This window comes from Vibrio sp. SSH13-20 (assembly GCF_040104475.1).
Lineage (GTDB): Bacteria > Pseudomonadota > Gammaproteobacteria > Enterobacterales > Vibrionaceae > Vibrio > Vibrio harveyi.
Genome location: NZ_JBECOU010000001.1, coordinates 346,029 through 460,534, shown reverse-complemented (window position 1 = coordinate 460,534; position 114,506 = coordinate 346,029). Strand labels below are relative to the sequence as shown.

The 114,506-nt window shown below is 44.1% G+C and carries 117 protein-coding genes and 1 riboswitch (2 of these 118 cut by a window edge); of the genes, 64 read left to right on the top strand and 53 right to left on the bottom strand.

From position 1 onward, the window contains the following. The 4 genes from napA to ABMY42_RS02225 form a co-directional block, all read left to right on the top strand. On the top strand, positions 1–1,551 hold the 3' portion of the coding sequence (gene napA / locus ABMY42_RS02240) for a periplasmic nitrate reductase subunit alpha (RefSeq protein ID WP_349265903.1). 939 nt of this gene lie to the left of the window's left edge; the window shows 1,551 of its 2,490 coding nt (coding positions 940–2,490); its start codon lies beyond the left edge, outside the window; it ends in the stop codon at positions 1,549–1,551. Between the two features lie 76 nt (positions 1,552–1,627). Next, positions 1,628–2,083 (top strand): nitrate reductase cytochrome c-type subunit, encoded by a 456-nt coding sequence (locus ABMY42_RS02235; protein ID WP_349266100.1) that lies wholly within the window; start codon positions 1,628–1,630, stop codon positions 2,081–2,083. A 28-nt stretch (positions 2,084–2,111) separates the two neighbouring features. Next, positions 2,112–2,690, top strand: coding sequence for a NapC/NirT family cytochrome c (locus ABMY42_RS02230; protein WP_005453621.1), 579 nt, complete (start codon positions 2,112–2,114; stop codon positions 2,688–2,690). Positions 2,691–2,705: 15 nt separating this feature from the next. After that, a complete protein-coding gene (locus tag ABMY42_RS02225) occupies positions 2,706–2,840 on the top strand; it encodes a TIGR02808 family protein (RefSeq protein WP_005433365.1) in 135 nt (44 codons plus the stop codon). 240 nt (positions 2,841–3,080) lie between these two features. On the opposite strand, the gene phaC is transcribed toward ABMY42_RS02225, so the two are convergent. From phaC to ABMY42_RS02205, 4 genes are all read right to left on the bottom strand, one after another. Beyond that, complete coding sequence (gene phaC, locus ABMY42_RS02220; protein WP_017819305.1) at positions 3,081–4,856, bottom strand: class I poly(R)-hydroxyalkanoic acid synthase; 1,776 nt, start codon at positions 4,854–4,856, stop codon at positions 3,081–3,083. A 64-nt stretch (positions 4,857–4,920) separates the two neighbouring features. Continuing rightward, positions 4,921–5,268: a phasin family protein gene (locus ABMY42_RS02215; RefSeq protein WP_005453608.1), complete on the bottom strand. Its 348-nt coding sequence runs from the start codon at positions 5,266–5,268 to the stop codon at positions 4,921–4,923. Positions 5,269–5,312: 44 nt separating this feature from the next. Further along, on the bottom strand, positions 5,313–6,521 hold the full coding sequence (locus tag ABMY42_RS02210) for an acetyl-CoA C-acetyltransferase (protein ID WP_017188734.1): 1,209 nt from the start codon (positions 6,519–6,521) through the stop codon (positions 5,313–5,315). 11 nt (positions 6,522–6,532) lie between these two features. After that, positions 6,533–7,273, bottom strand: a complete 741-nt coding sequence (locus ABMY42_RS02205; RefSeq protein WP_005453606.1) for an SDR family oxidoreductase — start codon at positions 7,271–7,273, stop codon at positions 6,533–6,535. Between the two features lie 753 nt (positions 7,274–8,026). On the opposite strand from ABMY42_RS02205, the gene ABMY42_RS02200 reads away from it, so the two are divergent. Both ABMY42_RS02200 and ABMY42_RS02195 read left to right on the top strand, forming a co-directional pair. Next, on the top strand, positions 8,027–8,647 hold the full coding sequence (locus ABMY42_RS02200) for a LysE family translocator (protein ID WP_038898987.1): 621 nt from the start codon (positions 8,027–8,029) through the stop codon (positions 8,645–8,647). Between the two features lie 45 nt (positions 8,648–8,692). Continuing rightward, a complete protein-coding gene (locus ABMY42_RS02195; RefSeq protein ID WP_349265902.1) occupies positions 8,693–8,959 on the top strand; it encodes a hypothetical protein in 267 nt (88 codons plus the stop codon). A gap of 131 nt (positions 8,960–9,090) precedes the next feature. On the opposite strand, the gene secF is transcribed toward ABMY42_RS02195, so the two are convergent. The 4 genes from secF to ABMY42_RS02175 form a co-directional block, all read right to left on the bottom strand. Then, positions 9,091–9,993: a protein translocase subunit SecF gene (secF, locus tag ABMY42_RS02190; protein WP_005453603.1), complete on the bottom strand. Its 903-nt coding sequence runs from the start codon at positions 9,991–9,993 to the stop codon at positions 9,091–9,093. A 2-nt stretch (positions 9,994–9,995) separates the two neighbouring features. Beyond that, positions 9,996–11,834 (bottom strand): protein translocase subunit SecD, encoded by a 1,839-nt coding sequence (gene secD / locus ABMY42_RS02185; protein ID WP_009696225.1) that lies wholly within the window; start codon positions 11,832–11,834, stop codon positions 9,996–9,998. A 166-nt stretch (positions 11,835–12,000) separates the two neighbouring features. Further along, positions 12,001–12,480, bottom strand: a complete 480-nt coding sequence (locus ABMY42_RS02180; RefSeq protein ID WP_009696226.1) for a hypothetical protein — start codon at positions 12,478–12,480, stop codon at positions 12,001–12,003. Positions 12,481–12,624: 144 nt separating this feature from the next. Next, positions 12,625–13,293 (bottom strand): SH3 domain-containing protein, encoded by a 669-nt coding sequence (locus tag ABMY42_RS02175; RefSeq protein WP_017819307.1) that lies wholly within the window; start codon positions 13,291–13,293, stop codon positions 12,625–12,627. Between the two features lie 116 nt (positions 13,294–13,409). Here ABMY42_RS02175 and ABMY42_RS02170 point away from each other — a divergent pair, with 116 nt between their 5' ends. Both ABMY42_RS02170 and ABMY42_RS02165 read left to right on the top strand, forming a co-directional pair. Beyond that, the gene (locus tag ABMY42_RS02170) at positions 13,410–13,952 is read left to right on the top strand and encodes an ATPase (RefSeq protein ID WP_272760387.1); all 543 of its coding nucleotides are present in this window, start codon (positions 13,410–13,412) and stop codon (positions 13,950–13,952) included. 176 nt (positions 13,953–14,128) lie between these two features. Further along, complete coding sequence (locus ABMY42_RS02165) at positions 14,129–14,359, top strand: hypothetical protein (protein WP_074051703.1); 231 nt, start codon at positions 14,129–14,131, stop codon at positions 14,357–14,359. A gap of 56 nt (positions 14,360–14,415) precedes the next feature. Here the strand turns inward: ABMY42_RS02165 and ABMY42_RS02160 are convergent, their stop codons facing one another. Together ABMY42_RS02160 and ABMY42_RS02155 are read right to left on the bottom strand one after the other, a co-directional pair. Then, positions 14,416–15,021 (bottom strand): class I SAM-dependent methyltransferase, encoded by a 606-nt coding sequence (locus ABMY42_RS02160; RefSeq protein WP_050902297.1) that lies wholly within the window; start codon positions 15,019–15,021, stop codon positions 14,416–14,418. A 162-nt stretch (positions 15,022–15,183) separates the two neighbouring features. Then, on the bottom strand, positions 15,184–15,639 hold the full coding sequence (locus ABMY42_RS02155; protein ID WP_005453588.1) for an Lrp/AsnC family transcriptional regulator: 456 nt from the start codon (positions 15,637–15,639) through the stop codon (positions 15,184–15,186). Between the two features lie 149 nt (positions 15,640–15,788). Here ABMY42_RS02155 and ABMY42_RS02150 point away from each other — a divergent pair, with 149 nt between their 5' ends. Together ABMY42_RS02150 and ABMY42_RS02145 are read left to right on the top strand one after the other, a co-directional pair. Then, complete coding sequence (locus ABMY42_RS02150; RefSeq protein WP_272760386.1) at positions 15,789–16,715, top strand: DMT family transporter; 927 nt, start codon at positions 15,789–15,791, stop codon at positions 16,713–16,715. Between the two features lie 93 nt (positions 16,716–16,808). Next, positions 16,809–17,471, top strand: coding sequence for a PilZ domain-containing protein (locus ABMY42_RS02145; protein WP_272760385.1), 663 nt, complete (start codon positions 16,809–16,811; stop codon positions 17,469–17,471). 67 nt (positions 17,472–17,538) lie between these two features. Here the strand turns inward: ABMY42_RS02145 and luxQ are convergent, their stop codons facing one another. The 5 genes from luxQ to ABMY42_RS02120 form a co-directional block, all read right to left on the bottom strand. Beyond that, positions 17,539–20,118 (bottom strand): quorum-sensing autoinducer 2 sensor kinase/phosphatase LuxQ, encoded by a 2,580-nt coding sequence (luxQ, locus tag ABMY42_RS02140; RefSeq protein WP_005453581.1) that lies wholly within the window; start codon positions 20,116–20,118, stop codon positions 17,539–17,541. Continuing rightward, positions 20,118–21,215 carry a substrate-binding domain-containing protein gene (locus ABMY42_RS02135; protein ID WP_005453580.1) on the bottom strand — a complete coding sequence of 366 codons (1,098 nt, stop codon included), beginning with the start codon at positions 21,213–21,215 and terminating at the stop codon, positions 20,118–20,120. Before ABMY42_RS02135 ends, luxQ begins: the two co-directional genes overlap by 1 nt. 349 nt (positions 21,216–21,564) lie before the next feature. Continuing rightward, positions 21,565–21,891 (bottom strand): GIY-YIG nuclease family protein, encoded by a 327-nt coding sequence (locus ABMY42_RS02130; RefSeq protein WP_050940986.1) that lies wholly within the window; start codon positions 21,889–21,891, stop codon positions 21,565–21,567. After that, complete coding sequence (locus ABMY42_RS02125) at positions 21,888–22,541, bottom strand: YceH family protein (RefSeq protein WP_005453575.1); 654 nt, start codon at positions 22,539–22,541, stop codon at positions 21,888–21,890. Before ABMY42_RS02125 ends, ABMY42_RS02130 begins: the two co-directional genes overlap by 4 nt. 93 nt (positions 22,542–22,634) lie before the next feature. Further along, complete coding sequence (locus ABMY42_RS02120; protein ID WP_009696233.1) at positions 22,635–22,838, bottom strand: hypothetical protein; 204 nt, start codon at positions 22,836–22,838, stop codon at positions 22,635–22,637. 238 nt (positions 22,839–23,076) lie between these two features. On the opposite strand from ABMY42_RS02120, the gene ABMY42_RS02115 reads away from it, so the two are divergent. Both ABMY42_RS02115 and ABMY42_RS02110 read left to right on the top strand, forming a co-directional pair. Continuing rightward, positions 23,077–23,391, top strand: a complete 315-nt coding sequence (locus tag ABMY42_RS02115) for a DUF496 family protein (protein WP_005453573.1) — start codon at positions 23,077–23,079, stop codon at positions 23,389–23,391. A gap of 123 nt (positions 23,392–23,514) precedes the next feature. Further along, positions 23,515–24,852 carry an MATE family efflux transporter gene (locus tag ABMY42_RS02110; protein WP_029790049.1) on the top strand — a complete coding sequence of 446 codons (1,338 nt, stop codon included), beginning with the start codon at positions 23,515–23,517 and terminating at the stop codon, positions 24,850–24,852. 141 nt (positions 24,853–24,993) lie between these two features. On the opposite strand, the gene ABMY42_RS02105 is transcribed toward ABMY42_RS02110, so the two are convergent. Then, positions 24,994–25,983 (bottom strand): Gfo/Idh/MocA family oxidoreductase, encoded by a 990-nt coding sequence (locus ABMY42_RS02105; protein WP_050908253.1) that lies wholly within the window; start codon positions 25,981–25,983, stop codon positions 24,994–24,996. 59 nt (positions 25,984–26,042) lie between these two features. Next, the gene (locus tag ABMY42_RS02100; protein ID WP_349265901.1) at positions 26,043–28,679 is read right to left on the bottom strand and encodes an ATP-binding protein; all 2,637 of its coding nucleotides are present in this window, start codon (positions 28,677–28,679) and stop codon (positions 26,043–26,045) included. Positions 28,680–29,310: 631 nt separating this feature from the next. Between ABMY42_RS02100 and ABMY42_RS02095 the strand changes: the two genes are divergently transcribed. After that, a complete protein-coding gene (locus ABMY42_RS02095) occupies positions 29,311–30,744 on the top strand; it encodes a glyceraldehyde-3-phosphate dehydrogenase (protein WP_041053522.1) in 1,434 nt (477 codons plus the stop codon). Between the two features lie 436 nt (positions 30,745–31,180). Beyond that, the gene (locus tag ABMY42_RS02090; RefSeq protein ID WP_005442428.1) at positions 31,181–31,402 is read left to right on the top strand and encodes a hypothetical protein; all 222 of its coding nucleotides are present in this window, start codon (positions 31,181–31,183) and stop codon (positions 31,400–31,402) included. A gap of 158 nt (positions 31,403–31,560) precedes the next feature. Here ABMY42_RS02090 and ABMY42_RS02085 read toward each other — a convergent pair whose 3' ends face one another. The 4 genes from ABMY42_RS02085 to ABMY42_RS02070 form a co-directional block, all read right to left on the bottom strand. Beyond that, on the bottom strand, positions 31,561–32,175 hold the full coding sequence (locus ABMY42_RS02085) for a LysE family translocator (RefSeq protein WP_050908255.1): 615 nt from the start codon (positions 32,173–32,175) through the stop codon (positions 31,561–31,563). A gap of 108 nt (positions 32,176–32,283) precedes the next feature. Continuing rightward, positions 32,284–33,198 (bottom strand): LysR family transcriptional regulator, encoded by a 915-nt coding sequence (locus ABMY42_RS02080; protein WP_050908256.1) that lies wholly within the window; start codon positions 33,196–33,198, stop codon positions 32,284–32,286. After that, complete coding sequence (locus tag ABMY42_RS02075) at positions 33,188–33,565, bottom strand: nuclear transport factor 2 family protein (protein ID WP_038899265.1); 378 nt, start codon at positions 33,563–33,565, stop codon at positions 33,188–33,190. Before ABMY42_RS02075 ends, ABMY42_RS02080 begins: the two co-directional genes overlap by 11 nt. Then, positions 33,562–34,017 (bottom strand): Lrp/AsnC family transcriptional regulator, encoded by a 456-nt coding sequence (locus ABMY42_RS02070; RefSeq protein WP_017188717.1) that lies wholly within the window; start codon positions 34,015–34,017, stop codon positions 33,562–33,564. Before ABMY42_RS02070 ends, ABMY42_RS02075 begins: the two co-directional genes overlap by 4 nt. 175 nt (positions 34,018–34,192) lie before the next feature. Between ABMY42_RS02070 and yjeH the strand changes: the two genes are divergently transcribed. Beyond that, on the top strand, positions 34,193–35,461 hold the full coding sequence (yjeH, locus tag ABMY42_RS02065; RefSeq protein ID WP_005453554.1) for an L-methionine/branched-chain amino acid transporter: 1,269 nt from the start codon (positions 34,193–34,195) through the stop codon (positions 35,459–35,461). A gap of 5 nt (positions 35,462–35,466) precedes the next feature. Here the strand turns inward: yjeH and ABMY42_RS02060 are convergent, their stop codons facing one another. Next, positions 35,467–36,900, bottom strand: coding sequence for a PLP-dependent aminotransferase family protein (locus ABMY42_RS02060; RefSeq protein ID WP_349265900.1), 1,434 nt, complete (start codon positions 36,898–36,900; stop codon positions 35,467–35,469). 100 nt (positions 36,901–37,000) lie between these two features. Between ABMY42_RS02060 and ABMY42_RS02055 the strand changes: the two genes are divergently transcribed. Next, a complete protein-coding gene (locus tag ABMY42_RS02055; protein WP_053052765.1) occupies positions 37,001–37,657 on the top strand; it encodes a pyridoxamine 5'-phosphate oxidase family protein in 657 nt (218 codons plus the stop codon). Here ABMY42_RS02055 and ABMY42_RS02050 read toward each other — a convergent pair. After that, entirely contained in the window at positions 37,638–38,960 is a 1,323-nt protein-coding gene (locus ABMY42_RS02050; protein WP_274887067.1) for an ATP-binding protein, read from the bottom strand. The genes ABMY42_RS02055 and ABMY42_RS02050 overlap by 20 nt on opposite strands. Before the next feature lie 3 nt (positions 38,961–38,963). Next, a complete protein-coding gene (locus ABMY42_RS02045; protein ID WP_005453547.1) occupies positions 38,964–39,656 on the bottom strand; it encodes a response regulator transcription factor in 693 nt (230 codons plus the stop codon). A gap of 370 nt (positions 39,657–40,026) precedes the next feature. Between ABMY42_RS02045 and ABMY42_RS02040 the strand changes: the two genes are divergently transcribed. Both ABMY42_RS02040 and ABMY42_RS02035 read left to right on the top strand, forming a co-directional pair. After that, positions 40,027–41,556 carry a hypothetical protein gene (locus tag ABMY42_RS02040; protein WP_349265899.1) on the top strand — a complete coding sequence of 510 codons (1,530 nt, stop codon included), beginning with the start codon at positions 40,027–40,029 and terminating at the stop codon, positions 41,554–41,556. A 12-nt stretch (positions 41,557–41,568) separates the two neighbouring features. Beyond that, on the top strand, positions 41,569–42,258 hold the full coding sequence (locus tag ABMY42_RS02035) for a hypothetical protein (RefSeq protein WP_049536526.1): 690 nt from the start codon (positions 41,569–41,571) through the stop codon (positions 42,256–42,258). Positions 42,259–42,334: 76 nt separating this feature from the next. On the opposite strand, the gene ABMY42_RS02030 is transcribed toward ABMY42_RS02035, so the two are convergent. Further along, entirely contained in the window at positions 42,335–43,336 is a 1,002-nt protein-coding gene (locus ABMY42_RS02030) for an AraC family transcriptional regulator (RefSeq protein ID WP_009696245.1), read from the bottom strand. Between the two features lie 107 nt (positions 43,337–43,443). Between ABMY42_RS02030 and ABMY42_RS02025 the strand changes: the two genes are divergently transcribed. The 6 genes from ABMY42_RS02025 (at position 43,444) to ABMY42_RS02000 (ending at position 51,177) form a co-directional block, all read left to right on the top strand. Beyond that, positions 43,444–43,770 (top strand): MFS transporter, encoded by a 327-nt coding sequence (locus ABMY42_RS02025; protein WP_005433326.1) that lies wholly within the window; start codon positions 43,444–43,446, stop codon positions 43,768–43,770. Continuing rightward, positions 43,770–44,993: a biotin/lipoyl-binding protein gene (locus ABMY42_RS02020; protein WP_274887782.1), complete on the top strand. Its 1,224-nt coding sequence runs from the start codon at positions 43,770–43,772 to the stop codon at positions 44,991–44,993. Before ABMY42_RS02025 ends, ABMY42_RS02020 begins: the two co-directional genes overlap by 1 nt. Positions 44,994–45,094: 101 nt before the next feature. Next, positions 45,095–46,417 (top strand): AarF/ABC1/UbiB kinase family protein, encoded by a 1,323-nt coding sequence (locus ABMY42_RS02015; protein ID WP_009696246.1) that lies wholly within the window; start codon positions 45,095–45,097, stop codon positions 46,415–46,417. Between the two features lie 74 nt (positions 46,418–46,491). Continuing rightward, positions 46,492–47,838 (top strand): magnesium transporter, encoded by a 1,347-nt coding sequence (locus tag ABMY42_RS02010; RefSeq protein WP_009696247.1) that lies wholly within the window; start codon positions 46,492–46,494, stop codon positions 47,836–47,838. A gap of 813 nt (positions 47,839–48,651) precedes the next feature. Further along, positions 48,652–49,890: a cytosine permease gene (codB, locus tag ABMY42_RS02005; protein WP_005453535.1), complete on the top strand. Its 1,239-nt coding sequence runs from the start codon at positions 48,652–48,654 to the stop codon at positions 49,888–49,890. A gap of 9 nt (positions 49,891–49,899) precedes the next feature. Then, positions 49,900–51,177, top strand: coding sequence for a cytosine deaminase (locus ABMY42_RS02000; protein WP_274792964.1), 1,278 nt, complete (start codon positions 49,900–49,902; stop codon positions 51,175–51,177). Between the two features lie 50 nt (positions 51,178–51,227). On the opposite strand, the gene ABMY42_RS01995 is transcribed toward ABMY42_RS02000, so the two are convergent. After that, positions 51,228–51,410 carry a hypothetical protein gene (locus ABMY42_RS01995; protein WP_005453531.1) on the bottom strand — a complete coding sequence of 61 codons (183 nt, stop codon included), beginning with the start codon at positions 51,408–51,410 and terminating at the stop codon, positions 51,228–51,230. Between the two features lie 542 nt (positions 51,411–51,952). Here ABMY42_RS01995 and ABMY42_RS01990 point away from each other — a divergent pair. From ABMY42_RS01990 to ABMY42_RS01945, 10 genes are all read left to right on the top strand, one after another. After that, positions 51,953–52,723, top strand: a complete 771-nt coding sequence (locus ABMY42_RS01990) for a hypothetical protein (protein ID WP_009696250.1) — start codon at positions 51,953–51,955, stop codon at positions 52,721–52,723. Positions 52,724–52,829: 106 nt separating this feature from the next. After that, complete coding sequence (locus ABMY42_RS01985) at positions 52,830–53,483, top strand: HD domain-containing protein (protein ID WP_017819324.1); 654 nt, start codon at positions 52,830–52,832, stop codon at positions 53,481–53,483. 1 nt (position 53,484) lies between these two features. Beyond that, a complete protein-coding gene (locus tag ABMY42_RS01980; protein ID WP_029790062.1) occupies positions 53,485–54,222 on the top strand; it encodes a helix-turn-helix transcriptional regulator in 738 nt (245 codons plus the stop codon). Positions 54,223–54,232: 10 nt separating this feature from the next. After that, positions 54,233–54,592, top strand: coding sequence for a hypothetical protein (locus ABMY42_RS01975; RefSeq protein WP_017188705.1), 360 nt, complete (start codon positions 54,233–54,235; stop codon positions 54,590–54,592). A 183-nt stretch (positions 54,593–54,775) separates the two neighbouring features. Further along, the gene (locus tag ABMY42_RS01970) at positions 54,776–56,632 is read left to right on the top strand and encodes an MFS transporter (RefSeq protein WP_349265898.1); all 1,857 of its coding nucleotides are present in this window, start codon (positions 54,776–54,778) and stop codon (positions 56,630–56,632) included. A gap of 59 nt (positions 56,633–56,691) precedes the next feature. Further along, entirely contained in the window at positions 56,692–57,309 is a 618-nt protein-coding gene (locus ABMY42_RS01965) for a cob(I)alamin adenolsyltransferase/cobinamide ATP-dependent adenolsyltransferase (protein WP_005453520.1), read from the top strand. 122 nt (positions 57,310–57,431) lie between these two features. Continuing rightward, positions 57,432–57,572: riboswitch (FMN riboswitch) on the top strand. Between the two features lie 173 nt (positions 57,573–57,745). Beyond that, on the top strand, positions 57,746–58,402 hold the full coding sequence (gene ribB / locus ABMY42_RS01960; RefSeq protein WP_069688113.1) for a 3,4-dihydroxy-2-butanone-4-phosphate synthase: 657 nt from the start codon (positions 57,746–57,748) through the stop codon (positions 58,400–58,402). 109 nt (positions 58,403–58,511) lie between these two features. After that, on the top strand, positions 58,512–59,057 hold the full coding sequence (locus tag ABMY42_RS01955) for a glutathione peroxidase (protein WP_009696257.1): 546 nt from the start codon (positions 58,512–58,514) through the stop codon (positions 59,055–59,057). An 11-nt stretch (positions 59,058–59,068) separates the two neighbouring features. Next, positions 59,069–59,515, top strand: coding sequence for a DUF3429 domain-containing protein (locus ABMY42_RS01950; RefSeq protein ID WP_005453517.1), 447 nt, complete (start codon positions 59,069–59,071; stop codon positions 59,513–59,515). Positions 59,516–59,668: 153 nt separating this feature from the next. Next, positions 59,669–59,914: a hypothetical protein gene (locus ABMY42_RS01945; RefSeq protein ID WP_005453516.1), complete on the top strand. Its 246-nt coding sequence runs from the start codon at positions 59,669–59,671 to the stop codon at positions 59,912–59,914. Between the two features lie 55 nt (positions 59,915–59,969). On the opposite strand, the gene ABMY42_RS01940 is transcribed toward ABMY42_RS01945, so the two are convergent. Then, a complete protein-coding gene (locus tag ABMY42_RS01940) occupies positions 59,970–60,569 on the bottom strand; it encodes a thiol:disulfide interchange protein DsbA/DsbL (RefSeq protein ID WP_005453513.1) in 600 nt (199 codons plus the stop codon). An 87-nt stretch (positions 60,570–60,656) separates the two neighbouring features. Then, positions 60,657–61,034, bottom strand: coding sequence for a hypothetical protein (locus ABMY42_RS01935; protein WP_017188701.1), 378 nt, complete (start codon positions 61,032–61,034; stop codon positions 60,657–60,659). A 193-nt stretch (positions 61,035–61,227) separates the two neighbouring features. On the opposite strand from ABMY42_RS01935, the gene ABMY42_RS01930 reads away from it, so the two are divergent. Together ABMY42_RS01930 and ABMY42_RS01925 are read left to right on the top strand one after the other, a co-directional pair. Beyond that, positions 61,228–61,533: an isoamylase early set domain-containing protein gene (locus ABMY42_RS01930; RefSeq protein WP_009696260.1), complete on the top strand. Its 306-nt coding sequence runs from the start codon at positions 61,228–61,230 to the stop codon at positions 61,531–61,533. Between the two features lie 230 nt (positions 61,534–61,763). Then, the gene (locus ABMY42_RS01925; protein ID WP_005453507.1) at positions 61,764–62,483 is read left to right on the top strand and encodes an SDR family oxidoreductase; all 720 of its coding nucleotides are present in this window, start codon (positions 61,764–61,766) and stop codon (positions 62,481–62,483) included. An 85-nt stretch (positions 62,484–62,568) separates the two neighbouring features. Here the strand turns inward: ABMY42_RS01925 and ABMY42_RS01920 are convergent, their stop codons facing one another. Both ABMY42_RS01920 and ABMY42_RS01915 read right to left on the bottom strand, forming a co-directional pair. Then, positions 62,569–63,024: a prepilin-type N-terminal cleavage/methylation domain-containing protein gene (locus ABMY42_RS01920; RefSeq protein WP_005453505.1), complete on the bottom strand. Its 456-nt coding sequence runs from the start codon at positions 63,022–63,024 to the stop codon at positions 62,569–62,571. A 170-nt stretch (positions 63,025–63,194) separates the two neighbouring features. After that, a complete protein-coding gene (locus ABMY42_RS01915) occupies positions 63,195–63,848 on the bottom strand; it encodes a GntR family transcriptional regulator (protein ID WP_005453503.1) in 654 nt (217 codons plus the stop codon). A 148-nt stretch (positions 63,849–63,996) separates the two neighbouring features. On the opposite strand from ABMY42_RS01915, the gene ABMY42_RS01910 reads away from it, so the two are divergent. From ABMY42_RS01910 to ABMY42_RS01870, 9 genes are all read left to right on the top strand, one after another. Further along, on the top strand, positions 63,997–65,352 hold the full coding sequence (locus tag ABMY42_RS01910) for an FAD-dependent oxidoreductase (protein ID WP_009696263.1): 1,356 nt from the start codon (positions 63,997–63,999) through the stop codon (positions 65,350–65,352). Between the two features lie 10 nt (positions 65,353–65,362). After that, entirely contained in the window at positions 65,363–66,487 is a 1,125-nt protein-coding gene (locus ABMY42_RS01905; protein ID WP_349265897.1) for a mandelate racemase/muconate lactonizing enzyme family protein, read from the top strand. Between the two features lie 188 nt (positions 66,488–66,675). Then, complete coding sequence (locus ABMY42_RS01900) at positions 66,676–68,280, top strand: BCCT family transporter (RefSeq protein ID WP_005453498.1); 1,605 nt, start codon at positions 66,676–66,678, stop codon at positions 68,278–68,280. A 169-nt stretch (positions 68,281–68,449) separates the two neighbouring features. Beyond that, positions 68,450–69,163, top strand: coding sequence for a response regulator (locus ABMY42_RS01895; protein WP_005453495.1), 714 nt, complete (start codon positions 68,450–68,452; stop codon positions 69,161–69,163). Next, positions 69,163–70,449 carry an ATP-binding protein gene (locus ABMY42_RS01890; protein WP_009696266.1) on the top strand — a complete coding sequence of 429 codons (1,287 nt, stop codon included), beginning with the start codon at positions 69,163–69,165 and terminating at the stop codon, positions 70,447–70,449. The genes ABMY42_RS01895 and ABMY42_RS01890 overlap by 1 nt, the downstream gene beginning before the upstream one ends. A 133-nt stretch (positions 70,450–70,582) precedes the next feature. Then, a complete protein-coding gene (locus ABMY42_RS01885) occupies positions 70,583–70,975 on the top strand; it encodes a glycine zipper family protein (protein ID WP_009696267.1) in 393 nt (130 codons plus the stop codon). A 174-nt stretch (positions 70,976–71,149) separates the two neighbouring features. Then, a complete protein-coding gene (locus ABMY42_RS01880; RefSeq protein ID WP_005453489.1) occupies positions 71,150–71,506 on the top strand; it encodes a diacylglycerol kinase in 357 nt (118 codons plus the stop codon). A gap of 21 nt (positions 71,507–71,527) precedes the next feature. Next, positions 71,528–73,180, top strand: a complete 1,653-nt coding sequence (locus tag ABMY42_RS01875; protein ID WP_349265896.1) for a phosphoethanolamine--lipid A transferase — start codon at positions 71,528–71,530, stop codon at positions 73,178–73,180. 122 nt (positions 73,181–73,302) lie between these two features. Further along, positions 73,303–74,235, top strand: a complete 933-nt coding sequence (locus ABMY42_RS01870) for a Gfo/Idh/MocA family oxidoreductase (RefSeq protein ID WP_199450517.1) — start codon at positions 73,303–73,305, stop codon at positions 74,233–74,235. On the opposite strand, the gene ABMY42_RS01865 is transcribed toward ABMY42_RS01870, so the two are convergent. Further along, positions 74,236–75,159 (bottom strand): helix-turn-helix domain-containing protein, encoded by a 924-nt coding sequence (locus ABMY42_RS01865; protein ID WP_349265895.1) that lies wholly within the window; start codon positions 75,157–75,159, stop codon positions 74,236–74,238. Between the two features lie 120 nt (positions 75,160–75,279). Here ABMY42_RS01865 and ABMY42_RS01860 point away from each other — a divergent pair, with 120 nt between their 5' ends. From ABMY42_RS01860 to ABMY42_RS01845, 4 genes are all read left to right on the top strand, one after another. Further along, a complete protein-coding gene (locus ABMY42_RS01860; protein ID WP_029790073.1) occupies positions 75,280–75,798 on the top strand; it encodes a cysteine hydrolase family protein in 519 nt (172 codons plus the stop codon). Positions 75,799–75,954: 156 nt separating this feature from the next. Then, positions 75,955–76,116: a hypothetical protein gene (locus ABMY42_RS01855; protein WP_349265894.1), complete on the top strand. Its 162-nt coding sequence runs from the start codon at positions 75,955–75,957 to the stop codon at positions 76,114–76,116. A 12-nt stretch (positions 76,117–76,128) separates the two neighbouring features. Then, positions 76,129–77,343: an MFS transporter gene (locus ABMY42_RS01850; protein ID WP_069688109.1), complete on the top strand. Its 1,215-nt coding sequence runs from the start codon at positions 76,129–76,131 to the stop codon at positions 77,341–77,343. Positions 77,344–77,530: 187 nt separating this feature from the next. Beyond that, positions 77,531–77,962 carry a YccF domain-containing protein gene (locus ABMY42_RS01845; protein ID WP_005433505.1) on the top strand — a complete coding sequence of 144 codons (432 nt, stop codon included), beginning with the start codon at positions 77,531–77,533 and terminating at the stop codon, positions 77,960–77,962. A 110-nt stretch (positions 77,963–78,072) separates the two neighbouring features. Here ABMY42_RS01845 and ABMY42_RS01840 read toward each other — a convergent pair whose 3' ends face one another. The 4 genes from ABMY42_RS01840 to ABMY42_RS01825 all read right to left on the bottom strand — a co-directional run bounded on the left by ABMY42_RS01840 (position 78,073) and on the right by ABMY42_RS01825 (position 81,814). After that, positions 78,073–78,723, bottom strand: coding sequence for a hypothetical protein (locus ABMY42_RS01840; protein ID WP_069688108.1), 651 nt, complete (start codon positions 78,721–78,723; stop codon positions 78,073–78,075). Positions 78,724–78,809: 86 nt separating this feature from the next. Beyond that, positions 78,810–79,766, bottom strand: coding sequence for a hypothetical protein (locus tag ABMY42_RS01835; protein ID WP_050904342.1), 957 nt, complete (start codon positions 79,764–79,766; stop codon positions 78,810–78,812). A gap of 179 nt (positions 79,767–79,945) precedes the next feature. Beyond that, on the bottom strand, positions 79,946–80,887 hold the full coding sequence (locus tag ABMY42_RS01830) for a LysR family transcriptional regulator (protein ID WP_009697126.1): 942 nt from the start codon (positions 80,885–80,887) through the stop codon (positions 79,946–79,948). Between the two features lie 465 nt (positions 80,888–81,352). After that, entirely contained in the window at positions 81,353–81,814 is a 462-nt protein-coding gene (locus ABMY42_RS01825; protein ID WP_005453451.1) for a TetR/AcrR family transcriptional regulator, read from the bottom strand. A gap of 528 nt (positions 81,815–82,342) precedes the next feature. Between ABMY42_RS01825 and ABMY42_RS01820 the strand changes: the two genes are divergently transcribed. Continuing rightward, on the top strand, positions 82,343–82,642 hold the full coding sequence (locus ABMY42_RS01820) for a YfcZ/YiiS family protein (RefSeq protein ID WP_005453449.1): 300 nt from the start codon (positions 82,343–82,345) through the stop codon (positions 82,640–82,642). Between the two features lie 72 nt (positions 82,643–82,714). Here ABMY42_RS01820 and ABMY42_RS01815 read toward each other — a convergent pair whose 3' ends face one another. Then, positions 82,715–82,987 (bottom strand): DUF1496 domain-containing protein, encoded by a 273-nt coding sequence (locus ABMY42_RS01815; protein ID WP_272760378.1) that lies wholly within the window; start codon positions 82,985–82,987, stop codon positions 82,715–82,717. 147 nt (positions 82,988–83,134) lie between these two features. Between ABMY42_RS01815 and ABMY42_RS01810 the strand changes: the two genes are divergently transcribed. Continuing rightward, complete coding sequence (locus ABMY42_RS01810) at positions 83,135–83,734, top strand: hypothetical protein (protein WP_005453444.1); 600 nt, start codon at positions 83,135–83,137, stop codon at positions 83,732–83,734. A gap of 125 nt (positions 83,735–83,859) precedes the next feature. Here the strand turns inward: ABMY42_RS01810 and ABMY42_RS01805 are convergent, their stop codons facing one another. After that, complete coding sequence (locus tag ABMY42_RS01805) at positions 83,860–84,966, bottom strand: 1-acyl-sn-glycerol-3-phosphate acyltransferase (RefSeq protein ID WP_005453443.1); 1,107 nt, start codon at positions 84,964–84,966, stop codon at positions 83,860–83,862. A gap of 192 nt (positions 84,967–85,158) precedes the next feature. On the opposite strand from ABMY42_RS01805, the gene ABMY42_RS01800 reads away from it, so the two are divergent. Further along, entirely contained in the window at positions 85,159–85,767 is a 609-nt protein-coding gene (locus ABMY42_RS01800; RefSeq protein WP_009697130.1) for a hypothetical protein, read from the top strand. Between the two features lie 67 nt (positions 85,768–85,834). On the opposite strand, the gene ABMY42_RS01795 is transcribed toward ABMY42_RS01800, so the two are convergent. Both ABMY42_RS01795 and ABMY42_RS01790 read right to left on the bottom strand, forming a co-directional pair. Beyond that, positions 85,835–86,317, bottom strand: coding sequence for a hypothetical protein (locus ABMY42_RS01795; protein ID WP_005453441.1), 483 nt, complete (start codon positions 86,315–86,317; stop codon positions 85,835–85,837). Between the two features lie 26 nt (positions 86,318–86,343). Then, positions 86,344–86,865 carry a nicotinate-nicotinamide nucleotide adenylyltransferase gene (locus tag ABMY42_RS01790; protein ID WP_009697132.1) on the bottom strand — a complete coding sequence of 174 codons (522 nt, stop codon included), beginning with the start codon at positions 86,863–86,865 and terminating at the stop codon, positions 86,344–86,346. Positions 86,866–87,075: 210 nt separating this feature from the next. Between ABMY42_RS01790 and nadE the strand changes: the two genes are divergently transcribed. Beyond that, positions 87,076–87,906 (top strand): ammonia-dependent NAD(+) synthetase, encoded by an 831-nt coding sequence (gene nadE, locus ABMY42_RS01785; RefSeq protein WP_005453439.1) that lies wholly within the window; start codon positions 87,076–87,078, stop codon positions 87,904–87,906. A 117-nt stretch (positions 87,907–88,023) separates the two neighbouring features. Here the strand turns inward: nadE and ABMY42_RS01780 are convergent, their stop codons facing one another. Continuing rightward, complete coding sequence (locus tag ABMY42_RS01780; RefSeq protein WP_349265893.1) at positions 88,024–89,841, bottom strand: hybrid-cluster NAD(P)-dependent oxidoreductase; 1,818 nt, start codon at positions 89,839–89,841, stop codon at positions 88,024–88,026. Positions 89,842–90,112: 271 nt separating this feature from the next. On the opposite strand from ABMY42_RS01780, the gene ABMY42_RS01775 reads away from it, so the two are divergent. Both ABMY42_RS01775 and pyrC read left to right on the top strand, forming a co-directional pair. Next, on the top strand, positions 90,113–90,277 hold the full coding sequence (locus ABMY42_RS01775; protein ID WP_005453437.1) for a YqaE/Pmp3 family membrane protein: 165 nt from the start codon (positions 90,113–90,115) through the stop codon (positions 90,275–90,277). Positions 90,278–90,431: 154 nt separating this feature from the next. Next, on the top strand, positions 90,432–91,460 hold the full coding sequence (gene pyrC, locus ABMY42_RS01770) for a dihydroorotase (protein WP_050908684.1): 1,029 nt from the start codon (positions 90,432–90,434) through the stop codon (positions 91,458–91,460). 115 nt (positions 91,461–91,575) lie between these two features. Here the strand turns inward: pyrC and ABMY42_RS01765 are convergent, their stop codons facing one another. Further along, positions 91,576–92,481, bottom strand: a complete 906-nt coding sequence (locus ABMY42_RS01765; RefSeq protein WP_009697135.1) for a DUF808 domain-containing protein — start codon at positions 92,479–92,481, stop codon at positions 91,576–91,578. A 174-nt stretch (positions 92,482–92,655) separates the two neighbouring features. On the opposite strand from ABMY42_RS01765, the gene ABMY42_RS01760 reads away from it, so the two are divergent. Beyond that, positions 92,656–93,573 (top strand): M14 family metallocarboxypeptidase, encoded by a 918-nt coding sequence (locus ABMY42_RS01760; protein ID WP_009702603.1) that lies wholly within the window; start codon positions 92,656–92,658, stop codon positions 93,571–93,573. Here ABMY42_RS01760 and ABMY42_RS01755 read toward each other — a convergent pair. Beyond that, entirely contained in the window at positions 93,568–94,356 is a 789-nt protein-coding gene (locus tag ABMY42_RS01755; protein ID WP_005453431.1) for a helix-turn-helix transcriptional regulator, read from the bottom strand. The genes ABMY42_RS01760 and ABMY42_RS01755 overlap by 6 nt on opposite strands. Before the next feature lie 98 nt (positions 94,357–94,454). Here ABMY42_RS01755 and ABMY42_RS01750 point away from each other — a divergent pair, with 98 nt between their 5' ends. Continuing rightward, the gene (locus ABMY42_RS01750) at positions 94,455–95,363 is read left to right on the top strand and encodes a DMT family transporter (RefSeq protein ID WP_009697137.1); all 909 of its coding nucleotides are present in this window, start codon (positions 94,455–94,457) and stop codon (positions 95,361–95,363) included. A 53-nt stretch (positions 95,364–95,416) separates the two neighbouring features. Here ABMY42_RS01750 and ABMY42_RS01745 read toward each other — a convergent pair whose 3' ends face one another. Genes ABMY42_RS01745 through ABMY42_RS01710 form a run of 8 tightly spaced genes read right to left on the bottom strand, consistent with a single transcriptional unit; the run spans position 95,417 to position 103,618 of the window. After that, positions 95,417–95,998, bottom strand: a complete 582-nt coding sequence (locus tag ABMY42_RS01745) for a hypothetical protein (protein WP_005453426.1) — start codon at positions 95,996–95,998, stop codon at positions 95,417–95,419. Between the two features lie 12 nt (positions 95,999–96,010). Beyond that, positions 96,011–97,324 carry a transglycosylase SLT domain-containing protein gene (locus ABMY42_RS01740; protein ID WP_272760376.1) on the bottom strand — a complete coding sequence of 438 codons (1,314 nt, stop codon included), beginning with the start codon at positions 97,322–97,324 and terminating at the stop codon, positions 96,011–96,013. Between the two features lie 26 nt (positions 97,325–97,350). After that, on the bottom strand, positions 97,351–98,115 hold the full coding sequence (locus ABMY42_RS01735) for a hypothetical protein (RefSeq protein ID WP_349265892.1): 765 nt from the start codon (positions 98,113–98,115) through the stop codon (positions 97,351–97,353). Then, complete coding sequence (locus ABMY42_RS01730; RefSeq protein ID WP_005453420.1) at positions 98,105–99,406, bottom strand: hypothetical protein; 1,302 nt, start codon at positions 99,404–99,406, stop codon at positions 98,105–98,107. The genes ABMY42_RS01735 and ABMY42_RS01730 overlap by 11 nt, the downstream gene beginning before the upstream one ends. 18 nt (positions 99,407–99,424) lie before the next feature. Continuing rightward, positions 99,425–100,822, bottom strand: coding sequence for a hypothetical protein (locus tag ABMY42_RS01725; RefSeq protein ID WP_272760374.1), 1,398 nt, complete (start codon positions 100,820–100,822; stop codon positions 99,425–99,427). Next, complete coding sequence (locus ABMY42_RS01720) at positions 100,804–101,982, bottom strand: hypothetical protein (protein WP_009697140.1); 1,179 nt, start codon at positions 101,980–101,982, stop codon at positions 100,804–100,806. Before ABMY42_RS01720 ends, ABMY42_RS01725 begins: the two co-directional genes overlap by 19 nt. Continuing rightward, complete coding sequence (locus ABMY42_RS01715) at positions 101,982–102,710, bottom strand: hypothetical protein (protein ID WP_009697141.1); 729 nt, start codon at positions 102,708–102,710, stop codon at positions 101,982–101,984. The genes ABMY42_RS01720 and ABMY42_RS01715 overlap by 1 nt, the downstream gene beginning before the upstream one ends. 11 nt (positions 102,711–102,721) lie before the next feature. After that, complete coding sequence (locus ABMY42_RS01710) at positions 102,722–103,618, bottom strand: hypothetical protein (protein ID WP_230689881.1); 897 nt, start codon at positions 103,616–103,618, stop codon at positions 102,722–102,724. A 450-nt stretch (positions 103,619–104,068) separates the two neighbouring features. On the opposite strand from ABMY42_RS01710, the gene ABMY42_RS01705 reads away from it, so the two are divergent. Both ABMY42_RS01705 and ABMY42_RS01700 read left to right on the top strand, forming a co-directional pair. Beyond that, positions 104,069–104,554, top strand: a complete 486-nt coding sequence (locus tag ABMY42_RS01705; RefSeq protein WP_005453411.1) for an acyl-CoA thioesterase — start codon at positions 104,069–104,071, stop codon at positions 104,552–104,554. Positions 104,555–104,716: 162 nt separating this feature from the next. Beyond that, complete coding sequence (locus ABMY42_RS01700; RefSeq protein ID WP_005453409.1) at positions 104,717–104,962, top strand: hypothetical protein; 246 nt, start codon at positions 104,717–104,719, stop codon at positions 104,960–104,962. A gap of 359 nt (positions 104,963–105,321) precedes the next feature. Here ABMY42_RS01700 and malG read toward each other — a convergent pair whose 3' ends face one another. The 3 genes from malG to malE all read right to left on the bottom strand — a co-directional run bounded on the left by malG (position 105,322) and on the right by malE (position 109,058). Then, a complete protein-coding gene (malG, locus tag ABMY42_RS01695; RefSeq protein ID WP_005432001.1) occupies positions 105,322–106,212 on the bottom strand; it encodes a maltose ABC transporter permease MalG in 891 nt (296 codons plus the stop codon). A 12-nt stretch (positions 106,213–106,224) separates the two neighbouring features. Beyond that, positions 106,225–107,799, bottom strand: coding sequence for a maltose ABC transporter permease MalF (malF, locus tag ABMY42_RS01690; protein WP_005453407.1), 1,575 nt, complete (start codon positions 107,797–107,799; stop codon positions 106,225–106,227). 80 nt (positions 107,800–107,879) lie between these two features. After that, positions 107,880–109,058, bottom strand: coding sequence for a maltose/maltodextrin ABC transporter substrate-binding protein MalE (gene malE, locus ABMY42_RS01685; protein ID WP_005453405.1), 1,179 nt, complete (start codon positions 109,056–109,058; stop codon positions 107,880–107,882). 668 nt (positions 109,059–109,726) lie between these two features. Between malE and malK the strand changes: the two genes are divergently transcribed. The 5 genes from malK to ABMY42_RS01660 all read left to right on the top strand — a co-directional run. Continuing rightward, positions 109,727–110,845 (top strand): maltose/maltodextrin ABC transporter ATP-binding protein MalK, encoded by a 1,119-nt coding sequence (gene malK / locus ABMY42_RS01680; RefSeq protein WP_005453403.1) that lies wholly within the window; start codon positions 109,727–109,729, stop codon positions 110,843–110,845. 413 nt (positions 110,846–111,258) lie between these two features. Next, complete coding sequence (locus ABMY42_RS01675; protein WP_005453401.1) at positions 111,259–112,659, top strand: undecaprenyl-phosphate glucose phosphotransferase; 1,401 nt, start codon at positions 111,259–111,261, stop codon at positions 112,657–112,659. A 7-nt stretch (positions 112,660–112,666) separates the two neighbouring features. Then, complete coding sequence (locus ABMY42_RS01670; protein ID WP_349265891.1) at positions 112,667–113,875, top strand: outer membrane beta-barrel protein; 1,209 nt, start codon at positions 112,667–112,669, stop codon at positions 113,873–113,875. Positions 113,876–113,887: 12 nt separating this feature from the next. Then, entirely contained in the window at positions 113,888–114,421 is a 534-nt protein-coding gene (locus tag ABMY42_RS01665) for a polysaccharide biosynthesis/export family protein (protein WP_005453398.1), read from the top strand. After that, a protein-coding gene (locus ABMY42_RS01660) for a polysaccharide biosynthesis tyrosine autokinase (RefSeq protein WP_017819346.1) crosses the window boundary here: on the top strand, positions 114,421–114,506 show its 5' portion. The gene runs 2,110 nt beyond the window's last position; the window shows 86 of its 2,196 coding nt (coding positions 1–86); its start codon is at positions 114,421–114,423; its stop codon lies beyond the right edge, outside the window. The genes ABMY42_RS01665 and ABMY42_RS01660 overlap by 1 nt, the downstream gene beginning before the upstream one ends.

Below are 114,506 nucleotides of genomic sequence, written 5' to 3'. Positions count from 1 at the left end.
GCCGCTAAGAACCCGAACTCTGGCAAGCTAACATCAATCTCTTTCGAAGAATACAAGAAGACTGTCGCGCCTTACACCGTAGAGAAAGCATCTGAAATCTCAGGCGTAGAAAAAGAGAAACTAATCGAGCTTGCTAAGCAGTACGCGGATCCAAACACGAAAGTGATGTCGCTATGGACAATGGGTATGAACCAACATACTCGTGGCGTATGGATGAACAACTTGGTTTACAACATCCACCTACTAACCGGTAAGATTGCTACTCCGGGCAACAGTCCATTCTCACTAACGGGTCAACCATCAGCATGTGGTACCGCTCGTGAAGTTGGTACGTTTGCTCACCGTCTACCTGCAGACATGGTGGTTGCTAACCCTAAACACCGTAAAATCGCGGAAGAGATCTGGAAACTGCCAGAAGGCACCATCCCACCGAAACCAGGTTTCCACGCGGTACTGCAAGACCGCATGTTGCATGATGGCGTTCTGAACTGTTATTGGGTTCAATGTAACAACAACATGCAAGCTGGTCCAAACATCAACACAGAGCGTCTTCCAGGTTACCGTAATCCAGAAAACTTCATTGTTGTGTCTGACCCATACCCAACAGCAACAGCGCAAGCCGCTGACCTTATCCTTCCTACTGCAATGTGGATCGAGAAAGAAGGCGCTTACGGTAACGCAGAGCGTCGTACACAAGCTTGGTACCAACAAGTAGAGACCATCGGTGATGCAAAATCTGACCTTTGGCAGGTAATGGAATTCTCTAAACGCTTCAAGATGGAAGAAGTGTGGCCAGAAGAGCTTCTTGCAAAAGCACCAGAGTACCGTGGTAAAACCATGTACGACATGCTGTTCAAGAACGGTCAAGTTGACCAGTTCCCTATCGAAGAAGCTCGTGAACTAAACGATGATTCGCACCACTTCGGCTACTACGTTCAGAAAGGTCTGTTCGAAGAGTACGCAACATTTGGTCGCGGTCACGGTCACGACTTAGCACCTTACGATGTCTACCACACTGTACGTGGTCTACGTTGGCCGGTTGTTGATGGCAAAGAAACACAATGGCGCTTTAAAGAAGGTTCTGACCCATACGCTAAAGCAGGTTCAGGTTGGGACTTCTACGGTAATGCTGATGGTAAAGCGAAGATCATTTCTGCGCCTTACGAAGCGCCACCAGAAGTACCAAATGAAGAGTTCGACCTATGGCTATGTACAGGTCGTGTTCTTGAGCACTGGCACACAGGTACTATGACTCGTCGTGTACCAGAGCTTTACAAAGCTGTACCAGACGCTGTGGTTTACATGCACCCTGCGGATGCGAAAAAACGTAATGTACGTCGCGGTGAAGAAGTTCTGATTGCAAACAAACGTGGCGAAGTACGCGTTCGTGTTGAAACCCGTGGTCGTAACCGTCCACCTGAAGGCTTGGTATTCGTACCGTTCTTTGATGCCCGTATTTTGATTAACAAGCTGATTCTTGATGCGACTGACCCTCTGTCAAAACAGACAGACTTTAAGAAGTGTCCAGTCAAAATCACGAAAATTGCTTAACCGTCAAATAACGAATGCAAAGGCCGTCGACTCGGCGGCCTAAAAAGAATTTAAGCCATAAGGCGGAGATGAAATGATGAAAAAATACCTTATCGCACTTTTATCTGTAGGTGCTTTATTTACAGGCGTTGCACAAGCGGAACTGGACAATCCAGGTGGCACAGGCGGTCTAGACTCGCTACGCGGCACTGCGCAACTTGAAGACACTCGCCCTGCAGATGATTTTAAAGACTTTCCCAAAGACCAGATCGTTGCAGACAGCTTTGTATATCAGCCGCCACTGATCCCTCATAGCATCCGTAACTACGAAGTGTCTTTGAACGCAAACAAATGTCTAGCATGTCACAGCTGGAAAAATGCTAAAGACGCAGGCGCTACCAAGATCAGTGTAACGCACTACGTTAACCGTGAAGACGCGGTACTAGCAGACATGTCACCACGTCGTTACTTCTGTTTGCAATGTCACGTTCCACAAACGGATGCTAAACCATTAGTGGAAAACGAGTTTAAGGCAGTCGATTCGCTTCAGTAATTGAAACGCGAGTACTAAGAGGTTACTTATGAAAATACTTAAAGCGTTTTGGAAGAGACTGTCGAGCCCGAGTAAAGCTGCCGCTGGTGTGGTTTTGTTCCTTGGCTTCGCTGGTGGTCTTCTGTTTTGGGGCGCATTCAACACAGGTATGGAAGCGACCAACACAGAAGAATTCTGTTCTGGCTGTCACGCTCCTATCGTCGCTGAAATTCAAGAAACGATTCACTACTCGAACCGTTCTGGTGTTCGTGCAATCTGTTCTGATTGTCACGTACCACACGAATGGACCGATAAGATCGTTCGTAAAGTTCAAGCGTCTAAAGAGTTGTTTGCTCACTTCGTAACGAAGACGATCGATACGCCGGAGAAATTCCAAGCTCGTCGTGAACACTTAGCGGAACGTGAGTGGGCGCGTATGAAGAAGAATGATTCTCTTGAATGTCGTAACTGTCACCAGTTTGATTACATGGACTACTCGCAGCAGGGTAAACGAGCGGCAGCTCAACACTCTACCGCTCTGGCTTCAGGCGATAAAACTTGTGTAGACTGTCATAAAGGTATCGCACACAAACTGCCTGACATGCACGGTGTTGAAGGCTGGCAATAAGGAGAAACATAGACAATGAGTAATCTTGAATCCTTTATCTGGCACTTCCTTGGATACAGCGCAATGCCAGTCATTATTCTTTCCGGCTTTGTCGGAGTAGCAGCAATCTCTCTATGGCTACTCTCACTAGGTAAGGATAAAGAGGTGTAATTCACCTCGAACCAGTCAACTTTTTTGCCTATTTTGTTGACGGAAAACGCCGAGCATTTGCTTGGCGTTTTTTCTTTCTACGTTTCCAACCAAAGCACCAAACCCAATACTCTCTGACGGCTTATGGTGGTTCTCACACTTGCTTGTTGTGATGATTCTTTGCTCCTTGCGAAGCAAAGCTTCAGACAGAAAAAAGGCGACCATTCAGATCGCCAAATAATACTGCTTGCGAGGAGCAGTCTAGGACTCGTTGATAGGCAGAACTTGTCGAACATACTGACCAGGAGCATCTTCAATAACCGGATTTTGCTCAGAACCAACTGGGAAAGGCTCAACTTGCTCTTTCGGGTTAAACTGCATCAACCATTGATGCCAATGCGTCCACCAAGAACCTTCTTGATGATTCGCGTTGTTGAACCATTCGTCCGCCGAGTCATCAAGATTGTCGTTCAACCAATATCCATATTTGTTTTTCGCTGGGTGATTCACGATACCAGCAATATGCCCTGACTCACCTAAAACAAAGGTCTTATTACCACCTGTATTCAGAGCACCACGATACGTTCCTTGCCACAGTGCAATATGGTCTTCTTTGGTCGATACAAAATAACTTGGGATCTTAATCTTGTTGAGATCAATCCAAACACCGCCAATTTTTACACCCTTGTCTTGTACCAGCTTATTCTCCAAATAGAGTTCTCGCAGTAAGAAATTATGGCAAGCGGCGCTCACATTAGTGCTGTCACTGTTCCAATACAGTAGGTCAAAATCAACAGGGCTATTACCTTTGAGGTAATTATCGACGTAATAGTTCCAGTACAAACTGTTTTCACGCAGCAGACTGAATGTCACGCTTAACGAGCGACCATCCATGTAACCCTTGGCGTTGTTTTGCGTTTCTATAGCACTGATGATTGTGTCATTGATGTATGCCCCAACCTCCCCCGGCTGAGAGAAGTCCAACAAGGTCGTAAAGAAGGTCGCAGACTTAATACGCTTCTTCATACGTTTCGCTGCATAGTAAGCTACGGTGCTGGCGAGAACCGTACCACCGATACAGTAGCCAGCTGCGTTGATTTGCTCTTGACCAGTAATATCCTCAATCGCAGTAACCGCTTTCGCTACGCCTTCGGTTACGTAGTCCCCAAACTCAACCTGCGCTTGTTCTTTACCCGGATTGCGCCAAGACATCATAAATACGCTATGACCTTGCTCTAACAACCAACGAACCATTGAGTTTTTCGCCGTTAGGTCAAGGATGTAGTACTTATTGATGAACGGTGGAACGATTAATAGCGGTGTCGCATTCACTTTTTCCGTCAAGGGACGGTACTGAATCAGCTCAAACAATTCGTTTTGGAACACAACATCGCCCGCAGTCGTCGCTACATCATCCCCAACGCGAAACGCATTGTTGTTGGTCATGCGTACTTTGAGAATGTCGGCACTCGACTCAACATCTTCTTTTAACTTCTCTAAACCCGTCAGTAGGTTTTCACCATTTTGCTCAAGAGTGAGTTTAAGCAGTTCTGGGTTGGTCGCGATGAAATTAGATGGAGAAAGTGCGTTGATAGCCTGACGAGAGAAGAAGGTAATACGCTCTTTCGTCTTCTCATCAAGACCTTCGATGGAATCGAGCGTGTCTAGATAGGTTTTACTAAACAACAAATATGATTGCTTGATGAAGCTGTACATGGCCTCTTGCTGCCAAGCATCATTTGAGAAACGCTTGTCGCCCTTCTCTGCTTCGATAAGTTGCGTTTGATTACCTGCTAGAGCCACATTCTGCCAAATTTGAAGCTGCTGCTCCCACCACTCTGCTTGCAACTTCAAAATTGCAGCGGGTTGGTTTGCCGCTTGTTCGAACAGTTTAGCAGTATCTTCAAAGTTCACTTCTTGCATGGCCTTGTTCAAAGGAGAATTCACGACTGCCTTGTTCACTTCGAAATCATGCCACCACTGTTGATTGGTTTCCTGAAGCTTTACAAGATAGTCCGAAAAGAAGTGTTGAAACATAGTCTTACTCCTATATTCGGAAAAAACAACGCCGCCCAAAAAGCGGGCGGCGCAAGCGGACGTATTACGCTGGAGTAACAGTCTTTAGGTTTTCCGAAGTCATTTTCTCAACGTCTTCTTTGAACTCTTTTGCGATAGATTGCAGCTTGTTGCTGTCGTCCATCATTTGCTGAGAAAGTTTAGTAAGAACGGTAAGTTGTTGGCTGTTGAAAGCCGTTAGAGAAGTCACGTCTTTGATTTCTGACGCTGCTTTCATTTGGTTTAGACCCACTTCGCTGTAAGTACGGATCGCGTTCAGTTGAAGCTCAGTAAGCACTTCTACGTTCTTTGTTACTAGCTTGTTGAACTTCAAGTATGGTTCTAGATTCTTTTCAGTTTGATCGCTAAAAGTTTTGAAGAAATCAGTGTACATGGTTTATCTCCTAGAGAAAGAATTAAAAATGTCCGTTTAAATAACTACTTAACTGCTTTTACAATCACAGCCGTGCCCATACCGCCGCCCACACAAAGTGAAGCAACCCCGTACTGACCGTCTTGTTTGTGAAGTTCATGAACCAACGTAACCAAAATTCGGTTACCTGATGCACCAAGTGGGTGACCCAATGCGATAGCACCACCATTAAAATTGGCTTTATCTTGAATCGAGCTTACTGGTACTTGGTTGGTTTCAGCCAATTTATGAATCACGCCTAATGCCTGAGCAGCAAAGGCTTCGTTTAATTCATAAACATCGATATCGCTGGTTTTCAGCTCGGCTTTTTGTAGTGCCTTGTTCACTGACTCAACAGGACCAAGCCCCATAATTTGAGGGTCTAAACCAGATTGTGCGTAGCTCACTACCTCGGCAATTGGTGTTAAACCATGCGCTTGAACTGCAGTTTCTGAGGCCAAAATGATGGCACTTGCACCGTCATTAATGCCCGATGCATTACCTGCTGTCACTGTACCTTCTCGGTCGAACGCAGGGCGCAGCTTGCTCAAACCTTCAAGTGTGGCATTGGCTTTCGGGTATTCATCGGTGTCAAACACGACCGTTTCTCGACGCTGCTTAACTTCAACAGGAACAATTTCATCTTTGAATTTACCTGCCTCGATAGCCGCGACAGCTTTTTGCTGACTCGAAAGTGCGTATTCGTCTTGCTGTTGGCGAGACAACCCTACCTCTTTTGCAACGTTTTCAGCCGTCACTCCCATGTGGTACTGGTTGTAAACATCCGTTAAGCCATCTGAGATAAGGAGATCTTTCAGCTCCATGTGACCCATTTTGTTGCCATCTCGCACACTGCTAGGCACGATGAATGGGATTTGTGACATGACCTCAACGCCGGCAGCCACCACGACTTCTGCATCACCGCTGCGAATATGCGAAACGCCATCCATGACGGTTTTCATACCACTGCCGCATACCATGTTTACGCCGTATGCAGGGACTGACTCCGGGATACCTGCAAACAGTGCAGCTTGGCGTCCAACACCCATACCTTGACCGGCTGCAACAACGTTACCAACAATAACTTCATCGACCTTATCTGCTGCCAAAGAAGCTGCCTCAAGCGCACCTTTTATTGCTACTGCAGCTAGATTTCCTGCTGAGGTGTTTTTTAAGCTTCCACCAAACGCACCAATTGGCGTACGCTTTGCTGCAACGATAAATACTTTTTCCATCACTCTACTCCTTAGCTCATGTATAGGCCGCCGTTCACCGACAATGTTTCACCGGTGATGTATGCGCCGGCATCACTCACTAGGAAGCTTACTGATGCTGCAATTTCTTCTGGCGTTGCTAAACGCTTCATTGGGATTTGGTTGGTGATAGATTCAAGCACTTCCGGTTTCATCTGCTCTACCATTGGGGTGCCGGTGTATCCCGGAGCGATAACATTCACAGTCACACCAGAACGAGCACCTTCATATGCCAGAGCTTTTGAAAAACCAATCATGCCAGCCTTAGCCGCTGAGTAGTTTGCTTGTCCAAACTGTCCTTTCAAACCATTAACGGAAGAGATGTTAATGATGCGACCACCACCTTTTTCACACATAGTCGCGAACAAAGGTTGAGTCACATTGAACAAGCTATTTAGATTGGTGTTAATGACGTCATTCCAAGCTTGTGCAGTCATCTTTTTAAACACGCCATCACGTGTGATACCTGCATTGTTGATGACAACATCTATAGTCCCTTCTTCCTCAAGCAAAAGTGCCAGTTTTTCAGCACACTGCGTGGTGTTTGTCACATCTAATTCAAATAAGCGTACCTGATCTTTGGTAAACCCTTTTTCATTAAACCATTCCAAAGCACACTCATAATTACCTGTAAAATAAGTAGCAATTACTCGATAACCATCATTTACTAATTGAGAGGAAATAGCAGAACCAATTCCGCCTTTTGATCCAGTGATCAAAGCGACTTTCTTCATTGAAGACTCCATTCTTAACGGCATTAAAAAAGCGAATTAAGACACTGGCGAAATGTTTCGCCAACTGACGTGTTAATTTATTCTTTTGGCAACAATTCCTCTGCTGCCTTTTATTTTAAGTTAACCTAGAAATATGACATTTCAAATAAAAAACTCATTCATTTGCATAAGATTGATTTAGATCTCATTCGGAATGAAATGTTATAAAAAAGTTAAGCACACATAAACCACTGTTTTAAAAGAAGAAATACTAAAGACAATTTGATTATTAATTTTGTAAATCACTTTGCATTCAGTAAGTTATACGAATTTCTATCTATGTTGCATTTGCAAATGGTTTAAGATCATCTTTCATTTAGAAACTAATAGATCGCAATTAAATTATCGAGTCAATAGTTAACAAAGCTCAACTAATAATTATGAAATATATCATTAGCTTACATCCTACTTTGAGTATTTAATCTAAGTAAAACATGGTCAAAATGACATAAATACCAATTAAAAAATAATATAACTGGTAATTAAACCAACTAATTTCTACAACTAAGTTATCTCATATTAATTTATAAATGATTTTATTTGGTGCAACAGCGCACTAATATGTCGCACACATTTAATTGTTATTTAAATTTTATTAAACAGTTGAATGTTAACCCTATACCTCCAACCTCTACTGTTTTTAGATGTGGCATTGAATGCCAGTTTGCACTATCTTTGATACCTCTTTATTTACTTACACACTCATCAATATTCATGAATACCGCCTTGTTAACCATGTTCATCCCTACCTTCTTCTTTGTGTCCATTACACCTGGGATGTGTATGACGCTTGCCTTAACGTTAGGTATGAGTATCGGATATCGTCGCACCCTTTGGATGATGATTGGCGAACTGTTTGGTGTTGCTTTAGTCTCAGTCTCTGCGGTGCTCGGCATCGCAGCCATCATGCTCACTTACCCTTGGCTCTTTACCGTACTAAAATTGATTGGCGGCGGTTATCTGCTTTATTTAGGGGTTGAGATGTGGCGCTCACGAGGCAAACTTGCCATTAATGTTGATAGCATTGATGTTCCTACTAGCGGTAACTGGGATTTGGTTTTGCAAGGCTTTGTCACCGCAATTGCAAACCCGAAAGGCTGGGCGTTCATGATTTCACTTTTGCCGCCTTTTATTGATCAAACTGCGGCTCTTGCTCCTCAGCTCATCGTGCTTGTTTCTATTATTTTGATGTTCGAGTTCATTTGTATGTCTCTTTACGCAACGGGTGGTAAAGGATTGAAGCGATTGCTAGGTCAATCCAAAAATGTACGCTTAATGAACCGAATCGCTGGCACTTTGATGATGGGAGTGGGTATTTGGCTCTTAATGAGTTAGAAAAAGCAGTATTGATGAAACAGGTCTAGTGACGAAAAACAAGTTATGAAGAACATTTTAAGCAGGCTCAAACAATCCTTTGGTGAGGTGTTGGATTTTCAAGCCCGAGTGTGGGTAGTGAACGTCTATGCTGGCGAATATAAAGGTGAGTCTTACGTGGTCAATGAGGACAGCTTTTCTGAACCGTTACAATGGATGAAAAAGAAGGGCTATAAAGGACCAATGCTCACCAAAGTCGAGTCAATGAAGCGATCTCAGATCATCGAATTTGATTTAGGTTCAGTCAAGCATCGACTAATGCGCGTGAAGTAGCGTCCGATTCTATTTCTTTTCCCTTTTCCCTTTTCCCTTTTCCCTTTTCCCTTTTCCCTTTTCCCTTTTCCCAGATAAAAAAGCGCCACTCAGAAGAGTGGCGCAAGCACTTTTACCTTAAACACCAAGTATTATGGTGCAGTGTCGATCTCTACTGGTAGGTAGTGTTTTGGTTCTAGCTTCAACCATTCAGGAAGCACCGTACCAATCGAGATTGATGACCACGTACCAGACAGTACGCCAATGAACATTGCGGTAGAGAAACCTGCCAATGCAGAACCCCCCATAATCCACAACGCACCAACAGTGATTAAAGTAGTACCTGATGTCACCATAGTACGTGAGAATGTCGCCAATACCGCTTCATCGTTGATCTGTTCTGTTTTCCAATTTTGCTTCGCAACAAGCAGTTCACGAATACGGTCAGCGATGATGATCGAGTCATTAAGCGAGTAACCAAGAATCGCCAAAATCGCTGCAAACACCGTCAGGTTGAACTCCATTTGTGTAATCGCAAAGAAGCCCAATACTAAGATAACATCGTGCGCCAACGCGAATAGAGAGCCACTTGCCAGACGCCATTCAAAGCGGAAACACAAGTAACCAAGAATCGTCAGTACCGATACTAATAATGCTAAGCCACCTTGGTCGAACAGGTCCTGACCCACTTGAGCACCCACGATGCTGTTACTTACTACATCTACTTGATGTGAAATAGGCTTAAGTACATCTGCAACATTAGGTAATGTATGACCTTCTGCCGGTGCTGAGTAACGAATAACCCAACGACCATCTTCGCCTGAACGGGTTACAGATGTTGATTCACCAAGCTTTGGTTGCAGCGCATTAAGCAAATCATGGTTAGTCAATTGTTTATCGACTTTCACTTCAGTAACCATACCACCAGTGAAATCGAGGCCTAGGTTTAACCCTTTCATACCCAGAGCAACCAGAGCAATAATCGTCAACACAACCGATACAGCTGTCGTGAAGTAACGAATCTTACGGATATTTTGTTTTAGCATTTCGACCATGATTAAACCCTCACATCACGACGGGCATCGCGGCCCCAAATTAAATTGATCATTGCACGAGAAGCGAATACGCCAGTAAACATACTGGTCATCAGACCCAGACCTAGCGTCAGCGCAAAGCCTTGGATTGGACCGTTACCAATCGCGTATAGAATCACGGCAGTGATCATGGTTGTGATGTTGGCATCAAGGATAGTAGCGAACGCGCTGTCGAAGCCTAAGTCGATAGCTTGTGCAAAACTACGACCTTCACGCATCTTGTCCTTAATACGTTCGAAAATAATTACGTTGGTATCCACCGCCATACCGACAGTCAATACCAAGCCTGCGATACCAGGAAGTGTTAGCACGGCACCAGGAAGTAGTGCGATTAGACCAAGTAAGCAAAGCATGTTTGCACACAAAGCCACGTTCGCAACCCAACCAAGACGACGGTACCAAAGTGCCATAAATGTCAGTGTTAGACCCATACCAAGAGCAAGAGCAGCGAAACCGTTTTGGATGTTTTCTGCACCTAGAGAAGCACCGATTGTGCGTTCTTCAACAATCGTTACCGGAGCGGTCAATGAACCCGCACGTAGAAGCAAGGCAAGTTGCTGTGCTTCATCCATGCTACCCGCACCAGTAATACGGAATTGGCTACCCAATTGAGACTGGATAGTTGCAACACTAATAACGCGCTCGCTACGCTCTGTCATACCACGTTCGTTAGTTTTGTACTCACGGTAGACTGTCGCCATTGGCTTGCCGATATGCGTTGCAGAGAAGTCACTCATCTTCTTACCACCAGCGTGGTCTAGAGAGATGTTTACTTCTGACATGCCCATTTTATCAACGCCCGCGCGCGCATTTACAATATGTTCACCCGTTAGTACTGGACGCTTAGCAAGAATCACTGTACGACCATCGTTGTCTTTCAGGACAAGGTCTTGGCTGCTACGTGCTTGACCTGCGTCTTTCACTTCGTAGAACGCAAGACTTGCTGTTGCGCCAATGACGTTTTTCGCTTGTGCAGGGTCTTGAACACCTGGTAGCTCGATACGAATGCTCTCTTTACCTTGGCGTTGTACCAACGCTTCAGTAATACCAAGCTCTTCGATACGACCACGCATGATCTTCAAGTTTTGTTGCAGTGTCGTTGTTTGGAATTCTTGGATGTTTTGTTCGCTTGGTTGAAGTTCAAAGCCACGATCTGAGCTTGTCATTGTCCAACCAGGGTAGTTTTGACGAATGAATTGGCTCGCCGCTTTTAAGCCCGCTTCGTTTTCACTATTTACTGCGATGTGGTTATGCGCTTCAGCACGAACTTGAACGCCACGTACACGTTGCTCACGCAGGCTCGCTTTGATCTCATCAACCAATGCGTCGCGCTGTTCTTCAAACGCTTTATTTACATCTACATTCAATAGGAATTGAACGCCGCCACGAAGGTCAAGACCAAGCTTGATTGGGCTGAAACCCATCTCGTTTAACCATTCTGGGGCAACAGACACGTATGAGAACGTGATGCTGTCATCTTTGCCTAACTGATCGTTAAGCAATACACGAGCCTTACTTTGCGCATCTTCACCATCAAAAACAATGGTGGTCTTACCGTCTTTTTCAATGATTTTAGAGGCTGGAATATGGTGCGTTTTTAACAGCTGGTCGAGCTGAACCACTGACATCGCACTGTTGTTTTGGTCAGCAAACGTCACCTGAATAGAAGGCTGCTCACCAAACCAAGTTGGGATGGCGCTAAGGGTTAAGATAATAACCGTCGTAATTAAAACGACGTATTTCCATGCTGAATAGTGATTCAGCACTTTTCTGTTCTTTTGTGGTTTTGGTGTTTTCTTCATGTAAACATCATCCCTTCACTGCTCAGTGAAGTTTTATTTAGTTAGATTCAAGACACGACAAAACGCTCACCTGAACAACATACAGGTATGGAATGCCCAGAGCTTCAGTTGCTCTGTTGAAGAATTGCCGTGTTAGAAATGCACAAAATGTGCAGAGTGATGGTGTTTAAGCAGAAAACTGACTATTGAGGGCGACGTACATCGCATTGGTTTCTTTCCAACCAGAAAGGCGGTGGTCGCTAACAAAGTGATTAAATGTCGATTGGCTTTGACGCCAGCTGATATCCATAAGGCTATAGGCATAGCCAGCATCAGCATAAAACGGGGCATTTAAATCGCCGATGAAATCAATGTGTTCATCGTCAATGTTCTCACGAAGGTGCGTTGTCCAACGTTGAGAATTAAAGATGGCAAACGAATCTTGGAAAGCATGACCTTCAGATACTGGAGATTGGGTGCTTTCCTCAGAGAGTTCTGAGAAATCAACTGGAGAGTTCGATGCAGAGTTGCTCGCCGTAAATGGCTGCAACTTAGAAAAGTGAGGTAAGTAGGATTTCTGTTCTGCTTGTGCAGCCGACGCCTGCATTGGCGATAAAGCCATTGCAAGAAGCAGCAAAAACAGTTTTCTAACGTAAATCCAAGGCATGGTAGCTCACTTAAAACAAAACGAGCCGAGTTCTTCAACTCAGCTCGGTGATAGTATTCCTATTGCTTATACTTAACAACTAAAAAGTTATAAATCTCTGTTTCCAACCGTGGAACGCAGTTGCCAGCAAGCCTTAAGCGGTATTCATCGATAAAATATTTCACCTTTATCGACATCCAAATAGATTTTGTTTTCTTGTTCCAAGCCACCACAGTAGATGAAGTAAACATTGCGGGTTTTGTAAGTGACAGAACGCACCCACCCACCTAATTCTTCAAAATCACTTGGGTCGCAAGTCTCATCATCGAGCAGTTGCTGCGTTTTGTTACGAAACATATCGAGATGCGTTTTTAAATCGTCTGATTTTTGCAAATACCCATCAAGGATCTCCAAGCGCTCTTGCTCTTTGATGACAGGTTCTGAGTCTGATAATCCTTTTGAGTCTACCCACTCAGCGGTCTCTTCCCCACCTTCTTCATACACAATGTAATCCGTCAAACGGAACCAGCCATTAGATTTCTCCAAAACCGATACCTTCTCACCTTTATACAGCGCATCAATAATCAACGCCTGATGATCTGGCTTATTGTAAACATCGATCCGGCGCTCAATCACATAGTACTCGGTGACCTCAGGTGCGGGCGCCTCAAGATCCATAATCGGTTTGGGTTTTTCTGCAGGTTCGGCTGGTTTCTCTGGCTCTTTTTCCTGTTCAGCGACAGGGTCGTCTTGCTGCATAAAGAAGAAGTAATACCCTGCGCCCGCTCCCCCTAACAAGAGCAAGACAACTATTAAGATCAAGGCTTTCTTCATATTCCGTTCCTTTTTCATTCCTTACGCAGTAAGCACCGTCACACTAACTATACTGATAGAGAGTGCATAACGGACGCAAAAACTAATCAACGAGAAAGCTAATTAGTGTGAAAACAATGATGAATAAGTTCAAATGGATATTGCTACTGCTTCCACTTCCTGCTTACGCAAGCATTCAGTGTGACCACGCATCATGGAATGACAATCTTACCCAATTCAACCGTTTAGAGTCCAATTACAATAGATACGTTGAGACATTCAATACGCTTCTCACTGAACACAAACAAAGACAACTGCTCTCTCAGACCTTCTCCCTACGTGAACTAACCTTGTTGTGGCAGGCACAAACTAACCAACGAGCTTTTCAAAGTCAGCTTAAGGCGTCGATTCAATATCGCGAAGAACTCACCAGTAAAGCGCGAGAGTTAGAGAAACTCAGCATTGAGTCAAATTGGATGGCAAACGGATGGCAAAAACTCGCAAGTAAATGTGAAATTTCTGATGCCACAGCCAACCAAATTAGCGCCGAATGGTATCAAACAAACGCTTCCCAACTCGCTAAAGATTATACGCAACTGGCAATACAATATCTTGGTTTAGCGCAGCTGTACGATAAAGAAGCCAACGCATTAAAATACGTGCAAAATGAATCTGACTAAGTCTGTTCATATTGGGATTGTTCCCTTTATCGAAATTGAGCAATTAATAGGCAAACAGGTCAATTTATAGAGAGGTACGTCACAATAACGCTTTACTTACGAGCAGATTTTGGGTAATTTACCCATTAACAAAATTTAATATAAAGTCACATTTGGCTGGAGATGATGCTAAACCAATGGTTATCAATCGATTAAGTAACAGGGATTGTCCTAATGCTACCAAAGCCAAGTTTTTGTCAGTAGTTAGGCATGTAAAAGAGTTCGGTTCAATCAGTGATTTGGACCTATGTAAAATCTTCGGAGAAACAATTTGGAGTGATGGGAGGGAATACCATTCAGCTGCTTTCTCTTTTAGGGTTGATAGACACACAGGTAACTGTGAGATCTCAAAATACAAATACCAATAAGGCTTAAAAGACTATTCGAACGGAGACAGGAAACTGTCTCCGTTTTTTATTGTCGGTTATTTTGGCATCACGATAGTAAAATCATGATCGGAATAACCTTCAATTAAGTAACTTCTCTCACTCAGCAACTTGCAATAACGCAGTACACCATCTTTGTTGTGAGACTCTAACATCCGCATGCTGGGTAACTTAGCCTCATCCAACAGATTAAACACACAAGCAATACTCGCAGTCTGATACATTTTCTCAATCATCTCGATTGTATGATTTGGGTTAGCAGATTGGTAATTGAGCGAGCCAGATGCAAATACATAGTGCGCTTTCGGCAAAATCAAGTTAGAGAAATCGCCCCGGATAAACTGCGTATCAGTAATGAAATGACGCTTGCGAGATTCCGCGATAAACCGCTTTTGTTGATCAATGCCGACATAATGACAGGGGCGATTGCCTTTTTGTTCTATATACGCCAACAAATCTCCATATCCACAACCAATATCAAGAATACTTTTGCCATTAAGGTCTAAATCCCGACATAAGGCTTCAAAGCGTGTGACTTGGCTGAAAGTATCTTGCCACCCCAGCGTCCTGGCTCTGTCTTCGCCAAATTGTTTGTGTCTTTTTCGGTGATAATGTGCGATGCGTAATCTGTCGAGCCACTTCATGATTGCTTTGTTTGTTGGGTTTGTGAATAACCGTATTTATGAGTATACCCAGTAACTTCAAGATGCAGAATTCTGAGCATTGTCATTGATTCGAGGTCAAGGAAAACAACGCCGCGTCTACAAGACAAATCGTTCTCGAAGAACCTAGCATCTCGAGGTTACTTATGTATAAATCGGTAAGTTACCATTTCCTTTCACTTGGCGAATCGCTAAGTGCGTATGAATATCTTTGACGTTTTCAAGGATCTGGAGTTTTCGCGTAAAAGCTTCATAGCCAGTGAGATCTCTACTCACCACTTCTAATAGATAATCGTACGCCCCAGAAACAACATGGCAGGAGATCACTTCTTCCATTTCGCTTACCGCTTGCTCAAATTCATCTATTGAACTGGCTTGGTGATTATTAAGGCTTACTTCAACGAATACCGTCATTGCAATTCCCGCTTGTTCGCGAGAAACCATTGCGCGGTAACCACTGATCACGCCTTCTTGTTCCAAGCGTTTAATTCTTCGCGCACAAGGGGAAGCGGAAAGCCCCACTCTATCTGCCAGTTCGCTTGTTGTCATTGTGGCGTCTTGCTGGATCAAATCCAATAACTGTCGGTCAATTTTATCCATCTTGCCTTCCTTGCCAGATTTCGCCATGATTTTTTAATTCCATGCCGAAATTCACTAAGTTCTAACTGTATTAAGTCATATTTTGCCACCATTGAGCGTCACTTTCATTCGATAATTAACACATTATTTACAAATAAACGGAACCTCCCATGGCATTAGGATACGCCGCAATCATCACAACGCTCTTTCTTTGGTCTGGTTTCTTTCTATCGCTACGTGGAGGCGCAATTTCAGCCCTTCAACCTACCGATATTGCCTTAACTCGCTTTTTCATTCCGGCGTTGGTGTTACTTCCTTTCGTCCTCAAATCCATGGATAAAGTACGCGCAGTACCGAACAAATATCTTATCGGTATCGTCATAGGAAGCGGACTCCCTTACTTGCTCGTTGCTGGTACCGCTATGCACTTTGCCCCAGTCGCCCATGGCAGTGCTCTGATACCTGGCACTTTGCCTCTGTTTGTCTCTGCGATTGCGGTCATTTGTTACCAGCAACCTCTTAGCCAACATCGTATGGTCGGTTTGTCTGCTGTCTTACTTGGGATTATGGTGTTCCTGCTGTCCAATCTCGGTGAAGAATACAACTGGGCACAATTAAAAGGGCACTTACTGTTTCTAGTCGGCAGCTTAATGTGGGCGGTATTTACCATCAGTGCTCGCGTTGCAAATTTAAGTGCTTATGTTTGCGCTGGGTTTGTTTCAGTCATTTCGTTTGCATTGCTGATTGTCGCTGTAGGTTTCGGTTGGTTGGATAGTTATTTAGCCATCACACCTATCACTGATTGGCCATGGAAAGAGCTTGTTGGTCATCTCTTATTACAAGGTATCGGAGCAGGTCTATTAGCATCTTTCACTTTTCTTTACGCAATCAGAACCATTGGAGCGGAAGCCAGCGCCGCATTCGGATCTCTCACACCAGTATTGGCAACCTTACTTGCAATGCCAGTGTTTAATGAGCAGCCTGATACCCTTACATGGTGTGCTTTAATATTGGTGACTTGCGGTAGTATCGTGGCGAGTAATATCCTGATGAAACAAGACCCTAGTCAGAAATATCAGCCACCTGTTCACAGATAACAATAAAATTGCATAACTTTTTACAGGCACCTATTGAAAGCCAAAATAGCGTTTTGATAACCTGTTGCGATAATAAATTAAACGTCAGATGTTATGCCTTCAACTCATACAAAAGATGAACTGCATAAATTCCTAAAAACAGGGATGCGAATCTCGGTAAATTTCGAGTTCGGTCAGGAAGAAAAGTACATTTACGCTGCTACTTATTTAGGGCTTAAAGAAAACACTTATATCATTCTCGACATACCCGCTCGGTTATTAGAAGAGCAAGCGCTAAGAAAACTCACCAATGTGGACGTTGTTATCCGTGGTGTGTCAGATACAGATCTGGGGCATGTGATTGCTTTTAAGACCAGTGTGCTGATGAACTTGGTCCGACCGTCTCCGTTATTGTTTGTACGGATTCCTGCCACCTTCGCGACGAAGCCTGTACGTGAGCATGAGCGTTATAAATTGCAATTAGACTGTGCAATAGACCACACTGGCAATAAATATGATGGCAGTTTGGTCGACTTCTCTCTTTCTGGCTGTGGAATTTCGACGTTGGTTGAACCCGAGTTTGAAATCGGTGAACGAATTACGATTGAATCCCCTTTAAGTGGCTATATCGACGAAGAAAACCACTGCTCAGTTGCCAATATTAAGAAGCTACCAAAAGGTTGGATTATAGGCGTGAAATTTGAGGTACCGCTTGATATGTCCGAAGAATTGAAGAATGAGTTACTAGAGCATTCTTTTTCAGCCAGCACGATTTAGGCTGCATGAGGTTCTCAACCGTAAAGAACTAAAAAGGGAGCATCATGCTCCCTTTGCTATTTCTGCATTACGTCCGTTCTAGCAAAAATCTCTGCTTAAAATCGACAAACGCTTCATGTAATGCGTTTTCTTTGATTGGCTTGAGCAAGACATAATTCGCCCCTGCCGCCATAAATGCATCGCTAGTTTCTTTAGCTGTATCAGCCGTACAGGCATAAATAGGCGTACCAAGTCGCAAGTTCTGACGAATCTCATGAGTTGTTTCAATACCACCAAGATGCGGTAATTGATTGTCCATCAAGATAAGGTCATAAGTATTGTCCGCGAGAAACTCCATCGCCTCTAATCCATCTTTTGCCCAATCAACCTGCATTTTGTACTTCTTGCAGAACGCCTGGAGAATAAAGGCATTGGTGTGATTGTCCTCCACCAGCAACACTTTCAAACTCTCATCAAACAAAGCTTCAGGCTTAACGCGTTGACTGACTTCTAACGGTCGGAATACACGCTCACGGTCTTTTACCGGCAATGTCACAACGAAAGTTGTGCCCATCCCTTTACTACTACGAACCTGAACATCGCCTTCCAACATATCGACAAGATTCTTAACGATGGTTAAGCCTAAACCACTACCACCGTATTCTCGTGTTGTTGTTGCTTCTTCTTGTACAAACGGTTCGAACATTTGGTCTAACTTGTCCGACTCAATCCCGATCCCCGTATCAGTAATTTCAACAACCAATACACTGTTCTCTGCACCATAAAATTGCTCAAGCTCGGCATGGATCCGGATAGAACCCGACGGAGTAAACTTGGCGGAGTTACTAACAAGGTTAAACAGAATTTGGTTGAGTCGAACTTGATCCGTAAAGATTTCGACATTCGGATCCAGTTTGTTTTCGATAACCAGCTCAACCCCTTTATTTGTACAGATTGGACGATAGATATTTTCCAATGTGCGAATCGTATCGGAGAAGGAGAACGGGTGCTTCTGGATATTAAACTTACCTTGCTCTATCTTGGAGAAATCCAAAATATCATTCAGTACGGCAAGTAAGTGCTCACCACTGTGGCACAGAACATCAATTTGGTTCTTCTGCTCTTGAGTTTCTACCGTGTCTTTAAGCAATTGCGCAACACCTAAGATACCGTTAATTGGAGTACGGATCTCATGACTCATCTTCGCAAGGAAATCAGCTCTAGCTTGTGCAGACTTCTCTGCTTCTCTACGTGCGATATTACTTTGCTTTTCCGCTTCAATCAGAGTCGTAATGTCTTGCCCTTGCACAATGATGCCACTGATATCACCATCGACACGAATTGGTGATAGGTTCCAACGGTAAATCTTATTCCCAATTGGAACGTTGACGCCTGTTAACGTCGCACCTTGCGCTGCCATCTTCAGGTGAGGTGTCAATTTATCTTTGAAGCCTTGGAAGACAGGATGCATGGTTTCATTGTCATCTTCGATAACGAGCTCTTTGCGTGCTGCAGGGTTCATTTGGATAAGAACACTTTCCTCAGACCACACCATAATCGGTGATAACGCGAAGTTAAACAGGTCTCGGAATGACTTCTTCTGCGCCTCTAGTTCCTCAAAAGTACTTTCAAGAGTAGAGCCAATATGATCGAACTCTTCGATATCCGAACCATCAAAGCGCTCAAAGCCCTTTTCCTCACGCGCGGAACGAGTGTAGGACATCAGAGACTCCAACTGCGCCGCTACCTTACTCTCGATCCATTCTTTAGTGAGCAACGCAATCATGATCATACCGATGATAGAAGCCAACATTGCTAGGATATGTTGGATCTGCAACGTAACAACGCTTTGGTTATCCTGCACAGTAAGCAAGCATAACTCTGTCGTCACGGCATTCACTTCTATTGGAGTTTGAATCACTAAAAGTTTGTCGAGCCTTCTTTCTGAACCTTTGCGCTGCAAAATATCCGCAACATTGTATGGCTCGTCACCAATTAAGGAGTTAGCTAAAGGGACGTTATTCGCCACAAGGACCACATTGTCGACATTACTTTCGCTTTTTAGCTTCTCCATCAAAGCGAAGTTGTTATCAAGCACTACAACATTAAAAGAGAAGCCAAGCACTTCACCTGTCGCAGGATCCAACACTGGCACGCGACGCGTCAGCATATGTCTAGAACCAATAGAGGTCATCACATTAATGTAATACCAGTTATTACTAAAGGTGACGCGGTTCGCCAAACTGTCGAGGATAAGATCATTCACACCATAGAAATGTGCATTACCATCATCCCAAATGATGCCCTTATGATCGGTCAGAAAGCGAAACTCTGGCGTGTGCGATGGGTCACTTTGATCGATACTGAGAAAGAAAAAGTTAAGTGCATCAGTGTCGCGATTGGTGTAAAAGTCACGAATCACTTCACTTTTTGAGTTGCTGTCATGATGTATTTGAATCGCCGCAAAGTGACTATCAAATATATTGTGGATCAATGCAGAGGTTTGTTGCTTCGTTCTGTCGACTTCTTGCCAAATTATCTGTTTAGAGAAGTAATAGCTCTGAATAAAAATCCCTAGAATGATCGGAGCAAGAACAAGAATGATGATCTTTGTTATGAGCGTCGCCAGTGAGCGACGCTTCTTTATGTTTGATCGAGTTATTGTCATCAATTATCTGAATATCTAAATGCACGCTTCTTCAGCGTTTCGATTCTTTCCGGTGAATCAGCTTTGGTAACAATTTCAAAATCACCAGAATATACGGTTGGGACAGGTTTTCCTTCCAAATCCCACTTAATGGCTTCTGCCATGGCGATACCAGTATCATCATTCATACGCATGACAGTGATATCTAAGTCGCCTTTCTGAATAGCATCAAGCTCTGCTGAACCACCGCCCCAACCGTTGATCATAACGTCACTTCGCCCTAAATCTGCTAACGCCTCAACAGCGCCTAACGCAACATCAGTCGAGCACGCATAAATAAAATCAACATCTGGGTGCTTTTCTAAACTTGCTTTTGCAGCATCATATCCCGACTGCTTTGTTGCTTTAGTGTAGTACGCTGATTGTAGTTCAAAGTTATTATCACGGTTAACCTGATGAATAAACGTGTCACCTCTCACATCACTAATGTACCCTTCCGAGAAATAGAGCACACTGTAATAGGTGTGCTTCGGAAAGTACTTTCCGAATTCTGTCGCTAATTCACGGCTACCTTCCGCGTGATCAAATCCGACATATAAAAACGGTTGATGTTTATCCCATTCACGCACTGGTGTCGTGATATTTTGTAAGATCAATTTGGTGTTTGTTGAATCAAGAACGTGTTCAACAAATTTGCGGTGTCTGGTTGTATCTAACGTAAAAATCAAATAATCGGATTTGCTCTTCAGCGCTTCCATTAACGACAAGCTTTGCTGCTTAATATCCGCATTAGGGCGTGTGAAAACTTGGTTGATCTGATAGTTGATATTTAGCTTGTCCAAGCGCTTTTCAAATGCCGCAATGTTTCTTACCCAGTAATCAGATACTTGCTGCCCCGGATAAACCACGGATATTTTAAGCGGACGCTTTTTGTTTTTAGAGAATGGTACAGGACGTTCACGAACGGCTTCTGCTAAAGCATTAGTGAGTTTTCGCTGCTGCGGGAATTCATCCAAGAACTCTTGATAACCCCAGTAGCCATTGAGCACTTGCGTTGCATGTGAAACAGGAGAGAAACCGACCATAGAAATCAGGGAAAATAGTAACGCTTTTTTCATCTGTTGCTCTTTTAGTTTTTTATGGAGCATGGAACTGCTCTATTTTATTACCTAGCCGAGTCATCCTTTACCCTATAATTCTGATATCCATAAATTGCCCGCTTCTATATAAATTTTTTTGATATTAAGCCTAGCAGGGCATCAATGTATTATGTGTTACTGTCGCCTGAAATGATACCCATAATAGACAAAAATAAACCGCCATTTGAAGGCGGTTTGCTCTCTAATACGCATAGTGTTAATTCAAATTGCCCAACATTGAACTAGCAGCACATATTTGTACTTTTTAATTGATTAGAAGTTGTACAGCTCAATATTGGTCGAAAATGTCACTTGCGAAAATCATTGATTAATTGGAACACTTCACTCGTGTTTGAAATGCAAGAACATGTTTTTCATCGACGCAAATTTCAGCATCTTCGCTGACTAAGAGCTCTTTCTTAGCTTTAGTCAGTTGCTTGATAAAGTACTCCGCTTTCATCGCGACACTTTTGCTTTCAAAAGAAGAGAACCATTCCAAGGTTAATGGTCCCTTCCCTTTCAGTGCTTTTGCACCTTTCCCGCTCTGATGCTGTTTGAAGCGTCGATCCACATCATTCGTTACACCACAATAAAGCGCATTGCGGTTATTACGGATTAGATAGACGCTCCAATTTTGCTCGGCAGTCTCACTCATGAAAGCAGAGATTCAACCTGTTCTTTTAATGCGGTCAGCTCTGCACGAAGTTCTGCCACTTCTTGTTCTAACTGGCTAATGCGCTCAGAACCGGCTGATGATGGCGCCGCACTTGCCACAGCCAACTCACTGATGTCTACCTCACCACAAAATAGATGCATGTAACGTGATTCACGCTTGCCCGCCTCGCGAGGCAGTTTAACCACAAGAGGTCCTTTCTCTTCGCTTGCAAGGTGCTCAAGAACGTTTTCAACTTCCTTTACATCATTAAATGTTGCTAGGCGATTAGTGCGCGTGCGAATTTCGCCAGGGGTTTGAGCACCACGAAGCAGCATGCAACATACGATGCCTTTCTCTTGCTCGGTAAGTTGTAGGTCGCCAAACTCGGTATTACAGAATCGGTGTTGGTATTTGCTGACACGGCTATTGAAACCACTTTCATCACTGACAAGACGACGCTCGATGAGTGCATCAACCGCGTCTAGTACGTCTGCTTCAGACAATGACATGACAGGTTCGCGGTTGCTTTTTTGATTACATGCGTTCGTCAGCGCGTTAAGGCTTAGGGGGTATTGGTCGGGGGTGGTGACTTCTTTTTCGATTAAGCAGCCAATTACTCGTGCTTCAATTGCCGTTAGCTCAACTTTCATAATGCATTTCCTTATTATTGTTGCATTTGAATTTGGGTATCAGGCTAAAGCATAGCGCATGGACCTGACACCCTTTGCGAATCGGGTTAGGTCTTAATGCTCTGATAGAATCGACACTTTGGTCATTTTTCCATTCTCGTCAATCATCATTATCTTCGAACGATTGAGTTCGACTTCAGTGATTTCGAGTTGCGTTCTAGCAGCCACATACGCTGCTTTGAGTTTGGTAGCCAAAGAATCGTCTTGGTTATCGACCTCTTGGCTTTCGACTTGCTCCGCAATAGTCCCAGAGTTCATTTCGAGCTTCATATTTTTGTATTGAATGAAGTTGATGATATAGCGAAGGCTCCACCATGACAACGAGTCCCTTCACTCAAGTGAGCAACATTCACGCTTTTAGCACTCGATTGTTAATGTCACATCAGAATTGATGGATAAATGTCCAACCCAGCATGACGTTTGATCTAAAGACTGTTATGCCACGAGATGTTGTGCTTTAATCGAATCAGATATTCACAAATTAGGAAAGGGAACCATGAGTAGCGTATTTGAAATCGTGAACCAAGCTCGTCGTAAAAACAAACTAAAACGTGAGCTGCTTGATAACGAGAAAAAAGTTCGTGACAACCGTAAACGTGTAGACCTACTAGAAAACCTTCTAGACTACATCAAACCAGAAATGTCTCACGACGAAATCGTTGCAATCATCAAGAACATGAAAGCAGACTACGAAGACCGCGTTGACGATCACATCATCAAGAGTGCAGAAATTTCTAAAGCACGTCGTGACATCAGCCGTCGTATTCGCGAACTGACTGAAGAAGACAAACAAACTAGCGGCAAAAAATAAGCCCAAATAGTTGTAGAATTTAACCCCGAGCAGGGATAACTTGCTCGGGGTTTCTTTTTGTAACTTACAAAACCAGTGTGTACAATAACACCAATTCTTGTTCCCAAAACACCCAATTTCTCTATGTCTTCTACTTCTTCTAGCGTGCAACCAACGTTAGCAAAACAACTTTTCACTATGACCTGGCCAATGCTGTTTGGCGTATTGTCATTGATGAGCTTCCAACTTGTCGACAGTGCCTTCATTGGGCAACTGGGCGTTTTACCACTTGCGGCACAAGGCTTCACTTTACCATTACAAATGGTGGTTATTGGCATTCAAGTTGGTTTGGGTATTGCCACTACCGCAGTGATATCGAAAGCACTAGGAGCAAACGACACCCACTACGCAAAACAATTAGGTGGGTTAGTCCTCATGATTGGCTCTGTCGGCGTAGCTGTACTTGGTTTGATCATTTGGTTATTGCGTTACCCTATTCTCTCTTTATTAAGCGCACCAGAAACCGTCATGCCAATTATCGACAGCTACTGGCCATGGTGGTTGCTAAGCTCATGGACGGGTGCTGTGCTGTACTTCTATTACAGTATTTGTCGTTCTAATGGTAATACCATGCTGCCAGGCACTATGATGATGGTCACCAGTGTAGTGAACTTAGTGCTCGATCCACTATTCATTTTCACCTTTGATTTAGGCATCAACGGTGCCGCTATCGCTACGATAATCGCGTTCGGGTTTGGCATTTTGGTTGTGGCGCCTCGCGTACAAAAAAATCACTGGGCGACGTTCCAATGGCAAGAGCTGGATGTTGTGAAAAGCGTTCGCTCCATCGGTCACATTATGGGACCGGCAATGATCAGCCAATTATTACCACCACTCTCTTCTATGCTGGCGACGAAGCTATTGGCAGGCTTTGGTACCGCAGCGGTAGCATCATGGGCGTTAGGCTCTCGTTATGAGTTTTTTGCTATTGTTTCTGTACTTGCACTGACGATGTCAATGCCGCCGATGGTTGGTCGTCTACTAGGAGCGAAAAACTACACCGACATTCAGTCTCTCATCTCGATTGCGGTTAAGTTCATACTTGGTTTCCAATTGCTGATTGCTGTGATTACGTTTATCGCTGCAGACCCACTGGCATTATTGATGACCAGCGACGCGCAAGTCACCCATGTACTTGAAATGCACTTGATGATTGTACCTATCAGTTTGGGCTCGCTTGGTGTATGTATGTTGATGGTTTCGATCTGTAACGCCCTTGGTAAGTCCTACACGGCACTGACCATTTCGGCACTGCGCCTATTTTTGTTCTTCCTTCCGTGTTTGTGGATCGGTGCACAAATGGGTGGGATTCAAGGGCTACTTATTGGCGCGTGTTTGGGTAATATCTTAGCTGGTATCGCGGCTTACTTAACCTATAGAAAAACAATTCGTAAGCTCACAGAAGCGCATGCTGCCGCTTAAATAAGCAAGAAAAACGAAAGCCCTCGCATTGAGGGCTTTATGGTTTTTATACACTAGGGTCTGTTGATCTTTCGCGGTTAAATTTTACTCAGATGGGAACACCTAGCCGAACCCTTTAGGCAGCGTTTGTAAAGAAAGACGTTAGCCTAGCGCCACTTTATCCGCTGGGAACACAACACCAGTCTGTCTTCTCACCTCAGTGAGCACTTTAGCAACGATAAGTGAGCGCTGCTTCATTTGTGGATCAATCGAGCCAACTTTGAGTTGCTTAGCAAATGCTTGCGCTTCGTAGAACATGTGGTTCTCTTCTTGAGGCAATGTTAGTACTTGTTTACTCTCACCTCGCAAAATGCGCTCAACACCACGTCCTGTGGCAATCATATCTACCAGCACACTGCCCTGTTCACCCTGGAATTCACTTGGGATTAGCGAATCGCTTACCTTGGAATGTAATAGGTTCACGTTAAAGCCGTCATACGCCAACGTCACACTGCCACAACCATCGACGCCAGAAGGCAAAATGTGAGCACTTGCTTCTATGCTGTTAGGCTCGCCAAACAACTCAATCGCGGAGCCAACACAGTAGTAACCGATGTCCATAATCGAACCGTTGGAAAATTCTGGATTAAATGTATTTGGATTCTCGCCATTTAAATATTTCTGATATCGAGAAGAGTACTGACAATAACTGATCGTGGCATGACGAAGAGGGGCGATCGCTGGTAGGCTGTCTTTTAGCACTTGAAAATTCGGCGTATATGGTGACATGAAAGCTTCGAACAACACGACGTTATTTTCTTCAGCGGTCTTAAACATCGCCTGAGCAAGAGGATAATTTGAAGCCATCGGCTTTTCGCAAATCACGTGCTTACCCGCTTTAAGCATTTGCATTGCCTGAGGCGCATGCAACGAATTTGGACTCGCTATGTAAACGGCATCGATATCGTTATCAGCCCCCAATGCTTCTACGCTATCGTAATAAGATTGCGCATTATAAGGCTTGCCAAATTCGCGCGCTTTCTCAACATCACGTGAATACACAGCTTGAAGAGAAAATTCTTTGGTCTGAAGCGCAGCTTCAACAAATTGTTGAGAGATCCAGTTCGTCCCGATCACAGCAAGTTTGAACATGTTACTTCCTTTTCTTTATCGTTCTAGAAGCCGTAAGGAGTTCGGCTCGCAGACACGATTTAAGCAAGCTTTAGTTCATTAAACAACTCAAACAGTTGATTCGACTTGTAAGGTTTCGGTAAGTAAGCATCCATTCCCGCAGCAAAGCAGTTTTGAATATCTTCTTCGAGCACACTTGCTGTCAAAGCAATAATGGTGATCTTCCCACTTCCTACTTCTTTCTCCCAGCGGCGAATTTCTTTTGTTGCGGTCAAACCATCCATAACTGGCATCATGCAATCCATAAGAATTGCATCAAACTTCTCCCCCTTAGTGATGGCTTCTAATGCCTCTTGCCCATTGCTGGCAATCAGATAATCGTATCCCGCCTTGTCTAAGAAAAAGCCGGCTATCTTTTGGTTCATCAAGTTATCTTCAGCAATCAAAATACGACGATGTGTACGTGACTGGTTGATATTATGAACGACTGCCGAATGTGTGACATGGTAACTTTGAGTATTTTGTTCAATGTGCGCGAGTTCATCAATAGCATGCCTAAAGCGGTTACCTAAAAAAGGTAAAGTCAGCACAGAATGAATACGCTCAGAATTGGTGTAGGTAGAGATCAAATGATGTTGGCAAACAATGATTCGGCTAATATCAACCGTACGCGCTAACTCGTCTATTACAGAATCCAACGCCACTCTGCCATCATGACAATAAAAGATCACTTCCAGCCCCTTTGTAGAAGTCGGTAAATCCTTAATGCTACTTACCTCTGAAAGCTGAATACCAGCTAAACGACACTCTTTCATAATTTGATCGGCATACGCGTAGTTATCTCCAATGAGAATACCGTTACGAATGGTTTCTGAGCGCCAACCTACGGTCGGCAACACTTCCACTTCAATTGAGAACTCAAAACTGGTTCCCACTCCTTTTGAAGACGTCGCGGTTAACTTGCCGCCCATCATAGCCACCAGTTGACGACAAATGGCCAAGCCTAGTCCTGTCCCTCCAAACTGACGTGATATACCTTCGTCTTCTTGAGTGAAAGGCTCGAAGATGGAATCAAGCTTGTCCTTTTCTATACCTACACCGGTGTCGGATACTCGAAAAATCAAAAATACGCTCTTTTGTGTGGTGGATTCTTGGTAGTCAACATCCACATTGATGCAGCCCTTCTCTGTGAACTTCACCGCGTTCGATACCAAGTTCATAACAATTTGTTTGATTCGATGGTCATCAACCTTGATGCGCGCAGGAATGCGCTCATCTAAATTGATATTCAGTTCTAATTGCTTGGACGTGGCTTTGGACTGGAACAAAATCATCGATTGGTACACGACTTCACGAATATCTGTTTCGATAAGAGAAAGCTGTAAATGACCTGATTCAATCTTAGATAGATCAAGGATGTCATTAAGTAACGTGAGCAAGGTATGCGACGAGGTATCAATATCGGTTAAGACTTCTTTTTGATGATCTGAAAGTTCACTTTGTGACAGGATCTCTGTCATCCCGATAATCCCGTTCAAAGGGGTTCGAATTTCATGAGACATGCTTGCAAGAAAGACCGACTTTGCGCGGTTTGCCGAAATAGCAGATTCTTTGGTTTGCAAAATCTCTTCTGTTTGTCGGTTTTGCTCCTCCATCATTCGATTAACTTGTTGTGCAAAGATCGTGAACTCATCATTGCCATCAACCACCACCTTCTCCCCCTTTACATGTTCATGGATTAAGGTGTTAAGCGAATGAATAATCGAGTCCAATTTACTATGCACACGATACCAAGTACCAAAGCCTAACCAACATAACAGGATGATGATGACCATCACGCCCGAGGTCATGAGCGTTATGCTCTGCTTTTGCGAACTGACTTGGACCAATAATGCGCTTTCAACCTGTTGCGTGAAACCTGCGGTCATGACTTGCAAACGTTGAACACGGTGGTCAAGATCTCGTAAATAAGTCACATAGTCAGATTGGGACATCTCTCCTGCCAATAAACGTCCTCGGGCTTCGATACTCGACAAATAACGAGGAGACGTATACAAACTAAGGAGCTTTTCTACCTGCTCATTTGATGCACCTAACTTTAAGAATCCTTCCAGACTTTGCTGTTGGCGCTCAATGGCTTGAAAGAACATGTTTTGATTCGGTTGGCTATCAGGCTGTAGCACCAACCGATACGTCAACCAAGCTTCTTTTTGCGTCCAGTAAGAAAGTTGAGCAAGATAAGCGATGAAATCTTGCATCCAATGCGCTTCATCACTATCAAACAAGTGATTATGTTGAACCAGTGATTGAGACATTTCTTGCAACAGGCGAAACGACCAATCTCCGGCATCCACACTGTCTCTCAAGTCACCAGAGATCAAATCTAACATCGCTCGCTTAAGGTCATCAGAATACTCGGCAGTATAACTGTTCTGTATAAACTTCTCGTAGATAGAAAGCGCTCTATCACGTTGTACTTTCACTTCAATTGGTAAAGGCTGCTCTTCTCCATATCGATGACGCTCCTTCTCCATGTCATAGACAAAATGAGACGCTTCGGAAATCAGTTTCAATCCTTGAATATTACTGACCGTTTGATTGAGTTGGTCGACTCTTTGAGAGTTAACGACAAATTGGTGAACGGCAAACACAGAAATAACCACCGCGGGTAACAGTGCGAGTAGAGCTAAACGTAATTTTATAGAAAGTTTTATCATCCGTTTGCCCGTGTTAGGAAAAGGCTCTCGAATTAATACTAGACCACTTTCATAGATTGAATATGAACTTGTATGAAGTGTTTTATCGGCAACTTAATCGGTCTGAACTGCCTAAACGGCTAAAAACAACACTCATTACCCTTCTATACATTGAGGTTATAAGAAGGAAAAGTGTGATTGCTTACAAAATTTTGCTGCATCATTTTTAAACAGATTTAGTTAAACCAATTCATACTATGGGCGAACTTGAAGATGCCGCCTAAAATAGCGAAAAACGTTTACCATTTAAGTGTTAAAGATTATCCATATCACATTATTTAAAAGGAAGTTCACCTTGTTACATATACTCACTTTGAGATGAACCTTTATTGTCGCGAAATAAGTTTTATAGATAGGAAAAGTCAATCCCTATAAAACACCGCTTTAGTCACATTAATAAGCCAAAAAATGAATCATACCCCACACTTTTAACTGGATTTATTTTTCCTAGCAGAATAAGACCTCCACCCGTACAATCCGCACACATAATTATTACAACCCAATTACAAAACACCCTCACTTCACGCTCTACCGTTGAGGTAACAGCAGAAAGTAAGGTCAGCCCCCAAAACGTGAAAGGTCCAAAACAACAATGAGTCCAGAGAAATATCTCCAAGACTGGCAAACTAGCCAAACGATTGCTGAATCTATTTCCCCTCTTATTGGTAAGTTATATCGTCAAAAAGGAATCGAAGTGGTTCTGTTTGGTAAAACACTTATCAACGCAACAACCATCGACATTCTCAAAACTCACCGTATTGCAAGACGTTACACCGGAAGCCCTCTTTCTCTTGAACAAACCATGCCAATCATCCAAGCGCTGTGCGAAATGAGCATCTCGTCTTGTCGTGTTGATGTTGGTCAGCTTGCTGGTATGTACTGGAAAGATCACGAAGATACTGCCGCACTTAGTGACTTTTTACACACAGCACTTCAAGGTGCTCGTGATGCCGACTCTTCTCTAGCAGCTCGTGACGTGGTTCTTTATGGCTTCGGTCGTATTGGCCGCCTATTGACTCGCCTGTTGATTGAAAAGAGTGGTCCGGGTTACCCACTTCGTCTGCGTGCAATTGTTGTGCGTGGCGGAAAGAAAGGCGATCTAGAAAAACGTGCTAGCTTGCTCCGTCGTGACTCAGTTCATGGACAGTTCAACGGTAGTATCGTGATTGATGAAGAGCGTAAAGCACTGATCGTGAACGGTAACTACATTCAAATTATTTATGCGAATAACCCAAGTGATGTGGACTACTCAGTTTACGGCATCAACAATGCACTAGTTGTTGATAACACGGGTGTTTGGCGTGATGCCGAAGGTCTAAGCCAACACGTAGCGTGTAACGGTGCAGAGAAAGTACTGCTTACTGCACCAGGTAAAGGCGACATCAAGAACGTCGTATTTGGTGTGAATGAATCTGTGATTCAAGAAGATGACACTATCATCTCCGCAGCGAGCTGTACGACTAACGCTATCACTCCGGTTCTTAAAGCCCTGAACGACAAGTACGGTGTGCTTTCTGGACACATTGAGACCGTTCACTCTTACACCAACGATCAAAACCTAATCGACAACTTCCACTCAGGCGATCGCCGTGGTCGTAGTGCTTCATTGAACATGGTTCTTACGTCAACAGGCGCAGCGAAAGCGGTAGCAAAAGCACTTCCAGAACTTGCAGGTAAGCTTACAGGCAACGCAATTCGTGTACCGACTCCGAACGTATCAATGGCTGTTGCAAACCTTAACTTGGGTGAAGATGTAGACCGAGATTCGCTGAACGAATACCTACGTGAAATGGCATTAAACTCTGAGCTTTCTGCGCAGATCGATTACACAGATTCGACAGAAATCGTATCAAGCGATCTAGTGGGCTCTCGCCACGCAGGTGTGGTCGACGGTCAAGCAACCATCGCTCAAGACAAGCGCTGTGTACTGTACATCTGGTACGACAACGAATTTGGTTACAGCTGTCAAGTTGTACACTGTATGGAGCAAATGATGGGTGTTCGTTACCAAACATTCCCTCGATAAGGTGAACCTTGCTCCACAACGTTAACCACAATGTGTAACGAGCAACACCCCAGCATTTGTTTTAAATAATAAGCGCCTTGCGCATTACTAATATACTTCCCCGCTTAATACGCCTGATGACCCTCAGGCGTTTTTTCGTTTTAAGACACTTTGACATTCCTCAGACAAATCGATGCGAAATTGAACGTTAGATACCCAAATGACCTCAATATTCAGAATTCAGAGCGTTGTTACTAGCGCTAGTTCAAAGATAAATCGCTTGCGTAAAAGTTCACTATTGCCAAGGGATTTATCAAAGAATTGGCGTTAGTAACACGCTCCCTAGGGCAAATTGTCTTGCTGAAACTAGAATTTTGAGGTTATTTGGGTATGTTCATGTTTCGTTCATATTCAAAATCGTAGTATGAACCCATAGATTGAAAGAGAGGTCATGATTATGAATCGAATTATCGTTACTGCATTGGCACTGATTACTGGCTTTTTTACTTTGGTATTTAGCCTAATCATGGCGATTCCATTGACCATCGCAGCCCTAATCACTGGTAAACGTATTGAAAAACGCGTAAAGCAAATGCAGCAAGAAATGCATGAAGAATATGAATTCAATACGGGTAAGTCCGACGCAATTGAAGGCGAGTTTGAAGAAGTTCGTCGCTAACGCTTCTGAAGGTTCCACACTCCCCCTATGTTCCTGAGCAACCTTCTTTGCTGACATCCTATCTCGTTAAGAGTTAGGATGTTTTTTTATTGGTCATCGACGAAAAAGGCTACCATTACGGTAGCCTTTTAACTTCATGAGCAGTGCATTCTACTTGGTTAAATCGTCACAACCACACGCACTGCCAGCAACATTAAAACGATGCCAGACAGTCGGTCAATCAATACAGCCTTTGAGCGAATACGGTCAACAACTCGTGAGTTAGACAATACCAATGTGATGAACGTATACCACAAACCATCAACAACAAATGGGGTCGCGACGATAATCATTTGGTTACTTAGGTCATTACCTAACGCAACAAATTGACTGAACAGTGCAATAAAGAACAGTGCAATTTTCGGACTTAGAATCGAAATCAGAAAACCCTCTTGCGCCGATTGCAAAACCGTCGTCTCTTCACCGGATTCTAACTTCGCCGCTACGCCCCCCTTTGAACGCAATGCATTGAAACCAAGATACGCCAAGTAAGCTGCACCAGCTAAACTAATAGTCTTAAATAACAATGGGCTTTGTTGAAGTACCACGGCCAAACCGATCAAGGTAATGAAAGCATAAATACCGATACCAAACGCGTGTGCCCATGCGGTAGCCAAACCATTCACACGACCACCAGCCAACGAGTGCTTAGCAACAATCGCTAAACTCGGTCCTGGCGACATCGCCCCTAGTAAACACACGGTAAAAAGTGATAGCCAAACTGTTAGTGTCATAAGAATCTCCCCTCTTTGACGCTAATCTATCAATGGAATAGGTATAATTAGAAATCAAAGTTTTTCATACTAGCCATGATTTGAAATCATAAGGCAACAATGCATTTATTATCGAATGGAATACTCTGAAATCTGCATGACCGAACGAATCTCTTCGCGCACCCATTTATGTGCAGGATCCGTATCGTATTTTGGATGCCACATTAACCAATACTGATGAATAGGCGTTTCGAGAGGTAGTGCTTTATGGGCTAAGTCCCAATGCTTTGCGAGATTGACCGCAATATGCTCTGGAACCACCATCAGATGTTCACTAGAAACTAGGCGATTGATAGCAGCAGAGAAGAAAGGCACTTTGAACGTGACATGACGTGTATGCCCTAGCTCTCTTAACGCTAAATCGGTATAAGAATCTTTATCTCCACCGCCTGTTACTTTGATATGAGAGTAAGAAATTAAATCTTCAACGCTGATGCTATCTTGCTTTGCTAAAGGATGAGAGGCTTTCATCAAACAGACTGATGAGTCTTCACCAATCTTCACACTAGACACACCTTGAGGCTTCTCTGGATACATGGAAGACGCGATATGAATACCAGTCTCATGAAGCTTATCTAGAAAGTCTGGTTGCCACAATCGATACGCCATATCCAACCGAGGAGCAAAGCCACTCAAGTGCGAGGCAATGTCAGGGAGTACGTATTGTGCGACGTAGTCACTCGATGCCAATACTAGCTCCCCTTTCCAATCTGTGGGTTCAAAAGGCTTGTCATCGAGAAGATGATCGAACTCAGCCAATAAGTCGTCCAACTTCTCTTTTAGAAGTAGTGCTCTTGGCGTTGGAATCAGTTGGTTCCCCTGCCGAACCAATAAGGGATCGCCGCACAACTCACGTAACTGCGCTAACTGACGGCTTACCGCCGATTGGGTGATATGCAAACGCTCGGCAGTTTTGCTCACATGGCACTCTTCAAGCAATACATGCAAAGAACGCAGCAGATTCAGATTGATGTTATTCAGCACGTTCTACCCATTTCGCGCGCCAATCTGCGGCGGCATACTCTTCTGGCCAGTATTCAACTTGTTTGCGAATCAACCCATCTCGCACGGTGTGAAAAGTAATCGCCCGATCGGAGCGGACGCCATCGCTTACTATAACGTCAGTGACCACTTGCTCACCGTCACTTACGATACGCTCTATAGTAAAGGTCCACTCACCTTCTGCTGGATAAGCAGAGTTCAATTGGGCAAAATTCTTTCTGCCACGAATCACTTCTTTCGTCAGTGGCCAAACTACTTCACAATCAGGCGCAAGGAGTTCCGCTGCTGCATAGAAGTCATTGCTTGCCATTACTTTCCAGAAGTTGAGGACGATGTCTTTCTCGGTCATTTTACGAACTTGCTCCCTGTCGTATTGAAAAACTCCGTTAACACGGTATGTGTCATCACGTTACGAAGCTCTGGATAGCTTTGGATATAGTCTCGAATCTCGTTGAGGCGAGCGATATTCGGAACTTCGACAAACAGCATCATATCGGTTTCACCACTGATTGCATGGCACCATTTCACACCATCAATTTTGTACAGATCATTCGCGTAGTTATCACAGTGATGACTAGAGGCTGATGTATCAAACTTCAGCGCCATATACGCACAAATCGTCGACTCTTTGGATGTCGCAATATCGGCATGATAGCCAAGGATCACTTGGTCATTTTCAAGCTTTTTGATTCGAGCTGTCACAGCAGAACGTGACAAGCTAACTTGCTCTGAGATTTCAGTAATAGAGAGACGGGCATTCTGCCGTAATAGATCTATGATCTGATGATCAAATTTGTCCATAACATCACCAAGCTTTCCTTAATTTTTTCATTCTACTCAATTACAACTTATTGAAAACCGACAATTTGCTGTTTATCGGCAAAACAACCGTCATTTTGACGGTCGACTACATCATTTTGATATGCAGAATTTAGATATGCTTGTGGCTTGCATTACCTAGATGTTCGAGGTCGTTATGGAACAACTCAAAAAAGACATTACGCTGATATCAGGAATTGGTCAGCTATCGACAACCTTAATGGGCACGGGTCTATTTATGATTCCAGCGATTGCCGCTGGTATTGCAGGGCACTTCTCACTTTGGGCTTGGATTATTTTATTCATTGCTATTTGTCCCATCGCTTTGACTTTCGCTCAGTTGGGCAAGCGCTATCCAAGTGCTGGCGGCACGGCGTATTTTGTTCGTAAAGCATTTAATAGCAAACTAGAGAGCAGCGTCGCGTGGTTATTTGTTAGTGTTATTCCTGTTGGTGTCCCTGCTGCTGTCGCACTTGCCGCTGGCTTTTTACAACAACTGTTACCAGAGTCCATTAGTAACCACCTTTTCGCTCAAATTCTCACAGTGGCTCTGTTAGTGGTCGTTAATCTACTTGGCACTAAATCATCGGGGCGGCTACAGACGGTCATCGCATTGAGCATTTTTGCTTTAGTCGGTGCATTTTTATGGAAAGGCGATGTGGGACCTGTTGATTTAAGCATGCCTAAGATAACGACGGATTCGACATGGTCAGTTGCTGCAGCGCTTGGTGTCATGTTCTGGTGTTTTGTCGGAATAGAAGCCTTTGCACACATGGGAGAAGAGTTTAAGAACCCACAACGAGACTTCCCGATCGCGATCATCGTTGGCTGCTTTGTCGCGGGAGCAACCTATTGGGCATGTTCTGTCGTGATATTGAAGTTTGGTGCTTACGGCAGTGCTGAGTTCGACAGCGCATCAATTCCTTGGTTGAGCGCACATCTATTTGGTGATCATGCGAAATGGCTTATCAGTATTATTGGTTTCTCAGCATGTTTCGCTAGTGTAAACCTCTACACTCAAAGTCTGGCTCGAATGGTGTGGGCGCAAGCAAGAGAACACAAGCCAACCAGTGCTATCGCGAGAGTGTCCGTTCGGGGCGTTCCTGCCAATGCAACGCTAGTCGTTGGCGCAATTTTGCTTGCTTCTTGTGTTATTGGTTCGCTATCGGGACTGGATTTGGAGTTCTTCCTTAAGCTCGCGAATGGCATTTTTGTTCTGGTCTACCTGCTCGCTATGCTTGCCGCTTATAAGTTGTTACAAGGCTGGGGAAAGACGCTCGCGGGAATTTCTTTGGTATTGTGCACCGCAGTGTTCATTTGTTTGGGTTGGTCTATGCTCTACGCCATCACTATTTTTGCCGTGCTGTCTTTACCGTGGAAGCAATGGCGAAAAAAGAACCCTAAACGGGTGATTGAGCAAGACTGATACTCTTATTCAAACAGCTCAGAAATCTGTTCAACCAGAGCATCAATCTCACCAAGCGCGACATTGCCATAACCAAGAACCACTCCTTGCCAATCTCGCACTTTATACTCTGGGTGCTCATAAAAACTCATCGGGCGCAGCACGATACCTCGAATCTTCGCTTGCTGTGTCCATTCGTTCTCATCAATACCTTGTTGCCACTTCAACGTAATATGAAGACCGGCAGCTTGACTGATCACCTTAACTTTATCACCAAAGTGTTTTTCTATCGCCATACACAATTGCTCATGTTTGGTTTTGTACAGTCGACGCATTTTACGAATATGGCGGAGTAACCCTCCTTCAGTGATGAAATCAGCCAAAGCCTCTTGAGTATGAGAGGGAGAATCCCCGCTTAGCGCATCTTTAATCACTAAGCATTCTTCAACTAAAGCATCCGGTACAACAAGATACCCAAGCCGCAACCCGTTAAACATGACTTTACTAAAAGAGCCTACATAAAGAACGCGATCATCACGTCCCATTTGGGCTGCAAGCCCTTGCAAGCTGGTATATGGGCGATGGGCAAACTGAAACTCACTGTCGTAATCATCTTCGATAATCCAACGTGCCTGTTGCACCGCCCAGTTAATGATCTTTCCTCTTTGTTCGGTATTAAGCGTTGTGCCCATCGGATATTGGTTACTTGGCGTGACATATAAAGCATCTGCATTGCTGGCCGTTACCGCTTCCACATCGAAACCCAATTGCTCTCGAATATAGAGTGGCTCAAATTGATATTGCTGGAATTGAATCAACTTACGCATTTGCGCGTAGCCCGGTTGTTCCATCAAGACTTTGCTACCCGGCTTAAGAGTAACCATAGTGGCAATCGACAACGCTTGCTGAGCCCCGGAGGTAATAATTATCCGCTCAGGGGAACAGCTCACAGAGCGGCTTGATGCAAGGTAGTTAGCCAAAGCGCAACGCAATGCCCAGCTTCCTTGAATATCTTGATTGCCCAACAAGCACGTGCGAGACATATGGCGTGCGAGTAACTTTTGCCATTGAGCCATCGGAAATGCGTCCAAATCAGGCACACCCGGTGCAAATGCACGGTTGATATCAAAGTTACTTTTCGGTGATAAGCCCTTCTTTTCTGAATTAGGCTCAGGCAGATACTGCTCTGGCAATTCCACTGCGACATAAAATCCCGAGCCTTTTTGGCTGATTAAATAACCTTCCGCCACCAACTGCTCATAGGCTGCGATCACCGTATTCCGGCTGATATTAAGCCCTTGTGAGAGTTTTCGTGTTGAAGGTAACTTTCCGTTTTTTGCCCACAATCCTTGAACAATTTTCTCGCGAATTGCGAAAAATAGCGCCTGTTGACGCGTCCCATCACTGTGCTTTAAGTACAAGTCACCAATATCAATCAAAGACAAACTGGATCCAACCATAAGTTAAAACTGGCTCTCTTTAAGCTACCAGTTAAGCGCTACATTGCAATCAAAGATTGAGGAGCAAGTGCTTACCCATATGAGTAAATAAGGAGAAAAAATGTTATCCAGCACCAATAGAACCGAGATAAAGAAAGGCGCACATAAGGCGGTGACGGATGTCGATAAGCTACACGCCATAATAGACGAAAGCTTGATCGCTCATATTGCAATAACCAATGATACGGGTCCGGTGGTTATCCCTATGTTGGCTTGGCGTGTCGACAATTATGTCTATATCCATGGCGCGAACAACAGCCGGCTATTACGCTCGCTCAAACAAGGAGTACAAACGTGCCTAACCTTTACTTTATTTGATGGTTGGGTGTTAGCTCGAAGTGCTTTTCATCATAGCGCACATTATCGCAGTGCCGTCGTCTTTGGGCAGTTTGAAGTCGTAGAAGATAATAATGAGAAAGACAGACTTCTGAATCATTTTATTGAGCAAATTGCGCCAGGTCGAACCGAAGAAGTGCGTTTGAGTAACGAAAAAGAGCTCAAAGCGACCATGTTACTGCGCATCTCCTTGGTGGAAGCATCGGTCAAAGTCAGTAACTTTGGCGTCAACGACGATGCAGAAGACATGGATCTTCCCGTTTGGGCTGGAGTCTTGCCGTACCGAACTGTGGTAGGTCCGCTTCAAGCTTGTGACGATTTATATGAAGGTATAGTAGAACCAGATTATCGTAGTGCTTACCCTAATCGTTGGCAGGAATAAGCACCGTAAAGCGCGCCCCACCTAAATGGCTTTCGCCGACAGAAAGCTCCCAACCCAGTTGCCTTGCTGCACTGGTTGCAATGGCTAGCCCCAAGCCAAACCCTTTCACGTCGGCGTTACGGCTCCCATCTAAACGAGAGAACGGGATAAACACTTCTTCACGTTTCTCTTCCGGAATGCCAGGACCATCGTCTTCAATATCAACAATCCAAAAGTGCTCTACAGAACGAATCGTGACCTCTACGCTGAATTCCCCATAACGTTTTGCGTTTTGCAGTAAGTTATCCAGAACCAAGTTCCCTAACGTTGGCTGTAGATGGATAGACTGGTAATCGAGATCATTTTCAACGGTCAGCTTTGCTTGTTCTAACCCACGATAATTCATGCGACTCTTGCACCACAAAGGCAACTCAATCGTTTCGATAGAGTCTTGTAACGAATGGTTCTTAAGGCTAAGTCGAGAAAGCATCACGATGTCGGATGTCAGATCCGTAACGACGTCTACGTAACGCTCGATGTCATCATGCAGTTCAGCTTGCATCTCACCCTCAGTACGCCTTGCTAAATCAGTGGCTAATTGGATTCGACTAAGTGGCGTTCGAACTTCATGAGGGATGGCTTGAGTGAAAATGTGTGTTTGACGCACTCTTCTTTCGATTTCTTCAGACATACCATTAAAGCCGTTCGCCAGCTCTTTAACCGGTGAAGAGTATTGTTCCAACTTAACACGAGTATTCAGCTCACCTGAGCCAAATAATCCTTGTGCCTTGGTCAGTTGTCGAATCTGACGATCCAACCTTCGTACAGGGATGTATACCATAACTCCGAGGCTACAAATCACCGTGAGCAGTAGCGTCAAAATAAATATGATTTCGGAGTCCTCATCCCAATCAATATCCGGGCTGAAAAAATCACTCTTTTCTTTAAACACTAAGCTCTGAGTAGTATTGGGCAAAGGAAACACTGCGGCGTATATGCTTCCATCAATCAAATAGACCGGAATACCTTGCATTCGATAAAGTAACTCGCAGTCCAAGCAAGGTGGTGTGCCATCCCAATTGTCGACAAGCGTTAAATCAAAGATGAAGAAATCTTGCTTTCCGTTTGCCGTTAACTTTTTGTAGAGAGAGTCCGGCGTACCTCGTTGTTCAATGTATTGATCAACAAAGTAAGCACCATCGTTGAGAAAAACACTGACTTCTGTTTTGCGCATATACTCGCCCCCCATAAAAAGGAACAAGCCAATCGTTAACGCAAGACCTGTCACCAGCCCTACATAGAGACGGGAAAACACAGAGAACATCGATTATTTGCCCGTCAGCATGTAACCGCGATTACGCACTGTTTTAATCGTTGCGGTGTGGATGTGCGCTTTGGCGAATTTTTTACGTAACGATGAAATTCGCATATCAATTGATCGATCGGTAATGCAGTACTCAATACCTCTCGCTAAGCGGCAGCATGACTCTCGGGAGACAGGTTTGTCGACATTGAGCATCAAAAGTTCCAAGATTTCGAACTCAGAATCCGTCAGGTCAATATCTTGTTCTAGATAGTACGCTTTAGAGCGACGCGTACACAGTTCAATACCGTATCGGCTCAATTCTGTCTCTTCAACCGTATCGACCTGACGGCAATAGCGACGCAAGGCGGCTTCAATCCGTGCTAAGAGAATATTACCCTTGATGGGCTTGGTTAGGTAATCATCAGCACCAAACTTAAACAAGCTTACTTCACTCATTTCATCGTCTGTTGCAGTCAGAACAATAATGATCCCGTGAAAAAACTCGCGTGCTTCCTGGCATATCTCTGCGCCATTTTTACCCGGGAGCATCAGATCCAGCAACACCAAATCAGGCTTCAAATCTTTGATTGCATCTAGTGCATTTAGACCATTGTCGACCACTGTCACTAGGTAGCCCTCAGCCTCTAGGTACATTTTGGTTAATCGAGCAATCTCAGAGTCATCCTCTACGAGCAAGATTTTATTGCCAACCATGATCTATTCACTCCATCTATAAAACAGGAGAAGTATATCGTTCGTTTTGTAGGGTGCAACCCACACTGCCGACACTTTTTCATACACAGAACGGCTTACAAAGCCTTACAAACCATACATTTACAATCGGCAGTATCATTGTAAGAGTCAGGAAACAGAACAACCCTCTATTTTATAAATGAATATCAAAACTTTAATTCGGAAATAAAACCAATAATCACATATAAACCCGTTATTATTTTAGTTTTATCGAATTAATAACCTTACAACTAACCATTTTTAGTGGTTATGACTATATTTGCGCATATAGACAGAAATTTCCTATCCCCCTACATTCCTCGGCGAACCTTCAGTTTGTGAGTACAAAAAGATGAAATTCGCTCAATTAACACCTTTAGCAATGCTGTGTGTGGTCAGCCTATCTTCGTTCGGTAGCAATGAATTCAGTTCGGATACGTCAACACCTCAACCAAATCCAGTCACAAGCACCGTATCTATCCCGGCAGCCGTCTCTTCACAGTTTCCACCGAAGTTAAAAGTCGCTTCTGATGCGGGGTTTACCCACTACTTGAAAGTTTCTGTTCCAGCAACCCACGATGACCAATCATTTCATATCATTGCGGTCGATGATGGAGCAAATAATGAGAAAATTTTTCGTGCAGCCAAAATCATCCAGCACTTACTCACAAACCAACCGGGGTCTAAATTCGGTGCCGACAAATCTGAGATCGCTAAGACACTAGCTGAGCACGATGCCACTTTAATGCTGACGAGAGACGATGATCAAAGCAATGAGCTATTAACTAAAGTTTTTGTTGGGGAACTGATTCGCCAAAACAAATTGAGTGATGCGGTATTAGATTCTGGTTTAACACACAGTTTTGATACCGATTCTTTAGAAAAGTTTGTTGCTAGCATGACGGTATTGAGTGAGGACGATATGGATGTTCTCATCGATTCCATCACGTCCACATTAATGAGCAGCCAAGACACGCCAAATTGGCTGATAAACAGTCAATCTTTGATGTATCGAGAGCTGACAGTCGAAGGTGACTGTCATTACATGAGCAACTTTTCGGATTACTGCGCCTATCTCGGAGAACACGCCGATCGAGATGCCGCTTTTGAAGAAATTTTACACTTGGTCCAAGCGCAAGGTATTGCACCTAACCCGTCGACTTCGTCATTGCAAAATGAAATCCAAACACACGCGCTAAACATCTACAATGATGCTCAAGCAGGTAAGCAAACTGTCTGGCAACCGACTCAGCGTGATTGGCAAGATTGGGAGTCTGACGACTTTGATCCTGAACGTGTAAAACAAACGGGAACATCTTATTCTCACGAATACTTTGCTGCCGCTTTTGAAGCCTACATGGGCGTAGCAAAAGCAAATGGGCATGGCTTAGATGGCTATCAAGCACTGACTCGTTCAGCGATGCACACGCAAGATCCATCAGCCGTTGAGTGGATTAGTGAACTCTTCCACAGCCACTTACAATACACTGCACACATCGATTCTGAAGGCGTCAAAGTCTACACAGATAACACGCGACCAGGTACGGTTCCTACCTTCCGTATGTCACCAAATGAAAACGGTGTAGTTGAAGCATACACCTATAAATCCCAATGGTTAATAAACGTGAAGATCATTGGCGACCAAGCGATGGATGTCATCGGGAATGATCAAAATAATACATTTGAAGGCAACGGGCAAAACAACCGTATTTACGGCGAAGGTGGCGTTAACACTTATATCGTTCCGCACGCATTCGCAGACTGTACCCTTTTAACTGCGAAGAACGTATCAGTGACCTGCCCTAGCACTGGTACCGATGAATTATTCGATATACACAACATTCAATTTACCGATCAAATCCTAGATGTAACCAAGCGATAAATGATGAAAAACATGAAGAAACTTACTTTGCTCGCCCCTTTGTTCCTTGTCGGTTGTGGTGGTCTTGCCGTAATGGATCGATCCGATGCGGTGAAAGCACAACCTGAAATGTTGGTCAAAACAGATGGCGATTTCTGGGGATTTGGTGCTGATGGCTATTTCGACTTTGCTGGTAAGTACAAAGGAAAATACTCACGTAGCGCCTCAAAGTCGAGCTGGTTCAATCGCGTATCGTTTAAAGATGGGGCGATGGGTGCAGAAGTCACGCGTATCGACAATGGTAAAACTTGGCTATTGAGTTGCACGGGCGGCGGCATGTCAGTTAACTATATGGGCGTCGATTTCGGTGGAAACGATCCTTACACATGCCAAATCACCCAAGACGGTGTAAAAGTCGGTGAGTTTGCAATGGAGCCTAAATCGGCACTGATTGATATCAGCTTAGAAAAGAAAGAAACAGGCACCGTTCGCGTTGGCGACACTCATTTCAATGTGGAAACCGTACACACTAGCCCTGATTCCATGATGGCGGTAGACATTCCATTGGGTTACAGCTTTAAACAAGGCACACAAGAAATTGCAGCAGTGCAAACCAACGGCACAATCGCAGTACAGATGCTGCCAGAACTTAGCGAGCAACAAAAAGATGTTGTTGCTATCGGTGCGGTTGCAAGTGCACTGAGCTGGCGTCCCGAGCAGTAAACGTCTCATACCCTAAAAACCAAAGCCGCTAAAACGAGCGGCTTTTGTTTACTAACAACACTTGTTCTTACAAAGGCTATTTTTCCAATCGAGCCGCATATTGCTTAGGCGTTAAACCACGATGTTTTTTGAACATACGATTAAAGCTGGCCACATTGGTGTAACCGAGGCGCACCGCTATATCTTCAATGCTGACGTGCTTACTCAACAAACCCGCAGCAACATTGCTCAATACGTAACCCGATACCGTGGAGAAATTGAGACCTAGTTTATGAAGCCGGCGCTGAAACTGCTGGTCAGATAATCCTAACAACGCAGAGACACGCTCTAGCGTTGGTAATCCGTAATGACTGCTGTAGTGCACCACTTCATATATCACTTTCAGTTCATCTTCTGGATCGGGCATATTGAGTAAATCATCCAAATCGGAAAAACTCATTGCTAAACGGTTGTCTTCGCGATGAATTACCTGCCGAGAAGCGAGACGGTCATCGCCGTTAATCCATATTTCGGTCTTGGGTTGGCTCCATTCTACTTCACAGCCAAAGTACTCTTTATAGAGCTCACCGTTTTTCCTAGAGCCAGAAATCATCACGCGCAATGGTTTGTAATCTTGTCCCAGAAATTCACGTAAAATCTTAATCATGAAAATCGCACAGCGAATGCTGTCATGTACTTTCACTGAGGTTTCAACGAAGGGGTTATGGTAAGTCCACTTGATGATCTTCCCTGACTGCTCGCCAGCAAAAAAAGCCCCCGATTGCAGGTTACTCACTCCGTAATTCACACGTCGAATCGTACTGGCTAAATCGTTACCAGAAAATAACCATCGACCGACAGGACCGAGTTTCTGCAATTCGATGCCACGACTCAAATTAAGCACCACATCAGGATCATTACTGAGTTGCTCAACACGTCGATACCATTCCGCGACCGCCTTTAAAGGCACCAATGTCATTGGGTTATGAAACACCGACGACGGGATCCCAAGCTCTTCAGAGCTCAAATTATACTTAGATAACGCGAGGTTATGCATATTTAAAATACCCATCGCGCGAATAAATCGAACCGTTTTCATAACCAATTACATCAAATTTAATCTTCTAGTGATTGAATTTGTCACAAACCCTCACCTATTTCAATTCCAGATCACAATACGCCAACAGTTTGATAGAGGAGTGTTTAATGAGTTTACTGAGTGTCCCATTTGTCGGAACAGGCGCAGATACAGCGTTACATGTTGTCGCTGCCGTCGTTTTAATCGCGAGTGTCGCTGGCGCATGTTACGGCTTTTGGAAAATCCATGAGTTGCCAATCAATAAGGCACACAGCAAAGACCATCACCAGATAGGGCTTATCACCGCCCTCACCTGGATAGGATTTGTCTGGCACTGGGTATGGGTGTTAGCCGTAATCTTTGCATTCGTTGATATGGAAAAAGCCATCATCAATCTGCGTGATACATGGAAAAGTAAACCGCAAACAGAAACACAGCCACAAGAGGAGGCATAATGTTAGAAGGTTTAGCGGTATGGGCACTCTTCATCTACCTGCTCCGTTTAGTCGGTATGCCTTGGAACAAAGCAACCAAATCGTTCGCTTATCTTGGCGGTTTAGGTTGGTTAATGTTCGTATGGGTAGGTCTCATTAACTTCACGCCTATGGACTTATCTGGCGGCTCTGTTGTGCAATCACCGCACATCCAATTGCGTCCAGATTCGACCAACGTGAAAGGCAAAGTTGACCATATTTACATCAAACCAAATCAACAGATTGAGAAAGGTCAGCTCATTTACGAACTCGATCCAACGCAGTATGAGATCGCATTGAACCAAGCAAACGTGTCAGCTGATTCAGCTCGGGTAGCACTGGCAACAGCACAAGGTGATATCGAGATTGAAGAAGCAAACCATCAAGCTCTGGTACAAGATCTAGAAACCTCCAAGAGCCAATTAGAAGCGGCGAAAGTTGACTACAAATTGCAGAAAAAGATGCTCAATCGTTACGTTGAACAAAACCGTGTGGTCCAAAACACCATCACGGAAAGCGACATCGACAAACAATCGAGTGCCGTTGATATGGCACGCCACAACGTGTTAACTCTTGAATCTCAAATTAAGAAAAAACAAGTTGATATCTCACGGGCAAAACTGGCAATTCATAAAGCAGAATTAGCAGTTGAAACCAAACAGGCTGAATTGCGCCAAGCTGAGGAGCAAATTGCAAAAGCGCAATGGGATTTGAACAGTACGAAAGTTCACGCACCAGCAGATGGCTTTGTGACCAACTTTATCTTGCGTGAAGGTCAACGTGTTTCGATGATGCCGCGTATCAATATGTACACCAACGAGAAGTACGTTTTGATGCGCGTCAATCACCAAGCGATTCGTAACATCAAACCAGGTCAACCTGCGGAATTCTCTTCTTCGGTTTATCCTGGCAAGATCTTCTCTGCAACCGTAGAGGGCATTGTTGAAGCGACTGGTGAGTCACAAGGCAACCTACTTGGTTTGGATGATTCCGTTCGCGCGACAACTGGCAAGAACTTACAGAATAAGCATCACTTTGTCCGCCTTAAGATTGACGAGCCAGAAGGCTACGATATCCCTGTCGGTTCGGTTGGCTTAGCATGGGTCAGCGGCGAGAAGCCGATCGGTTTCCTAGCGTTCTTGGATGTGATTCGTGGCATCATCATCCGAATGAAGTCTCAACTGTACTTCTTCTACTCTATCTAAACTCATAAACCGCCAGTTCTGCTGGCGGTTTTCTTTTCATTTGTATCCAAGCACGTACTTTTCCCGTATAACAAATAGTTAGTCATAAGCGGAGAAGATTCATGTCGGCAAAGGAAAGAAGCCTACCTACCCATCGTATCTCAAGATTCAGCAAGTTTGCTTCCCTTGCAACCCGTGTCGCAGGCAACGTAATTGCAGAAGGCACTAAACAAATCGCCAAAGGTAATAAACCTAAAGCGAAAGACCTGTTGCTGACGCCACAAAACATCGCGCGTTTAACAGACCAACTTGCTCACTTGCGTGGCGCTGCAATGAAGCTTGGTCAAATGCTCTCAATGGATGCTGGTGATGTTTTAGAACCTGAACTCGCCGATATTCTCTCCCGCCTTCGCTCCAACGCAGACCCGATGCCAGCCAAACAGCTAAATGGAGTAATGGAAAGTTCATTAGGGACGAATTGGAAAGCCGAGTTCCTGTCCTTTAACTTCAAGCCAATTGCCAGTGCCTCAATCGGACAAGTACACCAAGCCTACAGCGACGGAGGTGATAACCTAGCAGTCAAAGTGCAATATCCTGGCATAAGAAAGAGCATCGACAGCGACGTAGACAACGTGGGTACTTTGCTCAAAGTCGTTGGGTTGATTCCCGAGTCTGTTGATTACAAAGGGTTGCTGGAAGAAGCCAAAAAGCAACTGCATGATGAAGCCGATTACGCACGAGAAGCGCAATTTGCCATTCGTTATCATGACGCTTTGAAGGATCACCCTCATTTTGTCGTGCCAAAGATTCACACTGAAAGTTGCTCAGAATCCGTTCTCGCTATGGAATTCATTGATGGCAGCCCGATTGAGCAAATTGAACACTATGACCAAAATACGCGTGACTTCGTTATGCACAGCCTGCTCGAATTGCTATTCCGAGAGCTGTTCGAATTCAAGATGGTGCAAACCGATCCCAACTTTGCCAACTATTTATACATAGAGAACACCCGTCAAATCGGCTTGTTAGATTTCGGTGCGACTCGCGAGTACAGCGAACGATTCAGCACTGGTTATCGCCAAGCTTTTGCATCGGTTGTTAACGACGACGAACAAGGCTTGAACGATGCACTGGAACAGATTGGTTTCTTCAGCACAACCATCATGCCTACACAGCGCCAAGCGATTCTTGATTTGGTAAAAATGGCATGTGAGCCAATGTTAGTGGATGAGCCTTATGACTTCAAAGCCAGTGGTTTAGCCCAGAAACTTAGAGAAGCTGGCACCATTCTAAGCATGGAGCAAGACTACTGGCACACGCCACCAGCAGATGCCCTATTCCTACATAGAAAGATCGGCGGAATGTACTTGCTGGCAGCCCGTATTGGCGCAAAAGTGAACATTCGCCAATTGGTCTCACCTTACCTACAGATAAGTAACCAATAGGCTATTGTTTTTCTGCTATTTTCGAGTACCTTGATCAGCTGCCTATAAGAATAATCTGACTGTCGGGGTGCTCGGTGAGTAAGTTTCAAGACCTCTCCACTCTAATCGAACAAATTGTCCAAGCAGACGAAGCGGATCAAGTCACCGCTTTGAATGATTCTATCGAATGCGGTCTCGAGCCCGGTGCTGTTGCGCTGATCCTCGAAGCCTTTCCTATCGATGATCGTGTGCGCTTGTGGCGTGCATTACCACTAGAGCTACATATTGATGTACTAACGGAAATGCGTGCTGAAGTGCGCCTTTCTATCATCGAAGCATTATCGGAAATAGAGCTAAAGCTCACGCTAGCCAAGCTAGATAACTTATCTTTAATCGAATGGGCAGACTCTCTGCCAGAAGAGTTCATCAATGAAGCACTAGAGCTTATCGAGAAAGATGAACTTGAGCTTTATGATCAAGCGAACGAATACGAAGACGAACAACTCGGTCGTTGGGCAGAGCGTAAGATAATCACCCTCCCTTTTAATATCACCGTTGGTAAAGCAAGACGCTTGATGGAGCGCTATAGCTACGATACACCACAGCAAGTGTATCTCATCAACCGTAAGAAACAGTTTCGTGGTGCGGTAAACTACTATGAAATCTTGCGTAGTGAAGCTGACGTCCGCCTTAAAACTTTAGCGATTGAGACCGTCACCGTACTCGATAGTAAAATGGAACTTCCGGAAGCAGTGGAAGCACTTGAGCACAGTGCGCTTCCGGCACTTCCGGTTACCGATGCGGATCAAACCCTGATCGGTGAAGTGGATTGGCAATTTGCATTGAGTACTCAACGTGAAATCTACGAAGCACGTTTGATGGCGGGTACCGGTATGGACGAAGGCGATGACTTATTCGCCCCTGTTTTAAAGAGTTCGCAAAAGCGTGGAGTTTGGTTGGGTATAAATTTACTCACTGCAATTCTAGCCTCCGTCACCATTGGTCTATTTGAAGACGTGATTGCGCAGGTGGTCGCCCTTGCTGTGCTGATGCCAATAGTAGCCTCAATGGGTGGTATCGCTGGTAGCCAAACACTGACCCTGATGGTTCGTGCTATGGCATTAAACCAGATCACTCCAGGTAACCGTTTTGCATTACTCAAAAACGAATTGGGAATCGGCTCTCTTAATGCATTGCTGTGGGCGCTGATCATCGGTGGTTTAGCAGGGCTTTGGTTCCAATCTCCCGTATTGGGCGGCACCATTGCTCTGGCGATCATCGTCAATATTGTTACTGCAGCCTTATTTGGTGTGCTTATCCCAATAGTTTTAGACAAGCTCAAACTCGATCCAGCATTGGCGGGCTCAGTGATTCTGACCACGGTAACGGATGTCGTTGGCTTCTTTGCCTTCTTAGGTACCGCAAGCCTAGTAATGTTATAAAAAGAATTACTCTAGTTAATTAATTCATCATTAGCATTATAATTACAAATTGCAATCCGCATTTGCAATTTGCAACAAACAGCTAAATTTAGGCAACTCATATCACAGAAACCGTGTTTTTTCGGTGGTTTTAAAGTTGGCACACTAACTGCATTGTTTAAAGTGACCCTTCTTAAGCCGAGGGTCACCTAGCCAACTGACGTTGTTAGTGAACTTGAATTTGTTCACAAGTATATAAGCCAATCGCACTCTTTGCGGTTGGCTATTTTTTTGTCTATTCCTTCTCCAACTTCTTCGATTTACCCTCCCGCGCTCAGCAATCAACCTTATCGAATAACTTTACAATCGATTACACACGTAAAAGTTGCGACGTTATCTGTTATAAATACCCACTTAACCCAAATCATCAAGTCAAACTTACAAAAGAATAAGCTTACAAATCGCCTTTCGATTAAATAACAAACAACGGTTACCAGCAAGCTCATAAAAACGTTTGCCAACCATCACTAAAATCAATCAAATCGCAATTTTATAAACAAACCACATAAATATGACATCATAACCACGAACTACCAATGACACCGATTTCATTACACATTACAGAAAACAAAACCCACTTGTAGCTAAACTTTTTTGATTTTTCAAAAAACCATAACACCATGTTTTAAAAAGCATTAATAAATAAAAACCTTAAAGTAAACGCTTAAGTGACAAAAAACTCATTGACTATGAGATTTACATCACGATAATACGCGCCGTTTGCCCAGAAATTGGGATCTATAATTCGTTTTAATTTTCTTTGCGGAGGTAAAAATGGCTGCAGACAATAACTACAGTCTTGGACCGGTTCCTAACACTGCCAGAAAGGGTGTTGCATCATTAACCATGGTAATGTTGGGACTCACTTTCTTCTCCGCAAGTATGTGGACAGGCGGTTCGCTCGGTACCGGACTTTCTTTTGATGATTTCTTCCTCGCTGTTCTTATTGGTAACCTAATCCTCGGTATCTACACTTCTTTCCTCGGTTACATCGGCGCTTCTACTGGTCTCTCTACTCACCTCCTTGCTCGTTTCTCTTTTGGCTCTAAAGGCTCTTGGCTTCCTTCCGCACTTCTTGGCGGTACACAAGTTGGTTGGTTTGGTGTTGGCGTTGCAATGTTTGCGATTCCAGTAAACAAAGCAACAGGCATTGACACAAACACACTTATTATCATTTCTGGTCTACTCATGACCGCAACGGTTTACTTCGGTATCTCTGCACTAATGGTACTTTCAGCGATTGCAGTACCAGCGATTGCTCTGCTTGGTGGTTACTCAGTAGTCGAAGCGGTAAACAGCGTTGGTGGTGTAGCTGAGCTACAAAAAGTACAACCAGCGCAACCTATCGACTTTTCTGTAGCGCTAGCAATGGTCGTTGGCTCATTTGTCAGTGCAGGGACACTAACTGCAGACTTCGTACGTTTCGGCAAAAAGCCAAAAGGTGCCGTGATGGTCACAATGGTGGCATTCTTCATCGGTAACTCATTGATGTTCATCTTCGGTGCCGCAGGTGCCGCAGTAACCGGTCAATCAGACATTTCAGAAGTGATGATTGCGCAAGGTCTTCTTATCCCAGCTATCATCGTGCTTGGCTTAAACATCTGGACAACCAATGACAATGCGCTTTACGCATCAGGTCTAGGATTCTCCAACATCACAGGCTTGCCAAGTAAATACATCTCTATGGCAAACGGTTTAATAGGTACATTGTGCGCACTATGGCTGTACAATAACTTTGTAGGCTGGTTAACCTTCCTATCGCTTGCAATTCCACCAATTGGTGGCGTCATTATTGCGGACTTCTTCATGAACCGTAAACGTTACAAAAATTTCGCAGCAGCAGAGTTCCAAACAGTCAACTGGGCTGGCATTATCGCGGTAGCGATTGGCGTTGCAGCAGGTCACTTCCTTCCGGGCGTAGTACCTGTGAACGCGGTACTAGGCGGCACAATCAGCTACCTGATTCTAAATCCTATTCTTAATAAAAAGACACTGGCACAGCAGCCAGCGTAAGGAACCATCATGACAACACTATTGATCAAGAACGCAACGCTTAAGGGACAGGAAGGTCTCCAGCAAATTTTGATTGAGGATGGTCAATTCAAGCGTATTGAAGACAATAATGTAGAACTAGATTACACAGGTGACACTCTTGATGCGGAGGGCGGCATGGCTGTCGCGCCATTCTGTGAGCCGCACATTCACCTAGACACCACGCAAACCGCTGGTGAGCCGAGCTGGAACATCTCTGGTACACTTTTCGAAGGTATCGAGCGTTGGGCTGAGCGCAAAGAAATGCTGTCGATTGAAGACGTAAAATCACGCGCGAAACAAACACTTAAGTGGCAAATTGCAAACGGTGTACAGCACGTTCGTACTCACGTTGACGTTTCTGACCCTACTCTAATTGCTCTAAAAGCAATGGTAGAAGTACGCGAAGAAATGAAAGAGTGGGTAGACATCCAAATCGTTGCGTTTCCACAAGAAGGCATTCTGTCTTATCCGAACGGCAAAGAATTGCTAGAAGAGGCAGTTCAGTTGGGTGCTGACGTTATTGGTGCTATTCCTCACTTTGAATTCACTCGTGAGTACGGCATCGAGTCTCTGCACTACGTTTTCGAACTGGCACAGAAATACGACCGTTTGATCGACGTACACTGTGATGAGATCGATGACGAGCAATCACGCTTTGTTGAAACACTTGCAGCGCTAGCGCACAAGTTCAACATGGGTCACAAGGTAACCGCAAGCCATACAACGGCGATGGGCTCTTACAACGGTGCTTACGCATCTCGCCTGTTCCGTCTGCTACGCATGTCTGGCATCAACTTTGTTGCAAACCCATTGGTGAACATCCACCTTCAAGGTCGCTTCGATGATTACCCGAAACGCCGTGGTGTGACTCGTGTAAAAGAAATGCTGAACGCCAACATCAACGTATGTTTTGGTCACGATGACGTCTTTGATCCTTGGTACCCACTAGGCACAGCAAACATGCTGCAAGTTCTGCACATGGGTCTGCACGTATGTCAGGTAATGGGTTACGACCAAATCAACAACTCACTTGATCTGATCAGCACCAATTCAGCACGCACACTGAACATTCAAGACAAACACGGCATTGAAGAAGGTAAGCCAGGTAGCTTGCTTATCCTTCCTGCAGAAAATGGTTTTGATGCAGTGCGCCGCCAAGTACCTGTTCGCTACTCTGTTCGCCACGGTAAAGTCATTGCTGAAACTCAACCGGCAACAACGCACATTCACCTTGGTCAACAAGAGCAAGTAACGTACAAGCGTTAATCTCTAATCTGCACATACAAAAAAGGGTCTGATTTGCATCAGACCCTTCTTTATTTCTTTACGCGTTGCGTTAGCTGTCTACGGCAACTAATGACATTTCTTAGCAACGAGGGTGTATTCCCTAAATAAACAACCTTGCCATCTTGATCAATGATTGCAGGAACAACCTTTAAGCCTTTCATGTCTGCGCCGTATTCCACCAACTTACGCTCTAGCTCATATAAATCCTGCATAGCTTAGGCTCAATTTATAATTCTCAATTTCGCGTGAATGCTATCCCTCTGAAGGAGGATTAATATTGATCCAGATCACAAAATGGCGATCCAGTTTATGCTTGGCTCAAACATGAGACAGCACAAGCGATCTTGCGCTATTTCCACCATTTTAGATTGTTATCTGTTGTGATATTACTTCAAATTATATTTCAGAATATAGATAGTTTACGTAATAAATATTTGCACTCGTGTTGAACAAGCACTAAAGTTAGCAAGTTAGTTGAGCTTTATATTAAAAAGCCAAAAATCGCCCAAAGTAGATTTACCACTAACAACGTCAAAATTAGTGCTTATAAAATAAAAGAATAAAACCATATAGGGTCAACAGCGATGTTGACCCTTTTCTTTATCTCTTTTTTATCGAGCTATTCAGTTAAGATTTGAGCTTTTTAATAAAAATTATTTACATGTGATAACTGACGGTTATCAGCGAGATAAGTGGATTCACAATCAAACAGCGTTCAATAATAGCTCCGAACCAAACATCTCGGAGTGAACACATGAACATTTTCAACAAAACAACATTGGTCGCGGCGCTATCTCTTCCCCTACTTGCAGGATGCGTGACTCCGGGAGAAGACGATCCAAATGCATTAACAAAACAAGGAGCCGCTGGCGGTGCACTTCTCGGTCTTACTATGGGCGCATTAACTGGCGACGCAGAGCTTGCAATGAAAGGCGCTGTCGCAGGTGGTGTTGCTGGCGGAGTAGCAGGAGCTGGCGCAGATATTCACAACAATCGAGAAAACATTCGCCATGATAGTCGTAACGAAGCGATTGGTGGCATCAATGGCGGTCAGAATACAGCAACCACCAACGCACCTCAGCAATGGCAAGAAATCGATAACTTTGTTGGGGATTGGAACGTAAACATCCAAAACCACAATCGCGATTTTAAAGGCTTAGACGGCTTACAAGCGCACGGTTCTCTGGCGAAAACAACAGAAGCAAATATTAAGGTGACCAACTCGCAAGGTGTTGACCTTAATGCCGCATTCACGTTCGACCAACAAGCTGGCTATCAATTGACATTAACTAACCAAGCAAAAGATGTATCGGTCGCATTTGCAGGCGAGCAACAAGCGCAAAGCAATCGCTACAACTTCTATCCGATGAACATTAACGACGTTATCTATCAAGGAATTCCAACCGGTGATGTACGTGTGGAACTAGGTTTCGCAGGTCCAAACGTTTGGACCATCGATAGCTATGCGTACATCGACGGAGCAGAGCAAAAAGTGCAGACGTTCCGCTTCACTCGTACACAATAAAACGACAACGTATTCATCGTAACATCGCAATAACAACGTCTCATTTGGCAATTTAATAAAGGCTTAGGCATACTCTGTCTAAGCCTTTATTTTTTAGAAGAAATCCATGTCTCAACTCAATACATCAGAGCTCAACCGATTTGAGTCTCAGTTCCTTCAATTTATGCAACAAGAGATGCAAACCGATGCGGCTCACGACCTCAGCCATGTCCGCCGCGTAGTCAAGACAGCTCGCCAACTTGCACTTCAAGAAGGCGCTGAGTTAGCAGTTGTGTTACCCGCAGCCTATTTGCATGATTGTTTCACCTATCCCAAAGATCACCCAAACCGTAAACAAAGCTCCGCTATTGCGGCAACCAAAGCCATTTCGTTTCTTGAAAGTATCGATTACCCTGCTCAATACCATGACGCCATTGCCCACGCGATCGAATCGCACAGTTTTAGCGCCAATATTACGCCGAATACTTTGGAAGCTCAGGTCGTCCAAGACGCAGACCGCTTAGATGCGCTTGGCGCTATTGGCGTTACACGCTGTATTCAAGTCAGCACGCTATTTGATGCCACTTTGTATAACGAACAGGATATGTTTGCAGAGCATCGAGAACTGGAAGATAAACGATTCACCATCGATCACTTCCAAACCAAACTGTTTAAAATTGTAGATACGATGAACACCAAAGCGGCGTATGAAGAAGCTGTGAAGCGTAAAGCGTTTATGCAATCTTACCTAGAACAGTTGCGCCAAGAAGTAGAAGGTTAATATGTCGGAAAGTCACAACCTAATTAAAGAGCTTAAACGCCAGCTCAAGTTGTCCGGTATACACTATGTCGATGTAGCAAAACACTTGGGCTTAAGCGAAGGTTCCGTAAAGCGCTTATTGGCAGAAGGCAGTCAAATTAGCCTCGATCGGTTGGAGCGAATCTGTCAACTAATTGGTTTGGAAATGGCAGAATTGTTTAAGCTATCAGCAGCACGTAACAAAGGGCTGGAATCGCTCACGTTAGAACAAGAAAAGCAGCTGGTCGACGATAAAGGCTTGTTGCTTGTTGCGGTATGTGTGGTTAATGGTTATCGCTTCGAGCAAATCATCGAGCAATACACCTTTGATGAATTGGAGCTCATACAAAAGCTCGCACAACTCGACCGCCTCAATATCATTGACTTGCTACCAGGCAATAAGATTCGTCTACGTATCTCCCCGACTTTTCGTTGGCACACTGGCGGTCCTATTCAGCGTTTCTTCCAACAACAAGTTCAAGATGCCTTCTTCCAAAGCTATTTCTCCGCCGAAGATGAAAAACTGGTGATGGCGACGGGGCTGATGAGCTTGCCAACAAACAAAAAGATGCAACAGAAGCTACAGAAGGTCATTGATGAGTTTTACCAAATCTGCCAAAGCGACGACTCATTAGACATGAACGAGAAACACGGTACTTCTCTAGTGATTGCCATGCGTCGCTGGACATTTCCGCTGTTTAAGCCTTGGGAACGTAAATAGGGACTACCTGATGCTCGATAAACTCAAAAGCCTATCTATCAAGACAAGACCTGTTCTCCCTTTATTCGTGTTAATTGCATTTGGTGGTTTTGCTGTGTTCGTTGCCACGCTTCTGCAACTTTCCAATATGGTTAAAGAGTCTTATCTGATTCCGAGTGGTGTAGCGGCTTTATGGGCTCTTGCCGCTTGGGTGATGATCTCAAGCTTTCAGCATGTTCCAGAGCTTACGCCAAGCCTTGGCTTTTTCAAACGAATGAAAGCTCGCATGGTACGTTTGTTTTTTTATCTCATTGCTTTGGGCTTTATAGGATTGTCTGGCTTCATCCTATTTGTCACATTGAGAATGCTCAGTGTCTGGTTCCGACACTAAATTCATACTCGTAATACATAAAAGCACCAATTCGTATCAAATCACGAATTTATGCAATCAAAAGTAGCATTAAGTGTTACTTTTGGTTTCTCATAACGTAACTCTTTTCTTCACACTGGCTTCCTAAAGCCAAGCCTTTAAAGTGCTCCCATCTCAACGCTATTTCGCCTTTACGGAGCCAGCATGTTTCTCACTAAACGATTCTTCCCTTATTTCGTCACTCAGTGCCTTGGTGCACTGAACGACAATATCTACAAAAATGTTCTTTTACTGATGGTGACGTACAGCCAAATTGACTCACTGCCAATGTCGGTTGACCTTTTTGTTAACCTTGCTGCTGGCTTGTTTATCCTTCCCTTTTTTCTGTTTTCTGCCCACGCAGGTGCGATTGCAGACAACATGGACAAAGCAAAATTGATCCACCGCTTAAAACTTATTGAATTAGTGATCATGAGTTGCGCTGCGACTGCCATTATGACGCAGAGTGCTATCCTGATGCTCGTCCTCCTCTTCATGACTGGTACTCAATCGGCTTATTTCGGTCCAGTGAAATACGCTCTACTTCCTCAAGCGCTAAAGTCGAATGAACTAGTGAAAGGTAACGCTTGGGTTGAGATGGGGACTTTCCTTTCGATTCTGATTGGTACATTAAGCGCTGGTCTATTACTCGCAGTTCCAAACGGCATGATTATCGCCTCTTGCATTGTGATTACGCTATCTCTGCTTGGTCTGTTAAGCAGCGCTAACATCCCTTCTCTGCCAAGTAAGAAAAGTGACAAAGTAAAGTTCGAGCCTATTACTGGTTTGAAGAAAACGCTCAAACTGGCACAAAAACAACGCGGTATTTGGATGTCGATTCTAGCCATCAGTTGGTTCTGGTTTATGGGCGCAACTTACCTGACCCAATTTCCAAATTTTGCTCGCGAACACTTATTCGCAGACAGCACTGTGGTTTCTCTATTATTGGCTCTATTTTCAATTGGTATCGCTACGGGTTCATGGCTATGTGAGAAGTTGTCTTTCAATCAAGTAGAACTGGGCATTCTGCCATTTGGTATTTTGGGCTTAACAATTTTCAGTGCAGACCTTTTATGGGCGGTGCCTGCAATCGAATCTTTTCCGAGTCAGTATTACGATATACATAACTTTGTTACTCAGTCTTCGCATATTCGAGTGATGATCGATTTGTTCTTGGTTGGTGTGAGCGGCGGTGTGTTTATTGTTCCCCTTTATGCGTTTATCCAATCACGCTCTGAAGAAGGCGAATGTGCTCAATCTATTGCAGCCAATAACATAATGAATGCACTATTTATGGTCGCTTCTGCTGCTGTTTCAATCTTGATCTTAAGTGTTTTAGAGTTCTCTATCGTTGAACTGTTTGCCATTTTGGCCGTCGGTAACTTCATCGTAGCTGTCTACGTTTACCGCCAAGTACCTGAGTTTACTCAGCGCTTTGTTAGCTACTTACTAAGCCACTGTTTGTACCGAGTATCCGTAACTGGTCGTCAGCACATCCCAGAGCAAGGTGCAGCCCTGATTGTGGCAAACCATGTGAGCTATGTAGATGCTTTGATTCTAATGGGCACATCAACCCGCCCAGTGCGATTTGTGATGGACAAATCAATCAGCGAGCTGCCTGTTCTTAAATACGTCTTCCGCCATGCTGGCGTCATCCCAATTTGCTCTCCACGCAAATGCGCAGAGACTTACAAAAAAGCTTTCGAACAGATTGAGCAGGCTCTTAGTAACGATGAAGTTGTTTGTATCTTCCCTGAAGGTCGCTTGACCTCAAATGGCGAACTAGGCGAGTTCAGACCCGGTGTTGAAAAGATTTTAAAGCGTACACCTGTACCCGTGATTCCAATGGCGTTAAAAGGCTTATGGGGATCTTTCTTCAGTCACAAAAATGGACATGCGTTAACTAAACGCCCTACTCGCTTTTGGTCTCGTATCGAAGTCAATATCGGTGAGTTATTGCAACCAGCCACACTAGATCGCCATTTGTTACAAAAAGAAGTGCAAGATTTGCTAATTCGCTGACAGTAGCCCTGTGGAGAATTTAGTAGGATAAAATCAACATCATAAATCTAGGAGGTATTATGAAAATCATCATCTTACATGGTCTTTATATGCATGGGCTGGTCATGCAGCCTCTTAGCCAAAAGCTTAGAAAGCTGGGCTACGAGACCCAAGTATTGAGTTACAACACGGTTTCAATTAATGAAGAATCGCTATTTAACTCCATCGACAAAGCGCTTAACCCGTTGACTGCTAATGTGTTAGTGGGTCATAGCCTAGGTGGCTTGATGATTAAACGATACCTCGCAAGCAGAAAACCATCGACAAGCCTCGTTTCTCACGTTGTTGCAATTGGCTCACCGCTGAAAGGCGCTTCCATCGTGACTCGCATTCAGGATTTAGGTTTAGGTGCGATTCTTGGTAACTCACCATACCATGGTCTTAATAAACACGAGGACAGTTGGACTTTCCCACAAAAGCTTGGCAGCATCGCTGGCACGATGGCAATTGGTGCAAGACCCATTCTAATGCACAGAGACAACACCATGTCTGACGGTACGGTTACTGTCGATGAGACACGCTTGGAGGGCATGCAAGACCATATTGAGACCAAACAAACTCATACCAGCCTTATATACAACACCTACGTACCTGCACAGATTGATCACTTTATCAAAACTGATCACTTCAGCCGATAGCGCACTTTTCCATCAAGTAGTTGCAATCTACTTTTCAAGCCAAGGCGTTCGCAGTACTATCCCTACTCCGACCACTCATTTGAGTGTCGGAGTTTTTTACTTCTGACCATATTGGTTGGATTCAATGTTCTCAGGGCGGGGCGAAATTCCCCACCGGCGGTATACTCTTTTGAGTGAGCCCGCGAGCGCTCGATTCGTCGAGGTCAGCAGATCTGGTGAGATGCCAGAGCCGACGGTTATAGTCCGGATGAAAGAGAATAAGAAAACATCAGCGTTTTCCTCAACGTTCTTTGTTGATGAACACTGGTGCACTTCTTTTTGGATCGCATTTTTATTGCGTGGGTTTGTGCCAACTTACCGTTGGCGGCTCAGCGTATGCATAAAATGTGACGATCCCTCATACCGCCCTGATTCTGGTGATATTTAGGAGTTAACCATGAATCAGTCATCACTACTTGCCGAATTTGGCGACCCAATTACTCGCGTTGAAAACGCACTTATCGCACTTAAAGAAGGTCGTGGCGTACTTCTTCTCGACGATGAAGATCGTGAAAACGAAGGCGACATCATTTATTCCGTAGAGCACTTAACCAATGAGCAAATGGCTCTTATGATCCGCGAATGCAGCGGTATTGTTTGCCTGTGTCTGACCGATGCTCAAGCAGACAAGTTGGAACTGCCACCAATGGTTGCAAACAACAACAGCGCAAACCAAACGGCTTTCACGGTTTCTATTGAAGCAAAACATGGTGTAACAACTGGCGTTTCTGCCGCTGACCGCGTGACGACCATCAAAACAGCTGCTAATCCAAATGCAAAACCAGACGACTTGGCTCGTCCTGGTCACGTGTTCCCGCTGCGCGCTCGTCCTGGTGGCGTAATGACTCGCCGTGGTCACACAGAAGGCACTATCGATCTAATGCAAATGGCAGGTTTACAGCCTGCTGGCGTGCTATGTGAGGTGACAAATCTAGATGGCACTATGGCAAAAACACCAGAGATCGTCGCGTTTGGTCGTTTACACAACATGCCAGTACTGACCATCGAAGATATGGTTGCTTACCGTAATCAATTTGATTTGAAGCTAGCGTAATCAACACGTATTTGCTCTAGTAAAAAGCCGCTGAACTCAGCGGCTTTTTTGATCGATTTGGTTCCTTTTCTAGTAGTTATACTTAGCAAAAATAAAAGGAATCAACATCATGAAAGGAATTACTCGCAGCGCACTTATCGCGACACTACTCTCCACCAGCTCTTTGACTTTTGCATCGAGTTGCCCAGATATCTTGCAAGGTAAGCAACGACTTCTCAATTCAACAGAAGAAATAGCCCTGTGTGATGCCTTTAAAGGCAAAACACTATTGGTTGTGAACACCGCGAGCCAATGCGGCTTCACTCCCCAATTCGAGCAACTGGAACAGCTACACCAAACGTACAAAGATCAAAACTTTTCAGTTGTCGGCTTTCCTAGTAACGACTTTCGTCAAGACCGTGGTAGCGAAGAGAAGACCGCAAAAATCTGTTACCTCGACTATGGTGTCACCTTCCCTATGATGGCTAAAACGTCTGTCCTAGGTGAGGATGCAAATCCAGTATTTACCCAGATCAGTACCCAAGCGGGCATTACACCGAAATGGAACTTCTACAAGTTCTTGATCAATAAAGAAGGCAAAGTCGTCGCGACCTTCCCAAGCTCAACCTCTCCAACAAGTACTACGCTTACTAACATGATTGAACAGCAACTGTAAGGAAGGCTGCTATGACAACCACACGTACGACGATGTTGCAATTGGGTTATTTGGGGCTGTTGCCATTTCTGTTCAGCTTGGTTCTCATCGTTACGGAAAGAACTTTGTTTAACTTGTCTGGGGAACAATTTTTTATCGCTTACAGTGCAGTGATTTTGAGTTTTCTCTCAGGGGTACTTTGGGGCAATGCTATTGATCATTTTTATCACCGCTTGAGTCGCAATGCATTGGTGCTCAGTAATTTATTTGTACTACTCGCTTGGGGAGCGCTACTACAAGGTAACAAACACTATTTGATTGCAACTCTGTTATTGGCTGCTGGTTACATTGCCGTTTGGTACGCGGAAAAGCTGATTCGGAAAATAGAAAAAGAGGCGGAGCCAAAAGGTTACCAGATGATGCGAGGCAAGCTCACGACAGGCGTAGTGCTCATGCATGGGTTGGTTTTAATTGCATAATCTGGTCTGTCCACCTACCAGATCACGAAATGAACATTGTTATATAAAACAATGTTCATTTCGTGAACCTATAGCAATTTTGAACACTGTTTTGTTCCAATTATGAACAGGCAAGCATATAAGTACTCAAAAGCATTCACAAAGGATATGAATATGTTTTTTCGTAAACTTCTTTTTAGTACTGCAGTTATCAACGCAACAGCAGGTTGCGTGTCTTACCAAGCTCATCAAGCTGCGGTCAATACGGTGAATAACACTGGCGTGGTTTTAAATACCGTGGTGAAAACCACTATAGCCCAACCTTGTAACGTTGCCGTCACCATGGCGAGCTTGTTTTACCCAAACGCGATCTTTATGACCGATATGCCAACAGCAGCTTGCACAGCCGTCCTACGCTAAAGCGAACAAAACAAAAAAATGGCGACCTCATTGGTCGCCATTTTTCATTTTATAATTAAAGCGTTAGTAAGTAGTTTACCAACTTGTTGTACTCATCGTAGCTTCGGATTTCGTTCGGTAATACGATGTACTTGTTGTTAACAACCACCCCCGGAACACCAGTCAACGTACTTTGCTTAAACTGCTTATCGAAACCCTTTTGCATCGAGTTTACGGCAAAGCTGTTGTATGCCGCATCAAATTTCTTACCATCTACCCCATTGTCCACAAAGATTTGCTTCAATTCAGCTTCATTTTGAGGAGCTTGACGTTTCTGGTGAATTTGAGCAAACATCGCCGGTACCATCGTCTTCTCTACGCCCAAAGACACCATTGTCGCGTATGACTTCGCCATCGGCACCGCCATATTGCCGCCCATAAATGCGACATGTACTTTCTCAAAACTCGCGTCTTTTGGTAGCGATGGTTTTAGGTTATCGATGACTGATTCAAATTTGTAACAGTGTGGGCAATAGAAAGAGAAAAATTCGGTTACTGTCGGTTTCTTCGACTTCTCTACGTCCAACACTTTGTAATGTTTACCCGCTTCAAATTGCGCAGCGTGAGCAGTGAATGCCAGTAATAGAGTGCTACAAAGAGCAAATAGCTTTTTCATGTTTGATTCCTTCAGGCACACGTGTGCCGTATTCATTAGTGAGTTTTTAAAAAGCCCAGCAGGGCTGGTTTGTGATGAATAAAAGGATCAAACAATAGGAGGACGGTAAGGTTTATAAACCACAGTCACTGCTTTCGGTGTGGGTGATTTATCGATCAGTGCGAGGCTATGCGGGAGCAAGATGACATCATCTTGCAAAAGGTTAGTTGGAATTTTCACGATACAGGAAGAGCTGCAACTGGTATGTGCTTGCTGCCCTTTTTCCATCAAGTGATCACTATGGTGCGACTCGATGCAATCCTTATTATCTACACCCATTTTTTGATGAAGTTCAGCGACAGGGTCTTTGTTTGAACTCACATCAATTGGTGCCGTTGCTGCACGCACACTCGACACGACACCCGTTAGCAACATGGCTAATAGACAAAGCATTGTCGTCAGGAATGTACGGTTAAAACTCGGCATACAACTTCTTCAAAATATGGTGAATCTTCATCATACAGAATCCTTCTTTTCATACAAGCCAATCACTTAGTAGCACGTTCACAAACCAGAGGATTCTGACACTCGATACCGACTGCAATGCCGATAACACTTGAAATCCTTATGAAACCTGAGTAATAGTTAGATCAGTTTTTGTACAAACAAGGAAAGATTAATGCTTAAAAAGAGATTCTTTAAAACAAAAGACGAAGTCGAAGTCACGTTCGAGCTAGACAAAAACCAGTGGGAGTCGATTCAAATTGCAGGCGACTTTAACAACTGGCAACCAGAACCAATGAAGCTCGTGAAGAAAAGTGGACAGTTTAAATTTAAAACACGCTTGCCGAAAGAACAGAATATTCAGTTCCGTTACCTATTTAACGAAGCTGAGTGGGAAAACGACCCACAAGCGGATGCCTACGTACCAAATGGTTTTGGCAGTGATAACAGTGTCGTGTGCACTCAAGAGCAACCAGCTTAATCACACAGACAGAAAAGATAGGCGTACTCAGTGCGCCTTTTTTATCGCTAATTTTTCATCGAGTTACCATTAATTGTTGCTATACAACAACAGTGTTTTACCTAAAGTGATATATATCAACAAAAGTCATTTCCTTAATATACCCACATCGCAGCGAGATAGATGTTCTTAACTAAAAGCTGCTCTCATACAAAAGCAACTCTCAAACAAAGAGATGAAGGAAACAAAAGATGAAAAAACTGATTGTAATTACAGGTGCAAGTTCTGGTATCGGTGAAGCAATTGCCCGTCGTCTAAGCGATGAAGGTCACCCACTTCTTCTTCTTGCTCGTCGTGTAGAACGTTTGGAAGCCCTAAACCTGCCAAACACGCTATGTGAGAAAGTAGACGTAACAGACAAGTCTTCATTTGAAGCTGCGATTGCGAAAGCGGAAGAGAAATTTGGTCCAGCTGATGCACTAGTAAACAACGCAGGTGTGATGCTACTTGGTCAAATTGACACACAAGATGCATCAGAATGGAAACGCATGTTCGACGTGAACGTACTTGGTCTGCTAAACGGCATGCAGTCTGTGCTTGCACCAATGAAATCACGTAACAGCGGTACTATCATCAACATCAGCTCAATCGCAGGCAAGAAAACGTTCCCTGATCACGCAGCTTACTGTGGTACTAAATTTGCGGTTCACGCGATTTCTGAAAACGTTCGTGAAGAAGTCGCAGCATCGAATGTTCGTGTAACAACAATTGCCCCTGGTGCGGTAGAAACCGAACTGCTTTCTCACACAACATCGCAAGAAATCAAAGATGGTTACGGCGCATGGAAAGAGGACATGGGCGGCGTTCTTGCTGCTGATGACATCGCACGTGCAGTTGTATTTGCTTACCAGCAGCCACAAAACGTTTGCATCCGTGAAATTGCATTAGCACCAACTAAGCAACAGCCTTAATCTATACGATTTTAAGACGACGAAATTCAAAAAGCGGCTTCAAAGCCGCTTTTTTCTCTTTATGTAATCAACGCTCTTCATGTAATCAGCAATCTTCGGTAAATGAGGCGACCGTAACGCTACCGCCGGAGACAGCATCTTTGTAATAAACGTAGCATTTCTTGTGCCACACGTTATCTTTCGTAAAGCCAATAAACGCTTCCCTACCCGCGGCATCACTGCCTTTGTTTGTAACGTAAACTTGCTCAGCATCGATATTAAAGCTTCGCAAAACATTATCTCGGTGTGCAGTGGGATACCCATTACAGGTATAAATGTCATCGATATAGGTATAACACTGGTTTTCAAGGCCTTGAGTCAGGGCCTTAGAGAACACAATATCCGAGCCTGTTTTCATCACCGCTTCGATTTCTTTTAATTTTGCCACGCGTCCATCACTAAAAAAACCTAAAATTCGAGGTGCAGAAGTGACAGACACGAGGGCCAATACAACGACAACAATAACCAGCTCTAACAAAGTAAACCCTTTGCTTCTCCTCATAATCTATCTCTCTACAAATCCAAGCAAGCCACCAAAGTAATGAAGAAAATTATTTCATAACCACACAGTCGCCACGTAAGCGTTTGTAAGAGGTCGTGCACTTCGTAGACAAAAAAGCCGAGCAGTTGCTTGCTCGGCTCAATCGGCTAACGCTGAAGAAGAAACCTTCTTTACTTCCTCGGCTTAATCGTTCGATAAGCCACATCAGTTAGGTAGTCATTTAGGCGATGTGATGCCGTGACCGCTTCCTCGGCATCAGTATGGCTGACAGCGCGTAAAACGGCAGCATGAAGAGAAGATGCTTCAACCAAATCTGAGTCTTGGTTTTTAAATGCAAACCAAAAGCGACGGGATAAACCTTGTAGTGGTGCCATCGCTAACTGTAGATATTCATTACATGCAGCTTTGACGAGCAAGGTATGGATTTCTTTAAGTAAAGACGCGTAAAGCAGGTCATCTTTGTTTTCTGCACAAGCTTCTAACTGCTCAGCCAACATTAACATCTGCTGCTTCTCTTCAACACTTGCTCGCGAGGCAGCGTAGTTGACACATAAGGCTTCAATGTCGCGACGGACTTCTAGGATCTTTAGTTGGCTCTCGACAGAGATTGCTGGGATTTGAATTCCACGTCGCGGGTGGATCTCAACCATACATTCATAAGCCAATCTTTGTAACGCTTCTCGAACTGGCGTTCGCCCAAGCTCTAACTCTTCTGCCAACTGCTTTTCACTGACCATACTCCCTGGTTCTAATTCGCGGAAGATGATCATTTTTTCAAGTTTGCTGTATGCAACTTCTGTCTTATTGACTGAATTTACGGTCATTCTCGTTCCTATTCCATTGATCAATCTTTTAGTGAGCAATCTCACGATAAGAAGTTTTGCCATTGTACCAAAAAAAGAAATACGAATATATTAAAAACATACAACTGATATATCAGATGAACATCAGTCATCTATTAGTGAGGTAAGAATGAAATCTTGGAACATTATCCGTCGTTATGAACACACTCCTGACCTACCTGTTTTGGCTGAAGTAGAAGTGTTAGTCATTGGCGGAGGTCCTGCTGGTGTTGCCGCAGCTGAAACGGCTGGTCGTCTAGGTAAGAACACTTGGCTAATTGAGAAATACGGTTTTTGCGGTGGTGCTGCCGTCGCGGGCTTATCTGGCACTATTTGTGGTATGTACATGGCATCGGACGATGAAAATGCACAGCCAGAACAAGTAGTATTCGGTTTTACAGAACGTTTTCGTCAAGCATTAGAAAACAAAGGTGGTGTCACTGCTCCACAGCGTTACGGTAAAACGTACACAGTGACGCACGATCCTTTGATGTGGCGTGAAGTTGCTGATGATTTCCTAGAGCAAGCAAATGTCAAAACTCTATTCCATACGTCAGTCACTGGCGTGATCATGGAAGGTGACACATTTAAAGGCGTGATCATCGAATCAAACGCAGGGCAAAGTATCATCTTAAGTAAACAGATCATCGACGCTTCTGGTGATGCTGCTGTGGTAGCTCGTGCGGGCATGGATTATTACTTTGGCGACAATGGTCGTATCCAAAACCCAACCATGTTCTTCCGTTTTGGCGGTGTCGATATGGACACTTATCTTGACTACTACGGCAACGACACGATCTGCCCTCCAAAAGTCACCGAAAATATTCTTGCAGCCAACGAAAGCGGCGAATACCAGTTGCCACGTCATAAGATTTGGATTTTCCCGACCACGCGCGCGAATGAGCTGATGGTTAATGCGACACGCCTTGCAGGTCAAGATGGACGCATGCTGAACGTCATTGATCCTGAAGATTTCACAGAAGCCGAAGTGTTCGGTCGTCGCCAAGTTCGTGAGTACGCCCGTTTCTTGAATAACTTTGTTCCAGGTTGTGAACAGGCATTCGTTGTCGACACCGGTGTAGAAGTCGGCATTCGTCAAACGCGCTCTATTGTTGGTATCGAAACGCTAACTAATGAAGACGTTGTTAACTGTCGCAAGCGTGAAGACGGTATTTGCCGTACCCCTTGGCCTATTGAATTGCACTCCGGCGATAAACCAAAACTGCACTGGCTAATTAACGATTATTACGACATTCCATTCCATACGCTAGTGCCAGTAGTTGGTGAAAATATCATTGTTGCTGGCCGATGCTTGAGCGCTGAACACGAAGCGCTTGCTTCTGCTCGCGTCACCGCGCAATGCTTTGAGCTTGGTCATGCAGCTGGCGTTGCTGCTGCACAAGCGATTGATACAAATACGGCGATTCGTGACTTAAATGTCGCGGAGATTCGCGCCACCATGATTAAAAATGGCTCACGCCTGTAAGGACTGAAAAATGACCGAACTAAAAATTGAACGTGTAGAACTTTATGCTGTAGCAGACCGCGATGCAGCACCTGTACCATGGGCAGATAACCAAGAACCTTTGTTATACACCAATAACATCGTCCGTCTAATTTGTAACGATGGTACAGAGGGGTTAGGCGCAACAATCAGCTACACAGAGAATGATTTTGACCGCTGCATTATCGAATCTCAACGCACCATAGTTCCAGGTTTACTGGGTAAAAATCCATTGGCAACTCAAGAGCTCTACAACTGGTTAATGGCGCGTTGTACTTGGGGTGGTCTGCCGCCTAAAGCGCCAATTGATATTGCAGCATGGGACATCAAAGGCAAAAAAGCGGGCATGCCTCTTTACATGCTTTTAGGTGGCGCTCGAAACAAAATGTTGTCTTACGCATCGACGCCAATGTTCGACACCGTAGAAGAGTACTTCCCGTACCTAGACGACTGTATTGCACACGGCTTTAAAGCAATCAAGCTTCACTGCTACTGCGTGTACGAAAAGGACGTTGCCCTTGTTGACGCAGTTCAGGCTCGTTACGGCAAAACAGGCATTCGATTCATGCTTGATACGGCAACCTTCTACACGCCAGAACAAGCAATGGCAATGGCCAAACGCCTAGAGCGCTACCACTGGGAATGGTTAGAAGCACCGGTTTCTGATTACGACTACAACACTTATAAACGCCTAGTTAAAAACACTGACCTTGAGATTTCTAGTCATGGTAACTGCTTGTTAACACTGCAAGAAGTGACCTATGCATTATCACAAGAGATGTGGTCTGACATTCGTCAAGACGCGACGGTTTGCGGTGGTATTACACCTCTAAACAAATGCTTCCACATTGCAGAGGGCTTCTCTAAGAACCTAGAGATCCAATCCATGGGTTACACGCTAACGCAAGCCGCAAACCTGCACGTCGCTCTTGCGCATAACAACTGTAAATTCTTTGAACAATTCTACCCTTACGAAGACTTTGAGCTAGCGTCGAAAACCGTTATCCGCACCGACAAAGAAGGTTATGTCCGTGCTCCTGAAGGCAATGGCTTAGGTGTTGAAATGGATTGGGACAAAGTGAAAGAAATGTCTGTGGCGTCGTACGTTTTCGAATAAACCGCATGCTTCACGACATAAACAATTAATACAGAGACAGCAAAAGACTGACATCCCTCTAACCCTACACTGTCTGCCTTTCTAATTACTCGTATGGGAACGGGAGAAAGGCAGACACCCTGAGTGTCAGTGACAATAAACAAGGCCGTCCGAGTATTCTCATTAATAGACAATATTGGAAAGTCACAATGAAATTGAATACTTCAGAAATCGACTGGAAACTTACTTTTGGCAGTTTTGGATTTGTACTGCTTCTAGGTATTCTTGCAGTGGTATACCCAGAAGCCGTAAAAAGCACCATGAGCGGCATGCTAGATTTTACCGTCATTAACTTCGGTTCTGGTTTCCTTTGGTACACACTTTTTGCAACAGGTGCCCTATTGTTCCTCGCCTTTTCTAAATATGGCGATATTCGTATGGGTGACACCAAACCTAAGTTTACGAAATTCCAACTGTTCGCAATGGCATTGTCTGCGGGCATGGGCGCAAGCACCATGTACTGGGGCTTTATTGAAGCGGTATACTACTTCATGGACCCTCAGTTCGGTATTACAGATAAAGCCATGGCAATGGAATACGCTACGGCTTACAACATGTTCCACTGGGGCGCAGCAGGCTGGTTTATCTACCTCATTGTAGCCATCCCATTCGCCGTCGTATTCTACCTAAAGAAAAGCCGTCGAATGAGCTTAAGTGGTGTCATTAACTCACTATTTGATGACCGATTACCGGTTTGGGCGCAAAAGTTTATTGACCTACTGTTTATCATCACAACGCTTGCCGCAACCGCATTAACATTAGGTTTGGGCATCCCGATGATTTCCTCTAACCTAGCGAGCTTAACGGGCATTCCAGACAATTTAATGTTGGGTATTGGCGTTATCCTTGGGTTGTCAGTGATCTTCTCTCTCAGCTCTTACATCGGCATTGAGAAAGGCATGGCCCGCCTATCTAGTGCAACCATTTATATCTGTGCAGCGTTTGTTGGTATCATCTTCATCATCGGACCCTCAGCTCTGATCATGAACAACTTAACCAATGGCATTGGTATCATGTTGACTGAATACATCCGCATGAGCACCAACACAGATCCATATGGCACAACGTTGTTCCCTCAATACTGGACGGTATTCTTCCTAGCGAACTGGATTTCTTACTCACCGGGTGTAGGTGTCTTCATCACTAAGATCATCCAAGGTCAGAAGCTAAAAGACGTGGTTCTCATCCTCGTGATTGGCGGCACAATGGGCTCTGCGGTTATCTTCGGTGTATGTGGCACCTTCTCAATGGATCTTGTAAACAACGGCGTCGTTGATGGTGTCAAACTGATTGGTGAAGGTCAGCCAACTGAGTTGGTGAAGCAAGTATTTGACTCAACATCTATTCCAATGTTGCTAACTGCTATCTACCTAGTCACGATGATTCTGTTTACAGTAACAACACTAGATGGCACCTCGTATTCACTAGCAGGCATCGCAACTAAACAGCTAGATGAAGAAGCAAACGTAAACCCAATGTTTCGTCTGTTCTGGTGCTTATTGCTAACTGCACTACCAATCATCTTCTTACTGATTAATGCTGACTTGAATATCCTTAAAGCGTTCCCTGTACTGATCATCGTATTGATCGTGCCTGTGTTCTTCATCGCGGCGGTTAAAACACTCCAATACCTTAAGCAAAACTACGGACAAATTATGGAGCATCAACGCCAACAAGACGAACTTCTTGCAAAACAAGCACAAGAGCAACAAGTTGAAGTAACAAACTCGACACCCGCTCCTCAAGCTAGCTAGCATCGACTTCTAACTCTCAAAAGCTCCGATAAACGTCGGAGCTTTTTTTATTGGTTGTTAAGTTCAATCACTGCCGTCTATAAATTCCACAAGACTATTGATGTTTATTGAAATCACTGACAAATTTGTTTAAGTTTCAGGAAGAATTCCTACAAAGCGCATCACTGCCATGAATGTACAAGACACTAAGCAATCAATTTTCATCGTTGAAGACGATCCTAAACTGCAAGCCATGTTAAGCGAATACTTTGTTGAACAAGGCTTCGACGTCCGTTGTATCGATAATGGAACAGATGCTCCAGATGCGATTATAGAGGCTCAGCCCGACCTCGTACTGCTTGATTTAATGTTGCCTGGCCAAGATGGATTGAGCGTCTGCCGCCAGATTCGCGAGTGCTTTAAAGGCAAAGTCTTGATGCTAACTGCTAGCGACGATGATTTTGACCACGTCGCTGCCCTTGAAATCGGCGCAGATGACTTCGTAAACAAGCCAATCAAACCACGAGTTTTGCTTGCTCGAATTCGCATGCTTTTGCGTCGTAAGGAGGCAACGACGTCTGATTCCGATACTTGTCTAGAAGTGGGGTTATTATGCCTTAACCGCCTACGTAAGGCTTGCGCTCTAAATCATGAGCCCATTGCCCTAACCGATGGTGAATTTGACTTACTTTGGGTCCTCGCAAACCACCCTGAACAAACTCTTTCTCGCGAGTGGCTAACAAAAACCTTACGTGGTATCGAATATGACGGCACTGACCGTACTATCGATAACCGCATCGTTACCTTACGCAAAAAGCTAGGCGACAGCACCACTCCACCACAAAAGATCATCACTGTGCGTGGTAAAGGCTACTTGTTTATGCCTGATGCTTGGAATGCGTAATGAAACGTATTTATCTGGAAAGCTTCTTAGGTCTGATTATTCTTTTTGTCGCCAGTTTAGTTGGCTATGAAATCATTGTTTATCAACTGAACACTGACTACGACTACCTACTGGAAGAGCATGAGGCGCAAGCTTTCCATGAGCTTATTTATCCGATTTATCGTGAGAAAGGTGAAGACTACACCATTCAACAATTGGAGAAATTCGCAACCTCTAGCCATATGTTGTTGATCGCTCAAGAGATGACTAGTGTCCCTCTTGAGGTTCAACAGGCTTTCGATGAAGATCCTTCCGTCAATACCGCGTTTGATGAGGATCGAGATTTATGGTTTCGATTTGAACCAGGCTCGCCAGTATTCAAATTAAGCCAAAACCCCAACAGCCCAATCATTCAAGCCATTAATTTTGACGACAATATCGTTTGGCTGTTCTTCCTCGCTGGATTTGCACTGTATTGTGTTCTGCTAATTTGGTTTTTAAGCCGCCGCGTAAGGGCATTAGAGAAGGTCACGATGGATTTTGCATCCGGTGATTTTAATGCTCGCGCCGATACTTCCAGCGCGAAGTCGGTGGGAACATTAAACAAAAGCTTTAACCATATGGCAGAGAAGGTCTCTCGTCTTATTACGAGTAACAAAATGCTAACCAATGCTGTCGCTCATGAGTTAAGAACACCAATCTTCCGACTCCAGTGGCAAGCCGATCTTCTGGCGGACGCTTCGTTAAATGAGCATCAGCAAAAATACGTCGATAGCATTGTAGAAGACATTGACGATATGGAAAAAATGGTTGAAGAACTGCTCTACTACGCAAAAATGGAGCGACCAAATTCCGAGATACAAACATCTACCGTGGTGTTATCTCGCTTTCTTCAATCGCTTCTTCCTAAATGGCAGCGCGATACGCCTTTATCCATTGTGATTGATGATGCCGAATCACAAGGCGTGGTTGTCAACGCCGATCCAACGCTGCTCAAACGTGCACTCGATAACCTACTTCGCAATGCAATGCGTTATGCGAAAAAGCAGATCGTTTTAGAGCTGGTTGATACTCCCGACCACTGCTGTATTCAGATCCACGATGACGGCTGCGGAATTGAAGAGAAAGACTGGCCTCACTTGTTCGATGCATTTTATAGCGCCGATAAAGCGCGAAACAAAAGCACCAGTGGTTTTGGCTTAGGGCTCGCCATCGTAAAACAGATTGTCGAGTTACAAGATGGCTGCGTGTCTGTCTCTCACAGTCCTTTGGGCGGCGCATGCTTCACGGTATGCTTTCAAAAATAAAATCATAAACTTATCAGTAACTCCTATCTTGTTGTTACAAAACACGACATTTCAATACATACGATAGACAGAGCTCAAAAATAAAACAGTGTACATTTAATCCATCAATTCACAGCAATAATGGATTACAAAAATGTATAAACACCTTTTTCTCCTCACCCTTTCTTCCACACTTGCTGCTTGTGCCTACAACCAAAAGCCTGTCGTTGATATGACCAATGTCGACCAAGCTCAATACGAGCAAGACTTCGCTTATTGCCAAGGTTATGCCGAAAAAGTTGACAAAGGCGAAGCGGCAAAAACTGAAGCAAAAAATGGAGCTGTGACAGGTGCTCTTGTTGGTGCCGTAGCTGGCGCACTAGAAGATGGCGTCGGTGGTGCTGCCGTAGGTGCCGTAGCTGGTTCAGCAGTCGGTGCTGGCGCAGGTGCACTTGGCGGTGCAAATGACTCAACCAAAACCCAATCGCTCGTGCTTCGTAAATGCCTAGCAAATAAAGGCTATACCGTATACGACCTTGATTCATAACGTATAAATTAGCATCAATTGCATAAAATAATGGTCAGGCGACATCTTTTTCACAAATGTTTCACGCTCGACCTATTACTCTCAACTTTCGCAATTTGATGCCTTTTCTTTTATCAGGGGATGCTTATCCCTCAAGCGCCCCTTCTTTTTTGGCTCAGCAGTATAGGCCCCATTTTGAAACCAGGAAAAACAGGCATTCGCCGGATATTGGACGCAACCGGCTATTCACTTCAAGGATTGAAAGCAGCATGGATTAACGAAGCAGCATTTAGACAAGAGTTAGTACTGACGTTAGTACTCTCTATCGCTGCATTCTTGCTTCCCGTCACCATGCTTGAACGAACAATGATGATCAGCAGCTTACTGCTGGTTGTAATAGTTGAATTGATTAATTCCGCCATCGAAGCGGTTGTCGATCGTGTCAGCGATGACTGGCATGAACTCAGTGGAAGAGCCAAGGACATTGGTTCCGCAGCAGTATTTGTTGCGCTTGTTCTCGCCCTATTTGTTTGGGCGTCGATTTTAATTTAGTTACATCGAAGTACGTCAATTATGAAGACAATTGAACTACCAACTAAAGGTCTCTCTTACGTTACCTTTACGCTTTTACTCGCCTTGTATTTCGCCCTTGTGGTGAACATTCCCATTTACAAGGAATTGGTTCACATCCTTACTAATCTCGATCAAGTTAAGATCGGTTTCATTATTACCATTCCCATCTTCTTTTTTGCAGCGCTGAACTTCTTATTCAACTTGTTCAGTTGGCCTTGGATCAGTAAACCATTCTTTATCTTATTGCTGATCACCTCAGGTATAGTGAGCTACGCGAGCTACAACTACGGCACACTCTTCGATACCGACATGATCACCAATATTGTCGAAACTGATACCAGTGAAGCAAGTTCTTACTTCAGCGCTTACTCGTTGATCTGGACAGTTTTGATGGGGGTACTTCCTGCATTACTTGTCTTTAAAGTGAAGTTTCAACCGCTAAGAGGAAACTGGCTAAGATTCACATTAACTAAAATCGTCTCAATGCTTGCTTCTTTAGTGATCATTGCCGTGATTGCTGGTTTGTATTACCAAGACTACGCATCTGTTGGTCGTAATAATAGCTACCTAAAGAAAATCATTATCCCTACTCAGTACGTGTATGCGATCTCTAGTTATGTCAAAGAAACCTACCTGACAACACCACAACCATACCGTGAGATTGGCACTGATGCTAAGCAATCTCAGCTAGCTTTAGAACAAGCCAAAGAGAAGCCTACTCTGGTTGTCTTCGTATTAGGAGAAACTGCGCGTACTCAAAACTACCAAATCAACGGTTACGATCGCGAAACCAACCCATACACCAGCAAGCTAGACGTCATTTCATTCCAAGACGTTTCCTCTTGCGGTACAGCAACAGCGGTTTCCGTTCCTTGTATGTTTTCGCAACTGCCTCGTAGCGACTTCGATCGTAGTACAGCAGATAACCAAGACAATGCTTTGGATATAATGCAACGTGCTGGCATTGATTTGATGTGGAAAGACAATGACGGCGGAGATAAAGGCGTCGCGCATAAGATCAATAAGATGGATGTGGACCGTAGCCAGAAAAATGAACAGTGCAACGGCAGCACTTGCTATGACATCGCATTGCTAAATAACCTAGATGATCAAATCGCAAGCATGAAAGGTAACCGCCTTGTTGCGCTGCATCTCATTGGTAGTCATGGTCCAACGTATTTCCAACGCTATCCAAAAGACAAAGCCTTCTTCCAACCAGACTGCCCTCGTGCAGACATCGAAAACTGTAGCGTTGAACAAATCGTCAATACTTATGACAATACTATTCGCTACACGGACTTCGTTTTGGATCAAACTATAGCGAAATTGAAAGCGCTAGAAGACAAATACAATACGGCCATGATTTATGTTTCTGATCACGGTGAGTCTTTAGGTGAAAATGGCTTGTTCTTACACGGCATGCCTTACGGATTGGCGCCTGATTTCCAAAAGCGTGTTCCTATGATACTTTGGATGTCTCCGGGCTTTAAGCAAGCTAAACACATCAATACTGATTGTTTGAAACAAGAGGCGCAACAAACCGCGACGCACTCTCACGATAATGTATTCCACTCTTTACTCGGCATCATGGACGTAGAAACCGATGCTTATGATGGAGATTTGGATATCTTTAATACCTGCAGAACATCTTAGTATCAAACAGCACGATAAAGCCTGATTCATATGAATCAGGCTTTTTTATGACCTTTTGCTCTCAGAAATCCAACAGGTTCTCGTTATAATGTTTATCCCGTCAACGAACAAAGTAGAACCAAATGAAAATTGGCATCATTGGCTTGGGCGACATTGCTCAAAAAGCCTACCTTCCTGTTATCACCCAGATTCCAAATGTTGAACTGGTATTTTGTACCCGTAACGCAAATACACTTAACACACTGGCTCAACAATATCGCATCACAGAAACCTGTCAGGACTACCAACAGTTGGTTGGCATGGGTGTGGATGCAGTAATGATTCATGCAGCGACGAGCATTCACCCTCAAATCGCATCTTTCTTTTTAGAACAAGGCATCCCGACATTTGTTGACAAACCTTTGGCAGACAGCGCTGCTGAGGTGGAAAAGCTATACGAACTAGCAGAACGCGTGAATCAGCCTTTGTATGTCGGTTTCAATCGCCGTCACATTCCGCTCTACAATCAGCATATGCCGGGCGTACAGCAAGGCGAACTTTCAGGCTTGAAATCAATACGTTGGGAGAAAAATCGGCATCAATTACCAGGGGATATTCGTACCTTCATTTTCGATGATTTTATCCACCCTCTCGATAGCGTGAACATTACGACCAAAGCAGATCTACAAGACGCTTACATTACGCACCAAATGGAAGGCGACCAACTGGCTCGTTTAGATATTCAATGGCAGCATGGTGAGACACTGCTTCACGCGTCGATGAACCGCCATTTTGGGATCACCACAGAGCGAGTCCAAGCTTGCTATTCAAACAAAGCAATGGAGTTTGATTCGTTTGTTGAAGGGAAACTGTGGCAAGACAATCAGGAGCAGAAGTTGAGCTTAAAAGATTGGACGCCAATGCTGACCAGTAAAGGCTTCCACTCTATGCTGTTGGATTGGTTTGAAGTTATCCAGTCCGGCAAAATCGCTTCTGAAATCGTAGCGCGCAATATCGCTAGCCACCAACTTGCCGAAGCGATTTGTCAGCACATTGAACAGTCAGTGCGTCGATAATTAAGCACTAAAACGAGCGCGGAACGCTTTGGGAGCTAATCCCATGGTTTTAATGAATACTTTTCGAAAGGCGCTCGCATCTTGATACCCCACGTGGTAAGCAATCGCCTCAAAAGCGAGGTTGCTTGATTCCAGCAAGTCACATGCTTTTTGTACCCGGAGGTGTTGTAGATACTGATTCAAGTTCAAACCTGTCGCTTTTTGGAAACGTCTCTGAAGCGTGCGCTCAGTTAAACAACTGATCTCCGATAGAGCTTGGTTTGAAATCACATGGGAGAAATGATCGGCCATGTAGTGCTGAGCACTAAGAACGGCACTATCACCGTGTTGAAAATTAGGCATGAATTGCTGATAAAAACGTTGCTCTCTGGCACCAGTATCAACCACCAGCATCTTTCCCAATAACCGCATCACCAAAGGCGTGCTTAACTGAGATACCAACTCTAGCCCTAGATCAAGCCAAGACATCATGCCACCAGCCGTGATGATACTGCCCTCATTGATAAGGATGGATTCAGGCTTAAGCATCACGTTAGGAAACTTGTCTCGGAATAACCCTGCAAGCCCCCAGTGTGTTGTGCACGCTTTGTTGTTCAACAAACCAGCTTGAGCGAGAACAAAAGCCCCGGCACATGCAGACGTAACAACCGCTCCTGCTTTGTGTTGCTCAAACAGCCAAGACGTTAACGCCTCACTTGGCGAAAGATAATATTGCTCCGCGCCGCTTGGCGGCAATATGACGACCGTGAAATCACCATCTCGAATAACGTCTTCTTGCCAATCAATGATGTCTGCATCAAAGCGACATTCAGCACCCAACTCAATCGCAGCGCGGCTTGCCATCTCAAACAGCTCCTGCAAACCATAGACTGACGCTTTTGAAGCCCCCGGATAGTTCACAATAGCAATGTTTATCTTGTTCATTCCAATTGTCGTTTTTAACCTATTTTTTGTCATTTTAGACACTGAGCAAGATAAAAGAAAGCACGCATAATAGCTCCCATACCAAAGCAATACATTCACTGAAAACAAAAGGAAAACACCATGAGCCAAGCAGCACTTCTTGTTATCGATCTACAAAACGACTACTTCCCAAACGGTAAATTTCCTCTATGGAATACAGAAGCAACACTAAACAACATCAAGAGCGCAATTGCTAAAGCGAATGAGAAAAATATTCCTATCATTCATATTCAGCACATTGCGGATCCGGCAATGGGTATTGCACCTTTCTTTAATGAGGGGTCCGAAGGTGCTGATATTCACCCTGAGATCTTAGCGCTGGCGCCGAGTGCAGATGTAGTTATCAAGCACTTTGCAGACAGCTTTGAGCAAACAAACCTTGAAGAAGTGCTGCAAAAACATGGGGTAACAGAACTATTGGTATGCGGTATGATGACGCAAAACTGTGTCACTCATACTGCGATTTCTAAAGTGGCAGAAAAGTATGATGTCTCAATTCTTATGGACTGCTGCACAACGGTTGACGAAATGATCCACAACATTGCCTTACACGCAGTCTCTACCCGCGTTCCCCTAATAACTGCAGAACAAAAACTATAAACGAAATATTATAGAGGTATGCATAGAACGCATACCTCTATTCACTTTTTGTAATTTGTCTCGCTAGACAATTATCTCTACACTTCGCGCTCATTTTTCTACTTGAGCGCACAATGCATGCTTTTTTCTCAATCCATTTTCGCTCAGGTGCTGAGAATGTCCGTCATGTTGGGGCTATCTTTAGTTATCGTCCATCACTCTCCTAGGTTGCTGGAAATATTAGCAGAGCAAGCCATCAACAGCGGCTGTCACCAAACCACAGGCGACGGCGAGCATCATGATCATTCTCATCACCATCATCATCATCATCATCATTAATAAGAGCAAATTATGAGTATTTTCCGATTTCCAATTCTTGTTTGGCTTGGAATAGGGATTTTGATTATTTGTCTAGGGATCAGACAATCTTTCGGCATTTTCATGATGCCAATTTCAGACTACTTTCACACTGGTCGTGAGTTCTTTAGCTTTGCTATTGCATTGCAAAACTTGTTGTTTGGTGTGTTCCAACCGTTTGTTGGTATGGCTTCAGATCGTTGGGGCGCGAAGCGTATTATCATTTTAGGTGCCATTTCTTACGCTTTGGGTCTCTACCTGACTTCTATCGCAGTTGAACCAACCATGATGTACCTGTCACTTGGTGTTTTGGTCGGTTTTGGTCTGAGCGCGACCAGTTACGTGATCGTGCTAGGTGCCGTTGCAAAGGTCGTCCCTGCGCAACATGCTGCGAAAGCATTTGGTTTGACAACAGCCGCAGGTTCATTCGGTATGTTCGCCATGATCCCAGGTGCCCAAGCGCTGTTGAGTGATTTTGGCTGGCAAGGCGCGCTTCAAGCATTCGCTGTACTGTGTAGCTTTATGATCATGTTTGCACTGTTCATGAGAACGGCGAAACCACAAGCGAGCAATGCAACTAATGCTCAAGAAGACACACAAACTCTAAAAGAAGCATTGAAAGAAGCCTTTTCACATAAAGGCTATTGGCTAATCCATGCTGGCTTCTTTGTTTGTGGTTTCCACGTAATGTTCATCGCGACTCACCTGCCGAGTTACTTAGCCGATAAAGATTTACCGGCATCAACGGCGGCAATGGCGCTAGCGTACGTCGGTATTTTCAACATCTTTGGCTCGTACTTCTGGGGTGTAATGGCAGACCGCTTTAACAAGCGTCATGTTATGTCTGCACTTTATTTGATGCGCACAGTCGTAATCGGTGCTTTTGTGACGCTACCTGTCACCGAACACACCGCTGCTATCTTTGGTGGTGCAATTGGCTTTTGCTGGTTAGGCACAGTGCCACTGACTTCCGGCTTAGTTCGTCAAATCTTTGGAGCTCGTTACCTTTCCACCTTGTATGGCTTGGTGTTCTTTACGCACCAAGTAGGTAGCTTCTTAGGAGCTTGGGTTGGTGGTCGTATTTACGATTACTACGGTTCGTACGACCCAATCTGGTGGTCAACCGTTGTACTAGCATTTATTGCAGCACTGATTCACCTACCAATCAATGACAAGCCAGTCCTTCGCTTGAACTTAGCTACTGCCTGACCTGAAAGGCTCTCGACATTTCTCGTTGAGAGCCTTTTCTTTACTCCATCTCATGCGGTCTAGTACCTGTATTAAATCTGTGTTCTCATCAATGATTGCTTATTTAAGATAAAGTGTGTCCATTCATCCTCTGTTAAGATTCGTGTGACATACTTAACACAACGCTATAAATCAAAAAGGGTTTTAAATGAGAACACTCGGCAACATCATCTGGTTTGTATTCGGTGGCGTATTCATGGGTTTGCTATGGTGGTTCTTTGGACTTCTAGCATTCATCAGCATCATCGGCATTCCATGGGGACGCGCTTGTTTTGTAATGGGGAACTTCTCGTTCTTCCCATTCGGTAAAGAAGCAGTCTCACGAGATGAATTAACCAATGAAATGGACATAGGCACGAGCCCACTTGGTGTCATTGGTAACGTAATTTGGTTTGTGTTTGCAGGTATCTGGTTGGCAATCGGTCACGTACTTTCTGCCGTAGCGTGCTTTGTCACCATCATCGGCATCCCGTTTGCCCTTCAACACCTGAAACTTGCGGTTATCTCTCTAGCTCCGATCGGTAAAACAGTCGTGACAACAGAAGAAGCAGCAATGGCTCGCTACAATATCAATCGTTAATATACTAAACCCTCTAAGCTTCCGGCTTAGAGGGTGATTCCCGTCAAGAGCAACCCCATAATCGCCACTGCGTATTCAATCATCGTTGATTGTATGTTCATATCGACTCCTTAAAAGTTGAAGTTAACGCCTAGCTCCACACTATTTTCTTCACTTACCTTCGTGGAACCTGGAGAGACTCTATGTTCACCAAATGTGTATTTCACGTAAGGTTCAACCCACTTTGGTTTTAATGTAATTCGCACTTCATGGTTTGTACGATGACCGCCCTCCGTGAGCTTTTTATCGTAGTTATAAGCATAGCCGAGGCTGACAAATTCAATTGGTGTATAACTTGCCCCGATGGTGTTTTTCCATTCTCTTGTTGTATTTTCGAATGCCGGAAATGACTTACCAATAGCGCTTTTTCTCCATTCGTGAGAGCTATTGGCATAAACCATCCAATCTTCACCCAACGCTGTTCCAGTAAATACGCCGGCGTCATACACATCAAACAAATCAGCACGTCCGTAACTCACAAAAGCCTCGGTATAAAACTGTCCCAGCATGACACCATATCCAGTCCCAAGTTCTAGGTAACCAGTCGAGTCGATTTCCGCTGAAATATTCCACTCTTCCGTTGCTTGTAAGTAGCCGCTGGCAGTGACAATCCATTCATTATCTGTATTGGATACGTCCAATCCAAACTCTGGCATTTTATAGTCAGCAGAAAAACACGGGACAGCAAAGAGCGCGCAAAGCAGTGTCAAAGATTTATTCATTGGGGAGACCTGTGAAGAAGAGTTAAAACAAAAAAGGAGCCACTTTATTCAAGCGGCTCCTTGCTAATTACCCTTATGCGATTAGCTTACGAACGCTCAACGCGGTCGCGAATCGCTCTTTTTATTTGCTGACGTTGCTCTTGTGACAGAGATTGAACCTTTTGTTTCAGCTCCGCACGCTGTTCTTTGGTTAACTCATTTGCAGGAAGATTAACTGGACCTTCGATCGGGTGACCAATTTCCGGCTCGATTGGGTTAACTGGCGACGGCAGTTCAATTGGATGCATTGGCACACCTTCAATTGGATGGCTAATATCCGGGCGGTTCGTAACACCTGCGAATAAACGACCATCTTCATTACGGAATACGACTTCTGTACCATCTTCTAAGCGTACGATGTAGTTATCACCCTCTTTTGAAGTGTGTCCGACAATCTCACCGTCTTCATTTCGAATCTCACTACCATTAACGGTGTAAGAGGCACCCGAATCACCGACGGCAATGTTTATCGTGTCTGTTTCGTCTTTACTGATAAACACATGGTTGCCATTATCACCAACGATAACCGCAGCGCCTTCAAGCTCGATGATGTCACCATATGTAGGAACAACGCCGCCTCCGTAACCAGGATCTACATCTTCTTCAATAGGATGCTCGATCTTAGGTTTTACCTCTTCGACTACTAGACGACCATCGTCAACAGATAAGTGAATAAAGCCTTTGTCATTCACAAACACCAATTCATTATTGCGAACTTCAATGTTACCAACTACGTTACCAGAAGCGTCTTTCACCACATCGCCGTCAGTGAAGTACAGCTCACCGCCAACGTTGAATACGGTGTTACCTTCTACGCCGCGAATAGCTACTGTGTTGTATTCGCCGTTGTCACCTTGAATTGCCATGCCATCAAAGTGCTCACCTTCGAAGGTTTGTACCGATGCAACTCCTGCAGGCTCACTTGGGGAGTCCGAAGAACCAGATGATGAACAACCGGCTAGAAAAGACGCTGCGATAACTGCACTTAGTAATTTAACTTTCATGATTTACTCTCTTAATTTGTCGAAATTCAGGGCTGCCTCTTGCAGATTCAGTGGACTCCCTGCCCGATGAAGAGAAGTATATTGAGCGGTGTTTTATTGCTCTAATCGCTTATAAGAAACCCGCCATTAACGGCGGGTTATTAATAAACCAAGGTAGAGAGCTTGATAACCGATGGTTATTATTGTTCTTGAGGGCGTTCGAGGTGACTAATGATCACTTCGGTCACGATATTACGTAACCAGTGCACGGTTTCGTTACGACGATTCTTATGATGGAAGTAAGCGTGCAAACACGGTTCTATCACCATACCATCCAACTCAATATCCAACCTACGTAGCTTATAAAGTTTATCGACATTGACGGTTTTTGATGCAGGAAACACCATATCAGAGTTTGCGACTACGTCGATGATGGCTGATGGAAGCTCTGATCTAAACGCAATTTTTGGCTCTACCCCTTTAATTTTCATGATCTTTTCTGAAAAAGAAATGTTCGAGTTCCAATCAGCAGCGATGACAGTTGCAAATTCTAGATCATTGCAATCAGATATCTGCAGTCGGTGACCTTGCAGAGGATGATCTTTTCGCACATAAGCACAGAATTCATCTTTAACGATCATTTTAGTCAGAAGCTCTTTGGGTGCATGGTTTATTTCGTAATTAACTCCTAACACAACTTCGTCCTTGATGATCTCTTCCATGGTTGAGCGAGACCAATTCAGCAAATGAATTTGGACATGAGGGGCAGCTTGCCTGATGGCTTGAAAGATCTCACTCGCGTAAGAACTAAGAATAAATGGTGCCAGAGCGATCTTTACCGTGCCGTTCATTTCCAATGGGTTAAATGCCTTGGAACCATTTATCGTTATGGAAATATCATCCAACAAAGGCGCTAAGCTCTCTGCAAGATCATTGGCATATTCGGTTGCTCGCAAACCATGGTGAGTTTTCACAAAAAGCTCATCTTCAAAATGATCACGTAATCTTTGTAGCGCTTTGCTCACGGCGGGTTGGGAAACAAACAAACGTTCAGCAGCGCGCCGCATATTGCGCTCTTGATGAAGAATGATGAATGTCCTGAGCAGGTTTAAGTCAAGAGTTGAGAATAGATCTTTAGCCATGTTCCACTTCGTTAATAACTTGAGGTTATTATTCAGCATAAGAACAGATTGGCGCAGTTTCCAACCGAAGTGCATGAATTCTTTGCGCTCGATAACTCTCTATGACACAAAAATAACAAAACAGACAGTAAGATTATTTTGAAAAAAGGAATAAATGACGACGCGAATTTGTAAATGAACTCATTGTCTGACGCCCTACATACATTACATTCCTGCTGTCAATGTATGAAGATCGTCGACTCGATAGGCAGCAAAGAAAAGAGATGATGGGGTGAAGTCTAGAGGAGATAGGAAAAGGTTAATTTCATCAAACATGACGCGTTTAATGAGAAAGATAGAAAGCAAAAACGTCGGCTAAACGCCAACATAAAGAAATTAAAAGACCTGACTTCAAACACTTTGAAATCAGGTCTAAACACACTCAAGAGCCAAACAGCCTCTTGGTTTTAGCTATTTACTGTGGTGTTACTTGCTCATTTGGATCAATGAGCGACCAATCAACCACTCTAGCTCTTTGTCACTGCCTGCGCCAAACTGGCTCTCAGCCATTTTGTACAAACGATCAATGCCGTTTGCCGCAAACTCGTGCGCGCTCTCAGAAGTAACAATATGGTGGAATAATAGACGCAAAATCGCTAAGAATTCAGAGTCTTCTAGAGCCGTGATCCAGCTCTTTGAAAACGCTTCTAGACCTTTATCGAATTCTAGATGTTCAACGAACATTTTGAAAATACGACCGTCTAAAGCGGCGGTAAAGTCCGTTTTCTTAGGGAAATGGTGGCTAATACCTGTACGCGATACACCTGTCTGCTGGCTTAACGTGGTGTAAGACATTTTGTCATAACCAAGTCTCAGAAGCTGATCAACAACGGCATCCATGATCTTCTGGATAGTGATTTCGGTATCTTCTTTACTACGCTTTGGCATATTTTAAGCTCTTCTCTTTGTAAATCCATCTAACTCACAATTAAATGAGGCCAGAATGAAAATCATCCTCAGCATTATGTACTGTATACCTCAAACATCAAAGTTAGAGGACCAATCATAACTAAACTGCACTGCGTAACGTGCAATTTACAGTGATATTTCTGTCAATACATGTGACTCAAAATATGGCGAAAAGTCCACTCCATCAAAACCTTGCACCAAATCATTCATCGAAACTATTCTCAGGCTAAGAATGATAATTATGTAAAAATAATTAATCCGGAAATAGTCTTATAAATTGAACCCCAGTTCAACTCACCTGACAGAAATCTCACGAATATCTAGGTTAATTGATTTTAAATATTGATACATATCACACTAATTTCCTTAAGGAAGTTCTAATAAAATTAGTTAACCCTCCATTAACAACATAACATACTGTCCTTTTTTTATCCAAAATCATTCATTTTTGTAGATAGAGATCAAATACCTGATAGAATACTGACAGTATTTACAAGAGGATTCGTTATGAGTGTCGAATTAGAAGAAAACCAAGTATGTGAAGCTTGCGGTTGCGCTGGTGAAATGGGTTTTATCATCAAAGAAGGCGACGATGTCGCTGACGTAACGATTTTCGCAGAGACTAAAGCAGCACTTGAAGCTGAGTTGGCGAAATACATCGAACTAGCAAAACAAGTTTGTACAGGCGTTGAATACAACGTTTCTGAACTAACGGAAGATTCGAAAGAGCTTACTGCTCGATTCAAGTTTGAAGTAAGCGCTGAAAAGCTAATCTTCGAACTTAAGACTCGCTCTCTAGCGCGTTAATCGTCGATATTTCATCGTTAGATAGGTCAAAGCGAGCATCCAGCTCGCTTTTTTGATCTCTGATGAACCTATCTATTTCTTGTCTTTCTGAAACACAACCCACTTCAACGAGCCATTAGTTTCAAAATCATTTTCATCGGTACACATCAGTAGCACCCCATCTACGTTTAGCACTGCCCCAGTAGTGTAGGCTTTGCCGTCATAGTAACAAACACGCTGCCCTAGCTTACCGTCTGCCACCACTAACGCTTTTGAATCTGGCGTATTATAGGATTTCGCCATCGCAAAACTTGATAAAACAGCAGCAACGCTTGCAAGCAAAACAGAAATCGATCTTACGTTCATGAATATCCCCTTAATGAAGAGCCATAAAACTAACAAAGAAGTGCTTTCAGTTCTTGGCAGCATCTCATATTCTTGAGACATGGATAGGTAGCAGCCCCCCAAGCTTTACGTTATCCTTTTCTCGCTTTTACCAATACTGTGGCTGCTATGCGCATTTTTCCTCTTTTATTAGCTCTGGTGTTTTTCTCGAGCTCTTCTATCGCTTACGAGCTTGATTACTATGCTAAATTCGGTCATACCGACAACTACGGTAATATCGATCTCCGCAACAAGCCCTATACGACCCTACCTGATGGTCTTGTCGTAAAAGGAAACCTCAATATTTCCCAGACACCGATTACTAAACTTCCTAAAGGACTCGATGTTCAAGGCAGCCTTGAAGCAACGAATAGCGCCCTCAAAACGATAAGACCTGGAGTTAAAATTAAAGGCTATGCAAATTTACTTGGTAGTAAAGTTGAACGCTGGCCTCGCGGTGTAAAACTGGGTGGTTATTTGAATTTAACCGATACCCCGTTAGCTAACCTACCAGCAAGACTAAGAGTAAAAGGCGACTTGAGCGTCATTCGGACACCATTGACCGAACTACCAGAAGGATTGGTGGTGGATGGTAACCTCTATATAGGAGGTTCAAAGGTCACAACATTTCCTGACACCATGACAGTCAAAGGCAACATCTTCTTGGGAGGAAATCGAGTGACAAAGTGGCCAACGAATTTGACCTTAGGCGGTGCGGTTGCACCATAAAAGTAATTGAAGTGAGGAACGAGCTCAGAATCTAACAAATAACACGCCTGAGATAGATTCCGATTAGGTCCCGTTCCTCGCAATTGAATGTCCATTGCTACTTCGCGCAATGGACAATAGCAAGGTTATTCTTGGTTATTTACTGGGTTAGCGTAACTTGCAACCAAGTAACTGTGCGCACCTGTCGGTAGCTGTTCAAGTTTCTCTTGCAACTGAGATTTTACTGACTCAGTGATCGATTCGTCTTCACGACCCGCAGCGAGCAAGTTGATAGGGAATACGCGGTAGTTATTGTGGATTTGGCGATCGATTTCGTTTGCCAACTCATCCGGCGTCTCGAATTCTTGATCGATCACATCACCAAATGCGACATGCACTTTACCTTTGTAACCCACGATACCTTGGATGATGCTTTCAATATCTTCAAACTCACCTTTTTCATAGCTGCCGTTCTCTGCTTTTTCATACAGTTCTTTAGCTTTTGCAATATCACAAGGGTCATTTTGGTAAGAGATAGAAACAGGCACAATCTTCAGTGAACGAGTGTATTCACCAAAGCTGATTTTTTGCTTACGACCTTCAACATGGAACATCTTCAAGATTGCTGGGTCAGTGAAATCATTACCGTCTTTCGCACGACCTTCTTTTTGCGCAATCCAGATTGAGTTACCGGTATCTAAAGAGTGCTTGATATAGCCCGACAGTAGACCAAGCGCTTTCATCATTTCACGTGGTGCTTTCGCCGAACGTTTTACGATGAAGCTCTTGTTGAGCCTCATTAGCTCCGTCGCACAAGGTTTCTTAAGCAGGTTATCACCAATCGCAATACGCACTGTACGGTGGTCTGTTTGGTGTAAACCAAAGTTAACAAGCGCGGGGTCCATTGCGATATCGCGGTGATTAGAGACAAACAAGTACGATGTGTTCTTGTCGAGTTTGTCCAAACCAGAAAAAGTAACTCCGTCAGTAGTCGTATCTAGCGTGTCTTTAAGGTACTTCTTCACTTCTAGCTGAATGGCTTCCACAGAATCCAGTTTACTCCACTTCGCTTTTAAGTAGACACGGATAATCGGACTCATGAGTGTTTTGAACCACGCCGCTTTGTTTGCAAAACGGTGGTTTAAAATCGCACTGATAAACTCATCGTCTTTGATCAGGCGGTCCAGCGCAGCTGGAATTTCTTCGTCGTTGTATGGACGAATTTCAATATAAGGATCGTTATTGGCAGTCATTATTCAATTCATTTCAAAAAAAGCTGGCACATTTTACGCATTGTTTTGCCAACCCGCAGCATTTCAGACCATACTTTTAACATGGTCATACCAGTAGCATTACAATTTCTATTCGCAAAAAAATCTGTTATCCGGTTGGCAATTTAGGGGTTTAGCGTTACCCTTAGCGCCCCAAAAACTCTGGTATTCACAATGAACTACGCAATTGAATTTCACGACGCTAATTACCCTTTTCTTAATGTTGCTGCGCGTAAAAAAGCGCTAAAACACAGCTTACTATCAGTAGTGGAAGGTTTGGCGATCATTAAATTGGGTAAACATGAGTATGCCATTGAACCGGGTCAACACTTCTGGATTCCTCAGGGATGTTTGAGCTCCCTCACCTTTTTACCTAACACACGAGTAACTCGCTGTGACTTCTCTGTGCGCTTAACTGATGCATTTGCTCAACAAGCAGGCTACGTGAAACTACCAGTGTTATTGTCAGCGCTGATTGAAAAGTTGGTGATGACAAAAGCACGCAGTGAACATCAGCTCGACTTGCTAGCGGTTGTGAAACACGAAGTGCTAACACTCAAACCAATGCTTACCAGTTCAGCATTAACGGATTCTATCAATAAGTGGAAACCAGGCTGTGAATCTCAGATTTCCATCGAGCTTTGTCTAGTATTAACGCTTCGAGAAGCACGCAAGATGAAGTTATCCGGCAAAAAACAAGCGGATATCGTTGCGAAGCTATTTAACGACAATGAAGAAGAATACGAACAGCTTTGCTTTTTGGTGTTTGGGGAAGCGCTATAAAGGGTAAGTCGCAATAGAATACAAAAAGGACGCATCAATGTGCGCCCTTTTTATTTTGATTCGAATATTAAAACGGTACTTCGATCTGCATCATCCAATCAGCGTCATAGTATTCATGCCAGCGGTAATCAACACGCATTCGTGGTTCACTGCCATTCTTGTCACCAAAGCCGATGCTGAACATTAAGCCATGACTTCTCAGCCACTCTTCTGTACTCATTTTGGCTTCATCATCACGCAGTTCTTCTGGCATCCATAACCCGAGCCCAAAATAGTTACTATCTAAATTTTGAGTAAGTATTGGAGAGTCTTCAGACTTGAACGCCCATTGATCCCAGTAACTTTCTGTCGGACCTTCTATCTGTTTTTCTGCGGTATACCAATTGAGCGTATCGATGCTAAGAACGCCAACACTGTCAAAGATGTCTTCACAAACTGGCATGGTGTTATCAGCAAATACAACGGAACGATCAGATAAATAGTTACATGCGGAACTCGCCTGTGTTGCCACAAGCATTGCGCATGCACTAAGTACGACGATTCTGACCATGAAAACCTGACCTCTCAGTTCTCAGATTACGATTGTTTATATAAGCCTTCGCTTAGCAATAATTCACTGACCGTTGATGTTGTATACCCGCTAATATCGTTACCTTCGAGCAATGCATTGCGAATATCGGTGCTCCTGATTTTCACTCTCTCAGGGCATGCCATCACAGTCCAACGTTCCGTAATTTCTTCTGCTTTGTAAAATTTAGCAAATTTGAAGAAATTATCAGGACCAATGACAAAAGTTATATCGGCTTGCGTGTGGATTTCTTGAATTTTTTCTAATAACGCAAAAGTCGTCACACTTTGTCCTGGTTGGTACAAAGTTTGCTCAAGGTCTGAGCGTTGAACATTAGAAAGCCCCATGTCTTTAATAAAGGCATCAACCAGTTTGCACCGAATTGGGTAATCCAACATATTTTTGCCCCAAGCGTGTGCAATGCTTGGTTCTAGTAGCACAAGATCAAAGTGGCTCAGTGACTCGATCACACTCTTGTGACCTAAGCTTGGTGGGTTAAATGCGCTGCCAAAAACGGCGATTTTTTTCATATCCGGTGATTACCTGGTTGAAGAGAGTTTTCTAATCCGATGAATTCGGTATGATACTACTAATCTTTAGAGCTTTTTGACACTAAAGCGACGTTTATAGACATCAACTGCATGGTTTATCGCCATTTGTGAACTATAAACGCCTGCGACAGTATGAATTTATTCACACTCACTTGGTGTCGTACATATTTGCAGGAAAAGGAACCCTAAATGGAACAATCCATCCGCGATGAAATGCGAGTACTCCCTTCTATCGATCCGCATTTCGAAATTGAACGCCGTGTCGCTTTTATTAAGCGTAAATTGCAAGAAGCAGGCTGTAAGTCTCTTGTTCTTGGCATTAGCGGTGGCGTTGACTCAACGACATGTGGTCGCTTGGCTCAACTGGCTGTAGACCAACTAAACGAAGAAGCTGGTGACAACAACTACCAGTTTATCGCTGTTCGTTTGCCTTATGGCGAACAAAAAGACGAAGATGAAGCACAGCTCGCACTTTCTTTCATCCAACCAACGCACTCTGTATCAGTAAACATTAAAGCTGGTGTCGATGGTCTCCATGCCGCTTCTCACATCGCACTTGAAGGAACAGACCTTCTTCCAACGGATGCTGCAAAAGTGGACTTCGTGAAGGGTAACGTAAAAGCGCGTGCACGCATGGTCGCTCAATACGAAATCGCTGGTTACGTTGGTGGCTTGGTTCTTGGTACTGATCACTCAGCAGAAAACATCACTGGTTTTTACACTAAGTTCGGTGATGGCGCGTGCGATATGGCACCACTATTCGGCTTGAGCAAACGTCAAGTTCGCGAAGTTGCAGCAACATTGGGTGCGCCTGAGCAACTCGTGAAGAAAGTACCAACGGCAGACTTAGAAGAGCTTGATCCTCAAAAAGCTGATGAAGATGCTCTGAGTTTAACTTACGAACAAATCGATGACTTCCTAGAAGGCAAGCCAGTATCTCAAGAAGTCAGCGATCGCCTTGTGGCTATCTACAAAATGACTCAACACAAGCGTCAGCCGATCCCAACGATCTACGACTAAATCACGATTGTGCACATCAACGATTCGTTTTTAAATCGTTCTGCTATAGATAAAAACGCCGCTAATTTAGCGGCGTTTTTGTTTGCTTGTTACAAGCAGTGTTTATGCTCAGCAACGTTAGTCTGTCAGCGTCACATCCGTTTCCGGAATAGCACAACACGCGAGCACTTTCCCCATCGCGCGCTCTTCTGCGCTCAGTGCAGGCACGTCAGGATGCTCTACCTGTCCTGATTCTAATTGAACCTTACAAGCACCACACAAGCCCGCACGACAACTATTGGTAATACTTTTACCGGCATTCTCAACTTGTTCAAGTAACGTTTGTTGGTTGTTACCCATCAACTTAAAGCCGTTGAATTCAATCTCAACACTTTTCTCTGGCTTAGCTTTTGTCGCTGCAACACCAAATGCTTCTTGATGATAATTGCCTTCTGGGAGCCCCTTCTTAAGCAATAGGTTTTTCGCCTTTTGCATAAAGCCGTCAGGACCACAAACAAACACTTGGCGCTGTTCAACATCTTTGATCTGTTTTATATGAGATAGACTGATTCGCCCCTTAAGACCAAACCAATCTATCGCAGGTTGCGTTAAGCAGATCTTTACATCCAACCCCGGGTGTTGGCGCTTTAACTCGTTTAACTCATCCTTGCACGGAATATCAATCTCGCTGCTGCACTGATGGTAGAACACCACATCATCGAGTTGGTTGTGATCAGCCAAATAACGAACCATCGACAGCATTGGTGTTACGCCGCTACCAGCAGACAACAGCAATAGAGGCTGAACAGAATGCTCTTTTAGATGAAATTGACCATCTGGTGTTTCCGCTTCCAGAACATCCCCCACTTGTAGGTTGTCAAGCAAAGCATTGGATACGCGCCCACCAGAAACACGTTTCACCGAAATTGCGTAGCGTCCCGGGCGAGACGGGCTAGATGACAGCGTATAACGACGCCCTACTTTCTTACCGTCTATATCCACTTCAATAGGTAAATGCTGTCCCGGTAAGTACGTTGGTAATTGACCTTTGCTTGGCTCAAGCCACAAGGTGACAAAGTCGCGTGCGATTTCTTCTCGTTCGACACAAGTTAGCGTCATTCGCTGAGGAGAGTTGTCTGGATAGAACTCTGGCTCTTTGTATTCCAGCACTTCAACTTTGTCACCAGAACGAATAATGCCTTCGTTCAGAGCAACAAGGTTTTGACCGAAGAACACGCCCCCACGCTCGTTTGCACGAAACTCTTGCAATGTCTTCAGTGGTTCTTTGCTTTCTCGAAATGTGCCTCGCTGAGTATTAACGGTAGTTAGAATACATCGCTCACATGGTTTTACTGATTCAAATTCCACTTCGCCAATGCGAATACGCTTCCATGAGTCTTCTTCAAATAGCTTGGTATCAGATACCACAAGGTTGGTTCGGAATTGATCCATTGAGTGCAGCTCAGAGCTTCTGCGGTTTAATTCTTCCAGTGATGCCTCACTGATGACAAGTACTGGGTAGCCATCGGCAAAGCTGACGTTGTGACCCAGTTTCTCTCTTATGCGATTTGATTGCTCACCAGTAAAAAGTAACTCGACGCGAAGACCTAATACTTTGCTAAACCAATCATCCGCTTCATCCGTGGTGGTATATGCCGTAAAACTGTCTTTCCAAACCGTTGCAGGTGCTTCCTGCATTTTGAAATCTTGATAGCGAATCTTTAGTGGCTCTTCGCCAAGACTGGTAAACACCACTCCGTCTGGCAACAGCGCGGACTTGATGGTCACCATTTGAGGGAACTTTCGAGCTGTCACCATTGAGCCATCTGACGTCGCAATCATAAATCGACGATCAAAACTCAATCCTTGTTTTTCTACCCAAGCGGAAGATAACGCAACGCCTCCGACGGATTTGACTGGAAAAACATTAATTTGGGACAAAACTGATTGCGACATAGCCTTCTTCCTACAGGTACTTTCTCATTATTGGACTATCATATCCTTATAACAGTTATGACCCAAGCCTCTATAAAATATCGATTTATAACCGCACCTTCGTCAGTCACCCGATATGACGCTTGCTTTGCAGGTGGAAGAACTTCTTCTTATGAATGGAGTCCCATAAATTTGCATAGTATTGACGAAACTAGGATTGCCAAGATGTGATATTGAGCACATAATTCGCCAACTTTTTGACACTATAGATAATCTATCCGGAGCATAGACCATGGATACTAATAAACTGATTCTAATTCTACTTTGTATCTTCCTTCCACCAGTGGCGGTTTACATGGAAAAAGGTCTAGAGAAAGACTTCTTCATCAACCTGATCCTGACTTTCTTCTTCTTCCTACCCGGCACAATTCACGCGCTTTGGTTGACGATGAAGTAACCAACTGAGCTCCTACCGTAAAGAAATGTGAAAAATGGGGTGAAATAGAACTGCAATTCCTCTATCATCCTGTCGCCTGAGCGCAAGCGTTTGCTCTTGAGGTAAATGCAGCGTTTAGGCTCCAAACATAACTTTTTAATGGTGGGAGCAATTAATGACAACACTGACTATTACTCGTCCTGACGATTGGCACGTTCACTTACGCGATGGTGAAGTTCTAAAAGATACCGTTCGCGATATTAGCCGTTATAACGGCCGTGCGCTGATCATGCCAAACACCGTCCCACCAGTGACCGATACTGAAATGGCATTAGCCTACCGTGATCGAATCCTTGCTGAGCAACACGGCGAGCAATTCGAACCTCTTATGGCGCTATACCTGACAGACAACACCACGCCAGATGAAATCCGCAAAGCCAAAGCAACAGGCAAAATTGTCGCAGCAAAGCTTTACCCAGCAGGTGCAACCACCAACTCTGATTCTGGTGTAACCGATGCAAAGAACATCTACCACGTTTTTGAAGCGATGGAAGAAGTTGGCATGCTGCTTTTGGTTCATGGAGAAGTGACTCACAACCACGTTGATATTTTTGACCGTGAGAAGGAATTCCTAGACACGGTTCTTGCTCCTATCGTTAACGACTTCCCTAACCTAAAAATCGTTCTTGAACACATCACGACGGCGGATGCCGCAAACTTCGTTAAGAACGCTTCTGATAACGTCGCAGCAACCATCACTGCTCACCACCTGCTGTTCAACCGCAACCACATGCTAGTCGGTGGCATTAAGCCTCACTTCTACTGCCTGCCAATCCTTAAGCGCAATACCCACCAACAAGCGCTTATCGAAGCAGCAACAGGCGGTAGCAAGAAATTCTTCCTAGGTACAGATTCAGCGCCGCACGCAAAAGGCGCAAAAGAATCAGCTTGTGGTTGTGCAGGTTCTTATACCGCACACGCAGCACTAGAACTTTATGCAGAAGTGTTTGAGAATGAAGGCAAACTAGAAAACCTAGAAGCATTCGCAAGCTTAAATGGTCCTGATTTTTACGGCATCGCTCGCAACTCAGACACAGTAACGCTAGAAAAAGCAGCTTGGGATGTACCAGAAACGATGCCGTTTGGTAGCGACATCGTTGTGCCAATTCGTGCAAATGAAAAGATTGAGTGGGAAGTGAAGTAATCATCTCCACGAAATAAAAATGGGTCATGCCACCATATTCGATATGGAAACGCATGACCCTTTTCTTTTGGCTCCTATAAAGCCTTATGTCTACTGTCTACTGTCTACAGAGTAATTATTTACCACGAACTTTCTCTACTAAAGTCCAAGCTGCAACCACAACCAAGCCAGCGATGACACCAATCACACCATTAAGCAATGTCGGCACAATCGCCGTCGCAATCGTATGACCACGGAAATCCATGATGATCGGTTCAATCAGATGATGAATTGCAGGCACGTTATGGACAACAATACCGCCCCCAACAAGGAACATTGCCGCAGTACCCACCACAGCAAGCATCTTCATCAACTTAGGCGCAAACGCCACTAACGCTCCACCTAGCTTGGCTTTCAGTCCTTCACCATTTGATGTGCGTTCTAGGTAAAAACCTAAGTCATCAAGCTTAACGATGCCAGCGACTAAGCCGTAAACACCAATGGTCATCAATACCGCGATTAAGCTGACCACAAGGATTTGCGTTACGATGCTTGAGCCTGTCACCGTACCCAAAGCAATCACGATGATTTCTGCAGAGAGGATAAAGTCAGTACGAATCGCACCGGCGACCTTTCTCTTCTCGTACTCTTCAACCGATTCTCCGGTATTGAGCTCTTCTTTCTTCTCTTCATGTTGGTGCGCATGAGGAAAAAGCTTTTCTAAGATCTTCTCAGCCCCTTCAAAGCAAAGAAACAAACCACCAATGAGAAGTAATGGCATGATCAGCCAAGGAATGAAGGCACTGATCAACAACGCCGATGGCACTAGAATCAGTTTGTTTTTAAACGACCCTTTTGCCACCGCCCAAACCACCGGGATTTCTCGTTCTGACGCTACGCCAGACACCTGTTGCGCATTTAGCGCTAAATCGTCGCCCAGTACACCAGCGGTCTTTTTCGCCGCCATCTTCGACATCAACGCGACATCATCCAATACAGCTGCAATGTCATCCAACAGTGTTAGTAAACTTGCTCCAGCCATTTATTTATCTCTTTTATGGAATTGAATAAGTAACAAAATGTAACACCAATAAACTACTCAGCAAAGTTATGATTTCGCAAAGAATAAGGTCACAAATTGTGTTTTCTATTGCCGTGGCTTTGAGACAGGACTAGTCTTGTCTTACCTTTCACGCACACAAAAGAAAAAGTATAGATGAAAAGCGGATACACTTACCCAATTGGTACCCCAGGTCAGTCATGGGGTGAAGCAGAACGTAAAGCTTGGCGTGAGCAACGTGACGTAAAACGTAGCTACCAAGAAGAAGTCGTGACCAAAATTAATGCTCTTCGCGAACGTTTTGATGTTGAGCAATACGGCGCGCTCTCTTACGACGAGGCGCGCTTCCCTCTGTTTTGTATCAAGACTCGTAACTGGGATGCTGCAAAACCGGTTGTTTTAGTAACTGGCGGCGTACATGGCTACGAGACAAGTGGCGTACATGGTGCGCTGAAGTTTGTTGATACGCAGGCAGAGCGTTATGCAGAACACTTCAATATTGTCGTTGCACCATGTGTCAGCCCTTGGGGGTACGAGGTGATCAACCGCTGGAATCCAAATGCGATTGACCCAAACCGCTCTTTCTACGCAAATAGCCCTGCGGAAGAGTCAGCTAACTTGATTAAGCTTGTTGCGACCTTAGGTGATGTTCTAATGCACATCGACCTGCACGAAACCACCGATTCTGACGAGACCGAATTCCGCCCTGCACTTGCAGCACGTGATGGTCTTGAATACATCGAAGGCATGATCCCAGATGGTTTCTACACGGTGGGCGATACAGAAAACCCGCAACCTGAGTTCCAAAAAGCCGTCATCGAGTCAGTAGCGAAAGTAACGCACATTGCACCTGCTGACGATAAAGGCGAAATCATTGGTTCGCCAGTGGTGCAATTTGGTGTGATTAATTACCCAATGGTGAAACTGGGTCTGTGTGGCGGCGTCACCAACTGCACTTACGGCACTACAACAGAAGTTTACCCAGACAGCCCGAAAGTCACTGATGAAGAGTGTAACGACGCTCAAGTTGCAGCAGTTGTAGGTGGTTTAGATTACGTGCTTACTCAGCTATAACAAGCGGTTCTTATATTGCTCCGGTGTAATGCCGGAGTATTTCTTAAACATGGCGATAAAAGGACTGGCCTGGTTGTAACCCAATGTCAACGCCACCTCTTTTACGGTTTGCCCCTTCCTTAACAACTCCATCGAATGCAAGTAACGCACTCGCAATCGCCACTCGGTAAAACTCATCCCTAACTCACTTTGACAATGGCGAGCTAAAGTGCGCTCTGTGGTATGAACCTTTTCCGCCCATTCCCCCAAGCTAATTTCATCAGTTGGCGCTTCTTCGACGGCTTTAAGAATTGGCTCCAGATATTTGTTGTCTGTGGTTGGCAAAAAGTGATGTTCGACTTCTTGTTTGGCTAGCTGATCCAACAAGACCTGAACGAGGCGTTTATCTTCTTCGCTCTTAGCAACATTAATATCACGCTGGCGAAAGTCTTCCACAATCGCCGAAACAATGGGCGTCACTTTGATCAAGCTCGTTTTGGATGGAAAGTGCTGAGTCAACTCTGGGTCGATATTTAACGAGCAGTATTCCAAAGGCTTACGATTATAACTGGTGTGACGGATCCCAGCCGGTACCCAAATCGCAAGATGCGGAGGCGCTAAGAAACGTGTGTCTTCCGCATCCATTTCTAGAATACCGCCACTGATCAGTTGAACTTGTCCCCACGGGTGGCTGTGAATGCGAGTTTCTGTATTCGACAAAAAGGCTTCAAAATTCATAAACACATCTGATGGTGCTCTGTCGATTGATAATGACGGATGAAGATTCCTTGTGCTCTTTTTCAAATTTGTCTTCCTATCGCTTACGATGTCTTTCCAGAGATACTTTTCATTATAAAGACCTGTCAGACTAGCGCCATTAATTATTCTGCGATGAGGTTCTCATGGTTTATTTGCTTCCGTTTTTTACTGTCATGATTTGGGGTGGGAATTCCATCGTAAATAAAATGGCAGCAAGTGCCATCGAACCTAGCGCAATGAGTTTCTACCGTTGGTTTGTTGCTATGGTACTTTTAACGCCATTTTGCTTACCAGCAGTGATCAAACAACGTCATGTGATTCGCCCATACTTGGCTAAATTGGCTTTCCTCGCACTATTAGGCATGGTGCTAAACCAATCCCTAGGTTATTACGCAGGGCTAACAACGACCGCTTCTAATATGGCACTGATTACGTCTCTCGTTCCTTTGATCAGTGTTTTCTTGAGTGTACCTTTACTTGGCAAGTCGATTTCCATGCTGAGCGTGGCAGGTGGTGTGATTTCATTAGGCGGCTTGGCGTTTATGTTAGGGCACGGCGATATCACCTACTTCCTGCATCAAGATATGACGCAAGGTGACAGCTTGATGCTGCTGGCTGCGCTTTGCTACGCAATTTATTGTGTGTTACTAAAACGCTGGAAGATGCCTTTCAACAGTATGACTTTGGTTTACATGCAAGGCTTTTTCTCATTGGTTATGCTTGCGCCATTGTGGCTAAGCAGCGATCAACTTCTACCAAGCCAAAGCGCATTACCTTTAATTGCTTACGCTGGTATTGCCGCGTCTATCTTTGCTCCATTGATGTGGGTAAAAGCGATTGACTTGATTGGTGCTGACTCAAGTGCCATGTTCATGAACCTGATGCCTGTGGTTTCGGTAGCTCTCGCTTCAACCATGCTCGGCGAAGAAGTTCATGTTTACCACATCATTGGCGGTATGTTGGTTATCTCTGGCGTTATCTTGTCGCAAATTAAAGTACGTAGAAAAGGCAAAGTCATCGACCCAGAAGCTCAAACTGCAACGAGCTCATAGCAACTAAAAAGAAAAGAGCCATGATGGCTCTTTTCTTTTTGCTTTCATTTGGATTAAAGGGCTTCAGCCTGCTTTTCCAATTCTTTGCTTGTCTTTTGGCTCACAAACTCTTTGTATAGCGCCGCTTTATCCGTTGGATCAATATCCGTTCCTGCCGTTACAGCAGAGTTAAACATCTTTTCTGATTCAATCTTTGGCATGACTACTAGCGCACAAATTTGCTCTACACCACCAATTTCAACCAGTGATACTTGCTCAACTTGGCTCTTTTGAATTGAAGTATTAGTTATTTGCTTAGCGATTTGCTCAAAAGATGTGCCAGAGGTTTGACCGTCAACTGAGCTATCAATTTTTTGATAGTTCTTCTCTAACACACTGACTTTAATATCAAGGTTTTGCGCAAGCGTGTTACGTGCTAGAGAGATAGCGTGGTTACGATCAACAGAAAAGTTACCTGACGCCGTAACACAGTTTGACGCTGCAAAGCCATTCGCTGAAGTTGGGTTTAGTACCCAGCTAGGCACATTGCTGCCTTTGTTGGTTTCCACTTTCGCCGTGTTTTCAGAACCACTTTGACTCGCACAACCAGATAAGATCACTGCGCTGATTGCAGCGGTAAGAATTTGATATTTCATCTTCAATTCCTTTTAGATAATTGAGTTGGACTGCGCATGATAGGTTTTCATTCTATCGTTGACCTTTTTGAGATATTTGCGAGTCTCGTTATAAGGTAAGTTCTTGATAAGGTGCTCATATACTTCATCAGAACTCATGGTATTGATTTTCTTAATCGCACTAGAAACACGTCGCTCACCAAATGCTTTGGCCACGTTACCTGACCCGGTGTTGTAAGCCGCGATCACACTGTAAGTCGCACTTTGTGGGTCTTTAATGCCTTTTAGGTATCGACTCTGAAGAATTTTTAGATACGCCGTGCCAGTTTCGATATTCAAATTGGGATCGTATAAGTCATTCGCTTTCATCGGCTTATCTTTACCGCGATATAGCTTATTCACGTCATGACCAGCGGTTGTCGGCACGATTTGCATCAGCCCATATGCGGGCACATGAGATTTTGCTTTCGGGTTGAAATGCGACTCTTCGTGCATGATTGCCAAAACAAGTGCAGGCGGTAGTTCTCGCTTTGCACTTTCTTGTTGAATCGCAGGAAGGTACTGATTGGCGCGGTTCACCAGTGATGATTTTGGAATCTTGACCTTATACTCAACAATCTTTTTAGGCTGTTGCTTTAGCTGCTTTTCTTGCTGAGCTAATTCTTGCTTCACAGCAGCAATACGTTTTTCTTCCTGCTTCACCATTTGTTGTTTTTGCTGAACAATCACTTGCTCTTGCTTTTGTTCACTTAACACCGCACTTTTTTCAGCAGCAAAGATGTCAAGTTGACTCATTTGGCGCTCAGTTTGCGCTTCAATCTCTTTCTTCACCTCTTCGAAAGTCTTTGGTTCTACTTTAATTTCCTCAACGAAAACCATTGTGGGCTCAGCTTTTTTAGGCTGAGTTACACCAACTTCTTCAAACACCTTGGCGTTTTTCTCGATAACGGCATTGACGACTTCAGCTTCAACAACTGGAGCTTCGGCTTTTTCTTCTTCCGCAGGCGGTAAGTAGCTAACCGTAATCTCACCTTTCTCCAAATCAACAACGGTTCGTGCGTTATGTTGTTCGTCATAAACCACTACCACATCCGGAGAAGGTATTTTGGTGTCACCCCATTTTTGAATAGAGGCTTTCTGTTTTTTGTCCCAATCCGCTAAGTAAGCTTGCTGCCATTGATTGAACTCTTGAATTTGGGCGGCATACCATTGCTCAAACTCATCCGTATCATCAGCGGTTAATTGTTCGATTTCTTGGTCCAGTTCAGCAAAAGGATCATTTGCAAAACTTGGTTGCATCACAATTAGGTTTAACAACGCAGCCAGTGCGCAATATTTCAATTTCATAAATTGAGTTACCGTAATTTGTTAAATCAGAAATAAGAAGACAGATCTCCGACACTCTCAGCTTGTTGCTCAAACATTTGATCTTCAATGTCTATCACCAAACGCTCGCATTCTTTGCTTGAGCACTGCTTCGCGATGAACAAGCTTTCCTCAAGTCCTCCTTGCTCAAACTGCCATTGAGCTAGCCAGTGCTTGATTTCACTGTTGGAAATTGCGGAAACATCGACATACTGCTGATAGTAATTTTCAGCTTTGGTCACGTCTGATTGAGATAAGAGCAAGGTGACCAAACCTGCAGCATCCATCGCAACGCTAGGTTCTTTGATGATCAACGGTAATATCGGCTTGATGTGCTGGTACTGCTTTGTTGAGTAATACGCAACGGCATAGTTCAGAGCTGTGGTTTGGAGATTGGTTTTGTAGCCAGTATCATTCACATTCGCACGGCACTGAGCTTGACTCTTACTCACTGAAGAAAACTGAATATTGGTCAGTTCGTAAGTTAGACTCACAAAAGGCCACGAATCTAAAGTTTCACGAATGAAACCACCTTCAAGCAACTTGTCTTCGTATTTTTTGCGAAGCTCTAAACCGAGCCCTTTACGACACAATGACTTCATTTGTTTCGCGGTCAGTTCATGCTGTCTTTTCACTTCAACTGACACTTCTGCATCACTGGTTTTAAGCTCATAATCCGTGCCGTTGAACGACCAAGAATGAGAGTCGGAAGCAAAAACTGGTAGACCTAAAAGGCCTACCAGAACAAGCAAGTATCTGTGGTTACAGATCATTTGCGTTACTCACTTGACCAGATGGTCCTTGAGTATTGTTGCTTCCGTCAGTCAGACCGCCAGTTGTTGAAATTTTGTGGTCTGAGCTTGCGTTTTGACCTTCACGAACGCGCTTTTTGTTTTCTGCAGCTGCTTGCTTTGCCGTCGCCTCTAGAGAAGGGGCATAAACCGCAACGGCTAACATCCAGTCACCATCGCTACTCTTAAAGGTTTTAACGGAAACACCTGGAGGAACTTGACCCGCTGCAAATGACTTGTACGAATCAAAGCTCTTGATGTTGTTCATGAACGTGTGTTTGTCTTCTGCCAATACTTTCGCATCTGCAGGGTTAACGCTCTCAGGTGGGTACTCGAACTGTTCATTCTTCTCTAACTGGTTCTCTGTGAAACCACCTTCCCAGTAAACTTGTTCACCTTGCATTACTGCAATCAGACCGTTTCTCGCTTTTGCTTGCGCTTGAGATTTAGACATACCAAGCAGCTTGCGTTTCACGCTCTTATTCTTGTTGTCACGAATGATCGAAGAACCGAAACCAAGTACAAACGACTCGCCCGTTTCAGCGTTGGTAATCACTTTCGCACCAACAGGAGGCATCACACCCGCCTGCAGATCAGCGATGATTTGTTTGAAAATCACGTTTGGTTCTGTAGTCTGAGTCAGAGCGCCCACTTTACGCTTCGTTTGCTCACGTGTTTTCGGCGTTGAAATCAAACTAACACGAACTAGGTTTTCACTTGGATCATCATACACATCGAACGTCACGTAACCTGCCAACGCGCCTTTTACTGACTCAGCACAGTTATCGCTCATCATGCTTGTGGTGTTTGCCGCGCCTTCTGTCGCAGTATCAATCACATCCATGGTTTCGTTGATCGCTGTCGCACACATGTTGCTCATGCCTTCCATGTTTTCCACTAATTGCTTTTTCGCAATTTGGAAAGCTTTCATGTATGCACCACGCTTAGATAACAACGTCGCGTTACGGTTTTCGTAAGTTTCGTAGCTACCAGAACCCGTAGATAGAATACCGATACCCGAGCCAACTGCGATCATCTTAACGCCATCACCTTCGTCTTCGATCAGGCTTTGGTGAGCAACAAGTACCGCGGCTTTCGGGTCTGCCGCCACAACTAGATCACCCACCTCTTTTACGTCATCTGTATTTACAGCTTGTGTTTCAGAAGGTGCATCGGTTGCAGGAACGAGATCATTAAGGTCAAAATCTACATTTGCATGTGCAGAACCAAAGGCACTTGCTAGTACCAATGAAAGAAGTGTTTTTTTAAACATAAATATCCTGTAGAGGTCTTAAAGCACGTTGATTTGGTAATCGTTCAAAACACGTAGCTTGGACTGATAATTTGGCTGATGAATGCGCAACGTTGGCTGGATAAACTGAGCAAGGTCATTGGCGCTGTTTAATGAGCGAAGTCGGACAATAACCTTGCCAGAACGACTTTCAATCTTAATATCAGAAACGCCGTTAATCGCACTAAGCAAGGTATAAAGTTGACCTTGTTGACCCGCCGCTTTCGGCGTAAAGATCAATTCTCTAACCGGGCCACCACGCATTGCCATTTTTTGGACGGCGCTATGTAACGCTTGAGTCAGCATTTTCTGGTTTTGATCGACAGCCAAGTGCACTGACGCTAGTTCATTCAGCATCCCCTCTTTGTTAGGAAGGGTCATCAGTGTTGGATCGTTGTGCCAATTACCGTATTCATTACCCGCTCGGTCTAATAGCTTAGCCGCCAATTCCAACTGCAAGCCGGAAGGCGTCACTTTCTCTTTTTCTTGAACTTGAAGAATGATGGTTGCCTGCTCTGGAGTACCAGAGAGATCGAAGCCCATCTGAGCAAGAGAGCTACTGAACGTGGTTTGAACAACCGGAAGGTGCGCATCCACGTAAACGGCAGGTTGCCCTAAACTCTTGATAAGTTGAGCGATCTTAGCCTCAACCTTTTGGCGTTCAACAGACACATCGAGCGTCACGACAAGCACACCATTTGGTTTAGTTTGGCTAGAAATTTCGCTCCAACCAGTAATCATACCTTGCGATTGCATTGATAAGGATTGTACAGCCACATCATGCAAGTTAAAGTCATCACTGACCGCATTTGCCGACATGCTTGAATAGGTTTGCTGGAGGTAGCCAGATTTAACCATCACGCCCAAAACTTGGCTGATAGCACGACGAAATGCATCTTGCTCAGCCGCTTGGCGCGCACTTAAACCTTGCTTAGCGTTCGGGATACCCTCACCGATGACCACAACAGAAACCGTCGAGTCAGACCCCCAAACAATACCCTCACCTGAGTCTTCTTCTGTTTGCGTTGGTGGCATAAGACGCACATTCACACAGGTATCATCGCCGTAGATTTCAGGTTGCCCAAAATCCGCAGTGATCATCCCTCTCTCGATTCCAGTTACTAACATTTCTCGAGCAGCTTGATTAAACTGTTCGTTGAGTAATTCGGAATCTTCAGAAGATAAAGAAAGTGAAACCTGCCCATTTAAAAACAGTCGCAGGTTATTGATCGCATCCGCTTTCGCCCCCTCTATCGCTAACGCACCACGACCATAGGCGCACCCCTGCTCAACAAGAGCCAGTGTTGACTGGCTCTTATCAAGTTCAAGCGCAGCTGCAGGTGCAGCCGAAAGCAATCCACCGAGGGTAAGACTAAGACTTATCCCTTTTGCGCCCATGTGCTGCGTTCCTTCATGAATTCCATCGGGACACCGACGCTAACTGCAAAGATTCGACGCTGACGATCTGGACGGTAAATACCCTGCTCAGCTTCGTCTTTCACTTGATCAGCAAGCTTACTGTCTTTCCAGCGTACGATTTTGCCTTGAGCACTTTGTTGGCTAGGGTTAACCGTCGCCACACCGATTGGCTCAACAAAACCTGCACTGTACTCAAATACAACCATGGTTTCATTTGGTAATACACCAGCATTTTGACCACGATCTAGCGAGATTCGGTCGCCTTTAATGCCCATAACTTGTGCTGTTGCTGGCATCTCTTTTAGCAGACGAGTCAACATGATATCGAAACCACGTGACGCCATTTCGTTCATCACAGAATCAACGTCTTTACTACTGGTGTAGTTAAAACCGCGGTAGTAGTCACCATTTGCGATTACGGTTGTGAAGCTTTCCTTATCACGAACATCAAAGTTAGAAACGCGGATCTTACCGATATTCGGGTAGCTCAGCTTTTCACGAGTGTACGGGTCAATAACACCCGTCGTCATTTCCATTGATGTTTGGAATAAAGACTGCGTAGAACCAAAGAGCATATCGCCAGTTTTAAGCACGTCGACCTTCATGATGTAGTCCGTCGATAACTTGTCACGACCACTCATTTTTTGTGCGACTTTTGCTGCACCTTCATCGGCAAGAATCTCTTCCATCGCCGCGTTTACTGACTTAGTGTCACGCGTCAAGATACGGAAACGGTTCACACCCGCAAATTGGTTTTCTAACGTGTTCTCAAGCGCTTTCGTTTCGAACTTACCAATACTTGAATGCATTGCATTGAATACATCGGCAGATTTGCCTTGAAGGTTCTCGCTAACGTCAGTTTGAACGTCACCGAAGTAAAGGCGAATAGTCTTTTTTGCTAACGGACAACGGCTGTCTTTCTCGTTTGCTTCGTAAGTACAGAATTGAAGACCTTGAGTGTTGAAGTATGCTGGAACTTCGATGTCACTGTTGGTGAATTCAAACGCTGACTTACCAATGATTAAAGACGAGTTGCCTGCGTTACTCTCAACTGCGTAAGTTTGTTGGCTGGGCGTGCTATTACACCCAGCCAGAACAAGACCAGCAGCGACAAGTGTTGCGATCTTTGAATATTTCATTACGACTTAACTTTCTCTGCTAAAACTTTGTCTAGGTTCTCTAGTTGCTCGATTGTGTTTTGGTCTAGAGAAATCATGTCGTTTGCGTCGTAAACAAGAAGAGAACGTGCTTTCATCTCGTTGTAAGCTTCAACAACTGGCACTTCTTCTTTTGCTTCTGCATCCGCTTCGCCTTCTTCTTCAGACTCGTTCGATAGGAAAGAAAGTGCGTTGCCTAAACCTGCCATTGCAGAATCTTGCGCAATTACTGCCGCGTTGTCTGAAGCAATAATTGCAATTTCAGCTGCCTCAAGCGCGATGTCTTTCGCTAGCTCAACGTTCTTGTCAAAGATTGAATCAGACGCCGCTTTGTACGCTTCAACTTGTGGGCGAATTTTCTTGTTTTCAGCTTTGCCTTCATCGAATTCATTCATCGCAACAAGAAGCTCTTCATCACTCTTATCAGCATTGATCTTTAGGAAACCTGCTACGTCTGCATGCTTGTCTGCTAGTGTGCGGTAGTCTTGGAATACAGCACATTGACGCTCTTGAATCGACACCATCACTTTAGATACTTTGTCTACAGCGTAAGATACTGGTGTGTACTCAGAGCCTAGCTCAGTACAAGATTTAACAAGAGCTGCACTCATTTCGTTGCGGTCAACCGTCGCAGACTCCATACCTGGCATTGAAGAACAACCTGCTAGTGCGGTAGCAAATAGAGAAGCCATGACTGTTTTTTTAAACATTTCTGTATCCTTTAGATCAATACTGAATAGATAGATTTATTAGTAAGCTTTTTAATTATTTTTTGCTCAGCAGCGTGTTTTGCCGCCGCAGAGCTAGCTTGGGATTTACCTAACACGGTGATCACCTTTTGGGTCACCATATGAGATGAATTTGAATCGAAGACTTTAAGTTGAATACTTTGCTTGGCGACAAAGTCTTTCCCTTGTCGTCCCTGCTGGGATTTCGTCTTGATATAAACGGAGATGCCACCATGATTCGACGCAAATGCGTGACGTGATAGCAACTCGTGAATTTGATGAGAAAAAGCATCATTCGATGCGACAAACGAAATCGAGAGCATTTCTCTCTTCGCGTTCATCGTTTCGCTAATCTGTAGGTGTTGTGCACGGTATGACTGTGCAGCATCAGAATCTAAAATACCGAGCACATCGAGCTGAACGGCACTTTTCGTCATTAGCTCTTCAGCATGAAAGTAGTCCTTCACACCACGCCAGTTGTTGTTGAGATTTTTAAGTTTTATCGCAGCCGTTTGGTACGAGACCGTCAAATCATGCTCAACCTGTTTCTGCCAGGTTTTCTTACTCAGCCGATAGCGATACTCACAACCTTTCTCGCCACATTCATGACTTAAAACTTCCAAGTGAGGGATTTCAATTGGAAGTGAATGTATGGATGAATCCTGAGAAAAAGAGGAGTCGACACCATGGGAAGTCTTAACAATAGATGACTTTTCATTCACTTCGATAACACTAATCAAGTTAAGTGCCAATTGCTTCTTAGCATCTTTTAGAGCTACATGTTCAGCGTCACCAAACCCTGAAGCATACAGATACCCAGAGTCCACCCCTGCATATATCTTTATACTAATTAGTGAGATAGCTAAACTAAGACTTAAAACACGGAACAAGAGACTAACCATAAAGTGTTATTTAAAAACGGGCAGAACCATACGAAATAATTAAACCGTATGCAATTGAGCAAACAATCACCAAACAGCACTCCGAACGAATATTTATTCACAAATGAAATTATGTGACATTCATTCCATAATTACAGATCCTTACACAACCCTTACAAACAAAGACACGTCATTCTCAAAAGTAAGATAACCAACAAAACAGATATTCAATTAATTGAATTAGTGCGCTTTTTATCAATAGTGTATTTTTTTAATAAGTGTGACTTATGTTTTATCTATAAAATGATAAAACTCGATTTTTGAAGGATTTTTAGCCAGCTTTCGGATTGCTTAATCCAACTCGAAACGACACTGATGTGATAAATGTTTTGCTGACGTATTTAAGAGTCGTTGCATTGCTGTTACATTGAAGCTAAACAACGCACAAAGGAATGACAGATGAGCAGTGGTCAAAGAGACATTACCCTTCGTTTTCTTGCAGAACCTGGAGACGTAAACTTCGGTGGCAAAGTACACGGCGGCGCCGTAATGAAGTGGATCGATTTAGCAGCTTACGCATGCAGTGCAGCTTGGAGTGGAAAATACTGCATTACCGCGTACGCAGGTGGTATTCGCTTTGTCGCCCCAATTCATGTTGGGAATTTAGTCGAGGTCAGTGCCAAGGTCATTTATACGGGGCGCAGTTCAATGCACATTGCTATTGATGTACAAGCCAGCGATCCAAAAGAATTGAAAAACCGCCTTACAACACATTGCATCGTCATCATGGTTGCGGTTGACGAAGACGGAAAGCCAACTGATGTTCCTAAGTGGAAACCGGAGTCTGAAGAAGATAAAGCGCTCGAACAATCGGCTATTCGCCTAATGAATATGCGCAAGCAGATTGGCGAAGAAATGGAAGCTCACGTCAAATATCTCAAATAAATCAACTTATATACCCAAGTGTCCTCTAGACACTTGGGTGTACCCGTGAAGTAATGTCATGGTTCTGTCATTCACTTCATGCCAGGTTCAAATTGTCATAAATCTTTCACTTTGATTTGGTTAAATCCACCCACAATTTTGGTGTTGGGTAGAGTTTGGATCTTGAGCTTAAAAAAGACCACGTTAAGTGAAAATACATTAACCAATTTAAAAGCGGTCGAATATCAGTGGGTCAGAACCATGTATGTCGAAGGCTATAACGAAGAAGAAATTAACCATTACATACAAACTTGTTTTGGTGGTGACTCAACTTTTGCCGATCTATTCCGCCGTGTTGCTCTACAGCAAGAAAGTTTATATACCTTACTTCAATATGTAGGCTGTGCTCCCTCTAGCCGCGAGTTTTAACGCTTTCTCAGCAAATCCAGCCCCTTCCCTCTAAATACGCTTAAATTAATTCTGTGAAGTGATACGCAGGGCATTCTGATGTCACTGTGTAATCCATTGCAAACTGGTTAGTCTGTATCGGAAATAGAGATTCTACGGGTATAAAAAAACCTGAGTCGAGACTCAGGTTATGGTTACAAGAAACTGTTAGTGATTAAAGCGTAAGGAACTAAGCTAACAGCCAGCTATGCGTAACGCCAATAAAGCCTGATATTACTGATCGGCGGCCAAACCAAAAGCGTAATATCGATGCTAAATATAAGGGCGACCATTTGGTCGCCCTTTTCTAGTTATTCTTTTCTCTCAGAGACCAACTGAGATTATCCTTTCACACCACCAGCTGTCAGACCACCGACTAACCAGCGTTGTGCAAGCAAGAATACGATTGTAATTGGTAGTGCAGACAATACTGCTGCAGCTGCGAAATCACCCCATAGATAGTTCTGCGGGTATAGGTACTGCTGCATACCAACTGCTAGTGTGTAGGAGTTTACATCAGAAAGTAGTAGAGATGCTACCGGTACCTCACCTACAACACCGATAAATGACAAGATGAACACTACAGCTAGAATTGGCACAGATAGTGGTAGTAGTACCAAACGGAACGCTTGCCATGGCGTAGCACCATCCAATGCCGCGGCCTCTTCTAGCGAGTTATCAATCGTCTCAAAGTAACCTTTAATGGTCCACACGTGCAGTGCAATACCACCTAGGTAAGAGAAGATCAAACCACCGTGCGTGTTTAACCCCAGGAACGGAATGTACTGACCTAGTTTGTCAAACAATGCGTAAAGAGCCACAAGCGCAAGTACCGCCGGGAACATTTGGAAGATCATCATCGCTTTCAGGATGGTGTTCTTACCTTTGAAGCGTAGACGTGCAAACGCGTAAGCTGAAGTTGTTGACAGTGCCACGATAAGGATTGACGTGATACCCGCAACTTTTACTGAGTTCCAAAGCCAAGTTAGTACTGGGAATGGAGGCGGTGTTACAGAACCATCTGCATTTGTTACCGAGAAGCCTAGTGCTAACTTCCAGTGCTCTAGCGATGGGTTGTCTGGAATCAGACTACCCGTTGCAAAGTTACCCTCACGGAATGAGATCGCAATGATCATCAGCAGTGGGAAAATAATCAGTGACAGGAAAGCCCAAAGAGCAATATGGGTCGCCCATACACGGTACTTTAAAGATTTACCTTGTACTATAGCCATGGTCGTTACTCCTTAGTCCTGAGATAGCTTAGTGAAACGTAGGTTCAATAGTGCTAGCGCGCCAACCAATAGGAAGATAAGCGTTGCGATTGCACTTGCTAGACCGAAGTCTTGACCACCTGCACCTTCAAACGCGATACGGTACGTGTAGCTTACTAGTAGGTCGGTGTAACCCGCTGGCTCAGAAGTACCAATCATGTTTGGACCACCGCCAGTCAATAGCTGAATCATTACGAAGTTGTTGAAGTTAAACGCAAAGCTCGCAATCAGTAGTGGAGTCAGAGGTTTAATCATCATAGGTAACGTTACTTTCATGAAGTTTTGGACGAAGTTCGCCCCATCGATTGCAGACGCTTCATAAAGGTCATCAGGAATCGCTTTTAGTAGACCCATACATAGAATCATCATGTAAGGGAAACCAAGCCAAGTGTTCACGATCATTACCATGGTTTTCGCTAGGAATGGGTCAGAGAACCAAGATGGGCTAATACCAAAGATAGCGTTCAATACCATGTTGATCTCACCAAAGCTTTGGTTGAAGAGACCTTTAAAGATTAGGATTGAGATAAACGCCGGAACCGCATAAGGCAGAATCAATAGTACTCGGTACACTGCTCGACCTTTAAGCTCCTCCCACTGAACAACACTCGCTAGAACTAAGCCAATAACTAGCGTGAACACAACCGTCAGGATTGAGAATACGACCGTCCAGATGAAGATACTGATGAAAGGCTCTTTGATGCCGTCGTCTTTCCAAACTCGCTCAAAGTTATCTGTGCCAATGTTTACGACAAAACCAGGAGAAACTGTGTTGCCAACAAACTGACCATTCTCATCAACGGGTTGGTAGTAACCCACATCCATGTTTGGACGCAATAGTTCTTGAGTACGGTTGTTGAACAGTGATTCGCCATCATCTTGAAGTGTGTATAGCGGAACCACAGCTGCGAACTTACGTAGACCGCTCATACGAATGTCATCGCCGCTTGGAAGGTGCAAGTCAACGCTGCTTAGTGCACTGCGGTTCTTAACGATAGTTTTGATTGGCTCTTTGTCACCAGTCGCTTCAGTGATAGGCGCTAAATCAAGATCCGTTGCAGAGAAGCCGTCAAGTTGGAAGGTTGGCGTTGCTAATAGCTCGTCGCCTTTCTTCACAACAATTTGATGACCTTGCTCAGTCTTGTACAGAGTGAATGGGAAACTTTCACCACTCTGATAAGTTCTGTCTAACAGTACAGTCTGTGCACGATCGAAAGAAAGCTGGTTTTTCGCGCTGTAGTTAGTAAACGCCAGACCGACGGTATATGCCAAAGGGAACAGGATGAATAGAATCATCCCGGCAATACCAGGGTAGATGTATCGGTGAGCGTAAGTTTTCTTACTACCAAAAATGAATAGCGCTAATGCGGTTAGAATGATCGTAAGTAGCGCAAACGCAATCTCACCGCGAGAATACATTAAGATAGTTGCGTAGCCATTGATAATGCCGACTGTGCCCAATAGTGCCCATTTGGTGAACACTTTTTTGCTGCTTGGTAGGCTGGCTTCTGGTGCTGTCATAGCATCTGTACCTTGAACTGACTGCATAGGGAACCTGCTAGCGAATATAGGATAAATATAGAAAAGTAAGGAGGAGTTGCCCCCTCCTTAAAAAGGGTATTACTGAATTATTTAGTCATTTGTTTTTCTGCATCTGCTAGAGCAGCATCTACAGTTTGACGACCGTCAACAACATTGATGATAGCGTTCTTAGCTGCACCCCAGAATGCATTCATTTGTGGGATGTTTGGCATGATTTCACCGTTCATCGCGTTGTCCATTGTTGCTGCGATACGAGTATCTGAATCTAGCTCACGTTGGAACGAGTTAAGCGCTACTGCACCTAGAGGCTTGTCGTTGTTAACCATACGTAGACCATCGTTAGTTAGTAGGTAGTTCTCGATGAACTCTACCGCTAGGTCTTTGTTAGGTGATGCAGTGCTGATACCCGCAGTTAGTACACCAACGAATGGCTTAGAAGACTGACCTTGGAATTTAGGCAGTGTTGTTACACCGTAGTTGATGCCAGACTTCTCGATGTTGCCCCAAGACCACGGACCGTTGATAGTCATTGCTGCAGTACCTTGGTTGAACGCAGACTCAGATACTGAGTAGTCCATATCCGCAGAGATTACGCCTTTGTCTACTAGACCTTTAACGAAGTTCATCGCGTCTTTCACGCCTTCCTTCGCGATACCAGCATCTTTAATGTCGTAACCTTCAGATGTGTATTTAAACGCGTAGCCGCCATCAGCTGCCATTAGTGGCCATGTGAAGTACGGTTCTTTTAGGTTCCACATGATCGCAGACTTACCGTCTTTCTTAAGCTTCGCATCTAGCGCTGCTACTTCTTCCCAAGTCTTAGGTGGGTTTGGAACAAGGTCTTTGTTGTAGATTAGAGATAGAGACTCAACTGCTACTGGGTAACCGATAAGTTTGCCGTCGTAACGAACTGCATCCCATGCAAAATCAACGATGCCGTCTTGAATTTCTTTAGATGGTTTGATTTCAGCTAGTAGACCAGATTCTGCGTAGCCACCGAAACGGTCGTGAGCCCAGAATACGATATCAGGACCATCACCTGTCGCTGCAGTTTGAGGGAACTTGTCTTGTAGACCGTCTGGGTGAGCCACTGTTACCTTGATGCCAGTGTCTTCTTCAAACTTCTTACCAACTTCAGCAAGACCGTTATAGCCTTTGTCGCCGTTGATCCAGATAGTCAGTTGTCCTTCTTCGATGGCAGCATTAGCACCAAAAGAACCCAAAGCAACAAGAGTACCTAGTGCTACAGCGCTTAATTTTTTCATGTTCGTATCCTTTTTATATTTTTGATGTAGGGCTAGTCCATTGAGGTTCAGCCGTATTTCGACATATATCATCTGAAATAATCCTATATGTCTCATCCTCCTAATCCCTACGCCCTTGCAATTATGACGTATTTTCGTGATCTGAATCGCCAAGGGTTAGAGACTCAAATCACAAAATGAATACTTCCTGTGATCGGTTTCAACTTTAGGTCACGCAATAATGTGATTTCAGCCCAACTCCCACTCTACTCCTCCTTTTTGACTCCTCCCCGCCTACTCCCCCTACAATTATTTCGATTAGGAGGATGTAGCAGTGAACACAATCTTAGAAACTGCAGTCATCCAAGAGTGGATGGTAAGAACCCTTTCCCAGCAGTACCTACCCTATAGGTGAAAAGATTTGCTGGTTTTTCATTGCCATACGAGTGGAATGTCATTATTGGTGTTGTTTGTGGTAATTATTTCACGGGGGAGACAACACGAATAATGTGGGGGAGAGAAACTCGTATTTGGCTATGATGGGTAGTGCTCCAGTTCAGGACATTTGGAGCGCTACCCTGTTTTTCTTACCAATCCCAATAACTTACCGACTCCTACTGTTACTGCTCGCTAGATAATTCATATAATGATGAGCGGTGAATAATAAAAATTGATCGAGGACGAGCTACATGGCGAGTGTCACGTTAAAAAATGTTTGTAAAGCGTATGGCGACGTACTGATTTCTAAGAACGTAGATCTAGAGATCAACGAAGGTGAATTCGTTGTTTTCGTAGGTCCATCAGGTTGTGGTAAATCTACCCTGCTACGTTGTATTGCCGGTCTTGAAGACATTACTTCAGGTGATTTGTATATTGGTGACCAGCGCATGAATGACGTAGAACCATCCAAACGTGGTGTTGGTATGGTGTTCCAGTCTTATGCTCTTTACCCACACCTAAACCTATATGACAACATGTCATTTGGTCTGAAACTAGCAAAAGCTGACAAAGCTGAAATCGATAAGCGTGTTGAACACGCAGCAGAAATTCTACAGTTGGGTCACCTGCTAGAGCGTCAACCAAAAGCACTTTCTGGTGGTCAACGTCAACGTGTTGCGATCGGTCGTACGCTTGTGTCTCAACCAGATGTATTCCTTCTTGATGAACCATTATCAAACTTGGACGCAGCACTGCGCGTAAACATGCGTGCGCAAATCACGAAGCTACAACGCCAGCTTGGTTGTACCATGATCTACGTTACGCACGATCAGGTTGAAGCGATGACAATGGCTGACAAAATTGTCGTTCTTGATGGTGGTTATGTATCACAAGTTGGTAAGCCATTAGAGCTTTACCACTACCCACAAAACCGTTTTGTTGCTGGTTTCATTGGTTCACCAAAGATGAACTTCATGAGTGTTTTCATTGACGAAGTCGAATCAGAGCGCGTAAAAGTACAACTTTCTAACGGTGTATCATTCTGGATCCCAGTAGATGGTACGACGGTGAACCGCGGTGACCGTATGTCACTAGGTATTCGCCCAGAGCACTTAGTTCAAGCCGTTGACGCTGATGCGACAATTCACGGTGAAGTGATGATCGTAGAGAAACTAGGTAACGAGACTCAAGTTTACCTAAACCTAGAAGGTGCGGACGCAGACGTTATCTACCGTCAACCAGATACACTACCAGTAGAGTCTGGTGACAAACTAGAAATCGGTATCCCTGCACATCGTTGTCACCTATTCCACAGCGATGGTCGCGCATGCCGCCGACTACATAAAGAAAACGGCGTAGATTTCGAGTAAAACTTCTTTCACCTTTGCTTGCTACCAATCCCTCTCATTCGAGAGGGATTTTTTATTTCCGAAACTAACGTATTAATTTTCCGTCCTAAGAATTAATTCGATAGACCATAAGCAAATTAAAACCTTAGTTTCTTTTCAATCCTTTACGATTAGTACTTTTACCCGCCCTACTCAGACAAGTATTAAGTTTTTCCTAAACTGCCAATATTAGCCGAAGGTCTAAATTTCATTCTTATTTCCACTTACCTAAACAGAGCGAATTTTTAAACTAATTTCCGAATTATGGTGATTGATAGATCGGTTTTCTGCGGTCACCGACAAACACATTTTATTTATCACTAAAAAGCGTTAACGACACGGATATTGGGAAACGACACCCAATGGCGGTAGCGTGTCTTAAGGGAAATTAGGTTATGAAACACAAAGGACTCATACGTTCTCATGAGATGGAATTCGCATTTTTATACCGCATCTCTGATCTCGTAGTCATCGTCTCGTTTATGCTGTTTTTGGTTGTCAAAGATGCCAACACGTCACTCTACAAAGATTACGTTATCCTATCTTTCGTAGGCAGCGTTTCTTTCCTCATCATGGCTGAGAGCGGAAAGCTATATCGTTCTTGGCGCACCAGTTCATTTAAAGAACAAATATTTATCCTGTGCATTTCATGGTTAGTGACCTGCACCTTCCTGTTTATGGTTCTGTACTTTTCTCAAGTACATGTCTTGTTCGAGCGCTACATTCTTGCATCTTGGTTCTTAATTACACCAGTACTACTTCTTTCTTGGCGCGTTGCGTTTCGTGCGGTCTTGGCATACATGAGAAAGATGGGCTACAACACTAGAACTGCAATCATTATTGGTCAAACGCCACACGGTTTAACACTTGCAAATGAACTAGAAAGCCACACAGAGCATGGTGTCTTATTTGATGGTTTCTACGATGAGCGCTCTAAAGACCGATTGCCAGAATCCGAATACCCAATAAAAGGCAATGTTGGTCTAGCCTTAGAACGAGCTAAACGCGGTGAAGTGGATTACGTTTATATCGCTATGCCAATGCACGCTAACGAGCGTATTGCATCATTCCTGACTCAGTTTTCAGACACCACGGCGAACACTTACCTTATCCCTGATTTCTTTACCTATAACTTACTGCACTCTCGTTGGGATCAAATAGGTCAAGTTCAAACACTCAGCGTTTTCGATACACCTTTCGCTGGTATTTCATCATGGGTAAAACGTCTAGAAGATATTGTTTTATCAAGCATTATCTTGCTTCTTATTTCACCAATCCTACTCGCAATTGCTATCGGCATTAAAGCTACATCTAAAGGTCCGGTTATCTTTAAGCAATTCCGCTACGGATTGGATGGCAGAAAAATTGAAGTTTGGAAGTTCCGTTCAATGACCACGATGGAGCAAGGGAACGACGTAAAACAAGCCACCAAAAACGATCCTCGCATTACACCATTTGGTGGGTTCCTACGTCGCACTTCTCTTGATGAACTGCCCCAGTTTATCAATGTTCTGCAAGGCACGATGTCGATTGTCGGTCCGCGTCCGCATGCGGTTTCACACAATGAGGAATATCGCCAAATCGTCGACCGTTACATGCTAAGACACAAAGTAAAACCAGGCATCACAGGCTGGGCACAAATCAATGGCTACCGTGGTGAGACCGATACACTCGATAAAATGGAAAAGCGTGTCGAGTTCGATTTGGATTACATCCACCAATGGTCAGTTTGGATGGACATCAAAATCATCTTCCTGACGATATTCAAAGGATTTACAGGTTCAAATGCGTACTAAGTCGATCATGATAAAAAAGACGTACTTGGGGGTTGTTCTAGTACTAAGCTCTGCTGCTTCAATGGCAGAACCGATGGCTTACAGAACCGAATCAGGCATTGAGTTTATTCCTACCGTAGGCGTGTTTTATGAAGGCAATGACAACATTGCGAAAGCTGACCAAGGTGAAAACGTTGAATCAGTAAATATTTGGGGTGTTGAGCCAAGCCTATTAACAAAGATTGAACGCAATCAATACCGTGCAGACTTGCTTTATAAGTTAAGCGCAGGCTTCTCCTCTGATGAACAAAATGATTACGATGATCATCTTATTCAATTCACTAACTTCTTTGAGTTTAATCATCGTAACCGCTTGGTCTTGGATTACCAATTTCGCGCTCAGCATGAAGAAAAAGGTGAAGAGTTTACTGAGGGGCAAGGAAACAAAATTACCGATCCGTTGGAGTTTCATCGCAATGTTTTCAGATCCAATTACATATTGGGCTCTGACGGTTCAAAAGGACGGTTTGAGTTTGGTATAGGTTACCAAGATAAAACCTATCAGAACTACCGTGATGGACTGCCAGGAAAGCCTGACTCTAAAACCAAATACAACGACTTTCGAGCGCCGAGCGCGCATCTCGAATTTTATTTGCGCGCCACACCCAGGACTTATTGGTTAATCGGAACAAAACAAACCTTAACAGATTATCAAACAGATAATCCAAATGTACCTTCCAAAGATAATCACTCGGGCTTCTATTACACCGGTGCTCAGTGGGAAATCACGGGGAAAACACAAGGTATCGCGCGATTGGGTTACCAAATAAAGGACTTCGATAGTCATCAAAGAGAAACCTTCGAGGGATTTAGTTGGGATATCGGATTGGAATGGCAACCACAGGAACACACGCTCCTGACCTTAAAGACGACTCAAGCTGCGGTTAGCCCAGATCAGGATGGCGATTACAACTTGCAAACTCGTTATACGCTAGCGCTCAAGCAAGATTGGAACAGCTACTTAACCACACGTTTAGAAGCACTCTATCAGCAAGATGACTATACCGGCGTCACACGTAACGAGGATCGCTACGCCTTGTCCGCAGGTGTGGATTATCAAATTAAGCGCTGGGTACTACTTAAGGCAGATTGGCGCTATCAAGATAAAAACTCCAACTTGCAGGGCTATAGTTTTGACCAAAACGTTTGGTCTATCAGTGCCCGATTCTCTTTATAACAAGGAATATCAATGAACCTTTTAACAACGCTGCTTGGCTTAACGCTGGTTCTATTTAGCGCCTTTGTTTCGGCAAATACCAGTGAGCAAGATTATTTGCTCGATACAGGCGATACCATTTCTGTACAAGTGTATGGCGAAGAAGATCTGACGATAAAAAACATCCTAATTACGTCAGATGGCTACTTCGATTACCCATACCTAGGACGCATCAAGGCGATCAACAAAACACCAAAACAGCTGAAATACGAAATAGAAACCGGGCTAAAAGGTGATTACCTCATTAACCCTAAAGTCATGGTCACAATCAACAGCTTTCGACTTTTCTATGTGAACGGTGAAGTAAGAAAACCAGGTGGGTTTGAATATCAACCAGGGCTCACCATAGAAAAAGCGATCGCTCTAGCCGGTGGTTTGACCGACCGAGCATCAAGAAAAAGTATCAACCTTACCCAACATGCAACAGGTAAAACTGTTGAAAGCGTCAACATGCAGCGCTCGGTAGAGCCTGGCGACATTGTATTTATCGATCAGAGCTTCTTCTAATGACAGGCAATTCAATGAACGGAATTCATTCTACTCATCCTTCTTCCAATCGCATCGAGTTGATTCGTTTTGGGCATCACTACCG

Bases quoted from the DNA above. Each gene is read 5' to 3' on its own strand.
- malE (WP_005453405.1), bottom strand. From the start codon at position 109,058: ATGAAAAAATTAAGCGCTGTAGCACTAGGTACTCTTGTTGCTTTGGGT.
- ABMY42_RS01950 (WP_005453517.1), top strand. From the start codon at position 59,069: ATGACAACCACACGTACGACGATGTTGCAATTGGGTTATTTGGGGCTG.
- malK (WP_005453403.1), top strand. From the start codon at position 109,727: ATGGCGAGTGTCACGTTAAAAAATGTTTGTAAAGCGTATGGCGACGTA.
- ABMY42_RS01995 (WP_005453531.1), bottom strand. From the start codon at position 51,410: ATGCAGGATTTATATGAGCTAGAGCGTAAGTTGGTGGAATACGGCGCA.
- ABMY42_RS02105 (WP_050908253.1), bottom strand. From the start codon at position 25,983: ATGTTCAAACTTGCTGTGATCGGGACGAACTGGATCTCTCAACAATTT.
- ABMY42_RS01975 (WP_017188705.1), top strand. From the start codon at position 54,233: ATGCTCGATAAACTCAAAAGCCTATCTATCAAGACAAGACCTGTTCTC.
- ABMY42_RS02210 (WP_017188734.1), bottom strand. From the start codon at position 6,521: ATGGAAAAAGTATTTATCGTTGCAGCAAAGCGTACGCCAATTGGTGCG.
- ABMY42_RS02230 (WP_005453621.1), top strand. From the start codon at position 2,112: ATGAAAATACTTAAAGCGTTTTGGAAGAGACTGTCGAGCCCGAGTAAA.
- ABMY42_RS01920 (WP_005453505.1), bottom strand. From the start codon at position 63,024: ATGAGGAGAAGCAAAGGGTTTACTTTGTTAGAGCTGGTTATTGTTGTC.
- ABMY42_RS02015 (WP_009696246.1), top strand. From the start codon at position 45,095: ATGTCGGCAAAGGAAAGAAGCCTACCTACCCATCGTATCTCAAGATTC.
- ribB (WP_069688113.1), top strand. From the start codon at position 57,746: ATGAATCAGTCATCACTACTTGCCGAATTTGGCGACCCAATTACTCGC.
- malF (WP_005453407.1), bottom strand. From the start codon at position 107,799: ATGCAGTCAGTTCAAGGTACAGATGCTATGACAGCACCAGAAGCCAGC.
- ABMY42_RS01740 (WP_272760376.1), bottom strand. From the start codon at position 97,324: ATGAAATTGAAATATTGCGCACTGGCTGCGTTGTTAAACCTAATTGTG.
- ABMY42_RS01675 (WP_005453401.1), top strand. From the start codon at position 111,259: ATGAAACACAAAGGACTCATACGTTCTCATGAGATGGAATTCGCATTT.
- ABMY42_RS01730 (WP_005453420.1), bottom strand. From the start codon at position 99,406: ATGTTTAAAAAAACACTTCTTTCATTGGTACTAGCAAGTGCCTTTGGT.
- malG (WP_005432001.1), bottom strand. From the start codon at position 106,212: ATGGCTATAGTACAAGGTAAATCTTTAAAGTACCGTGTATGGGCGACC.
- phaC (WP_017819305.1), bottom strand. From the start codon at position 4,856: ATGTTTCAACACTTCTTTTCGGACTATCTTGTAAAGCTTCAGGAAACC.
- ABMY42_RS01870 (WP_199450517.1), top strand. From the start codon at position 73,303: ATGAAAATTGGCATCATTGGCTTGGGCGACATTGCTCAAAAAGCCTAC.
- ABMY42_RS01705 (WP_005453411.1), top strand. From the start codon at position 104,069: ATGAGCAGTGGTCAAAGAGACATTACCCTTCGTTTTCTTGCAGAACCT.
- ABMY42_RS01925 (WP_005453507.1), top strand. From the start codon at position 61,764: ATGAAAAAACTGATTGTAATTACAGGTGCAAGTTCTGGTATCGGTGAA.
- ABMY42_RS01830 (WP_009697126.1), bottom strand. From the start codon at position 80,887: ATGGCTAAAGATCTATTCTCAACTCTTGACTTAAACCTGCTCAGGACA.
- ABMY42_RS02100 (WP_349265901.1), bottom strand. From the start codon at position 28,679: ATGATAAAACTTTCTATAAAATTACGTTTAGCTCTACTCGCACTGTTA.
- ABMY42_RS02075 (WP_038899265.1), bottom strand. From the start codon at position 33,565: ATGACCGAGAAAGACATCGTCCTCAACTTCTGGAAAGTAATGGCAAGC.
- ABMY42_RS01985 (WP_017819324.1), top strand. From the start codon at position 52,830: ATGTCTCAACTCAATACATCAGAGCTCAACCGATTTGAGTCTCAGTTC.
- ABMY42_RS01905 (WP_349265897.1), top strand. From the start codon at position 65,363: ATGACCGAACTAAAAATTGAACGTGTAGAACTTTATGCTGTAGCAGAC.
- ABMY42_RS01780 (WP_349265893.1), bottom strand. From the start codon at position 89,841: ATGTCGCAATCAGTTTTGTCCCAAATTAATGTTTTTCCAGTCAAATCC.
- ABMY42_RS01735 (WP_349265892.1), bottom strand. From the start codon at position 98,115: ATGATCTGTAACCACAGATACTTGCTTGTTCTGGTAGGCCTTTTAGGT.
- ABMY42_RS02215 (WP_005453608.1), bottom strand. From the start codon at position 5,268: ATGTACACTGATTTCTTCAAAACTTTTAGCGATCAAACTGAAAAGAAT.
- ABMY42_RS02030 (WP_009696245.1), bottom strand. From the start codon at position 43,336: ATGAAAACGGTTCGATTTATTCGCGCGATGGGTATTTTAAATATGCAT.
- ABMY42_RS01935 (WP_017188701.1), bottom strand. From the start codon at position 61,034: ATGCCGAGTTTTAACCGTACATTCCTGACGACAATGCTTTGTCTATTA.
- ABMY42_RS01840 (WP_069688108.1), bottom strand. From the start codon at position 78,723: ATGAATAAATCTTTGACACTGCTTTGCGCGCTCTTTGCTGTCCCGTGT.
- ABMY42_RS01805 (WP_005453443.1), bottom strand. From the start codon at position 84,966: ATGACTGCCAATAACGATCCTTATATTGAAATTCGTCCATACAACGAC.
- ABMY42_RS02085 (WP_050908255.1), bottom strand. From the start codon at position 32,175: ATGACACTAACAGTTTGGCTATCACTTTTTACCGTGTGTTTACTAGGG.
- ABMY42_RS02000 (WP_274792964.1), top strand. From the start codon at position 49,900: ATGACAACACTATTGATCAAGAACGCAACGCTTAAGGGACAGGAAGGT.
- ABMY42_RS02160 (WP_050902297.1), bottom strand. From the start codon at position 15,021: ATGAAGTGGCTCGACAGATTACGCATCGCACATTATCACCGAAAAAGA.
- ABMY42_RS01670 (WP_349265891.1), top strand. From the start codon at position 112,667: ATGATAAAAAAGACGTACTTGGGGGTTGTTCTAGTACTAAGCTCTGCT.
- ABMY42_RS02040 (WP_349265899.1), top strand. From the start codon at position 40,027: ATGAAATTCGCTCAATTAACACCTTTAGCAATGCTGTGTGTGGTCAGC.
- ABMY42_RS01725 (WP_272760374.1), bottom strand. From the start codon at position 100,822: ATGGGCGCAAAAGGGATAAGTCTTAGTCTTACCCTCGGTGGATTGCTT.
- ABMY42_RS02125 (WP_005453575.1), bottom strand. From the start codon at position 22,541: ATGAAAGTTGAGCTAACGGCAATTGAAGCACGAGTAATTGGCTGCTTA.
- nadE (WP_005453439.1), top strand. From the start codon at position 87,076: ATGGAACAATCCATCCGCGATGAAATGCGAGTACTCCCTTCTATCGAT.
- ABMY42_RS01715 (WP_009697141.1), bottom strand. From the start codon at position 102,710: ATGTTTAAAAAAACAGTCATGGCTTCTCTATTTGCTACCGCACTAGCA.
- ABMY42_RS02130 (WP_050940986.1), bottom strand. From the start codon at position 21,891: ATGAGTGAGACTGCCGAGCAAAATTGGAGCGTCTATCTAATCCGTAAT.
- ABMY42_RS01890 (WP_009696266.1), top strand. From the start codon at position 69,163: ATGAAACGTATTTATCTGGAAAGCTTCTTAGGTCTGATTATTCTTTTT.
- ABMY42_RS01855 (WP_349265894.1), top strand. From the start codon at position 75,955: ATGTCCGTCATGTTGGGGCTATCTTTAGTTATCGTCCATCACTCTCCT.
- ABMY42_RS02170 (WP_272760387.1), top strand. From the start codon at position 13,410: ATGATGAATAAGTTCAAATGGATATTGCTACTGCTTCCACTTCCTGCT.
- ABMY42_RS01665 (WP_005453398.1), top strand. From the start codon at position 113,888: ATGAACCTTTTAACAACGCTGCTTGGCTTAACGCTGGTTCTATTTAGC.
- ABMY42_RS01820 (WP_005453449.1), top strand. From the start codon at position 82,343: ATGAGTGTCGAATTAGAAGAAAACCAAGTATGTGAAGCTTGCGGTTGC.
- ABMY42_RS01795 (WP_005453441.1), bottom strand. From the start codon at position 86,317: ATGGTCAGAATCGTCGTACTTAGTGCATGCGCAATGCTTGTGGCAACA.
- ABMY42_RS01810 (WP_005453444.1), top strand. From the start codon at position 83,135: ATGCGCATTTTTCCTCTTTTATTAGCTCTGGTGTTTTTCTCGAGCTCT.
- ABMY42_RS01895 (WP_005453495.1), top strand. From the start codon at position 68,450: ATGAATGTACAAGACACTAAGCAATCAATTTTCATCGTTGAAGACGAT.
- ABMY42_RS01990 (WP_009696250.1), top strand. From the start codon at position 51,953: ATGAACATTTTCAACAAAACAACATTGGTCGCGGCGCTATCTCTTCCC.
- ABMY42_RS02110 (WP_029790049.1), top strand. From the start codon at position 23,515: ATGTCTTCTACTTCTTCTAGCGTGCAACCAACGTTAGCAAAACAACTT.
- codB (WP_005453535.1), top strand. From the start codon at position 48,652: ATGGCTGCAGACAATAACTACAGTCTTGGACCGGTTCCTAACACTGCC.
- ABMY42_RS01940 (WP_005453513.1), bottom strand. From the start codon at position 60,569: ATGAAAAAGCTATTTGCTCTTTGTAGCACTCTATTACTGGCATTCACT.
- ABMY42_RS01875 (WP_349265896.1), top strand. From the start codon at position 71,528: ATGAAGACAATTGAACTACCAACTAAAGGTCTCTCTTACGTTACCTTT.
- ABMY42_RS02145 (WP_272760385.1), top strand. From the start codon at position 16,809: ATGCCTTCAACTCATACAAAAGATGAACTGCATAAATTCCTAAAAACA.
- secF (WP_005453603.1), bottom strand. From the start codon at position 9,993: ATGGTCGAAATGCTAAAACAAAATATCCGTAAGATTCGTTACTTCACG.
- ABMY42_RS01745 (WP_005453426.1), bottom strand. From the start codon at position 95,998: ATGAAATATCAAATTCTTACCGCTGCAATCAGCGCAGTGATCTTATCT.
- ABMY42_RS01750 (WP_009697137.1), top strand. From the start codon at position 94,455: ATGGTTTATTTGCTTCCGTTTTTTACTGTCATGATTTGGGGTGGGAAT.
- ABMY42_RS01915 (WP_005453503.1), bottom strand. From the start codon at position 63,848: ATGACCGTAAATTCAGTCAATAAGACAGAAGTTGCATACAGCAAACTT.
- ABMY42_RS01825 (WP_005453451.1), bottom strand. From the start codon at position 81,814: ATGCCAAAGCGTAGTAAAGAAGATACCGAAATCACTATCCAGAAGATC.
- ABMY42_RS01845 (WP_005433505.1), top strand. From the start codon at position 77,531: ATGAGAACACTCGGCAACATCATCTGGTTTGTATTCGGTGGCGTATTC.
- ABMY42_RS01900 (WP_005453498.1), top strand. From the start codon at position 66,676: ATGAAATTGAATACTTCAGAAATCGACTGGAAACTTACTTTTGGCAGT.
- ABMY42_RS01765 (WP_009697135.1), bottom strand. From the start codon at position 92,481: ATGGCTGGAGCAAGTTTACTAACACTGTTGGATGACATTGCAGCTGTA.
- ABMY42_RS02025 (WP_005433326.1), top strand. From the start codon at position 43,444: ATGAGTTTACTGAGTGTCCCATTTGTCGGAACAGGCGCAGATACAGCG.
- ABMY42_RS02235 (WP_349266100.1), top strand. From the start codon at position 1,628: ATGAAAAAATACCTTATCGCACTTTTATCTGTAGGTGCTTTATTTACA.
- ABMY42_RS01720 (WP_009697140.1), bottom strand. From the start codon at position 101,982: ATGAAATATTCAAAGATCGCAACACTTGTCGCTGCTGGTCTTGTTCTG.
- ABMY42_RS02020 (WP_274887782.1), top strand. From the start codon at position 43,770: ATGTTAGAAGGTTTAGCGGTATGGGCACTCTTCATCTACCTGCTCCGT.
- pyrC (WP_050908684.1), top strand. From the start codon at position 90,432: ATGACAACACTGACTATTACTCGTCCTGACGATTGGCACGTTCACTTA.
- ABMY42_RS01760 (WP_009702603.1), top strand. From the start codon at position 92,656: ATGAAAAGCGGATACACTTACCCAATTGGTACCCCAGGTCAGTCATGG.
- luxQ (WP_005453581.1), bottom strand. From the start codon at position 20,118: ATGACAATAACTCGATCAAACATAAAGAAGCGTCGCTCACTGGCGACG.
- ABMY42_RS01860 (WP_029790073.1), top strand. From the start codon at position 75,280: ATGAGCCAAGCAGCACTTCTTGTTATCGATCTACAAAACGACTACTTC.
- ABMY42_RS02050 (WP_274887067.1), bottom strand. From the start codon at position 38,960: ATGTTCTCTGTGTTTTCCCGTCTCTATGTAGGGCTGGTGACAGGTCTT.
- yjeH (WP_005453554.1), top strand. From the start codon at position 34,193: ATGGAACAACTCAAAAAAGACATTACGCTGATATCAGGAATTGGTCAG.
- ABMY42_RS01980 (WP_029790062.1), top strand. From the start codon at position 53,485: ATGTCGGAAAGTCACAACCTAATTAAAGAGCTTAAACGCCAGCTCAAG.
- ABMY42_RS01970 (WP_349265898.1), top strand. From the start codon at position 54,776: ATGTTTCTCACTAAACGATTCTTCCCTTATTTCGTCACTCAGTGCCTT.
- ABMY42_RS01835 (WP_050904342.1), bottom strand. From the start codon at position 79,766: ATGAAAGTTAAATTACTAAGTGCAGTTATCGCAGCGTCTTTTCTAGCC.
- ABMY42_RS02200 (WP_038898987.1), top strand. From the start codon at position 8,027: ATGAATACCGCCTTGTTAACCATGTTCATCCCTACCTTCTTCTTTGTG.
- ABMY42_RS01930 (WP_009696260.1), top strand. From the start codon at position 61,228: ATGCTTAAAAAGAGATTCTTTAAAACAAAAGACGAAGTCGAAGTCACG.
- secD (WP_009696225.1), bottom strand. From the start codon at position 11,834: ATGAAGAAAACACCAAAACCACAAAAGAACAGAAAAGTGCTGAATCAC.
- ABMY42_RS02060 (WP_349265900.1), bottom strand. From the start codon at position 36,900: ATGGTTGGATCCAGTTTGTCTTTGATTGATATTGGTGACTTGTACTTA.
- ABMY42_RS02205 (WP_005453606.1), bottom strand. From the start codon at position 7,273: ATGAAGAAAGTCGCTTTGATCACTGGATCAAAAGGCGGAATTGGTTCT.
- ABMY42_RS02045 (WP_005453547.1), bottom strand. From the start codon at position 39,656: ATGGTTGGCAATAAAATCTTGCTCGTAGAGGATGACTCTGAGATTGCT.
- ABMY42_RS02195 (WP_349265902.1), top strand. From the start codon at position 8,693: ATGAAGAACATTTTAAGCAGGCTCAAACAATCCTTTGGTGAGGTGTTG.
- ABMY42_RS02095 (WP_041053522.1), top strand. From the start codon at position 29,311: ATGAGTCCAGAGAAATATCTCCAAGACTGGCAAACTAGCCAAACGATT.
- ABMY42_RS01910 (WP_009696263.1), top strand. From the start codon at position 63,997: ATGAAATCTTGGAACATTATCCGTCGTTATGAACACACTCCTGACCTA.
- ABMY42_RS02135 (WP_005453580.1), bottom strand. From the start codon at position 21,215: ATGAAAAAAGCGTTACTATTTTCCCTGATTTCTATGGTCGGTTTCTCT.
- ABMY42_RS01955 (WP_009696257.1), top strand. From the start codon at position 58,512: ATGAAAGGAATTACTCGCAGCGCACTTATCGCGACACTACTCTCCACC.
- ABMY42_RS02070 (WP_017188717.1), bottom strand. From the start codon at position 34,017: ATGGACAAATTTGATCATCAGATCATAGATCTATTACGGCAGAATGCC.
- ABMY42_RS02090 (WP_005442428.1), top strand. From the start codon at position 31,181: ATGAATCGAATTATCGTTACTGCATTGGCACTGATTACTGGCTTTTTT.
- ABMY42_RS02035 (WP_049536526.1), top strand. From the start codon at position 41,569: ATGAAGAAACTTACTTTGCTCGCCCCTTTGTTCCTTGTCGGTTGTGGT.
- ABMY42_RS01800 (WP_009697130.1), top strand. From the start codon at position 85,159: ATGAACTACGCAATTGAATTTCACGACGCTAATTACCCTTTTCTTAAT.
- ABMY42_RS01885 (WP_009696267.1), top strand. From the start codon at position 70,583: ATGTATAAACACCTTTTTCTCCTCACCCTTTCTTCCACACTTGCTGCT.
- ABMY42_RS02165 (WP_074051703.1), top strand. From the start codon at position 14,129: ATGGTTATCAATCGATTAAGTAACAGGGATTGTCCTAATGCTACCAAA.
- ABMY42_RS01965 (WP_005453520.1), top strand. From the start codon at position 56,692: ATGAAAATCATCATCTTACATGGTCTTTATATGCATGGGCTGGTCATG.
- ABMY42_RS02180 (WP_009696226.1), bottom strand. From the start codon at position 12,480: ATGCCTTGGATTTACGTTAGAAAACTGTTTTTGCTGCTTCTTGCAATG.
- ABMY42_RS01945 (WP_005453516.1), top strand. From the start codon at position 59,669: ATGTTTTTTCGTAAACTTCTTTTTAGTACTGCAGTTATCAACGCAACA.
- ABMY42_RS01790 (WP_009697132.1), bottom strand. From the start codon at position 86,865: ATGAAAAAAATCGCCGTTTTTGGCAGCGCATTTAACCCACCAAGCTTA.
- ABMY42_RS02055 (WP_053052765.1), top strand. From the start codon at position 37,001: ATGTTATCCAGCACCAATAGAACCGAGATAAAGAAAGGCGCACATAAG.
- ABMY42_RS01815 (WP_272760378.1), bottom strand. From the start codon at position 82,987: ATGAACGTAAGATCGATTTCTGTTTTGCTTGCAAGCGTTGCTGCTGTT.
- ABMY42_RS02155 (WP_005453588.1), bottom strand. From the start codon at position 15,639: ATGGATAAAATTGACCGACAGTTATTGGATTTGATCCAGCAAGACGCC.
- ABMY42_RS01775 (WP_005453437.1), top strand. From the start codon at position 90,113: ATGGATACTAATAAACTGATTCTAATTCTACTTTGTATCTTCCTTCCA.
- ABMY42_RS02120 (WP_009696233.1), bottom strand. From the start codon at position 22,838: ATGAACTCTGGGACTATTGCGGAGCAAGTCGAAAGCCAAGAGGTCGAT.
- ABMY42_RS02150 (WP_272760386.1), top strand. From the start codon at position 15,789: ATGGCATTAGGATACGCCGCAATCATCACAACGCTCTTTCTTTGGTCT.
- ABMY42_RS01850 (WP_069688109.1), top strand. From the start codon at position 76,129: ATGAGTATTTTCCGATTTCCAATTCTTGTTTGGCTTGGAATAGGGATT.
- ABMY42_RS02115 (WP_005453573.1), top strand. From the start codon at position 23,077: ATGAGTAGCGTATTTGAAATCGTGAACCAAGCTCGTCGTAAAAACAAA.
- ABMY42_RS01865 (WP_349265895.1), bottom strand. From the start codon at position 75,159: ATGAACAAGATAAACATTGCTATTGTGAACTATCCGGGGGCTTCAAAA.
- ABMY42_RS02225 (WP_005433365.1), top strand. From the start codon at position 2,706: ATGAGTAATCTTGAATCCTTTATCTGGCACTTCCTTGGATACAGCGCA.
- ABMY42_RS02175 (WP_017819307.1), bottom strand. From the start codon at position 13,293: ATGAAGAAAGCCTTGATCTTAATAGTTGTCTTGCTCTTGTTAGGGGGA.